General features: G+C 45.1%; 80 protein-coding genes and 1 pseudogene (1 of these 81 running past the window's edge). 50 read left to right on the top strand and 31 right to left on the bottom strand.

The genetic code is table 11. The annotated features are described in order from the left end of the window. From GWK09_RS13330 to GWK09_RS13340, 3 genes are all read left to right on the top strand, one after another. Nucleotides 1–966: thioester domain-containing protein (locus tag GWK09_RS13330; RefSeq protein WP_163693963.1), on the top strand; the 966-nt coding region annotated here is incomplete at its 5' end. Nucleotides 967–1,403: 437 nt separating this feature from the next. After that, nucleotides 1,404–2,555, top strand: coding sequence for a phenylacetate--CoA ligase family protein (locus GWK09_RS13335; RefSeq protein ID WP_163693964.1), 1,152 nt, complete (start codon nt 1,404–1,406; stop codon nt 2,553–2,555). A 401-nt stretch (nt 2,556–2,956) separates the two neighbouring features. Beyond that, nucleotides 2,957–4,654 carry a thioester domain-containing protein gene (locus GWK09_RS13340; protein ID WP_163693965.1) on the top strand — a complete coding sequence of 566 codons (1,698 nt, stop codon included), beginning with the start codon at nt 2,957–2,959 and terminating at the stop codon, nt 4,652–4,654. Nucleotides 4,655–4,739: 85 nt separating this feature from the next. Here GWK09_RS13340 and GWK09_RS13345 read toward each other — a convergent pair whose 3' ends face one another. After that, nucleotides 4,740–5,102, bottom strand: a complete 363-nt coding sequence (locus GWK09_RS13345; protein ID WP_163693966.1) for a DUF4870 domain-containing protein — start codon at nt 5,100–5,102, stop codon at nt 4,740–4,742. Nucleotides 5,103–5,213: 111 nt separating this feature from the next. On the opposite strand from GWK09_RS13345, the gene mnmE reads away from it, so the two are divergent. From mnmE to GWK09_RS13365, 4 genes are all read left to right on the top strand, one after another. Next, entirely contained in the window at nt 5,214–6,611 is a 1,398-nt protein-coding gene (mnmE, locus tag GWK09_RS13350; RefSeq protein WP_163693967.1) for a tRNA uridine-5-carboxymethylaminomethyl(34) synthesis GTPase MnmE, read from the top strand. A gap of 192 nt (nt 6,612–6,803) precedes the next feature. Next, on the top strand, nt 6,804–11,879 hold the full coding sequence (locus GWK09_RS13355; protein ID WP_163693968.1) for an invasin domain 3-containing protein: 5,076 nt from the start codon (nt 6,804–6,806) through the stop codon (nt 11,877–11,879). Between the two features lie 223 nt (nt 11,880–12,102). Next, entirely contained in the window at nt 12,103–14,829 is a 2,727-nt protein-coding gene (gene ppdK, locus GWK09_RS13360; protein ID WP_163693969.1) for a pyruvate, phosphate dikinase, read from the top strand. A 111-nt stretch (nt 14,830–14,940) separates the two neighbouring features. After that, on the top strand, nt 14,941–15,681 hold the full coding sequence (locus tag GWK09_RS13365; RefSeq protein ID WP_163693970.1) for a tyrosine-protein phosphatase: 741 nt from the start codon (nt 14,941–14,943) through the stop codon (nt 15,679–15,681). Nucleotides 15,682–15,691: 10 nt separating this feature from the next. Here GWK09_RS13365 and GWK09_RS13370 read toward each other — a convergent pair whose 3' ends face one another. The 4 genes from GWK09_RS13370 to GWK09_RS13385 are packed head-to-tail and all read right to left on the bottom strand — an operon-like array spanning nt 15,692 to nt 21,994. Continuing rightward, nucleotides 15,692–18,094: a GumC family protein gene (locus GWK09_RS13370; protein ID WP_163693971.1), complete on the bottom strand. Its 2,403-nt coding sequence runs from the start codon at nt 18,092–18,094 to the stop codon at nt 15,692–15,694. A gap of 20 nt (nt 18,095–18,114) precedes the next feature. Further along, the gene (locus tag GWK09_RS13375) at nt 18,115–18,882 is read right to left on the bottom strand and encodes a polysaccharide biosynthesis/export family protein (RefSeq protein ID WP_163693972.1); all 768 of its coding nucleotides are present in this window, start codon (nt 18,880–18,882) and stop codon (nt 18,115–18,117) included. A gap of 41 nt (nt 18,883–18,923) precedes the next feature. Beyond that, nucleotides 18,924–20,864, bottom strand: coding sequence for a polysaccharide biosynthesis protein (locus GWK09_RS13380; RefSeq protein WP_163693973.1), 1,941 nt, complete (start codon nt 20,862–20,864; stop codon nt 18,924–18,926). Then, entirely contained in the window at nt 20,861–21,994 is a 1,134-nt protein-coding gene (locus tag GWK09_RS13385; RefSeq protein ID WP_394367584.1) for a DegT/DnrJ/EryC1/StrS family aminotransferase, read from the bottom strand. The genes GWK09_RS13380 and GWK09_RS13385 overlap by 4 nt, the downstream gene beginning before the upstream one ends. 323 nt (nt 21,995–22,317) lie before the next feature. Between GWK09_RS13385 and GWK09_RS13390 the strand changes: the two genes are divergently transcribed. The 6 genes from GWK09_RS13390 (at nt 22,318) to GWK09_RS13415 (ending at nt 31,821) form a co-directional block, all read left to right on the top strand. Continuing rightward, a complete protein-coding gene (locus GWK09_RS13390; RefSeq protein ID WP_163693974.1) occupies nt 22,318–23,343 on the top strand; it encodes an NAD-dependent epimerase in 1,026 nt (341 codons plus the stop codon). Nucleotides 23,344–23,694: 351 nt separating this feature from the next. Beyond that, complete coding sequence (locus GWK09_RS13395; RefSeq protein ID WP_163693975.1) at nt 23,695–25,023, top strand: UDP-glucose dehydrogenase family protein; 1,329 nt, start codon at nt 23,695–23,697, stop codon at nt 25,021–25,023. Nucleotides 25,024–25,052: 29 nt separating this feature from the next. After that, complete coding sequence (locus GWK09_RS13400; protein ID WP_163693976.1) at nt 25,053–26,333, top strand: nucleotide sugar dehydrogenase; 1,281 nt, start codon at nt 25,053–25,055, stop codon at nt 26,331–26,333. A gap of 355 nt (nt 26,334–26,688) precedes the next feature. Beyond that, nucleotides 26,689–28,791 (top strand): hypothetical protein, encoded by a 2,103-nt coding sequence (locus GWK09_RS13405; RefSeq protein WP_163693977.1) that lies wholly within the window; start codon nt 26,689–26,691, stop codon nt 28,789–28,791. Nucleotides 28,792–28,931: 140 nt separating this feature from the next. Beyond that, nucleotides 28,932–29,720 (top strand): sulfotransferase domain-containing protein, encoded by a 789-nt coding sequence (locus GWK09_RS13410; RefSeq protein WP_163693978.1) that lies wholly within the window; start codon nt 28,932–28,934, stop codon nt 29,718–29,720. Between the two features lie 694 nt (nt 29,721–30,414). Next, nucleotides 30,415–31,821, top strand: a complete 1,407-nt coding sequence (locus GWK09_RS13415; RefSeq protein ID WP_163693979.1) for a lipopolysaccharide biosynthesis protein — start codon at nt 30,415–30,417, stop codon at nt 31,819–31,821. A gap of 5 nt (nt 31,822–31,826) precedes the next feature. Here the strand turns inward: GWK09_RS13415 and GWK09_RS13420 are convergent, their stop codons facing one another. Continuing rightward, nucleotides 31,827–32,750 (bottom strand): O-fucosyltransferase family protein, encoded by a 924-nt coding sequence (locus tag GWK09_RS13420; RefSeq protein WP_163693980.1) that lies wholly within the window; start codon nt 32,748–32,750, stop codon nt 31,827–31,829. Nucleotides 32,751–32,838: 88 nt separating this feature from the next. Between GWK09_RS13420 and GWK09_RS15105 the strand changes: the two genes are divergently transcribed. From GWK09_RS15105 to GWK09_RS13495, 15 genes and pseudogenes are all read left to right on the top strand, one after another. Continuing rightward, a complete protein-coding gene (locus tag GWK09_RS15105; protein WP_163693981.1) occupies nt 32,839–34,026 on the top strand; it encodes an O-antigen ligase family protein in 1,188 nt (395 codons plus the stop codon). A gap of 139 nt (nt 34,027–34,165) precedes the next feature. Then, complete coding sequence (gene gmd, locus GWK09_RS13430) at nt 34,166–35,281, top strand: GDP-mannose 4,6-dehydratase (RefSeq protein WP_163693982.1); 1,116 nt, start codon at nt 34,166–34,168, stop codon at nt 35,279–35,281. A gap of 7 nt (nt 35,282–35,288) precedes the next feature. Beyond that, nucleotides 35,289–36,332, top strand: a complete 1,044-nt coding sequence (locus GWK09_RS13435) for a GDP-L-fucose synthase family protein (RefSeq protein ID WP_163693983.1) — start codon at nt 35,289–35,291, stop codon at nt 36,330–36,332. Between the two features lie 153 nt (nt 36,333–36,485). After that, nucleotides 36,486–38,330 (top strand): asparagine synthase (glutamine-hydrolyzing), encoded by a 1,845-nt coding sequence (asnB, locus tag GWK09_RS13440; RefSeq protein ID WP_163693984.1) that lies wholly within the window; start codon nt 36,486–36,488, stop codon nt 38,328–38,330. A gap of 535 nt (nt 38,331–38,865) precedes the next feature. Next, nucleotides 38,866–39,069, top strand: a pseudogene (locus GWK09_RS15140) (DapH/DapD/GlmU-related protein); the annotation flags it as partial. Between the two features lie 73 nt (nt 39,070–39,142). Continuing rightward, on the top strand, nt 39,143–40,309 hold the full coding sequence (locus GWK09_RS13450) for a glycosyltransferase family 2 protein (RefSeq protein ID WP_163693986.1): 1,167 nt from the start codon (nt 39,143–39,145) through the stop codon (nt 40,307–40,309). 334 nt (nt 40,310–40,643) lie between these two features. Further along, nucleotides 40,644–41,525 carry a glycosyltransferase family 2 protein gene (locus tag GWK09_RS13455; RefSeq protein ID WP_163693987.1) on the top strand — a complete coding sequence of 294 codons (882 nt, stop codon included), beginning with the start codon at nt 40,644–40,646 and terminating at the stop codon, nt 41,523–41,525. Nucleotides 41,526–41,592: 67 nt separating this feature from the next. Continuing rightward, nucleotides 41,593–42,660 (top strand): glycosyltransferase family protein, encoded by a 1,068-nt coding sequence (locus GWK09_RS13460; RefSeq protein ID WP_163693988.1) that lies wholly within the window; start codon nt 41,593–41,595, stop codon nt 42,658–42,660. Nucleotides 42,661–42,729: 69 nt separating this feature from the next. After that, a complete protein-coding gene (gene wecB, locus GWK09_RS13465) occupies nt 42,730–43,854 on the top strand; it encodes a non-hydrolyzing UDP-N-acetylglucosamine 2-epimerase (protein WP_163693989.1) in 1,125 nt (374 codons plus the stop codon). Between the two features lie 24 nt (nt 43,855–43,878). Then, a complete protein-coding gene (locus tag GWK09_RS13470) occupies nt 43,879–44,892 on the top strand; it encodes a polysaccharide biosynthesis protein (protein WP_163693990.1) in 1,014 nt (337 codons plus the stop codon). Then, nucleotides 44,885–45,313 (top strand): cupin domain-containing protein, encoded by a 429-nt coding sequence (locus GWK09_RS13475; RefSeq protein ID WP_163693991.1) that lies wholly within the window; start codon nt 44,885–44,887, stop codon nt 45,311–45,313. The genes GWK09_RS13470 and GWK09_RS13475 overlap by 8 nt, the downstream gene beginning before the upstream one ends. A 34-nt stretch (nt 45,314–45,347) precedes the next feature. Further along, nucleotides 45,348–46,481 carry a polysaccharide biosynthesis C-terminal domain-containing protein gene (locus GWK09_RS13480; protein ID WP_163694079.1) on the top strand — a complete coding sequence of 378 codons (1,134 nt, stop codon included), beginning with the start codon at nt 45,348–45,350 and terminating at the stop codon, nt 46,479–46,481. A 24-nt stretch (nt 46,482–46,505) separates the two neighbouring features. Beyond that, entirely contained in the window at nt 46,506–47,639 is a 1,134-nt protein-coding gene (wecB, locus tag GWK09_RS13485) for a non-hydrolyzing UDP-N-acetylglucosamine 2-epimerase (protein ID WP_163693992.1), read from the top strand. An 8-nt stretch (nt 47,640–47,647) separates the two neighbouring features. Continuing rightward, nucleotides 47,648–48,844, top strand: a complete 1,197-nt coding sequence (locus GWK09_RS13490) for a glycosyltransferase family 4 protein (RefSeq protein ID WP_163693993.1) — start codon at nt 47,648–47,650, stop codon at nt 48,842–48,844. A 118-nt stretch (nt 48,845–48,962) separates the two neighbouring features. Further along, nucleotides 48,963–49,592, top strand: a complete 630-nt coding sequence (locus GWK09_RS13495) for a sugar transferase (protein ID WP_163693994.1) — start codon at nt 48,963–48,965, stop codon at nt 49,590–49,592. 7 nt (nt 49,593–49,599) lie between these two features. Here GWK09_RS13495 and GWK09_RS13500 read toward each other — a convergent pair whose 3' ends face one another. From GWK09_RS13500 to GWK09_RS13515, 4 genes are all read right to left on the bottom strand, one after another. Then, on the bottom strand, nt 49,600–50,841 hold the full coding sequence (locus GWK09_RS13500) for a phenylacetate--CoA ligase family protein (RefSeq protein WP_204260471.1): 1,242 nt from the start codon (nt 50,839–50,841) through the stop codon (nt 49,600–49,602). Nucleotides 50,842–51,078: 237 nt separating this feature from the next. After that, nucleotides 51,079–51,432 (bottom strand): hypothetical protein, encoded by a 354-nt coding sequence (locus GWK09_RS13505; RefSeq protein ID WP_163693996.1) that lies wholly within the window; start codon nt 51,430–51,432, stop codon nt 51,079–51,081. Between the two features lies 1 nt (nt 51,433). Continuing rightward, nucleotides 51,434–52,843 (bottom strand): tyrosinase family protein, encoded by a 1,410-nt coding sequence (locus tag GWK09_RS13510; RefSeq protein ID WP_163693997.1) that lies wholly within the window; start codon nt 52,841–52,843, stop codon nt 51,434–51,436. 14 nt (nt 52,844–52,857) lie between these two features. After that, nucleotides 52,858–54,417: a fibronectin type III domain-containing protein gene (locus GWK09_RS13515; RefSeq protein WP_163693998.1), complete on the bottom strand. Its 1,560-nt coding sequence runs from the start codon at nt 54,415–54,417 to the stop codon at nt 52,858–52,860. Between the two features lie 705 nt (nt 54,418–55,122). Here GWK09_RS13515 and GWK09_RS13520 point away from each other — a divergent pair. The 3 genes from GWK09_RS13520 (at nt 55,123) to GWK09_RS13530 (ending at nt 58,642) form a co-directional block, all read left to right on the top strand. Continuing rightward, complete coding sequence (locus GWK09_RS13520) at nt 55,123–56,421, top strand: phenylacetate--CoA ligase family protein (RefSeq protein WP_163693999.1); 1,299 nt, start codon at nt 55,123–55,125, stop codon at nt 56,419–56,421. A gap of 12 nt (nt 56,422–56,433) precedes the next feature. Further along, a complete protein-coding gene (locus GWK09_RS13525) occupies nt 56,434–57,450 on the top strand; it encodes an ATP-grasp domain-containing protein (protein ID WP_163694000.1) in 1,017 nt (338 codons plus the stop codon). A gap of 202 nt (nt 57,451–57,652) precedes the next feature. Next, complete coding sequence (locus tag GWK09_RS13530; RefSeq protein ID WP_163694001.1) at nt 57,653–58,642, top strand: GNAT family N-acetyltransferase; 990 nt, start codon at nt 57,653–57,655, stop codon at nt 58,640–58,642. Between the two features lie 246 nt (nt 58,643–58,888). Here the strand turns inward: GWK09_RS13530 and GWK09_RS13535 are convergent, their stop codons facing one another. From GWK09_RS13535 to GWK09_RS13545, 3 genes are all read right to left on the bottom strand, one after another. Next, nucleotides 58,889–59,740, bottom strand: coding sequence for a hypothetical protein (locus GWK09_RS13535; RefSeq protein ID WP_204260472.1), 852 nt, complete (start codon nt 59,738–59,740; stop codon nt 58,889–58,891). Between the two features lie 113 nt (nt 59,741–59,853). Next, nucleotides 59,854–61,305 carry an MBOAT family O-acyltransferase gene (locus tag GWK09_RS13540; protein WP_163694003.1) on the bottom strand — a complete coding sequence of 484 codons (1,452 nt, stop codon included), beginning with the start codon at nt 61,303–61,305 and terminating at the stop codon, nt 59,854–59,856. Between the two features lie 4 nt (nt 61,306–61,309). Continuing rightward, nucleotides 61,310–63,001: a carbamoyltransferase family protein gene (locus tag GWK09_RS13545; RefSeq protein ID WP_163694004.1), complete on the bottom strand. Its 1,692-nt coding sequence runs from the start codon at nt 62,999–63,001 to the stop codon at nt 61,310–61,312. Between the two features lie 229 nt (nt 63,002–63,230). Here GWK09_RS13545 and cysQ point away from each other — a divergent pair, with 229 nt between their 5' ends. Genes cysQ through GWK09_RS13570 form a run of 5 tightly spaced genes read left to right on the top strand, consistent with a single transcriptional unit; the run spans nt 63,231 to nt 67,221 of the window. Further along, complete coding sequence (gene cysQ, locus GWK09_RS13550; protein ID WP_163694005.1) at nt 63,231–64,037, top strand: 3'(2'),5'-bisphosphate nucleotidase CysQ; 807 nt, start codon at nt 63,231–63,233, stop codon at nt 64,035–64,037. Next, a complete protein-coding gene (locus tag GWK09_RS13555; RefSeq protein ID WP_163694006.1) occupies nt 64,037–64,465 on the top strand; it encodes a DUF2061 domain-containing protein in 429 nt (142 codons plus the stop codon). Before cysQ ends, GWK09_RS13555 begins: the two co-directional genes overlap by 1 nt. Continuing rightward, nucleotides 64,450–65,040 carry an adenylyl-sulfate kinase gene (gene cysC, locus GWK09_RS13560; protein WP_163694007.1) on the top strand — a complete coding sequence of 197 codons (591 nt, stop codon included), beginning with the start codon at nt 64,450–64,452 and terminating at the stop codon, nt 65,038–65,040. Before GWK09_RS13555 ends, cysC begins: the two co-directional genes overlap by 16 nt. Before the next feature lie 4 nt (nt 65,041–65,044). Continuing rightward, entirely contained in the window at nt 65,045–65,950 is a 906-nt protein-coding gene (gene cysD, locus GWK09_RS13565) for a sulfate adenylyltransferase subunit CysD (protein WP_163694008.1), read from the top strand. Nucleotides 65,951–65,964: 14 nt separating this feature from the next. Then, nucleotides 65,965–67,221, top strand: coding sequence for a sulfate adenylyltransferase subunit 1 (locus tag GWK09_RS13570; protein ID WP_163694009.1), 1,257 nt, complete (start codon nt 65,965–65,967; stop codon nt 67,219–67,221). Between the two features lie 30 nt (nt 67,222–67,251). Here GWK09_RS13570 and GWK09_RS13575 read toward each other — a convergent pair whose 3' ends face one another. The 8 genes from GWK09_RS13575 to GWK09_RS13610 all read right to left on the bottom strand — a co-directional run bounded on the left by GWK09_RS13575 (nt 67,252) and on the right by GWK09_RS13610 (nt 77,778). Continuing rightward, nucleotides 67,252–68,436, bottom strand: a complete 1,185-nt coding sequence (locus GWK09_RS13575; protein WP_163694010.1) for an OmpA family protein — start codon at nt 68,434–68,436, stop codon at nt 67,252–67,254. Between the two features lie 221 nt (nt 68,437–68,657). Further along, nucleotides 68,658–69,806 carry an N-acetyl-alpha-D-glucosaminyl L-malate synthase BshA gene (gene bshA, locus GWK09_RS13580; protein ID WP_163694011.1) on the bottom strand — a complete coding sequence of 383 codons (1,149 nt, stop codon included), beginning with the start codon at nt 69,804–69,806 and terminating at the stop codon, nt 68,658–68,660. A 28-nt stretch (nt 69,807–69,834) separates the two neighbouring features. Next, nucleotides 69,835–72,750, bottom strand: a complete 2,916-nt coding sequence (locus GWK09_RS13585; RefSeq protein ID WP_163694012.1) for a glycoside hydrolase family 3 N-terminal domain-containing protein — start codon at nt 72,748–72,750, stop codon at nt 69,835–69,837. Nucleotides 72,751–72,837: 87 nt separating this feature from the next. Beyond that, nucleotides 72,838–73,320, bottom strand: a complete 483-nt coding sequence (locus GWK09_RS13590; protein WP_163694013.1) for an ABC transporter ATPase — start codon at nt 73,318–73,320, stop codon at nt 72,838–72,840. A 54-nt stretch (nt 73,321–73,374) separates the two neighbouring features. Beyond that, complete coding sequence (locus GWK09_RS13595; protein WP_163694014.1) at nt 73,375–74,154, bottom strand: (Fe-S)-binding protein; 780 nt, start codon at nt 74,152–74,154, stop codon at nt 73,375–73,377. A gap of 18 nt (nt 74,155–74,172) precedes the next feature. Then, complete coding sequence (locus GWK09_RS13600; protein WP_163694015.1) at nt 74,173–75,501, bottom strand: (Fe-S)-binding protein; 1,329 nt, start codon at nt 75,499–75,501, stop codon at nt 74,173–74,175. A 3-nt stretch (nt 75,502–75,504) separates the two neighbouring features. Next, a complete protein-coding gene (locus GWK09_RS13605; protein ID WP_163694016.1) occupies nt 75,505–76,470 on the bottom strand; it encodes an MlaD family protein in 966 nt (321 codons plus the stop codon). Nucleotides 76,471–76,524: 54 nt separating this feature from the next. Continuing rightward, on the bottom strand, nt 76,525–77,778 hold the full coding sequence (locus GWK09_RS13610) for an N-acetylmuramoyl-L-alanine amidase family protein (protein WP_163694017.1): 1,254 nt from the start codon (nt 77,776–77,778) through the stop codon (nt 76,525–76,527). Nucleotides 77,779–77,909: 131 nt separating this feature from the next. Here GWK09_RS13610 and GWK09_RS13615 point away from each other — a divergent pair, with 131 nt between their 5' ends. Together GWK09_RS13615 and GWK09_RS13620 are read left to right on the top strand one after the other, a co-directional pair. After that, on the top strand, nt 77,910–80,618 hold the full coding sequence (locus GWK09_RS13615; RefSeq protein ID WP_163694018.1) for a putative LPS assembly protein LptD: 2,709 nt from the start codon (nt 77,910–77,912) through the stop codon (nt 80,616–80,618). 18 nt (nt 80,619–80,636) lie between these two features. Continuing rightward, nucleotides 80,637–81,023, top strand: coding sequence for a RidA family protein (locus GWK09_RS13620; RefSeq protein WP_163694019.1), 387 nt, complete (start codon nt 80,637–80,639; stop codon nt 81,021–81,023). On the opposite strand, the gene GWK09_RS13625 is transcribed toward GWK09_RS13620, so the two are convergent. From GWK09_RS13625 to GWK09_RS13640, 4 genes are all read right to left on the bottom strand, one after another. Then, a complete protein-coding gene (locus GWK09_RS13625) occupies nt 81,016–81,867 on the bottom strand; it encodes an N-acetylglucosamine kinase (RefSeq protein WP_163694020.1) in 852 nt (283 codons plus the stop codon). The two genes, GWK09_RS13620 and GWK09_RS13625, sit on opposite strands and share 8 nt — an antisense overlap. An 81-nt stretch (nt 81,868–81,948) precedes the next feature. Beyond that, a complete protein-coding gene (gap, locus tag GWK09_RS13630; protein WP_163694021.1) occupies nt 81,949–82,950 on the bottom strand; it encodes a type I glyceraldehyde-3-phosphate dehydrogenase in 1,002 nt (333 codons plus the stop codon). 12 nt (nt 82,951–82,962) lie between these two features. Then, nucleotides 82,963–83,952, bottom strand: coding sequence for a 6-phosphofructokinase (pfkA, locus tag GWK09_RS13635; protein ID WP_163694022.1), 990 nt, complete (start codon nt 83,950–83,952; stop codon nt 82,963–82,965). A gap of 148 nt (nt 83,953–84,100) precedes the next feature. Then, nucleotides 84,101–88,564 (bottom strand): translocation/assembly module TamB domain-containing protein, encoded by a 4,464-nt coding sequence (locus GWK09_RS13640; protein ID WP_239530943.1) that lies wholly within the window; start codon nt 88,562–88,564, stop codon nt 84,101–84,103. A gap of 58 nt (nt 88,565–88,622) precedes the next feature. Between GWK09_RS13640 and tsaD the strand changes: the two genes are divergently transcribed. The 6 genes from tsaD to GWK09_RS13670 all read left to right on the top strand — a co-directional run bounded on the left by tsaD (nt 88,623) and on the right by GWK09_RS13670 (nt 93,844). Beyond that, a complete protein-coding gene (tsaD, locus tag GWK09_RS13645; protein ID WP_163694023.1) occupies nt 88,623–89,648 on the top strand; it encodes a tRNA (adenosine(37)-N6)-threonylcarbamoyltransferase complex transferase subunit TsaD in 1,026 nt (341 codons plus the stop codon). Nucleotides 89,649–89,797: 149 nt separating this feature from the next. Beyond that, nucleotides 89,798–90,067: a TfoX/Sxy family protein gene (locus GWK09_RS13650; RefSeq protein WP_239530944.1), complete on the top strand. Its 270-nt coding sequence runs from the start codon at nt 89,798–89,800 to the stop codon at nt 90,065–90,067. 12 nt (nt 90,068–90,079) lie between these two features. After that, nucleotides 90,080–90,787, top strand: coding sequence for a 16S rRNA (uracil(1498)-N(3))-methyltransferase (locus GWK09_RS13655; RefSeq protein WP_163694025.1), 708 nt, complete (start codon nt 90,080–90,082; stop codon nt 90,785–90,787). A 92-nt stretch (nt 90,788–90,879) separates the two neighbouring features. Beyond that, nucleotides 90,880–91,530 (top strand): DUF4159 domain-containing protein, encoded by a 651-nt coding sequence (locus tag GWK09_RS13660; protein WP_163694026.1) that lies wholly within the window; start codon nt 90,880–90,882, stop codon nt 91,528–91,530. Between the two features lie 3 nt (nt 91,531–91,533). Continuing rightward, nucleotides 91,534–92,634 carry an AI-2E family transporter gene (locus GWK09_RS13665; RefSeq protein ID WP_163694027.1) on the top strand — a complete coding sequence of 367 codons (1,101 nt, stop codon included), beginning with the start codon at nt 91,534–91,536 and terminating at the stop codon, nt 92,632–92,634. A 73-nt stretch (nt 92,635–92,707) separates the two neighbouring features. Beyond that, nucleotides 92,708–93,844, top strand: a complete 1,137-nt coding sequence (locus tag GWK09_RS13670) for a class I SAM-dependent methyltransferase (RefSeq protein ID WP_239530945.1) — start codon at nt 92,708–92,710, stop codon at nt 93,842–93,844. Here the strand turns inward: GWK09_RS13670 and GWK09_RS13675 are convergent. Continuing rightward, the gene (locus GWK09_RS13675; RefSeq protein ID WP_163694029.1) at nt 93,813–94,538 is read right to left on the bottom strand and encodes a M15 family metallopeptidase; all 726 of its coding nucleotides are present in this window, start codon (nt 94,536–94,538) and stop codon (nt 93,813–93,815) included. The two genes, GWK09_RS13670 and GWK09_RS13675, sit on opposite strands and share 32 nt — an antisense overlap. Nucleotides 94,539–94,600: 62 nt before the next feature. Here GWK09_RS13675 and GWK09_RS13680 point away from each other — a divergent pair, with 62 nt between their 5' ends. Further along, nucleotides 94,601–95,716: a glycoside hydrolase family 130 protein gene (locus GWK09_RS13680; RefSeq protein ID WP_239530946.1), complete on the top strand. Its 1,116-nt coding sequence runs from the start codon at nt 94,601–94,603 to the stop codon at nt 95,714–95,716. 17 nt (nt 95,717–95,733) lie between these two features. Here GWK09_RS13680 and GWK09_RS13685 read toward each other — a convergent pair whose 3' ends face one another. Genes GWK09_RS13685 through GWK09_RS13695 form a run of 3 tightly spaced genes read right to left on the bottom strand, consistent with a single transcriptional unit; the run spans nt 95,734 to nt 99,048 of the window. Then, entirely contained in the window at nt 95,734–96,570 is an 837-nt protein-coding gene (locus tag GWK09_RS13685) for a sugar phosphate isomerase/epimerase family protein (protein ID WP_163694031.1), read from the bottom strand. A 42-nt stretch (nt 96,571–96,612) separates the two neighbouring features. Then, nucleotides 96,613–97,326, bottom strand: coding sequence for a gluconate 2-dehydrogenase subunit 3 family protein (locus GWK09_RS13690; RefSeq protein ID WP_163694032.1), 714 nt, complete (start codon nt 97,324–97,326; stop codon nt 96,613–96,615). Between the two features lie 3 nt (nt 97,327–97,329). After that, entirely contained in the window at nt 97,330–99,048 is a 1,719-nt protein-coding gene (locus GWK09_RS13695; protein ID WP_163694033.1) for a GMC oxidoreductase, read from the bottom strand. Between the two features lie 315 nt (nt 99,049–99,363). On the opposite strand from GWK09_RS13695, the gene GWK09_RS13700 reads away from it, so the two are divergent. From GWK09_RS13700 to GWK09_RS13710, 3 genes are all read left to right on the top strand, one after another. Then, nucleotides 99,364–102,534 carry a SusC/RagA family TonB-linked outer membrane protein gene (locus GWK09_RS13700; protein WP_239530947.1) on the top strand — a complete coding sequence of 1,057 codons (3,171 nt, stop codon included), beginning with the start codon at nt 99,364–99,366 and terminating at the stop codon, nt 102,532–102,534. A 5-nt stretch (nt 102,535–102,539) separates the two neighbouring features. Beyond that, complete coding sequence (locus GWK09_RS13705; protein ID WP_163694034.1) at nt 102,540–104,225, top strand: RagB/SusD family nutrient uptake outer membrane protein; 1,686 nt, start codon at nt 102,540–102,542, stop codon at nt 104,223–104,225. Between the two features lie 105 nt (nt 104,226–104,330). After that, complete coding sequence (locus GWK09_RS13710) at nt 104,331–107,657, top strand: FG-GAP-like repeat-containing protein (RefSeq protein WP_163694035.1); 3,327 nt, start codon at nt 104,331–104,333, stop codon at nt 107,655–107,657. Here the strand turns inward: GWK09_RS13710 and GWK09_RS13715 are convergent. After that, a complete protein-coding gene (locus tag GWK09_RS13715) occupies nt 107,614–109,731 on the bottom strand; it encodes a thioredoxin domain-containing protein (protein WP_163694036.1) in 2,118 nt (705 codons plus the stop codon). The genes GWK09_RS13710 and GWK09_RS13715 overlap by 44 nt on opposite strands. A 47-nt stretch (nt 109,732–109,778) precedes the next feature. Further along, the gene (locus tag GWK09_RS13720) at nt 109,779–110,450 is read right to left on the bottom strand and encodes a carboxylesterase family protein (protein ID WP_239530948.1); all 672 of its coding nucleotides are present in this window, start codon (nt 110,448–110,450) and stop codon (nt 109,779–109,781) included. A gap of 221 nt (nt 110,451–110,671) precedes the next feature. On the opposite strand from GWK09_RS13720, the gene GWK09_RS13725 reads away from it, so the two are divergent. Together GWK09_RS13725 and GWK09_RS13730 are read left to right on the top strand one after the other, a co-directional pair. Next, entirely contained in the window at nt 110,672–113,959 is a 3,288-nt protein-coding gene (locus GWK09_RS13725; RefSeq protein WP_163694038.1) for a hypothetical protein, read from the top strand. A gap of 76 nt (nt 113,960–114,035) precedes the next feature. Then, nucleotides 114,036–115,343: the 5' portion of a transglutaminase domain-containing protein gene (locus GWK09_RS13730; RefSeq protein ID WP_239530949.1), read on the top strand. The gene runs 540 nt beyond the window's last position; only the first 1,308 of its 1,848 coding nucleotides appear in the window; it begins with the start codon at nt 114,036–114,038; its stop codon lies beyond the right edge, outside the window.

Below are 115,343 nucleotides of genomic sequence, written 5' to 3' on the forward strand. Positions count from 1 at the left end.
ACGGGAACTACAACTGAATGTTACCCAGACATCGATGGCTTGGTATCAGGTTTGCCTACTTCAGTAGAGGTTACCACAACGGCTAAGCCCGGGATGGATTCTTATTTTACCATCAACATTAATGACTCCGATTTGGCTGGTGAGAATATACCTGCCTGGTGTATTGATGTAGACAGGTCATTAGGTGTTGATCATACATTCGTTGCAGATGTGTACTCCAGCACTGAATCCTTACCCGATCTTTTCGAAAATCCTGAAAATTTTGATCTGATCAATTGGATTATCAATCAGCAGTATATTGGAAAACCAAGTCCTTCTGGAGGCAATTATACCTTCGGTGATGTCCAATGGGCCATTTGGGAATTGATCGATGATGTCAATTGTGTGGCCTGTGCGTTTTTGGGTGATGGATGGAGTGTGACTAAGGGACAAGAAATTGTTGATGCTGCTTTAGCTAGTCCAGAAGCCGAAGGCTTTGTTCCAGATTGTGGACAATTAATAGCGATTGTGCTGATCCCACAAGACAACAGTCAGCCGATTTTTATCACCCTGGAAGTTCCATGTGATTGCAGAGAACTTGAATGCGAGACTGCATTTGCACGAGGGGAAAACGGAGCGACATGTTTTATAGATACTCCTCAGGAATTCGACCGTTGGGGATGGACTATTGGTCCAATAACAGAAGGAGATTATACATATGATGTTTATGCGGGTGCCGGACAATGCGATATCAGTAAAGGCGTACTCGTTGGAACAGTTGATGTGAGTTATTCTGATGGTAATGTAGAATTTGAATATAATATTGATGAAGGATATACTGTTCAGGAAACTCATTCTTACGCCGGTAAGGCTATGTTCCCGACAGATAAGAAAGGCAGGCCAACTGTTGCTCCAGGTCAATATTCAATCGCAAAAGGCTTAAACGGTGAAATCTATATAATTGCTCATGCGGTGGTTTGTAAATAAAATCAGTGATTGATTTTAATAAAAGGGCAATCAGAATAGATTGTCCTTTTTTATTTTCTCCTTTTTAATATGACCTTGTTTATTGAGAAGTTGCATAATCTGATTTTTTGTGATTTAAATCGTTAATAAAATTTTACGTTTTAAGCCATAAAAGATATTTGTTTTAGATAGACATATGTGATGAAATAATCAACTATTCTTAGGTCCACAATATTTCCTTATCCTTTTGAAGGCTACAATTCAAATTCCAATTAATTTTGAAATGAAAATCATACGCTAGCTTATTCATGTACATGCAAAATTTTTTAAGGAGATCTGGATTCTGGATATGGGACTTCTTAAACGGAAGTCATGTAAGAAACCACTTGGAGGATATTTCTAATAACCTGCACGCTCTTAGCCATTCTTATTTAATTGACCAATCCAATAAGCATCTCTTGGATTTACTGATCCATGCTAAGAAAACGGTTCCCTATTACTTTCCGGCAAGAAAAAAAACGTTTGATGAGTTTCCTGTGATTAGTAAAACAGAAATTCGGAATAATTTTGATGCTTTTAAATCCACCGAATACCTTGGGAAGAAGTTATTCAAGGTTACTACAAGCGGATCTACGGGAATACCTTTTTCCATTCTGCAGGACAAGAATAAAGTAAAAAGAAACAAAGCAGACGCTCTCTTTTTTCTATTAAAAACTGGATATCGTTTGGGTGATCGGTTATATTATTTTCGATTGTGGAAAGGAGAAGAGAAAAGCAGGCACATGGCCTTTTTTCAAAATATTGTAAAAATCGATATTTCTACCCTTCCTGATAAGGTTTTGGAAAGTATTATTCAAAAAATTACAGAAGATAAATCGAAAAAAATCTTGTTTGGACTTGCCTCTTCCTTCGAATCCTTAAATCATTATTTGGAAAAAAGGCAAATTGCCCAATTGGATCTGAACCTGATTTCTATTCTGTCAACCTCCGAATCCATGTCCCCTGAAAGTAAACGAAATCTGGAATCAGTTCTGGGTGTTCCAGTATTTGCGAGATATTCAAATGAGGAACAAGGTATTATTGCCCAACAGGTGAAGGCAAAAGACGACTTCTATGAAGTTAATTGGGCCAGTTATTATGTAGAGATTTTTGAAATTGAGGAAGATCGAAAAGCCCCTCACGGTAAATTAGGTAGAATTGTAGTTACTGATTTGTTTAACTACAGCATGCCACTTATTAGATATGATACAGGTGATCTTGGGATTATGGAATCCGTGAATGACAAATTAGTATTGTCCAGGATCGAAGGAAGAAAAATGGATGCTATTTATAATACTAGCGGGGATCATATTTCCTCTTACTCGATTTATCCTATAATGTCCAGGTACTATGATAAAATCGATCAATATCAGTTTATTCAACGAGGCAAAAAGGAATATTTAATAAAATTGAATTTGATCAACTCTTTTCCACAGACCTCATCGTTGATCCATGATTTTAAAAACCTACTGGGAAATGACGCAGAAATACAGGTGGAATTTGTTAAAGAAATTCCTGTGCTATCTTCGGGTAAGAGAAAAAAGGTAGCCAACATTTACATAAAAAAATAAAAAAGGACCGATATTTTTTTTTGAGATAAATAAATAGAATAGTCTTATCTTCCTTCTGTTTAAGAACCACGCCAATAACGTCAGTAGTAAATTTTATCCTAAACGTTAAAAGAACTTCAGGAAGCCCAAAATCCTTGATTTAATGCGATCCTAAATTCTTTTCGGATCACTTTAAATTATAAGTAGGGATACCAATAAGTTAGGACAAACGGATAGGAAGTTTCGAAACCACGCATTTTGACCGGAAAATTATCTTTTAAACGAAAACAGGTATTACCCAAAATATTTACAGGGAATAAAGGGTAAATTTATAAGAAGACCGTCTTGATTTATAGGATATTAGGTATTATTTCTATACTGTATCGGTTTCGCCTAAAAGTTAATTCTAACACTTAATTATTATGAAAAAATTACTAGCTTCTTTAACGGTAGTCCTGCTTGTTGTTGCAGGATGCTCCGACGTTGATTTATTACAGGACGAGAATCTCCTGAAAAGTGTCAATTTCACGGGAACTACAACTGAATGTTACCCAGACATCGATGGCTTGGTATCAGGTTTGCCTACTTCAGTAGAGGTTACCACAACGGCTAAGCCCGGGATGGATTCTTATTTTACCATCAACATTAATGACTCCGATTTGGCTGGTGAGAATATACCTGCCTGGTGTATTGATGTAGACAGGTCATTAGGTGTTGATCATACATTCGTTGCAGATGTGTACTCCAGCACTGAATCCTTACCCGATCTTTTCGAAAATCCTGAAAATTTTGATCTGATCAATTGGATTATCAATCAGCAGTATATTGGAAAACCAAGTCCTTCTGGAGGCAATTATACCTTCGGTGATGTCCAATGGGCCATTTGGGAATTGATCGATGATGTCAATTGTGTGGCCTGTGCGTTTTTGGGTGATGGATGGAGTGTGACTAAGGGACAAGAAATTGTTGATGCTGCTTTAGCTAGTCCAGAAGCCGAAGGCTTTGTTCCAGATTGTGGACAATTAATAGCGATTGTGCTGATCCCACAAGACAACAGTCAGCCGATTTTTATCACCCTGGAAGTTCCCTGTGATTGCAAGGAAACCGAATGTAATGAATGCGACGGTAAAGTTACCCGACTAGACCTGCAATACAATGGAGAAAATCCTGCTGATATTGTTGTCATGGACAAAAAGGGTGATAACGAGCTGCCAATTGGCATTATTAATCCTGGAGAAACTTTTACCGTTGATGGTTCAACCGGAATTTTCGATGACAAGAAAAATACATTAGGTACCGAAATTGTAATATTCGTGGACGGTGTTGAAAACACCAAGATCCACACCAGTTGTTCGCAACCGATTGGTCCTGGTCTCACATTTGGTGATTTCACCGTGGTCGGTGGTGCCAGTCGAAACGGTGGAGAATTATGCCCATTGGATCCGCCTCCCGGTAATGGTGACGATTGCGGGGAATGCGATGGCAAAGTCACCAGACTGGATCTGGTCAATGACGGACCCGCTACGCAAATCGTGGTAACTGACAAGAAAGGGGAAAACGAGATCTTCAATGAATTTGTTGAAGCCGGAGCTACCTTTACCCTAAGCGGCTTTGATAAAAATGGGACTTTAGGGACAGAGATCGTTATTAAGGCAAATGGGTCCGAAACTAAGATACATACCAGCTGTTCACAACCTATCGGCCCAGGCCTTTCATTCGGCGACTTCACGGTTGTAGGCGGAGCCAGCCGAAACGGAGGAGAATTGTGTCCTCTGGATCCTCCTCCTGGAAATGGGGGTGATGATGACTGTGAATGTGATGGCAAGGTGGATTATTTGAAATTAAGTTATTCAGGAGACCTGGATGATGATATCAGGGTAGAGACTAAAAAAGAAGGCGATGTTTTCAATGGGAAAGTATCAGCAGACGGAACCTTCGAATTTTATGGCAATGACAAGAAAGGTACCTTGGGTACTGAGATCACAATCTATGTGAACGGAGAAGAAGCGGTAAAAATTCATACCAGTTGCTCTCAACCTATTGGTCCCGGCTTGGTTGCTGGAGATTTCGAAGTGATCGAAGGTACTAGCCGTAATGGCGGAGATCTTTGCCCACTATAACCTAACGGCATAACAAATTGCTTTTAAAGACAAAAGCATCCTCAAAATTGAGGATGCTTTTTTGATTCGTGGATGTACTGATATACTAGTTTATAAATCTAATGGTCATGAAATAACTCGGGCTTTCCCCGTTATTCGCACGGACCGCGTTGACAATAGGCATTACAAATCCGAGGATGACCACTCCGATGATCCCCAGGATACCCAGGCCCAGAAGCAGGATGGCAGGAATGCTCAGGATGAAATACAGGATCAGGCTTAGTTGAAAGTTCACGATGGCCTTCCCGTGTTCGTCCATGCCTTCTACCCTGTCCCTGGAGGTAAGCCAGATGATCAGGGGCGTGATGAGTCCGCCAAACCCTATGACATAGGATATCAATTGCGTGAGATGGGTGACGACCAGCAACTGCCGGTCTTCCCTTAATGTGGTGGTGTTGATGACTTCCATGATTGATGAATTATGGTTTCTTACCTATGGGTCGTGAGTCGGGCCATTTTGTTACAAAGCGACCCTCCCTGTTTCAAACTTCCTTTTCCCTATTTTTGCAAAAAGGAATTGATGATCTCACAGGATACCATTGTTGCTCTTGCCACGGCTCCGGGAACCGGCGCCATCGCGGTGATACGGGTATCCGGTCCGGATGCCATCTCCACAACCTCCCAAGTATTTGAACCCGTAAGAGGTGGATCCCTGACAAAGGCTTCCAGCCACACCGTACATCTTGGGTATCTGAAGGAAGATGGAAGGACCTTAGACCAGGTGCTGGTTACTGTCTTCAAAGGCCCGAACTCCTACACTGGTGAGCACGTGACCGAGATCTCCTGCCATGGCTCCCCCTATATCCAGCAGGAGATCATACAACTCTTCCTCAGGAAAGGCTGCAGGATGGCGGAGGCCGGGGAATTCACGCTCCGGGCTTTCCTGAATGGCAAACTCGATCTGAGTCAGGCTGAAGCTGTGGCCGACCTTATCGCTTCGGAAAATGCCGCTTCCCACCAACTGGCCCTGCAACAAATGAGGGGTGGCTTCAGTAACGAGATCAAAAACCTCCGGCAGGAACTCCTCAATTTTGCCTCCCTGATTGAACTGGAACTCGACTTTGCCGAAGAGGATGTCGAATTCGCTGACAAAAAACAATTCTCCGAGTTGCTCACTCGCATACAGCAGGTCTTCAGGAATCTCATCGATTCCTTCGCCCTGGGCAACGTGATCAAGACCGGTATCCCCATCGCCATCGTGGGCGAGCCCAACGTGGGGAAATCCACCCTCCTCAACGCCCTGCTGAACGAAGAGCGGGCCATTGTAAGTCCCATTCCGGGAACCACACGGGATACCGTGGAGGACGAACTCGTGATAGGCGGTATCGGATTCCGTTTTATCGACACCGCTGGGATACGGGAAACCGTCGATGTGGTGGAATCCATCGGCATCAGAAAGACACATGAAAAGATCGAAAACGCACGGCTTGTGATCTACCTGGTAGATGCGAAGGAAGTGAACCTCACTCAGGAAAAAAGAAAGGAGGTTCAGGGTCGACTCGCATTACTCAAAGACCAGTATCCCGGTAAAGAAATGTTGCTCGTGGTCAACAAAGTAGATGCCCTGGAGGATGGGGTCCTCTCAAGATTAACGGAAGAGATTCCAAACGCCTTATTCATATCAGCGAAGGAAAACAAAGGACTGGATACGCTTAAAGACCAGTTCTTAAACCTGGTCAATACCGGTGCCCTGACCTCTGGTGACACCATCATTTCCAATACCCGCCACTACAACGCCCTGATCAGGGCTACCGAAGAGATCAGAAAGGTTCAGGAGGGTCTGGAATCCGGCCTTTCGGGTGACCTCCTGGCGGTAGATATTCGCCAGGCACTCTATCACCTCGGGGAGATCACCGGGGAGATCACCACGGACGACCTTCTGGGAAACATATTTGCCAACTTCTGCATCGGTAAGTAAAGCCCCCATTTGAAGTAATAAATTCAGCTCTTCTTCGTTCTATCCAAGTATTTTGACGTGTATTTCATACACTTTATCGATGTATATTCTTACGACAAAGTATTATAAGAAGAAATTCAACAAGAAGAAAATAGAATCCTTAAACCAACCAGCCTGCCTAAACCAACAGGCTTTTAACCCTTGTGATGAACCATGCTTATCAGACTATCCCACATCTGTCTTTTTTTGTTCATTCTATCCTCCCTAAACAGCCTGGCGCAAGTTCAGGTGCAGGCCACAGCAGGCACTGCCACAGGAAATTATCCAAATCTCAAAGCGACCTTCGATCAGATCAACAACGGGAATCACCGAGGTGATATCACGATCGAGATCACCGCAGACCTCATAGAAACCAGTACGGCTACTCTGGACCACAGTGGTTCAGGCCCCAGTAACTATACAAGCATACGCATCACTCCCTCTGGAGGGGTTCAAAGGACCATTTCGGGGAATTTAGGGTCTAGCGGACTCATCCATTTTAACGGGGCAGACCAGGTGACTATTGATGGTCTGAACGAATCGGGTAATGCCCTGACCTTGCGAAACGATCATACAGGGGCACCTACCCTGCGATTCTCCAGTACCAAAAGTGCCACAGAAGGAAACACTATAGAAAATTGCACTATTTTGGGATCTAATTCATCGGCCAGCTCAGGAGTTATTCAACTGCAATGGGCAAACAACAATCAGTTCCTCAACAATGCCATAGGGCCATCGGGTACAAACTATCCGTCGAACCTCATCTATGCCGGGTACTACTATTACGGCAACAGCGACAACAATACCATCTCGGGAAATCAACTATTCGACTACGGGAATCCCAATTCTACACAGGCGGCCGCTGTCTATGCCCAATATGCCACCCATTGGTCCATAACGGACAACCGGATCTACCAATCGACCCCAAAATCTTTTAGTAACACCAATTTCAGAGTTTATTACGGGATCTACCTCAGGGACGGGGCCGGTCACCTGGTAAACAACAACATCATCGGGCACGCTTCATCCGGAGCTACGGGCACCACAAATATTGATGTAAACGGAGCTAATTCCTCTGTGGATCTCTATCCCATCTTCATGACTTCTGATGGTACAGATCTATCAACTATTGAAGGGAATACCATTTCTGGTTTTTCGGTCAACGGGGGGTCGGAACATATCAATATCTATCCCATCTTCTTCGAAGGAACCTACGGATCGTCCGCTACCATCCTGAGAACGGCTTCGATCGCTAACAATACCATTGGATCTGCGACTGATCCAAATTCGATAAGTCTCAGCACCACAGGGCATATGAGGATCCGGGCGATCATGCTGGGCAACCCCGGCAGTTCCCTGAATTACCTCTATAATGTCGATATCACTGACAACGCCATCGGCGGTATCCGCATCCCAACGACCGCGAGTCCGCTGGGATATTTCAATGGGATCAGCACCAAAGGATACCAGGGGTCTGCGGTGACCGTCAGTGGAAATACCATCGGCTTTCCGGGGGCCCCTGTCGAAATCGGCGATTCTCCAACAGCCAGCCAATTCAGCTATTCCGGCATCTATGTGGCCTATATGGGATACGAACACGCGACCATCGATGAGAACCTAATCCAGGATTTAAGGTCGTATTCAACCACCTATCCTTCCAATGGGATTGAACTATTCAAATACAATCCCTCTAATGCCTACACCATAACCAACAACACGATCCGGGGCCTACAAAGCGAGGGAGACGTCTCTGGGATCAGGTCGCAATACAACCCCTCAGGAAGCATGTACTCCGGCAACACGATCTATGATCTTTTGTCTGCCAAAAACGCCTATGGCTTATATCTGGGTGAAAAAAATTCTGAGGTCGAGGGTAACCTGGTCCACAGCCTGGTTTCCACAAGTGGAACGGGAACCGTGGCCGGTATCTATATGAGATCCTTTCAATCGCCCCTAAACACCATTAAGAACAACATCGTCAGCCTCGGCCGGGATGTGAATGGCACATCGCTTGGAAATATTAATATCTACGGGATCTTCGACGACACAAACGGGGCCAGTAGCAATTACTTTTTCAACACCGTGTCCATCCATGGATCAGGGAGCAGCGGGAACCTGAATTCCTATGCCTTCTACCGCCTTTACGGTAATTATAACTCCGTGATCAAGAACAACCTCTTTACCAATTACAGGTTGAATAGTGGGGGAAGCGGGAAGCACTACGCCATCCGTCTGAGGAATAACAGTTCTCTTACCATCGACCATAACCGATATTTTACCGCAGGTCCGGATGGGATCCTGGGTGATTTCAACGGAGCAGACCGCACCACCCTGGCCGACTGGCAGAGTTCTACCGGGCAGGATTCGAACAGTACGGAAGGAGATCCCCAGTTTATCGACGAGACGAGCGTAATTCCTTTTGATTATTTCCCGGGAATCGCTCAGGTAGGTGAGACTATTTCGGGAATATCAACCGACTTTAAAGGAGCTCTGAGAAGTGATCCTCCTTCGGTAGGAGCCATAGAAGGACTGTATACGATCAATTCGACCATTACCGTAACCCCGGATACACTGCCTGCCGATGGAATCAGCACAGCTGCTGTACTCATTCAACTCATAGGTGAAAGCAATGCCCCGCTCACGGTAGGTGGTGAACTCATTGAGATCACCTCATCCCTTGGGACCCTCTCGGCAGTAACAGACCAGGGTGATGGCACATATTCCGCGGTACTTACCAGTCCAACCTCGGTAGGGACGGCCATTCTAACCTTCAAGGTAAACGGATTTAGCGCCCAGGGTTCAGCTACAGCAACCTTTGTTGCAGGGGCTCCTGATATCGCCACATCCATTATTTCGGCTAATCCGACGAGCATCGTGGCCAACGGCAGCACTATCTCTAACCTCCTGATCCTGCTTTTTGACAGCAATAACAACCCTATTACCTCGGGAGGGGAAACTATAGCGGTCACCACTACCCTGGGGACCGTAAGCGCGGTGACCGACCTGGGTGATGGAACCTATTCTGCTGTGCTCACCAGCGGAACAGCTACTGGGAATGCAGAGGTTTCTTTCACTATCAATGCAGCCCCGGCTACAGCTACCGCTTCAGTTGAATTCATTGCGGGTACCCCGGATCCGGCTACAGTCACCATTACCGCAAGTCCTACCAGCATCATAGCAGACGGTGCAAGTACTTCAAATATCCTGATCCAACTCTTTGACAGTAACAACAACCCCATCACTACGGGAGGGGAAACTATAGAGGTTTCCTCTACCCTGGGTACCGTAAGCCTAGTGACCGACCTTGGTAATGGGACCTATTCCGCTGTGCTGACCAGCGGAACGGTTTCAGGGAATGCAGAGGTTTCCTTTACCATCAACGGGCAGCAGGCTCTGGCCACAGCAACCATAGAATTTACAGCAGGGACTCCCGATCCTGATTCCGCTATCATTTCAGCAAGTCCAACCAGCATCATAGCAGACGGTGTGAGCACATCAAACATCCTCATCCAACTCTTTGACAGTAACAACAACCCCATCACCACCGGAGGGGAAACCCTGGAGGTCTCCTCCACCCTGGGTACCGTAAGCCTAGTGACCGACCTGGGTAATGGGACCTATTCCGCTGTGCTGACCAGCGGAACGGCTGCAGGGAATGCAGAGGTTTCTTTCACTATCAATGCAGCCCCGGCTACAGCTACCGCTTCAGTTGAATTCATTGCGGGTACCCCGGATCCGGCTACAGTCACCATTACCGCAAGTCCTACCAGCATCATAGCAGACGGTGCAAGTACTTCAAATATCCTGATCCAACTCTTTGACAGTAACAACAACCCCATCACTACGGGAGGGGAAACTATAGAGGTTTCCTCTACCCTGGGTACCGTAAGCCTAGTGACCGACCTTGGTAATGGGACCTATTCCGCTGTGCTGACCAGCGGAACGGTTTCAGGGAATGCAGAGGTTTCCTTTACCATCAACGGGCAGCAGGCTCTGGCCACAGCAACCATAGAATTTACAGCAGGGACTCCCGATCCTGATTCCGCTATCATTTCAGCAAGTCCAACCAGCATCATGGCAGACGGTGTGAGCACATCAAACATCCTCATCCAACTCTTTGACAGTAACAACAACCCCATCACCACCGGAGGGGAAACCCTGGAGGTCTCCCCCACCCTGGGTACCGTAAGCCTAGTGACCGACCTTGGTAATGGGACCTATTCCGCTCTGCTAACCAGCGGGACCACAGCTGGTGATGCCATCATTTCTTTAGCAATCAATGGAACGAACTCCTCTTCTACGATTACAGTTACTTTCATCCCTTACGATAGTGACGGGGATGGGATACCGGATAGCGAAGATAATTGCCCAAATAATTACAACCCTCAACAGGAAGATCTCGATGGAGATGGCATTGGTGACGATTGCGATCCGGATGGAGATGGAGACGGGGTGCCCAATACAACAGACCAGTGTTTGGATTCCGCACCCGGAGCAATCGTAGATAATACCGGATGCGAGCTCTTTTCCCTGCCGGTTTCCAACTTCCAGGTGGAGGTAGCCAGCCCTGCCTGTACGCTTGAAGGTGACGGGGCCGTTGAGATCCGGGTTCTGGATACACAATACATCTATAGGGTCACCATTACAGGGAGAGCTCCTTTAGAGTTTGATGCCCGCCTTTCGCCTGTTTTGATGATCGGCGGACTGTCTGGGGGTACGTATCAGATCTGTTTCAGCGTGGTAGGGGTACCTGATTTCGAGGAATGCTTTGAGGCAACCATTTCCGAGCGGCCCCCTCTGGATGTATCCCACACTATTGACAAGGATAGTCGGGAGCTCACGCTCGACCTCAGCGGTTCAGATTCCTACAGGGTGCTGATCAACGGCGTGGAAGAGATCGCTACTTCGAACCAATTCCGCCGAGTGCTGTCCAGCGGGTTACACAGGGTGGAGGTATTCACGGATTGGGACTGCCAGGGCAGGTTTGAGACCGAGATCTTTGTACCTCTGAGGGTCACCGCCCATCCAAACCCCACCTCGGGCGCTACCCAGGTCTACATACCCGGGTCGGACGCCTCAGTGAGCATCTATGTTTATAATCCGGACGGTGTGATGGTTACAGGCAGGTCTTACCAGATCTCCTCCTCGAGATATGTGGAGTTGGATCTGGGCGGACTGGCTTCTGGTATTTATGTGATCCACGTCAGAGGTGCATCACTCGAACAGAACTTCAAGATCATAAAACAATAGGAACCGAAAAACCATCTGGTTTTTTATTCGAAAGATAACAGCAGGCCACCCCACCGTGCCTGCTACCACCCCGGAAGTATGTTCCGGGGTTTTCTTTTTCCCTGTATACTCTAACCCTGATCACATAAGGGATGAACATGATAATTATCATATAAATCCATGGGGTATACCTGTAATTTCACACTCAAAATCAGCATGGTGTCATGCAAAGCATCATAAAATAATGGAAACAGCAACAACAGTGAAAACAAGGGTATACCGCTTCGGCGACAAGAAGGCCGATGGGAACAGTACAATGAAGAACCTCCTCGGAGGAAAAGGCGCCAACCTGGCGGAAATGAGCAGAATCGGGATCCCCGTGCCTCCCGGATTCACGATCACGACCGAAGTGTGTACCGAATACAACCAACTGGGAAAGAATAAAGTAATACCCCTCATCAAACTGGAAGTGGAAGAGGCTATACGGGAGATCGAAAAGACCATGAAAACCAAATTTGGGGATGATGAAAATCCGCTCCTGCTATCTGTGCGTTCCGGGGCCAGGGTCTCTATGCCCGGGATGATGGATACCGTGCTCAATCTCGGCCTCAACGACAAGGCCATTGAGGGAGTTATCCGCAAAACGAAGAACGAACGCTTTGCGTGGGACTCTTACAGGAGATTTATACAGATGTACGGGGGTGTGGTCATGGGTATGAAACCCGAGAACAAGGAAGATGAGGACCCCTTTGAAGAGATCATCGACCACCTGAAAGAGAAGAGGAATATAAAACTCGATACCGAATTTACCGTCCAGGACCTGCAGGACCTCGTTTATGATTTTAAGGATGCCGTAAAGAAGAAAACTGGGAAGAACTTCCCGACCGACCCCTGGGATCAGCTGTGGGGTGCTGTAATGGCAGTTTTTGACAGCTGGAACGGGAACCGCGCCATGTACTATCGCAAGATCCACGGATATCCCGCAGATTGGGGAACCGCCGTGAACGTGCAGGCCATGGTTTTTGGGAACATGGGTACCGATTCAGGAACCGGTGTCTGCTTTACGCGAGATGCGGGTACGGGAGAAAACGTTTTTAATGGGGAATACCTCATCAATGCACAGGGAGAAGATGTGGTCGCCGGGGTGCGCACCCCACAACAGATCACCCGACTGGGCTCTGAAAGATGGGCACAATTGGCCCAGATCTCGGAGAAAGAAAGGGTCGCCTCCTACCCTTCTCTGGAGGAGCTCATGCCTGAGATCTTTACCGAGCTCGACGGCTACCAAAAAACCCTCGAAAACCATTACCGGGATATGCAGGATATGGAATTTACCATACAACAGGGGAAACTCTGGATCCTCCAGACACGCAACGGGAAACGCACCGGAGCCGCCATGGTCAAGATCGCCATGGACCTCCTAGAGGAAGGCGTCCTGGATGAGAAGGAGGCTTTGATGCGTATAGATCCCAACAAACTGGATGAACTCCTGCACCCCATCTTCGATCCTGCGGCCTTGAAGGATGCCGAGATCATTGCACAGGGCCTGCCAGCCTCCCCTGGAGCAGCTACGGGACAGATCGTCTTTTTTGCCGAAGAAGCGAGTAAGTACAAATACACCATTTTAGTTAGGACCGAAACCTCACCTGAGGACCTTGAGGGCATGCACCTGGCCAGGGGCATCCTGACCGCCAGAGGCGGGATGACCTCCCACGCCGCCGTAGTGGCAAGGGGGATGGGCAAATGCTGTATCTCCGGTGCCGGTGCCCTGAAGATCAATTACAAGACCCGAACGATGACCGTAGATGGAAAGGTTTTCCACGACGGGGACTGGATCTCACTCAACGGCTCAACCGGGAATATCATCGAAGGCAAAGTGGCCACCCGTGAGCCCGAACTGAGCGGAGAATTTGGGGAGCTGATGGTCCTGGCAGACCAATACGCCACCATGAAGGTGAGAACCAATGCAGACACCCCTAAAGATGCTGCTGTAGCCAGAAGTTTCGGCGCACAAGGGATCGGACTTACCCGAACCGAACATATGTTCTTTGAAGTAGACCGGATCAAGGCCATGCGGGAAATGATCCTGGCAAGCACAGTCAAAGGACGCAAACACGCGCTAAAAGATCTGCTGCCAATGCAGAGAAGCGACTTCGAGGGCATCTTTGAGGCCATGCAGGGACTTCCCGTGACCATTAGATTGCTGGATCCCCCTCTGCACGAATTCGTACCCCACCAACTGGCTACCCAGAAAGAACTGGCAGACGAATTGCATATCTCCCTGGACGCCGTAAAAAGCAAGGTGGCAGAACTAGAGGAATTTAACCCCATGCTTGGTCACAGGGGATGCCGACTGGGGAATACCTATCCGGAGATCACAGAGATGCAGGCCAGGGCGATCATAGAGGCGGCCCTGAACCTGAAGGAAAGGGGCATAGAGACCCATCCTGAGATCATGATCCCCCTCGTGGGCACCGTCAATGAATTCCTGGAACAGGAAAAAGTGATACGGGAGACCGCTGAATCCATCTTTGCCAAACGCAAGACCAAGATCAATTATTCCATAGGAACGATGATCGAGATCCCAAGGGCTGCCCTCCTGGCAGACAAGATCGCAGAGCATGCAGACTTCTTCTCCTTTGGCACCAATGACCTCACCCAGATGACCTTCGGGTATTCCAGGGACGACGCCGGCAAATTCCTGCCCATCTACCTGGAAAAAGGCATCCTCAAGGAAGATCCGTTCGAAGTACTGGATCAGGAAGGTGTGGGCCAACTGGTACTCATGGGCACAGAACGCGGCCGCAAGACCAATCCACATCTCAAGGTGGGCATCTGCGGGGAACACGGGGGAGAACCCAGTTCCGTGGAATTCTGCTACCGGGCAGGGATGAATTACGTGAGTTGCTCGCCCTTTAGGGTACCCATAGCGAGAGTGGCTGCCGCCCAGGCTGCGATAAAGGAAAAATAGGGGGAACAAACACCCATAAGTCCTGTCATTGTATATGAATTAAATTCGTTACAATGGCAGGATCTTTGTTAGTTATAGAAAGCGTAATTTTGCGTCGATATTTCTGACAACATGTTCCACATTTTTTCCAGGAAGCGATTTTTAGTAGATGCCCTAGAGGGATTTGTGGATATCCACAATCACATTTTACCAGGTATCGATGATGGAGCAAAGACCGTGGAGGACTCTATAGCCATGATCCGGGAATTTGAATCGTTCGGGGTGACCCATTTTATTGCAACGCCCCATATAATGAATGACTACTACCCGAATACTCCGGAAACCATAAGGTCTTCCTATTCGAAATTAAGAGATGAACTCATTGCAAAAAAACTGGATCACATAACCATAGGGACAGCCGCTGAACACATGATAGACGGGCATTTCGAGGCTATTTTGAAAAAAAATGAAGTTATGCCTCTATCCGAAGACTATTTGCTGATTGAAATGTCATACCTCCAGGCTTCCATGAACCTGGAGGAGTCAATCGGACATATCGCATCATATGGCTTTTTTCCTGTACTGGCTCATCCTGAACGCTATGTCTATTGGCATGGCAGAAAAAGTACATATCATAAATACAGGAAGGACAATGTTCGATTTCAAATGAATTTGCTATCCCTTAGCGATTATTACGGAATGGATATAAAACGGGAGGCTCACAGACTACTAAGTGCGGGTATATACGATTTTGTGGGATCCGATGTTCACAATCTAAGACATCTCGAGGCCCTAAAGAATGTTCAAATTGTTCCTAGAATTCTTGACAAGGTAAATCCCCTCATCCAAAATACGATTAGGGAGTTTTATTAAGGTGAAGGTTTCAGGTGAATTGCCACCATTTTTTTCGTTTCTCCGCATAGCCATATCCGTACTTCCCTCCATAACCGAGATTAGATTCCTTTACCCCATTGACCACAAATGAAAGACCTTTGAGTTTCCCTTCTGCATGAAGTTTCAATGGGAAATCCAGAACCTTAAGCTCTGTTTTGTCAGCACGAACAACATAAAGGATCTGGTCTGCATACTCACTGATCAATAGTGTATCTGAAACCACCATCAAGGGGGCCGTATCTACGATCACGTAGTCATATTCCGATGGGACCTCAATCAATAACTCCTTCATTCTTTCACTCATAAGTAATTCTGCCGGGTTGGGAGGGATTTTTCCGGAATAGATCACATCGACCGTTTGATCATGGACCAGCATAGGAGAAATGATTTCTCCGATCCCTATGGTCTTATCAACTAAATAGTCTGTAAGACCTACGATAGACTTATCTCTTGTGGGTTTACCCAAACGATCTACATTTTTACCTGAATAAAATTGATAAATACGTGGATTGCGAATATCGGCCCCTATTAAGAGAACCTTTTTATTTGCTTTGGCGAAGATCATCGCCAGGTTAGATGAAACTAATGTCTTTCCTTCACCGGGTATGGTCGAAGTTACAAAGATCACATTCCCCCTTTTTGCATTTCCGGATTTGGAATTTATAATGAAATCGAGGTTGGTTCGAAGAATTCGGAGAGACTCGCCCATCACACTGCGCTCACTTGTTTTAACAAGCAGGTTCTCTTTTGATGACAGTTTAGGCAATTCTGCTAAAACCGGTATACTTCCAATATATGTTTCAAGGCTCAGTTTATTGTGAACTTTATTATCCAGTAATTCCTTCACATAGATAATTGTAAAAGGGATGAGCAATCCCAGGATCGCAAATGCCAGAAGAACCTTAATTTTTTGAGGAGACACAGGAAATGGGCTTGCTCCGTAGGCTCTGTCAATCACTTTAGATTTTGGAGCGGCAGAGGCAAAGGTTATTTCGGACTCCACCTGCTTTTGCAATAAATAAAGATATAAACTTTCAGTAGTTTGCTGCTGACGGGTAATATCCCTCAGCGCCCTTTCATTACCTGGTGTGGCGTATATACGAGCATTAACTTGGGACAGTCGGTTGCTCAGGTTAGTCACCTGCATGTTAAGGTTATTCGTCATACTGCCTAGGCTCGATTGAAGACTTCTCCTTAAACCACTCAGCTGTTCGTCCAGGCTTACAATGACAGGATTTTTTTCATTGGAACTCCTCAATAAGCGTTTACGCTCATTCACGAGCTGGTTATATGTTGCCGTAGTACTGGTAATCGAAGGGTCCGATAACCCAATGTTTGAAGGCAGAGGTTCAAAACCTTGTTGGCTATCTACAATGTCCTTCATGGATGCAGCCTGATTCAATTGAAATTGCGCTTCTTGGAGCTCCTGTTGACTTTGGGCACTTATACTGATATTTGAACTGGTCTGTGACGCCACATCAGCTATACCCCTTCCGGATTTGAAATCCTGAGCGGTTTGGTCAACAGTTGAGAGATCTCCATAAATCTCCTGAATTCTGTCATTAATGAAGCTGGAGGTTTTATCCGCGATTTGTTTTTTATCTTCTATCGCATTTTCGTTATAGGTATCTATGAGGGTATTTATAATGTCTATTCCTTTTTGCTCAACCGGATCTTCTATGTAAAGTGAAAGAATATCAGACTTTTCATCTGAAACAGTAATTGTTAAATTTGACTTGTACGCCTGAGCGATTCTGTCGATTGGAAAAAGGTTCACTTGAAATTCTCTTCCGACCTGCCCTCTCATATCCGGTTCCGGAAGATTAGGCAATAAAACAAAGTCGCCTATTTCAGTATTGACATTAGTACCAAAAGAGAAATTCTTTAAAGGAGAATCTTCTTTTTCTCTGAATTCAAAGCTGGACTCAGAAGAGATTCTGATAAAATAAGACGCTCGCGATCTGAGGATCAACGAATCAGGAACCAGAAAATTCAACTTAAATGGAACGTTTCGCTTGTAAAGCTCTGCATCATGAATATTTCCTTTGGCGATGATACTCATATTGAGTCCTAGTTTTTTTACCACCTCAATCATATTAGAGCGAGAACTGAGTATTTCTATCTCATCTTCAACGAAAGCATTGCCTCCTGTAAAGACATTTAAGTCTTTTAGGGCACTTAGTTCAGAAGCGGAATTTTGGTCCTCTATGATCTGTATCTTGCCCCGGACAGCGTACATAGGTGTCGCATAACGGATATAGAGAAAGGCCGCTATGATAGCTATAAAAAATGCAATTACAAACCAAATCCAATGCTTCGTGTAGGGCCTTATTACTTCTTTATAATCCAATTGATTTTTCTGGACTCCTAAAGAGTTTGATTCCGTTTTCAATGTATTCTTTTCTTAAGGTTTTATGATCTAGTTATTAAAATAACGGCAGAAGTGATCAATGTGGATAAAATGGCAATGGTAATTGAAGTTGATTGGCCTACAGATGTTTCTCGGATCCCTGTGGAGTTAGGCTCTACGTACACCACGTCATTCTGGGTCAAATAATAAACGGGAGACTTCGTCATGTTTTTTGAGGTAAGATCTATTCGATTATAGACTTTAGTACCATTAAAGTCACGTATTACAAGAATATTATTCCGTACCCCTCGTAAGGTTATATCACCAGCTAGCCCCAAAGCTTCCAAAATCGTTATCTGCTCCCCATTCACAGGATACGTGCCAGGCCTGGTTACCTGCCCCAGTACGGTAACCGTAAAATTCCTTAGCCGGATATTAATGATCGGATCCTTTAAATACTCGGAAAGTCTGGTTCTAAGTAAATTTCTGAGTTCATCAGGGGAAAGACCTTCTATTTTGAGTTTTCCTATGACCGGAAAATCAATCATCCCATCCTGATCCACTAAATAATCTACTTGTTCCGCACGAAAACCTCCTTCAGAATTCCCTCTGAAAAGATTGAATGGGGCACTGGCTTCTGGGTTAAGTGAGGAAACGTAAATTGAAACCAGATCATCAATTTTGAATTTCGTTATTGATTTGTTCTCATCAATAAGGGTCTCGTAATTACCTGTATCCTGAAAGTAGACTATTTCTTTCCTTGAGGCACAAGAAAAAACGGTTAGTGCAACTATAAAAACAATTACAAAGTTGGAAAGTCTCCTTTTCATCAGAAGTAAATTTATGGATGTATAAAAATAAGCATGAAAAATCAATACACCTTATGAATGTCCTTTTTTTGGGCAAATTCCTCTGTAACACTATCCTGCTTGTCAAATTCGCACAGGGAAGAATTCTGTGATACATACTCAGGAACTATTTCCTTCATTAATTTCACTGGATTCGACTTAAAGAACATATTCGTAACACAGAGCTCATCAATTTTTGTCCTTGTATCTGCATAGTCCAGATCACGGACCTTGCTGATCATGATCTTCTTGTGATATGTGGGCAATGTATTTTCTCCATTTGCTAACAATTCTTCATACAGTTTTTCTCCAGGCCGTAATCCCGTAATCTTAATATCAATGTCTTCAGGATAGCTGAAACCGGAGAGTTTTATCATATTCTTGGCTAAGTCGAAGATCTTTACAGATTCACCCATATCGAAAATGAAGATCTCACCTCCTTTTCCCATGGCACAGGCCTCCAGCACCAATTGGGAGGCCTCCGGTATGGTCATAAAATATCGTGTAACTTCCTTGTGAGTTACCGTTAAAGGACCTCCTTTTTCAATTTGCTTTTTAAACAACGGTATCACTGAACCATTGGAACCCAGCACATTACCAAAGCGGGTTGTTATGAACTTGGTAACTCCTTCCTGCTGTTTACAACTGATATACATTTCCGCGACGCGCTTTGTTGCACCCATGACATTTGTCGGATTCACAGCTTTATCAGTAGAAATAAAGACGAACTTTTCAACCTTATACTGAACAGACAGGTCTGCAATGACCTTGGTCCCGGAAATGTTGATCTTTATTGCTTCATAAGCATTATATTCCATCAATGGAACATGCTTATATGCGGCCGCATGGAAAATGATCTCCGGCTGGTATTCCTGAAAAAGGATGTTCATGCGGTTCTTATCCCTGATATCGCCTACCACCGGGATAAAATTGTGTTTACCACTCTGTATTAGTTCCTGTTGGAGATCATATAGGGATGACTCGGCCTGATCTACGATGATCAGAGAATTATAATTATAGTTGACAATTTGCCTGACCAATTCGCTTCCGATGGACCCAGCTCCACCAGTTACCAGAATTACCTTGTCCCTTAATTCATCCTTAATTCGTTCGTTATGAATGTGTATCGGAGATCGGTCCAGGAGATCTTCAATCTGAACTTTTTTGATCTGTGATGCCTTGAGTTCACCATTTATCCAATCTTCAACAGGAGGAACGATCTTAACAGAAACAGGGAAATCAACCATGCTTTGTACTAAATCACTTAGTCTTCTTGGAGAAATATTGTGAATAGAAAAGATGATTTCAGATATGCTTTTTTTATGAATAAATTCATGGCAAAGTGCTTCTTTACCATAAACCTGAATACCATTTATTTGTTTTCCTATTTTTTGCTTATCATCATCGATATAACCAATTACATTTACCTGTTTCTTGGAATTATTTGTTAGTGCGTGATGTGTTAGAATCCCAGATTCCCCAGCTCCATAAATAACTACATTTTTCCTGTTCGCTTCTAAATTATGTACTACGTTGTGGTAGAGACTTTTAAAAATAAATCGGGAAGCGGTAAGTCCTACAAAACTTATAAAACTGTTGATAACTATAATGGATAAAGGAATAGTAAACTCATCATAGATATTATAGAATCTATTAAACAATACCACAAAAATGGCCATAATGCTAAGAAGGCAAACCCCATTAAAAATATTGTAAACGTCTCGTACTCCGGTATGCCGAATAACTCCCTTATAAGACCCGGTGATTAGAAATGCGAGCGCAGCAATTAAAAACACCAATGGAATTTGTAGGACCAGCTTTTCTACATCGAAATCAAAGGTGAAATTAAAACGAATGAAATATGATAATATAAATGCCGAGGAGACGGTAAAAAGATCAATAACAAGAACAACCCATTTAGATGCAAAACGGTAGACGGAGCTGGTCAAATACTGTTTTATCATGATAATATTTGCTTTAAAATAAAAGTAATTCGCTCCAAGTGTTCCTTTTCTAGATTAGAACCACTTGGAAGACAAAGGCCACGTTGAAATAGATCAAGACTTACTCCATTAACATATGCCAGATTCTCCTTAAATACAGGCTGCTCATGCATTGGTTTCCATAAAGGTCTGGATTCAATATTTTGATCTAATAAAGCCATCCTGATCCTTTCTCTTACCTCAAAAGATGGCGTAAGAATGCAGCTTAACCAGCGATTACTATAGTTGCCTGGTATTTCATTTAAAAATATAATGTCCGGATGAGAACTTAACTCATCCTTATAAAATTGAAAATTCCTCCTCCTAGCATGTACCCTATCTTCAAGGACACGCATTTGACCCCTCCCAATACCGGCAACTACATTGCTCATTCGATAATTAAAGCCTATTTCTTCATGCTCATAATGGACTTCATTTTCCCTTGATTGAGTAGCAAGGAAAAGAGCTTTTTCAGTATAGTCTTTATTTTTGGAAATCAATGCCCCCCCACCAGAAGTAGTAATTATTTTGTTTCCGTTGAATGATAGAACAGCGATGTCCCCGAACGTACCGCATTTTCTTTCATAATAAGAACTTCCAAGGGCCTCAGCACTATCTTCTAACACGGGGATTTCATATTTCAAGGCTATCTCATGAATTTCGTCCACTTTATAGGGCATGCCATACAAATGCACAGCAACAATAGCCTTGGGTTTCTTTCCTTTCTGAATTCTTTCCGTGATTGCCGTTTCCAGTAACTCCGGAGAAAGGTTCCATGTATCTCGTTCACTATCAATAAATATAGGACGAGCCCCAAGATAGGTAATCGGATTGGCAGAAGCAGAGAAAGTAAAACTTTGACACATAACCTCATCTCCATGACTTACTCCAAGCATGAGGAGACCAAGATGAATGGCAGCTGTTCCCGAACTCAAGGCAGTAGCTAAAACCTGATCTCCAAGATAATTAGCTATATCAGATTCGAATCCTGTTACATTAGGGCCCAAAGGTGCTATCCAATTGGTATCAAAAGCCTCTTTCACATAATGTTGCTCAAGGTTGCCCATATGTGGTGAAGAAAGCCAGATTTTTTGCTGTAAGGTTGTACTCAATAAAATCAGATTTTAAAAGTTACCGGAATGTAAAATTATCCCTTAAATTGCATCGGTTATAGAACTTTAGTCACGTTTTATGCACGAGGTTGTCCACAATTATGAGATATTTATATGATTCCTTATATAAAGGTAAACTTAATTCTCAGCATTGGGACATATGTCAATATTAATTCGCCGAAGGCTTTAAAATAATCGGTGGCGGGTATGATAGTTTTTTTCAACTTTTACCTTAATTCAATTCGATTGATTAAGAATTTACAAACAAAGATCGACATCCTTGGAGCCAGGATCATCCGAGGAAAGATGCATAGAGCCATTAAATGAAAATTTTAGTTACAGGGGCGGCAGGTTTTATAGGTTTTCACGTCGCCAAAATATTGTCTGAAGAGGGCCATCGTGTTATAGGGTTGGATAACGTGAACGATTACTACGATGTAAATCTAAAATACGGTCGATTGGAAAAGTTGGGGGTAAGCCGTACAAATGCCGAACAATACGGTCTGACAACTACTAGTTCCCTTTTTCCGGATCTCTCTTTTATTAGGATTTCCCTTGAAGACAGAGTACAGTTGGAGTGCATCTTCGAGAAGGAAAAATTTGATGTGGTCTGTCACCTGGCGGCTCAGGCTGGGGTGCGCTATAGCCTTGAGAACCCCCATGCTTACATACAAAGCAATATTGAAGGATTTATGAATATCCTGGAATGCTGCAGGTACCACCAAATCAGCCATCTCGTTTACGCTAGCAGTTCCAGTGTTTATGGTTTGAACAAAAAAATCCCTTTTGAATCCTCGGACCGTACGGACCGACCGGCCAGTCTGTATGCAGCTACAAAAAAATCGAACGAACTCATGGCCCATACCTACAGTCATCTCTTTGGTCTGCCTAGTACAGGGTTGCGTTTTTTTACAGTGTACGGTCCATGGGGTCGGCCCGATATGGCGCTCTTTATCTTTACAAAGGCCATACTGTCAGGAAAGCCCATTGAAGTTTTCAATCTGGGAGAAATGGCCCGTGACTTTACTTATATCGATGATATTTGTGAAGGGGTTATAAAGATTCTCAAAGACCCTTTACAGAAAAGAAAAGAGAATGGAGAGCTGTATAAGATCTATAATATTGGAAATTCAAGACCAGTGAAACTCATGGATTTCATACAGGCCATTGAACGGGCACTCGAAATGGAGGCCAGCAAAGAGTTGATGCCAATGCAGCCTGGAGACGTGCAAGCGACCTGGGCTAATGTTGACCACCTGATCAGGGATTATGGTTACCAACCTCATACTCCTATTCAAGTGGGAGTACAGCGGTTCATCGAATGGTACAAATCGTATTACAGGATATAGACCATGCTGCCATTCGGCCAAACCTAAAATATTGGAAATGACAGAAAACTGTGCCATTATAACAGGATGACCCTTATCACAGTAGGAATGGCTTCAATTGCTTCATTGCATCCCATTTATTCAGATGTACATTATTCCCATTCCTTGATAAGACCAAAGTTCCGGAGTATAAGATCTAACTGCTCCAGGTGATTTACTGATATCCCACGGACGCATATCCAAACGCCAGTCCTGATGAAATTAACACTATCATGGATATCTGAACAATTCATCATCCATATCCTTCTATATGATTAAGTTTTCGCATTTTTGCAGTCTATGAAGTAATAATGCTATAAGGTATAAATCACAATGAGATTAACAGTTATCGGAACGGGCTATGTGGGTTTGGTAAGTGGTACCTGTTTTGCAGAAATGGGCAATACGGTTACCTGTGTCGATGTCGATAAAGACAAGATAGAAAAACTGAAAAAGGGGGTTATTCCCATCTATGAACCCGGCCTTGAACCCATGGTCCAACGCAATATAGAAAACAAGACCCTGAGCTTCACCACGGATCTCAGTGAGGCCTTACATAAAGCGAATATCGCTTTTATAGCTGTTGGCACGCCCATGGGTCAAGACGGATCTGCTGATCTGAAGTACGTATTGGGAGTCGCCAGGGAAATAGGGCAACATATGCAGCGACCCCTTATCGTCGTGGACAAATCCACGGTCCCGGTGGGTACAGCGGACAAAGTGCGGGTCGAGATCGAAAAAGTCTTGAAGGAAAGAGCGGTTTCACTAGAATTTCATGTGGTATCCAACCCGGAATTCCTCAAAGAAGGGGATGCTATCAATGATTTTATGAAACCAGACCGCGTAGTCGTCGGCTCAGATGATGAACAGACCACGGCAACGATGAGGTCACTTTACGCCCCCTTTTTCAGAAGCAGTATGGACCGGTTGATCACCATGGACGTACGTTCTGCTGAGATGACCAAATACGTGGCCAATGCAATGCTGGCTACCAAGATCTCCTTTATGAATGAGGTAGCCAATATCTGCGAGCTGGTAGGGGCCGATGTCAATAAAGTAAGGATTGGCATAGGTTCGGATAGCCGAATCGGATATAGTTTTATCTACCCGGGAAGTGGTTATGGGGGCTCATGTTTTCCAAAAGATGTAAAGGCCCTGCACCGAACAGCTGCGGAGCACGGTTACCAGGCCGATCTCATTGGGGCCGTAGAGGCCGTGAACGATCGTCAGAAACTGGTGGTAGCAAAAAAGGTGGTCAGACGTTTTGGTGAAGACCTCAGTGGCAGAACTTTTGCAGTCTGGGGCCTGGCCTTCAAGCCACAGACGGATGATATGCGGGAGGCACCGGCGATCTACATCATCAGGGAACTCGTGCAACGCGGTGCTAAAATCCAGGCCTATGACCCTAAAGCCATGGATGAAGCACGTCACTATTATCTGAAGGACCTTATCGGGGTCACTTACTGCAATTCAAAATATGAAGCACTGATGAATGCAGATGCTATGATCTTGCTGACCGAATGGAAGGAATTCAGGTCGCCGGACTTTGAAGAATTAAGAGCACAACTGAAACAGCCCGTGATCTTTGACGGCAGAAACCAATACAATGATCAGGTATTGAAAAAAATGGGCTTCGAATACTTCCAAATAGGCAAAAATTAAAAAAACAAGGCTCTATAGATGCTAAAAGAATGGATCCAGTAAAAATTGCCGTAATAGGGCTGGGTTATGTAGGGCTGCCTTTGGCACAAATCCTCGCCACCCGGTATCCTGTGATCGGTTTTGATTCTGACCCCGGGCGGATAGCGGAGCTTGAAAAGGGTATGGACCGCACAAGGTCACTTACCCGGGAAGAAATTCTCAGGGTATTGGTTGCGGAACCCCCTGCAACTGCGGGCTTGTATTGCACCACCGAAGAGGCCGTATTGAGGAAATGTGACTATCTGATCATCGCAGTACCCACCCCGGTGGATGACTCAAACAACCCGGATCTGACCTGCCTTTTTGAGGCCAGTGCCTTAGCGGGCCGGAACATTAAGGAGGGAAGTACAGTAATTTATGAATCTACTGTATATCCCGGAGCCACGGAAGAGGAGTGCGTTCCCATCTTAGAAGAGTACAGTGGCCTGCGATTCAACAAAGAGTTTTATGTTGGCTATTCCCCGGAACGGGTCAATCCCGGTGACCGGGAACATACCATAGAGAAGATCGTTAAGGTAACCTCCGGATCTACCCTGGAGGTAGGCAAAAAGGTTGACGCCATCTATGCATCGGTGATTGCCGCAGGAACGTACCTGGCCCCGTCAATTAAGGTGGCTGAGGCCGCCAAAGTGATAGAAAATACACAGCGAGACATCAACATTGCCTGTGTCAATGAACTAGCCAAGATCTTCAACGCCATGGGATTAGACACGCATGAGATCCTGAAGGCTGCTGGCACCAAATGGAATTTTTTACCCTTTACCCCCGGTTTGGTAGGAGGGCATTGCATAGGGGTAGACCCTTACTACCTCGCAAAGAAAGCCCAGGAATTCGGTTACCATCCTGAAATAATCCTGGCGGGTAGGCGCCTGAATGATAGCATGGGGCATTACGTGGCTTCGGAGGTCGTCAAACTCATGGTGAAAAATGAATTGCCCGTCAATAACTCAAGGATATTAGTACTGGGTATAACCTTCAAAGAGAATTGCCCGGATGTGCGGAATACCCGGGTGGTTGATCTCATCTATGCCTTACAAAGCTACGGTGCGGAGGTAACCATTTACGATCCCCGGGCATCCCGAAGAGAAATAGAAGAAGGGTACAAGTTGACCTCTTCAGAGGAGATCCCCGAAGGACCCTATGACGCGATTATCCTCGCTGTTGCCCATGATGAATTCCTGGCGTTCGATTGGCGGTCCTTGTTAAGCGAGAAGGGCATCCTTTATGACGTAAAAGGATTCCTGCCAGGGGTGGTAGACGGCCGGCTTTAACTTACCTATCAGCCTACTTGTTGACTCAGTTTGAGATCAAAGGAATTATCTAATCCCCGTTGAAAAACTGCTGGAAAACTTCATGGATGTGAGGTCGATTTCCAAGATCGAGTTTCATAATATTCACAAGTACAACTGCTCTGCCTCAATCTTTAATGAAGTGTTAAAAGATCATGCAGTTCATCGAAAAAACCATCCGATAAAAATCTGACCCGGTACTTTCGTGCGTATAAAAGAGGACCTTTGATGGTATTTCATCGAAAAAATATACGTTTTGACTGGAAGATTGGGTTATTCTCTTTAGATTTAGAATACCAAATCCAATGTCAGTTTTGAACTTAACCTAAATGTACGCATGAAAAAATTACACTTCCCCACCCTGACCATGCTCCTTGTTGTAATGGCTTTTTTCCAGTTTTCCTGTTCTAAGGATTCTGATCTCCTTCTTGAATATGTCTCCCAGGAGAATGAGATACCGGATGCACAGACGACCCCTGATGTACCTCAAAACCCCTCAAATAACAACGACAATAACGCTCCTAATGTCAATGATGCTAACAGACCAAACGATGTGGCAAATTGGTTTCCAAATGAGCCGAGTGTTTCGAAACCAGTTGAAACCGAAACTTACACTCCATCTTCGTCGTCAGATATTACTAATGTTCAAAATGCAGGTAAAACTGCAATAATCTCCAATTCTTTCGATTGTTCTGGTTGCACTTTCGCTGCAAATCAGATAATTCGACCAGCAGGTGGCACAATCAGCGGTGAGAATATTAACCTGAATGGTTCCTACATAGATAATATTGCAGATAGGGCATTTTCTTCTTCCGTTACTTTCAATTCTATATATGAAGATTCTTGGGTTTTTCCAGAAGTATTTGGAGCTATTGCCAATGACAATTCTGATGATTCAGATGCTATTACTGCACTAATGAAAAATGTAAAGTTTGCAAAGGCTGTTTCTTCTGCAACTTATATAAAGAACACCCCAAAATTTGTACATAGAAAAGGGGAATTCATCTTCGATTTGAGCAATGGCAAAATAGAAATAACGTCAGACGCAAACTATAATGAGACATCAGACCAACAAGCTATGTTTTGGTTCTTTGAGCTCAATGTCAAATTTATAAATGGGGAGATTGATGGAAATGATTTGTATCCCGCAGCATTTAGATGGGCCTTCCCAGAGGCTTACCATTTTGAAAATTTGCACGTTCACCATTTTAAGAATGACGGGGTTTCGCATAGGTCAATAGCTTTCAATGTAAAGATAGCATCGGCCGGGACTAACTCATGGAATGGCGGAAGTCCTTTTGGCACAAAATCTTCATCGCAACAATTTCAGAATGGATATGTTGGCAATTGCGTAATTGAAGATATTAGGGCCGTTGGGGTTGGTGTGCCAAATGGCGTAGCGCAAGCGTGGTGGATTCAATATGATAATATGGATACTTCTTTGGCCACCATTTACCATACGGGTAACCTCATACAAAGAGTTTTAGGTGATGAAGGTGAGGGTATTTATCTTAATGATGAAACTTTTAGCGGTGGCAATAAGGACATCATACACGGTACAACCTTTGTAATGGACAATTGCGAGATAAGGGATTGCACAGATAGGGCTATGAAGATAACCACGAGTAACGTAACCCTTAAAAATTCGACTTTCAGACCAATAAGCGCAGTATATGGAAAACCTTCTGGAGGTGCCACAGTCGATTTTTTTACTCTCCTAGGGTCAAATTATCCCACACATTATACAAATAATGTGACCGTACAGAATTGTTCTTTCATTGAAAGTGAAAGTCCAAGAGCAATGATGTTGAGGATAGGCAATTGTAAAAATATATCAGTTACCGAGAATACTTTTTCTTACCCTGACCTTGGTAATTATCAGGGCATCGTACTTGGAGCCAGCGGAACAAGCGGCACAAACGGATGGGTAACCGATGCTAATTTTTCAGCCAACACTTTTTTCAATTGTGGTTATGAAATATCAAATACTATTACTACAGATGGGACTTTGAATATCCATGATGAAACATTTTCTTATGATATGACGGGTACAGGTGGTTCTTCACAGGCTGTCTTTAGAACCCCTGCAGCAAGCGGAACACATGCTGATATTAATATTTATAATTTGGCCATTGATGTTGATATGAATGGTGAAAATATCCCAGGATTTAAAGGATTAATATTTAGTAATGGTGCAAATTTCGTGGGAACAACATGGTCAAACATAAATCTTAATTATAAGAATGAGTTTACTAACAATTCAACTAATGGTAGCGAATTTGGTTTTCTTAAAGGTAATTTCGACAATACTAACAGCCTAAACGATATAATCATGACTAATGCTCTTGGTACAGGATCAATAATAATATTGGGGAGCAGTAAGGGGTTTTTATCATCTAATGCGAGGGATGATAAAGGAAATAAAATTACCTTAAATTAATTAGTGGGTAAAAATTACTTCGCCAAAAGTTTAATTGTAAACAATAATCCAACATCTTAACTTTTTCACTTAAGCTCTTATTTAATTAGATATCTTTAAAAATATTTTTATCTATTAATTAAGTTAACAATCAAATAGAAGTGAAAAAAATTATCATTGCCGGCTATCCTAAAAGTGGAAATACATGGCTTACGAGATTAACGGCTACTTTGGCAGATTGTCCAGTTAAAGGGTTTCTATATTCTGATCATCAAGAAATAGCTGTTGAAGGAACAGATAGAATAAGTAAATATGGAGTTTTTAAAAGCCATCACCAGTATCAAGAACTGAGAAATGAAGATGTTAGTACGGCAAAAATAATATATGTGATTAGAGACCCTAGGGACATTGCAATAAGTGGCAGAAATTTCTTTTCTGTACAACCATATACATTTAAGAATATTGAATGGCCCACTAAGAATCTGTTTCTCAAAATTATTAATCCCTTTAAAATAGTCTCAAATAAAATTATAAATAAGCTGCTCTTAAAAAAAGAAATGAATAAAGCAGTTTTATTTGGAAATAAAAAAATACATTATTGGTGCAGAATATCATGGAAAAGCCACATTACCCCTTATTTAGAAAACCCGGATATTCTAATAGTCAAATATGAGTCCCTATTGACAAATCCCTTTCATGAAGCCAAGAGAATTATTGATTATATTGGTATAAATAAGACGGATAAAGAAATCATTGATGATGTTCAAAGTCAATCATTTAAAAAGAAAAAGACGCAATTTATCAATCAAGAGCAAATAGGAAAAGCCTCTTTTCTAAGAAGCGGAAAAAAAGAACAATGGAAATCAGTTCTTTCTAAAAAAGAGAACCTAAAATTTGTAGATATATTAAAAAATGAATTAATTGAACTAGGGTACGAATTAGAGAATTAAGTTAGGACTAATTTACACGTGAATTTTACCTTAGTACGATGTGGAATCTCCGTCTATAGTTGGAGAATAAATACGCAATTCTCCTTTTCATATCTTCTCAATGCCGAAAATGAGTTCATTCGTATCTGAAACTTGTCTTTCGAGTCACCGAAATAGATAAAGCCGATGACGATCTATTAAATTAGATGAAATATAGGTTAGGTAAATACCCTATACCCATTAAAGTTGCTATCGTAAATAACGGTAGTTATTACTATACTTCCAGTAGACCGTACCCAATAGATAGATCGTTAATACTCATTACGCCTACTTCAACCGACATGCGCACAGAGTCATGAAGATCAAGGGCTCTACACCAATGATTCGCCTTTCGGAAACTGGTGTAACAGACCATAAGAAACATAGAATAGAATTGGACCGATGGGTTGCACAATTGGGACCTTATCGTTCGCTAACTTTATTTAAATTTGGGGGCGATGTTCATGATATTTAATACCAATTCCTCTACGATTGCGCCTAGAGGAATTGAAAAACACGAAAGAGTTTAATTTATACTCTACTAATTAAGTATCTAAATATCTAGTATTAATTAAAAATTAACCATTTTATCAATATTTATTATTCAAGATTGATACCATCCATGTTTTTAACATTAAAGAATTAAATGCATTCTGGAAATAAAATGTTTCAGGCCATGGCCTGGAGTGCAGGGCAAAAAATAATACTTCAAGCTGTTCAATTTATTGTTGGGATTATATTGGCCAGAATCTTAAGTCCAAAGGAATATGGCATTATGTCCATTCTTATGGTTTTTATAGTTATTTCCAATGTATTTATAGATAGTGGTTTTTCCAAAGCTCTTATCCAAAAACTGGATAGGTCAGAAAATGATAAATCAACTGTTTTTCTTTTTAATCTAGCGATTTCGGTTTTTTTTTACTTTTTGCTCTATTTCCTTTCCCCCCAGATAGCAAGATTTTATGAAATTGGAGAGTTGTCATTATTGTTAAAAACAATAGGAATATCTATAGTTATCAATGCCCTATATACTGTGCCTTTTACTTTATTTTCAATTGAAATGGACTTTAAATCCATTTCGAAAATCAATATCATTGCTTCATTCTGCTCGAGTTTTATTGCAATTTATTTGGCGTTTGATGGATTTGGGGTCTGGGCCCTGGTTTATCAAATATTATCTAGGTCTTTAATCACACTTTTACTTACATGGTATTTTATGAAATGGCTTCCAAATATGGTTTTTTCAAATCAATCATTTAAAGCAATGTTCTCCTTTGGCTTTAAGTTGTTGATTTCGAATTTGCTAGCCATTTCTTTTGGCAATATCAATTCTTTATTGATAGGAAAGTACCTGAGTGCAAGAGAGCTTGGTTTTTTCAGTCGAGGAAAGCAATTTTCAGATATCTTATATAATCTATTCAGCACATCAATAGATAGTGTTCTACTTCCTGGATTATCACCTTTACAAAATCAAAAGGAAAAAATGGTGAACCATTCAAAAACTATTATTAAAAGTACCTCCCTGGTTGCTTTACCAATATTTTTGATTTTGGCTATTTTGGCAAAACCTATCATTTTATATTTATTAACTGATAAATGGGCTTTTGCAATACCTATTATGCAGATTTTTTGCATTGCACGGTTGGCAACAACAATAGGAGGAATTAATTTGAATCTCTTATACGTAATAGGAAGAACAGATTTAGTACTAAAGCAGCAATATATTTGCATTGCAATACGTGTGATTTTGGTTTTGTCGGCTCTGCCATTTGGCATAATTTACATTGCTATGGCGGAACTGATTACTTCTTTAATTCACTATTATATTAATGCATATTATCCTGGTAAATTATTAGGGTATGGCGGCTTTTCACAATTAAAAGACATTTTATATATTTTGTTTGCTGGCGTCCTAATGAGTATCCCTCTGTTTATCTCTTTACACCTTTTTGAGAGTCATCTTATGCAAATAATGATTGGTTCAGTTATTTCCCTCGCTCTATATATACTTTTTATAAAATGGTTTAAAGTAAAAGAATTAGATTTTATTTTAAATAAGGCTAAATCATTTAGAGGCAATTAGAAAATTTATTTTACGGTTATTTCGGGAATGTTACCAATTTGGGCTGCTACCTGACTAAACGAACTATGGTGTGAACCAAAAACCTTTTTGGTTTTTGACAGACAGAATAAGTCCAGTACAGCTTCCTTTGCTGCCTCTGATTTATTACGATCAAAACTTTGAATATCGTTATAGATAATCCTATCACCATATTTTTTAATCAACTCACTTTTTGTCCTTGGGTCATCCGTTGACAGGAAGAATGTGGCATCATTTTCATTCTGTAAAATATCCTCAATTAAAGAAATAAATTTCTCAGTGCTGCTATGTACCTTGGCAGATGTGTGGTCTGTTCGTCTAATGTGTAATCCATATGTATTTTTAAACCTATCAGTTGTTCCAATGATCTTTTCAATTATTTCTCCTTGGGGTAAAAACTTCCCATAATTATCTTCTAACTCCTCTAGCCTGTAGCATGAATTTATATAAACAGGTTTATCACTTTGCATTAAGTTATCTACTTGATTTTTAATGCCCTTTATAAAAAAGTTATCCATCAAGGTAACCGTTGATGAGGAATGTGCAATGATATCATTATAAAGTTTATCTAAATACGACTCGCTCAATACACTGCCTTTGGGCAATTTCTCCAGTCGCTTAACAATGGACCGAAGCCTTTGATCTAAAATCCTTCCTTTAACTAAATTCTTGATCATATTACAAATACCTGAATAATACTTTTCAGGATAGCCAGGTGGGCAATCTATAATCTCCAATTTAACCCTAGAATTTTCTACAGGTTGAAACAATTCATGGTAGCTGACGTTAAGCGCACTATCTAAGGGCCATAATACCGTAAGATCCTTATTGTATCTGGCACTCAATATTAACAATGAGTCTAAAGTCCTTATTCTATTGCACAATCCTCCCCGCACTTTTAGGTAAATCATAGTTCTGTACTTTCTGTTCCGATAAGTGAAATTCTTTTACTGTATTTTTACAAACGTAGTAGTTCTTAAAATATTCAAAACATATTAAGTGAGAGATTTTTATTTATTCGTGAAAAATTTTGGGTTTGTAAACTTTCTTTTTGTTGCATTAACGTTTACAAACTTTCTCGGATATGGGTATTTATATGGTTACCTGGCTGTAGCTTTAATTCTCTTTAAAAAAAATGCTCTTCAAAGAGATTTGGATGTACTGTTTTTGGTATTGTTCATTTTTTCTATAGTTTATTCGCTTTTCTATTTTATGGACCCTTGGAAAGGCTTGCAATTTTTTTTAATCTACATGTTAAGTCCGGCAGCATTCTATTTATGGGGTAAACAAGTGCCTATAGCTTTAAATAGGAATGAGAAAATTTTACCGGTATTAATGCTACTTGGAGTAATATACTCTTTACCTGCCATGATTTCTGTACTCCAAAACATTGCAGTAGGAGGCTTTGCGCAGCACGAACGCAGTATTGCCATGTTTTGGGGTGGACAAAAAATCGGTGCTACAGGAATGGCTCAGTTTTTTATGTTTAATATGTGTATACCAGCTATCTTTTTATCTCTGAGAAAGAAATTCAATTTACTGTTGACTATACTCTTTTTAGTGTCTTTTGTTTTAAGTTTAGCTTGTGTGCTCAGATTGGGCAGTAGAACGCTACTTGGTATTATGCTAATGTCTGTAGTTTTTGCTTTATTGCTTCTAATTCCAAAACTGACTTTCAAACAGACACTTGTTCGATTTGGAATTCTAGCTGTGTTTATTATTGCAATTATTCAAAACGTTTCTTTTGATTTTGATTCGGAAATATTTACCACTTTTGCCAGCAGAATGGAAGATGGAGGAGTCGAGGATTTAGCCAGTGGTGGAGGGCGGGTGGATCTTTGGGATAAATCCATTACCTACATGAAATCTCATCCATTTGGATGGCCTTTAGATAGATTTGGCTATTCTCATAATCTTTGGCTGGATACCTTTAGAGTGGGAGGATTTATATCTTTTTTCATTCTGCTAATTTTCACTTTTCAAATACTTTACTTGCTCAGAAAGATGTATTTACTTAAGAAAGTGTCCCTGAGTTTGCGTTTACTATTTGCACTATATAGTTTGTCTTTCCTATCTATATTTATGGTTGAACCCGGAATTGATGGGAATTTTTCCTTGTTTATCTTTTTTTGTCTTTTTTGTGGTACTATGCAGAGTATTTACATGTCTGATTTTTCTAATCCATAGTTTATAAAAACATAACTTGCCTATTAACTATTTAAGAATCTTAAGTTCTAAGGCAATAGAACAGAAAAAAAACACTTTTCACATAATAAGCAATATATAAAGTTTGCTATTTATGCATATTTGCAAAAAGTAATAGAAAATGACTAAAACAGCATTAATTACCGGAGTGACCGGGCAAGATGGAGCCTATTTGAGTGAATTCCTTTTAAAAAAAGGATACGAGGTCCATGGCCTGAAACGCAGGTCCTCCCTTTTTAATACAGATCGCATAGACCACCTGTACCAGGACCCCCATGTGGAACACCGCAATTTTTACCTGCATTACGGGGACATGACGGACAGCACCAACCTAATCCGCCTCATCCAAGAGATACAGCCCGATGAGATCTACAACCTGGCGGCAATGAGCCATGTGGCCGTCTCCTTCGAAGTGCCGGAATACACCGGGAATGCAGACGGTTTGGGAACCTTGCGTATCCTGGATGCGGTGCGCCTGTTGGGCCTGGAACAAAAAACGAGGATCTACCAGGCCTCTACCTCAGAACTATATGGAAAGGTTCAGGAGGTACCCCAGACAGAAACGACTCCATTTTATCCCAGGAGTCCTTATGCCGTGGCCAAAATGTATGCCTATTGGATCACCGTGAATTATAGGGAAGCCTACAAGTTGTTCGCCTGTAACGGAATTCTGTTTAACCATGAATCACCAATTCGAGGAGAAACCTTTGTTACCCGAAAAATAACCCGAGCGACAGCGCGGATCGCTTTAGGGCTACAGGACAAGTTTTATCTAGGGAACCTTGATGCACAGCGCGACTGGGGACATGCCAAAGATTATGTGCGTATGATGTGGATGATCCTGCAGGCAGATGAACCTGAAGACTGGGTGATCGCTACCGGCAAAACGACCCCGGTACGGGATTTTGTAAAAATGAGCTTTGGGGAAGTGGGCATAGAACTGGAATTCCGTGGCCAGGGTGTGGATGAGAAGGCATTCGTCAAGGCCTGTCAGCATCCTGATTACCAGCTGGAGATCGGGAAAGAAGTGCTCGCGGTAGACCCCAAATATTTCAGGCCTACAGAGGTAGACCTGCTGATCGGGGACGCCACCAAGGCCAGGGAAAAATTGGGTTGGGTCCCGGAATACGATCTTAGCGCCCTGGTAAGGGATATGATGCAGAGCGATATCAAATTGATGAAGAAAGAGAGTTATTTGAAAGAAGGCGGATATACTATCCTGAATTATTTTGAATAAGCACACCATGGAAAAAAGTTCGAAGATCTATGTAGCCGGGCACAGGGGCCTGGTAGGAAGTGCGATCCTTAAGAGCCTCAAAGAAAAGGGATATGCCAATATTGTAAGCAGGACTCACGAAGAATTGGATCTGACCGACCCAATGGCTGTAGCTTTGTTCTTTCAAGAGGAAAATCCGGAATATGTCATCCTGGCTGCGGCTAAGGTCGGGGGTATCGTGGCCAATAATACCTACAGGGCCGATTTTATCTATGAGAACCTGATGATACAGAACAACGTGATCCATCAGGCCTATCTCAATCAGGTAAAAAAACTACTTTTTCTCGGCAGTACCTGTATCTATCCCAGGGAATGTCCCCAACCTATGAAAGAGGAATATTTACTCACCGGGCCGCTGGAATACACCAATGAACCCTATGCCATCGCCAAGATCGCGGGGATCAAGATGTGCGAAAGCTACAACCTCCAGTACGGGACGAACTTCATCTCGGTCATGCCCACCAATCTCTATGGCCCCAATGATAATTTTGATCTGGAGAAATCGCATGTCCTGCCTGCCCTGATCAGAAAGATGCATTTGGGGAAATTGTGGATGTCCGGTTCCATAGAAGAACTTCTGAATGATCTGGGATCGGGAACGATAGAAGAAGCCAGGGATTTTTTAGGCCGTTTTGGGATCACTGAAACATCAGTAGAGATCTGGGGAACCGGTAACGCCATGAGGGAATTTTTATGGAGTGAAGATATGGCCGATGCCTGTGTCTTTTTAATGGAAAGGCGTAATTTTATAGATACCTACCCCAAGGGGCAGAAGGAGATAAGAAATACCCATTTGAATATTGGTACTGGGGAAGATATCTCCATCAAGGACCTCGCCTGCCTAATAAAGGAAATCGTTGGGTACGAAGGAACCCTGAAATTCAACCCTGATAAACCGGATGGGACCTATAAAAAACTGACCGATGTCAGTAAACTGAATTCACTGGGCTGGAAATACAGCATGGATTTGGCTTCCGGGATTGAAAGACTGTACGCGTGGTATTTGAACTAAATAAGTTCTTTATTCATATAGGCCATGTATTAAAAAGCTATTCGTTCACGGAATCCTCAATACGGAAGTGACCTTAAAAGATGTTATGTGTAAAAGGATCATTTTTAATCAGTGATTTTCGACTTTACCCTATAAAATAAATTTTTTTTACCTATGTGCGGAATACTGGGTACTATCCCCTGCAGTCCAAATGAAATTTTCAAACCGGCCTTAGATACCCTAACGCATCGCGGTCCGGACAGCTATGGTATTGAGCATATTGGCCAAGATATCAGTCTGGGACACAGGCGCCTTTCCATTCTTGATCTTTCCCCAAAAGGACATCAGCCTATGCTGGATGACAGTGGGCGTTATGCGGTCATTTTTAATGGGGAGATCTATAATTTCCTGGAAATAAAAAAAGAACTGGAGGGATTGGGCCACAAATTCAGGTCCACCTCAGACACAGAGGTGCTTCTAAAGGCTTATATAGAATGGGGAGAGGAAAGTGTTTCCCGTTTCAACGGCATGTGGGCATTCGGGATCTGGGACAGGGATACGAAACAACTTTTCCTGTCCCGCGACCGTTTCGGAAAAAAACCCTTATTCTATAGCCAAATAGGCGATACATTCGTTTTTGCCTCCGAAATGAAGGCAATCTTTCCCTATATGGAAACACTGGAGGTCTCCGAGGACTTCCATTGGATGAAAAGGAACATATTCTTCTATGAGGCTACCGAAAAATGCCTTATCAAGGGAATTAAGCGGTTTCCGGCAGGTCATAATGGCGTATTCAAAGGTGGAAGATTAACCATCTATCGTTATTGGAACACCCTGGACCATCTTGTGGGTGTCCCAGACACCTATCAGGGCCAGGTAGAACACTTCAGGGAGCTGTTCATGGACGCATGCAAGCTCAGGATGCGCTCCGATGTCACTATTGGTACGGCCCTCAGCGGAGGTTTAGACAGCAGTGCCACTATTGCGGCCATGGCTCATTTGTCCAAAAACAACAGGAGTTATTCCGACGACTGGCAGCATGCTTTTGTGGCCTCTTTTCCCGGCACCCCCCTGGATGAGTCGCATTACGCCAAAATGGTAACCGATCACTTAGGGATTGGCGCTACTTTTGTGGATATAGAGCCCCTCAGGCATTGGGGGAAATTGGAGGAATATTTCTACCTCTTCGAAGACCTGTACATCACCTCCCCTTTGCCCATGATCATGCTGTACGAAACGGTAAAAGCGAATGGGGTGACGGTAACCCTTGACGGGCATGGAGCCGATGAATTGCTCAGCGGTTATCAGCAGGGCAATCTGGAGAGTCTGTGGGATGCACGATGGAGCCCTACCAGAACCAAAGACATTTTAAATATCTATCAGGATTCTATCAATGAGGACAAAGTTCAATATGAACGAATGAATAGTTCAAAAGTCTACACGACCTTTATGGTCAGGAAATTAGCCAAAAAGGCTTTACGAAAGAAGATGCCCTCAACAGACAATAATCATCCGAATTTCAGGAAATTAGACAATCATGCCCAATACCTCTACGCCATGTTCCACGAGAACATCCTCCCCACCCTGCTGCGGAACTATGACCGTTATGCCATGATCAACGGGGTGGAGATCCGCATGCCCTTTATGGACCACCGGATCGTGAGTTTTGTGAATTCCCTCCCTTATTCCAGCAAGATCGGGAACGGGTATACCAAGAGGATCGTTCGGGATGCCCTGGACCCGTATTTACCTAAAGAAGTGACCTGGAGAAAGACCAAGGTGGGCTTTAGCTCTCCCATTGTAGACTGGATGCAGAACGACCTGAAGGAGTGGTTTTTAGACATCACCCATTCTGGCGCCTTTCTGCGGTCCGACCTGGTTAGCGACCCCAAAACACTCCAGAAAGAAATCGGCAATATCGTAAATAGAGAATCCCACAGCTTTGCAGATGCCCAGAAATGCTGGACAGATCTTTCTCCCTATATTTGGGGTGAAGCTGTCTTGAAAAGAAGGAATTAACGATAGTATATTCGATTCTTTAGTTTCATTGATCACTATACCCGGAAACTGCTCCCCCCAAGCAAAGGAAATGAACGGTAGGTGAGGTAATTGTATATAAATGACTATGAACCCCGCGATTAAAAAGGTAGTACTTAAAAACAGGGCCCTAACCGGAATTGCAATATACCTGCGTAAGCTCTATCTAAAAAAAAAACATGGAGTGCGATTTGGCAGAAACGTTTTCATCGGATATTCCACATATTTTGAAGGATATAATAGTATTGGGAATAAGAGTTCTGTGGTATCCTCCCGGATAGGTTATGGTTCTTATATAGCCGAAGGCAGTACCATCTCCAAAACAGAGATTGGTAGGTTTTCGTCGATCGGTCCCAATGTAAACTGCATCTTCGGAAAACACCCAGCTGAAACTTTCGTTTCCACCCACCCTGCGTTTTTCTCCACGAGAAAGGAGATTGCCCTTTCCCTTGTGGTTGAACAGCGTTTTAAAGAATTTGCCGACCCAAGGGATAAAGAAGGGAAATACTCCATCATTATTGGTAATGATGTCTGGATAGGTGCTAATGTCTCCCTTATGGAAGGGATTGTGATTGGCGATGGTTCTATCATCGCGGCAAACGCGATTGTTACTAAGGATGTAGCACCGTATTCCATCATGGGCGGAGTACCTGCTAAACTCATTAAGAAACGTTTCAAAGAGGAAGAGGAGGCCTTCCTTCTGCAATTGCAATGGTGGGACAAGCCTTTGTCATGGATAAGCGAACACGCGATCTTCTTTGATGATGTCAGGAAACTGCAAAAGAATTTAGGCTATGTCTGAAGCACTTCCTCCTATAGTTGTAGTGGCCTATAACCGTCCCCGTTCCCTTGATCGCCTTTTGCGTTCCCTGGGGGCTGCCAGCTATCCTGATCATCCGATTACCCTGATCATCAGCATTGACAAGGGTCCGGACAACCAAAAAGTAGTCGATATAGCTCATGATTACGACTGGCAGTATGGAGAGAAGGAGGTGCTCCACCAGGAAAAAAATCTGGGCCTTAAGACCCATATCCTGCAATGCGGGGACCTGAGCCTCAAGTACGGCAATGTCGTTATCCTGGAAGACGACCTCTTTGTTTCACAGAGCTTCTATTTCTACTCCCTTGAGGCCCTGACATTCACAAAAAATAAGGAATATGTGGGAGGCATCTCGTTATATAACCATCAATTCAATGTGCATACAGGTGAGTCTTTTAATGCAATAGAAGATGGGTATGACAACTGGTATTTTCAGTTTGCTTCCTCCTGGGGCCAGGCCTGGAGTAAGGCTCAGTGGGAGGGGTTCAAGAATTGGTATGTCAAACAAATCAGTATCCATGACAACGAGAACATTCCCCAGTACGTCAGAAGCTGGTCAGACAAATCCTGGCTAAAACTTTACATAGCCTATCTCATTGATAAAGAGCGTTATTTCCTTTATCCTATGATTTCGTATACAACTAATTTCAGTGATGCCGGCACACATGTTTCGGAAGACAGTACACTATTTCAAGTGCCCCTCGTATATGGGGCCAAGACGAAATTCTCTTTTAGTGAACTAAAGGATTCCATCTCGGTTTATGATGCTTTCTTTGAAAACACCAAGGTTTCGGAAATAATGGGATATTCGCGGGATACTATGTGTCTTGATCTCTATGGATACAAACCTAATTTTGGTCAGCGTTTCTGGTTAAGCAGTAAAGTATTGGATTACCAAATATTGCGCACATTTGGGAGGTCTTTAAAACCATTGGAGGCCAACATTCTGTGTGGCATAGATGGAACCGACTTCTTTCTATATGACACTTCCATAAAATCCCGGAACAACCATCGTCATCCTTTTGAAAGGAGGCTTCTTTACAGTATAAAACAAATTGCTTATCGGGACGCCTTAAAGTTGATTCTCAAAATGACACTAGCCAAACGCCATGGCATTATCCGAAGGTTGAAAAACTTATGACAACGGCCTTAATTCCAATCACAGAATTCTGGCGAGTATCCAGTCAATGTTTTGAGCCAATTTATTTAAATTAAAAAAACACATTCCTTTTCAATTATTTTCATTTTATAGGTTCTTAAGCCATAGATTATCATTATGTCAAGGAATACAATCCAAAGACATTTCGTTTGCATTTGAAGGAATCGTAGACATCGTTTTTCATATTATCAATAAAAGGGTAATCCTTAACGGAAATATTATCTGTTCCGCATCTTAAGGATTATTTTTACAATCTCAATAGAGGATCAACTAATTAACGTAACATCTAACTTTTCTAAGATCTAAAGATTAATTCATGCGAGTTGCTGCCCTCTATACTTGCTTTAACAGAAGAGAAAAGACCATTCGTTCTCTTACTCGCTTATACGCAGCGCTTGATAAAACGAAGGAAGATATCAAGCTTTCAGTATTTCTTACAGATGACGATTCTTCAGATGGCACATCCAGAGCGGTTTCGGAGAAATTTCCGATGGTCCATCTTTTGAAAGGGAATGGCTCCTTGTACTGGGCTGGTGGAATGCGAAATTCATGGAATGAAGCCCGAAAGGGGGATTTTGACGCTTATTTATTACTCAATGACGATACCGATGTATACGAACACCTCTTTGATTCAATAGCCGAAACAAATACGTTCTGCATAGCAAATTATGGCACGAATGGTATTTATGTTGGGACTACCCTTGATACAGCCTCTAATGAAATATCCTATGGAGGATCCGTTTTTGTCAATAGGTTTCTGGCAACAATGAAAAGAGTGCCGTTTGATGTAAAGACTCCACAAAAATGCGAGCTGGGAAATGCTAACATTATGTGGGTTCCCAAAGAGGTGGTTGCGAAAATTGGCATACTCTCCGAAGGATATATTCATGGAATGGCAGACTATGATTATACCCTAAAAGCATTAAACAATAATATACCCATATTGGTCATTCCGGGTATTCAGGGTGAGTGCGTGAATGATCACAGTAATCCTTATGCTAGTTTTATTCATTTAAATTTCAGAGAACGAGTAAGAATGCTTTATAATCCCGTGGGATTGGACTTCAGATCCCAGGTTCACCATATGAAAAAACATTTTCCCATTAGGTTGCCCATTTTTTATCTCATGGGTTGGTTTAAAGTATTCTTTCCTAGATACTATTACAGAAAGTTTCAAAAATTACGTGAAAGAAATTAAAAATTAAGGAATACATATCTTACTCCCCAAGTTGTAAATTTGAAACTTCTTACATCAATAGACGCTAATGACCAATAAAAAAGAACATTTGATTTTTTTAGTACAATCCTTCGAACAACCAAGGATCATTAAAAAAATTATTGAAGCGAGTTCGGAATATTCCCGGGTTTCTGCGTACGGCTACATGAGAAAAATCCATGCAGTTAACAATTATTCAGTACTTGATAACTACGAAAATATAGATTATAGAATAGTTGATACGCTTTCAGATGGACAATATTTCAAAAGGATTTTCTCGTACCTAAAGTTATTGTTATTGCTCTACAGAAACTACGGATTTAGCAGAAAAAATCTTTATGTAGTAGGTATCGATCTGAGGTTTCTCAGCATGTTGGTCTTCAATGCAAAAATCGACTATGTGATAAGTGATATCGTCTGGCTGTATTACTCCAATCCACAGAAGTGGTTTTTTAAACATTTGGATTTATATATGGCCAAAAGATCGCGAAAAGTATATTTTACTTCCAGGGGATTTTATGACTCATATTATAAAGATCACGTTTCAAAGAGACAGCTGGTAATCACTGAAAATAAACTTGCTACATACGGTAAAGTTTCTTCTTTGGGAGAAATAAAGACAGATTCTATTAGAATTGCTTATATCGGGGCATTCAGATATGAGAATATAATTAATAATTTATTAGAATCAGTTCGAAAAAATCCAAATATTAAGTTGAATTTTTATGGTGATGGGGGTTCTTCCATAGTAGATACTATGAAGCGGCATGCCAAGGAATACAGCAATATATCATTTAATGGAGCATTTAAAAATCCGGATGATCTTGAGCGAATCTATTCAGAAAACAATGTCAATTTTGTTGTGTACGACAACACTAAAGAGAATGAAAGAGTTGCTATGCCCAATAAGTTTTATGAATCTGGATTTTTTAATGTGCCTATTGTTTGTGCAACTAATACTTATGTCGGTAAACGTGCTTTGGAGGTTGGTATGGGATGGATTTGTGATATTGACCAGGAATCAATTAATTCATTTTTGAACACTTTGAAAATGAAAGATATATTAGACTGTCATGAAAGAATTAAACGACTAGATAAAAACCAATTTATCTGTTGAACTTATTGTAGGTCTGTTTTGTACTACTATTGGATTTAACACAAAAAAATAATTGATAATATAAAGGAATTGAAAAAAAGAAATCTCATCATTTTTGGAACTAGGCCAGAGGCAATTAAAATGGCTCCACTGGTTAAGGAATTCAAGAAGTCTGATATGTTTGAGACCAAAGTATGCGTTACAGCCCAGCACCGGGAAATGTTGGATCAGGTACTCGAATTCTTCCAGATAGAACCGGATTTTGATCTGAATTTGATGAAACCTGGTCAGAATCTCTACGGTCTGACAGCGGACATTATAACCGGTCTTCAAAAAGTACTCGAAACGTATAAGCCAGACTATGTATACGTCCACGGAGATACCACTACTACGATGGGTGCCAGCATTGCCGCTTTTTATTCGGGAGCGAAGGTGTGTCATGTTGAAGCAGGTCTAAGAACCTTTAACAAATACGCCCCCTTCCCCGAGGAGATCAACAGAACGGTAACCGGTCATATCGCAGACTATCATTTTGCACCCACGCAAACCTCATATGAGAACCTATTGCGAGAAGGTATCCGTAAAAGTTCTATTACGGTTACTGGTAATACAGTGATTGATGCTCTCTTGGAGAGCGTTGCCAAGGTAGAAAAAATGAATAATAGGGCATTGGATCAATTGAAAGATAAGATTGATCCTAATAAAAAGATCATTTTGGTCACGGGACATAGGAGGGAAAATCACGGACAGGGCTTTATCAATATTTGTCAAGCGCTTAAACAAATTGCTGAGACTTTCGATTCCGTTGAAATAATCTATCCAGTCCATTTAAACCCCAAGGTCCAAAAACCGGTCTACGAATTACTCGGAAATGTTCCCAATATCAAACTAATTGAACCCCTGGCTTACCCGGAATTTGTATGGTTGATGAATCGGAGTCATCTGGTGATTACGGATAGCGGTGGCGTACAAGAAGAAGCACCCAGTTTGGGGAAACCCGTTCTGGTGATGCGGGAGACCACGGAACGCCCTGAGGCAGTAGAGGCGGGAACCGTAATTTTGGTAGGGACTGATGTGGAAAAGATCTTTAACGAAACCTCTTCACTGTTAACGGATGATAACAAATATAACAGCATGAGCAGGCTACACAATCCCTACGGAGATGGAAAGGCTTGTCATCGTATTGTTAAGTATATTGAAAATCTCCAGGACTAATCTGATTATTTAAAACATATAAAAATGTTCAAGAATAAAAAGCTACTTATCACGGGTGGAACAGGCTCCTTTGGAAATGCTGTTTTGAATCGCTTCCTCGAAACGGATATCGGAGAAATTCGCATTTTCAGTAGGGATGAGAAAAAACAGGACGATATGCGGAATAGCCTGAAAAATAATAAGGTGAAGTTCTACATTGGAGACGTGAGGGATTATAACAGTATTGAGAAGGCCATGAGGGGTGTAGATTATGTCTTCCATGCTGCTGCCCTGAAACAAGTACCTTCGTGTGAATTTTTCCCTCTCGAAGCAGCCAAAACCAACGTCTTTGGCACACAAAACACCATAGATGCTGCGGTCGCCAATAGGGTAAAGCGCATTATCTGTCTGAGTACGGACAAGGCCGCTTACCCGATCAATGCCATGGGGATCAGCAAGGCACTGATGGAAAAGGTTGCTGTGGCTGCTTCCAGAAACATTGAAGACGATGCCACTACGGTATGCCTGACGCGATATGGCAATGTGATGGCGTCACGGGGATCAGTTATACCCCTTTTTGTGGACCAGATCAAAAACGGCCTTCCCCTGACAGTCACGGATCCGAATATGACCCGCTTCCTGATGTCCCTGGAAGATGCTGTAGACCTGGTCCTTTTCGCCTTTGAACACGGGCAGCAGGGCGATCTGTTTGTCAACAAGGCGCCCGCCAGTACCATAGGTGACTTGGCTGAGGCCGTTCGAAATATCTTTAAAGCGGAAAATGAGATCAAGGTCATAGGCACACGTCATGGGGAAAAACTCTATGAAACCCTGTGCACTCGGGAAGAGATGCTGAAAGCCATCGATATGGGCGATTTTTATCGCATCCCGGCAGACAACAGAGACCTGAACTATAGTCGGTATTTTTCAGAAGGGACTCCTGATATCAGTCAGATCGAGGACTACCACTCCCACAATACACAGCAACTCAGCGCAGATGCATTACGACAAACCCTCTTGAATCTGGAGTACATAAAAGACGAATTGCAACATGCCTGAAGCCAGGTTATACACCGGGGAAGATTTCGGGGATGACAGGGGTATCCTGCGATTTTTCAATACCTTTGATCTGTCCTCGATAAGACGGATGTATGAAATACGCCCATCGAATACTTCTTATTTCAGGGGGTGGCAGGGGCATAAAATAGAAAGTAAATGGTTCTACTGCCTCAGCGGCTCACTTAATATTTGGCTGGTGAAAGTGGATAACTTTGAATCCCCTTCTCCTGAACTTAATCCCAAGGCGTTTGAGCTAAAGGTAGAGGAACCCTCGATACTAGAAGTCCCTGGTGGATATGCCACCGGTATTCAGGCTTTAAGAGCAAATAGCGGTCTTATGGTATTCTCTGATTACTCCCTTAGAGAATCGAAGGCAGATGACTACCGGTATCCTAAGGATCTGTGGGTAATAAATGGTTAAACCATGGGAATGTCACAATAGAAGCAATATAGAAATTATGAGAATAGGAATAACAGGGCAAGATGGATTTGTAGGGTACCATTTGTACCACACCCTCTTCCTGGATGAATCAGTAACACTAATTCCTTTCGAACGATCTTTTTTTGAGGACATGCCGAGGTTGGAATCCTTTGTGTCACAGTGTGACACCATAGTGCACCTGGCAGCCATGAACCGGCATGAGAACCCTGAGGTCATTTACGAAACCAATGTGAACCTGGTAGATTCGTTGATCGCCGCCTGCGAAGCTCAGGATGCCAAGCCCCATATCCTCTTCTCCTCCTCGTCTCAGGAGGAAAAGGAAAATCATTATGGCAAGTCTAAACTGGAGGGTAAGAAACGATTTATGGAGTGGGCCGAGCACTCAGGTGGCAGGTTCACTTCCCTGACCATACCTAACGTATTCGGGCCTTTTGGCAAACCGGATTACAATTCGTTTGTAGCAACTTTTTGTCACAAAGTAGCCAATGGTGAAGTACCAAACATTATCAACGATAATGAAGTAGGTCTCATTTATGTGAATGAATTGGTACAGGTAATCATTAATACTATAAAGGGAACCGATGGCGGAAGGAAAATAGGCGATAACAGTTTTGAAAGAAAGATAGCCCCGACGTATTATAAAAAGGTGTCTGAGATCTTGGACCTTCTAAACCGCTACCGCGAGGACTATATGGGACGGGGTATTTTTCCTGGATTAGAGGATCCCTTTGAAAAGGCTCTGTTCAATACCTTTCGTTGTTACGTGCCTGAAGACTACTACCCGGTGAAATATACAAAACATACTGACCCTAGGGGTAGTTTTGTGGAGATCGCACGTACGCAGACTTCTGGACAATTCTCATTTTCCGCCACAGTACCTGGAATCACCCGGGGTAATCATTTCCATACGCGGAAGGCTGAGCGCTTTGCCGTGATTCAGGGAAAAGCTTTGATTCAATTGAGAAAAATTGGGACAGACCAGGTTATCAACTACGAATTGGACGGGGAAAATCCGGCCTATGTGGATATGCCAATCTGGTATACCCATAACATCAAAAATACTGGCCAGGATACCTTGATCACCTTGTTTTGGATCAATGAACCATTTGACCAACAGGATCCTGACACATATTTTGAAGAGGTATAATATCACAAATAAAATTCATCAGATTTGAAAAAATTAAAGGTAGTCACGGTAGTAGGAACAAGACCTGAGATCATTAGGCTTTCCTGTGTTCTCCAGGCTTTGGATGCTCATGAGGCAATAGACCATACTTTGGTACATACAGGCCAGAACTACGATTACGAACTCAATGAGATCTTTTTTGAGGACCTTGGTATCAATAAACCGGATCACTTTCTGAATGCAGCTGGTAAAAATGCCGCGGAAACAGTAGGGCGTATTCTGATCGCTATTGACCCCATTCTGGAGCAACTCAACCCTGATGCCTTTTTGGTACTTGGAGACACTAATAGTTGTCTCTGTGCGATACCGGCTAAGAAAAGGAAGATCCCTATCTTCCACATGGAGGCCGGAAACCGTTGTTTTGACCAACGGGTTCCTGAGGAGACGAACCGCAAGATCGTTGACCATATAGCGGATATAAACCTGACTTACAGTGATATCGCTCGGGAATATCTATTAAGGGAAGGGTTACCCGCAGACAGGGTGATCAAAACGGGGAGTCCGATGTATGAGGTACTGAATAAATTTCGGCCCAAGATCGAAACCTCTGCTATTCTTAAGGATCTGAATCTCCAAAAGCATGCCTATTTTGTGGTATCGGCACATAGAGAAGAGAATATAAATAACCCAAAAAATTTCGATGGTCTTATCGAGACCTTAAATGTTCTCGCAGATCACTACAAGTATCCGATCATTGTGTCTACGCATCCCAGGACAAGAAATATGCTCGAGGAAAAAAAGGTAAAGACCCATTCCCTTGTCCGATTTTTAAAACCTTTGGGGTTCTCGGACTACAATGCACTTCAATACCATGCATTCGGGGTCTTGTCAGACAGTGGAACCATTTCAGAAGAGTCCTCTATTCTCAATTTCAGAGCGTTGAATATTCGGGAAGCCCACGAACGACCTGAAGCCATGGAAGAAGCTTCAGTTATGCTGACCGGGCTACGACCCGATCGTATATTGCAGGCATTATCCATACTGGAGGCCCAAAAAAGAAATCCCGAAAGGAATTTCAGGGAAGTATCGGACTATACAATGCCCAATGTGAGTGAAAAAGTAGTACGGATAATCTTGTCTTACACAGATTACATTAACAGAGTAGTCTGGTCCAAATAAAAAAAGTAATGAGAATACTTTATTTGGCCTTGGGATTTCCGGATATGGATACCTCCCAAAATATGTTTACAGAGCTGGTTCTGGAGTTTCATAAGAACGGCCATAACATAGACGTTGTCGCACCTGTTCGCAATCAGAGCCGTACTGGTTTACAACTCGAAGCAGGTATTCGTGTCATAAGAGTACCCACATTGAAATTATTTAATGTTGGCCTAATACAAAAAGGACTCGCCAATTTACTTTTGCCCTTTCAATACAAAAAAGCCCTTAAAAAAAGCGGGTTTGATCTATCGTATGACCTGATCATCATGTCTACCCCACCAATTACGCTCGACTTTCTGGCGAAATGGTTCAAGTTTCACTTCGGTTCAAAAATTTATTTGATCCTAAGGGACATCTTCCCTCAAAACGCGGTCGATCTCAAAATGATGTCATACAAAAGCCCTTTTTATAAGTACTTCAGGAAAAAGGAGAAGGCGTTGTATAAACTGGCAGATTTTATAGGATGTATGTCGCAGGGAAATATTGACTATGTCCTCAGACACAATCCGGAAGTTCAAAATTCCAAATTACATTTGCTCCCCAATTGGAGGACTCCTATCCCCAATCTTGAGGATAAAGAAATTAATGAGATTAAGGCAAAGTTTAATCTGACAGGGAAATTTGTCGTTTTTTTCGGTGGAAACATGGGGAAACCTCAGAAATTAGAAAATATTGTTTACCTCGCCGAAGCTTGCAGGGACATCGAAGATGTAATCTTTTTTCTTGTCGGTGACGGCAATGAACGTGTATACCTGGAGCAATTGGTTAAGGATGCGGAATTGCAAAATATCATACTCCAGGGTCAAGTATCCCCAAAGGACTACCACAGATTACTCCAATCCGCCGATATTGGCATAATTTCATTGAGCCAAGATTTCACGATCCCCAACATCCCTTCCAAGACGATTTCCTATTTTAATGCCAAGAAACCTGTGTTGGCTTCAATAGACAAAAATACAGATTTCGGGAAGCTCCTAGAGGAAAGCGGTGCAGGGCTGTGGTGCGAGGCAGGAAACACACCTGAAATGAAGAAAGCGCTTCAATATCTTATGGAACATAAGGCCGAAAGAATAGAAATGGGGCTCAAGGGCTACAAATACTTACAAGAAAATCTGTTGACCTCCATGGCCTACGAACGGATAATGGCACAGGTTTCCCATTAGTGGTTTAGAATGACTTGATTCGGAAAAATGGTAACTTGTCATGCTAATTGAAGGTCCAACTTCAAGCAATTTGAGGGATAAACGTTTATCCAATTATTTTAGATTAAAAAATACCGTCATGTACGAAGCAATATTCAAGAGACTTGGAGATATCTTTTTTTCCCTTCTTTTATTGGTGCTATTATCGCCGATCATAGTTATTTTCATTTTGATACTCCTGTTTGTCAACAAGGGCAAACCCTTCTTTTTTCAACGGAGGCCCGGGAAAGATGAAAAAGTCTTTACCATCATTAAATTTAAGACCATGACGGATGAAAAAGATGCCGATGGCATTCTATTGCCTAACGCGCTTCGAGTTACGCCCATTGGTAACTTTATCAGGAAAACGTCTATTGATGAACTTTTACAACTGGTCAATGTACTAAAGGGAGATATGAGCCTTATCGGGCCACGACCTTTGCTAATAAAATATCTGCCCTACTATACGCAAGAGGAAAAGTTAAGGCACAGTGTACGCCCTGGTATCACGGGTTTGGCACAGGTCTCTGGACGGAATCTTTTAGAATGGGACAGCCGACTAGCTCTGGATGTAAAATATGTAAAGGAACTCTCGTTTTATAATGACATTATGATCTTAATAAGGACGGTATTAAAGGTCTTTGACAGCAAAGATGTCGTTTTGGATCAAAGTGAAACCATGCCAGATCTTGATGTGTTTCGAAAAAATAAGTACGATTTTAATTATTAACTAGAACTTATAATTCCAGCCCTATATTCATGTTTTCTTTGTTTGATTTTATAATCTTTCTTTGGGCGTTGATGGCTTTATTGATAACCAATTTGCGTTTTCCAGATTTCAACAGGGGTATTTCCTGCACATATTCTATCTCCACAATTGAATCTTCTCCAAAATATTGTTTATACCTGTTGATTATGCTTTTTCCAGTTTGATAGTCAAACTCCTCGGTTACCTTTAGTTTGATGATATAGGTATTGTTCTCCTCTTCCACAAACTGAAACTGTTCGATATTTTTAAATTGTAAGATGTGGTGAATGATATGAGACGAAATATATTCACCTTTAGTATTGGTAAATAAATCCATTTTCCTCCCTTCGATCCTCATAAAAACAGGAGCCTGATTACGATTCTCGCTTTCTTTTATGATCCCGACGTCACCCGTGTCATAACGGATCAAAGGCATACAATAATTAAACAAATCGGTTACAACTATCCTTCCCAACTCCCCCGGGTTAGCGGGAATATCCTTTTCCATATCCAGTATTTCAAAGTGATAGCTAGCCCAGTTGATATCGAATTCACGGTCTTCAACCGTTGTATTTTGCTGCGCAAATATACCATTTTCACTATTCGAGTACCGGGAAATTACCTTTGTGCCGAAATATCTTTGTGCTGATTCTACGATATAATCATTCAAACTTTCAGCGACCGCAATGACTGATTTGAATCTTATCAATGGAGGGGAAGATATTTTCGCATCCAAATACTTGAAGATAGACTGCAAAGCCGATGAATAGGCAAGCAAACTTTTGGTAGATCGATCCCTCTCCATCGTTTTTAGCAAACTCCTGATATCATCATCCTTTAATTGGTCCACTGAGTGCATGTACATATTCTGGATCCAGGCGAGAAGACGATTTTTTTTGTATTGTTTGTCCCATAACCTCAAATAATACAGCTTTGTACCCAATTCGAAACCAGCTTTTTCGCCAAAGTATATGGTGTCCGCGGTATTTCTATACCTCTTTTCTGAATTGTGGTATACCTCGAATGGATTGCCAGTAGACCCACTGGTATACACGAGATAGTTTTTTTTATTTAAATATGCCGTGCTTTTGAGCTCATCAAAATGTTGCTTGAAAATGGTTTTATTCACCACAGGAAAATCCTCGAGAGCATTTAGCCCCTGAAACGCCTGATAATATGGAACCGTTTCGATGGTATGAAGTAGTAATTCGTTAATTGATCTATCCCTCATAATCCGGGCCTTAGGATCATTATACTGCTCGTTAATAAACTTAATATTCTTATAGTGTGATCTTATTTTACTTCCCTGAAGCAGATCGAGAAACCAAAAAATCACTTTACGTATATACTCCATTATTTTCATAACGATGATTATAATTTCATATTCAATAAACTGGAACTTGAGTAAAAACTTCCAATTATTCGATAGAATTGAATTGAAAGATTACCTGTTCTTATTACAAATGACCTATTGGCTTAATCTGACATAGAGCCTTTTGTTTTCCATATTTACACTATCCACAATGAATGTATTTTTTTTATTCTCTTTAGGGATTTCAACGTATAGTCCTAGAATTATATGATTTATTGTTGTATAAATCAAAGGATCATCCTTTAGATAGTCATAATTGATTTCCTTATAGCCAGAGGTATCTCCGGGATTCAGATTTTCAAATTTTATTGAAAAGAGTGAAATGTTCGACAATTCAAATCCAGTAGAATTCGCAAGCCTGATTTTTGTCTTTAAATCCTGATTTTCAATAATGTTAACTACAATCAATATAAAAAGCACCCCAATCATTAAATACCTTACAATAAACACGTTACTCCTTGATTATTTTTTTTCTAAGCACTACTTCTCCATTTACCATAACCTCCAAAACATAAATGCCCTTGGCTAAAGTCTGCAAACCAGTTAAATCTATGGTCTTTTGGCGTTCAAAGGATTTCAGCAGTAAACGTCTTCCGGACATATCAAAAAGTGAAATCTTAAATTCAGAATAGACTTTATCCATATCTACCACTATACTTTCAAGAAAAGGATTTGGATAAAGATTTATATCAATATTTCCTGAGACGAACTCCCTTGGATCATATGCATCTTTGTATAATATGGCCTCGTCATACTCAAATGGTCTTTCAACGCGTACAAGAGGAGAGGTATTAGGACCTGGCTTGCCTGCGGTATTCACGTTATTGTCCGCATCTATTTTTGCGATAAATGAAGCTCCAGATTCAGCGATAAATCCCGGAATAAGTCTGATCTCATTTACGGATTCCAGTTTGCAATTGGTCCCGCTTGGAACTATAAAATCATTACCCGCTTCAATAAGGAATTGATAATAAAAATTTTCCAGGGGTTTATGCGTATTGCTAACGGTATAATCGGAGAGCTGGGCCAGTTGATTATTCGCATAAAATACACCCAGGGCCCTTGTATTAACAATGTCATCAGGATCAACAAGCGGGAGTGTAACCCCGTCAAAAACGTAGGTTCCATCATATCTGATCATTGAGGTGATGATATGTGAAGAACCGCCAGGATTTGCATCTTCCCATACAGCCCATAACCTGTCAATATTGGTGTGGTGCAGATAAAATATTGGGTCTCTGGGGGACAAAGTGGTGGGCATGGCTCCTCCTACCCAAACATGCGCTCCCCTATGAACCGGACCACGCTCCATCTGATTTGAGTAAACCAAAAAGTCGGAAATAGCCTGCAAATTAATTACATCCGTAGGTGTTGGTAAAGGTCCACTCCCTCCCAGATTCCTGTTCAGCTGCCAGGCCTGATCAAATTGACCCATGAACGATGCACTCCACAAAAGGGAATTGGGGTCAGTAGACTGGTCTACCGACGAATCCCACCAAGGCATACTTATATTTGGATTAATCACTTGCATGGCCTGCTCCATTTCGAAAATTTGCATTCTATGCCAGGGAAAAAATATCTGACGTTGAGGTTCATCAGGTAAATTGAAATGTATATCCAACTGAGTACCATCGCCAACACCATCCAGATTAAAAAAATCACTATGGAATTGGGCGAGATCATTGATCAGGTCACCGCCAAGCCGCATTTGGTGAAAAGCTCCAACCAGAGCATCCCGTTCGGATGCACTCATTTCATGATAACTCTTGCGGATACTCTGTGCCTCTGATTGATTCAGCACCATTAACAAAACTAGAATGGTTAATAGACTTCTTAACATAAATATTTTGAGAATTGTCATTTATCAAAGAGTCTCTACTTGTTTTTAAGTAATTGTTTTTCCAGCGAATCTAACCTGTTGCGAATAGCCTCCAAATCTATATTTCTTTTCTCCAGATACTGTATCTTCCGATCCTGCTCCAATATATAGAGTGTAAGCTCTTCTATCTTCTGAAGCAATCTGGCATTCATTTCGCCGAGATTGATACCATTTTGTTCAACTTCTTGTGCGCTGGGCATATTGGGCAAGTATCCCTTTTTATCTATATGAGCCCTTACTTGATCTAAAGTAGGAAGTTCATATTCCTTGTCGAACACAAAATCGGGCCAATTGGATTGTAACTGAACTTGAATCTCTTCAGCAATAATCCCACCTGCAACCGCGAGCCTGTACGCTGATGGGATCGTTGAGGTCCCTATGCCGACATTGCCATTACTATAAAAAGTATCTGATCCTTGCAAACTCCATACCGAAGAACTTTGAATTGGAGTACCATTGATCAATATTTCTGTGCCATTGAATGTCAGGCTATTGTTTCCTTCGATAGTTCCATCTCCGGTCCATACACCAATCTGGTTATCCGCAGGTGTTCCTACCTTACTAACATCTCCAAGATTTAAACTTAACTCTTCGATTTTATCAAATACTGCATTCTTGGTAGGCACCGATAACGTTCCATTCCAGGTAGGAGAATAAACCTCATCACTCACAAGAATATCCGTAGATATGATATTCCCAACGACCTCCAAAGCCGATCCAGGAGTAGCCGTACCTATTCCAACGCTTCCACTTATCAGGAGATCCTGTGCTACAGACATGTTTTGAGCCTGCCAGTCTACAGTGGGTAAATTGGAGTTTAAGGAAGTAAAATCAATGAACCCACTAACCTGTGTCACAACTGTTGCCGTGTTGCTCACCCCGGAGGTATTATTCGCAGCATCCCGAGCAAAAACCGTAAAATCATAGGAGGTGCTCGCTGTCAGCCCCGTCACATTAAGGGTCGTGGCACCACCTGTGGTCCCAATACTTACCCCGTCCTGGAAAACCTCATAATCCACTACCCCCACATTGTCTCCCGGATCGGTCCAACTCAGGTCTGTGGCCGTATCCGTCGTGTTGGAAGAGGCCAGATCGGTCACCGCATTGGGCGCCTGGGCGTCTGCCGCTGCCTGTGTCACAACTGTTGCCGTGTTGCTCACCCCGGAGGTATTATTCGCAGCATCCCGAGCAAAAACCGTAAAATCATAGGAGGTGCTCGCTGTCAGCCCCGTCACATTAAGGGTCGTGGCACCACCTGTGGTCCCAATACTTACCCCGTCCTGGAAAACCTCATAATCCACTACCCCCACATTGTCTCCCGGATCGGTCCAACTCAGGTCTGTGGCCGTATCCGTCGTGTTGGAAGAGGCCAGATCGGTCACCGCATTGGGCGCCTGGGCGTCTCCGCCTTGCTGAATTATCGATACATTATCGATTAGAACTTCATCCCCTATTTGTGCCCCGGCCCATGCAGCTGCGTAAACTCTAATTCTTGGATTTGTGGAAGTAGCAGTTAAACTCCAAGTGTATTGAGTCCAGTTGCTATTTGTGATCAAAGTAGTCGTGAAATTTGAAAAACCTATCCAGTTCGCGAAGGCCGGAGCAGAGCTTTGAGCACCGCGTCTAGCCCAAATACTGATATCATATACCTGGCCAACAACAGCCGGAAAGGTGTAATTTATTTCCTTACCTGGACCGATAGTAGAAGTTGAACGAGCGCTTATTGCAAAGGCCCCCTGGAATGGGTTGACATTGGTGGAAGAGAAATTGGCGTTTCCACCCCACCCATTTGTGCCATTTATTTCATTGGAAATTGAGGCTGCATTGGCATGGGTGTGCAGGTTTTGAGCAAGTAGTGTATTGTGCGAGACAACCAATACTGTAAACAGGATTAGAAATAGGGAGTTTGAATTCATAATTAGCAGGTAGGGAGTTAATTATCATTCCTTTATCAAATCTACATAATAAAAAAATCACTCGAATTAAACGCTGATAAATTCTATGAAATACCAATTTATCCTTTGAAATACACTGTGTTTTGGAGTACTGTTTTTTCAGTGAAGAATCCGACCTCCCAACTTATCTATCCTATTAATTTTTTTTATTTGGATTGTATCAAATAGTGAGCTAATTAAAAGTATATTATTGTGTAATTTGACCAAGAAAAAAACATTTTAGCTTCAATTGATGTTGCAATACAGTAATATCCTTTATATTCGCCATACCCCTATTCGGAATTGTGAACTTAAACATTCTTATGTATGCCACATCTATCAGGCTTTAGGCATAGGTTTTTTTGGATGCTTGATTATTTCAAAGGACATCGAATAAAAAAGGACCTTATTGAAATACGAGAAACCTTAAGTTGTAGTTCTTTTGAAGCACTTAAAGCCAATAATAAAGAAAACCTCCGGAAATTCCTTGAATATTGCACGGAGCATTCAGAATATTACAGCAGATACAAAGGATTTAATAGCTTGGAAGACTTTCCGGTGGTGAATAAAAATGTGATAAAGGAACATTTAGATTTGATCACTATCTCATCCAAACAATATAGAAAAGTCAGCACTAGCGGTAGTACCGGAATCCCTTTTTCCATTTACCAGTCCAAAAGGAAAAAATACCGCAATACTGCAGACACTATTTATTTTGCTGGTCTTTCCGGTTATACATTAGGAGAAAGGTTATTATATCTTAGGAGCTGGTCCAAACACCTTAAAAAATCAAGATTTTTATATAAAATTCAGAATATAACTCCCGTTGATGTTAATGACCTTAGTGACCACTCTCTTGGGAAGTTTATTTCCGACATTTCCAGGGACCGCTCCCCAAAAGCATGGTTAGGTTATCCTTCAGGATTCAAGAGGATTTGCGATTACCTTGAGAAGATAGAATCCAAGCCTTTGGACTGCAATATTACCTCCGTAATAGGCATGTCAGAGGGATTTGGAGATTCAGTAAAGTTACAAATGGAATATTTTTTTAAAAAGACTCCTGTGTCAAGGTATTCCAACATGGAAAATGGGATCATTGCCCAGCAAATGGCCGGGAATAAATTCTTTACGATCAATTGGGCCAGTTACTACATAGAAATTTTAGATTTACATGAGGATATTCCTGTACCTTATGGTGAAATTGGAAGAATAGTAATCACTGATCTTTATAACACTGCTACTCCTATGATTAGATATGACACAGGAGACATCGGAGTCATGTGTCTTTCAAATGACCCTGAAAATCAACTTCCTATGCTTCAGAGCGTCCACGGAAGAATGTCAGATGTACTTTATAATACCAAGGGTGAAATGATCAACCCTTTTAAATTTCATGGGCTTATCTGCCAGTATCCTGAAGTTGGCCAGATCCAATTTATACAAAAAGGGAAAAGGAGATATCTAATCAAACTGAACAATAAGAATAATTTCGTACGAGAGCAAGAGTTTATCAATAGTGTATATAATTGCGTTGGAAAGGATGCGATCGTACAAATACAATACGTTAATGAAATACCTCTATTGAAATCAGGAAAACGAAAGGTTACAATTAATTTGGTTGCATAGTATTTGATTTCTATGAATTTGCTCTTTACATGTGCCGGAAGGCGCAATTATCTCATTCAATATTTCAAGGAAGCACTAAAAGGATCCGGATTGATTGTCGCTACCGATAATCAAAGTTCTGCACCAGCTTTAGTGGAGTCGGATATTGCCATCACAGTCTCAGATATTTATTCTGACAACTATTTGGAAGAACTTAAAATAATTTGCCGAGATCACAAGATTAGCGCCATTATCTCCTTAAATGACCTCGAACTTCCTATTTTGTCAGAATGTAAAGAAGACTTTGAAGCCATTGGTACTAAGGTCATTATTTCGGATAAGCACATAATCGAAATAGCTTTTGACAAATGGTTAACGTATGAATTTTTAAAGTCAAATGGATTTCTAACTCCACGGACATTCATTAGTGTTGAAGAAGCTAAATTAGCTATGCTAGAAACAGATCTTGTTTTTCCTTTAGTCTTGAAACCGAGATGGGGTAGTGCTTCAATTGGTATTGAAATTGTTGAAAATGTTAAGGAATTAACATATGCTTACGAATTGTTAAGAAGTAAGTTGTCCAGATCTATTTTAGGGACTGTCAGTTCCAAAGATCTGGATCATTCCATTATCCTTCAGGAAAAAATCGAAGCCGACGAATATGGGTTGGATGTACTCAATGATTTTCAAGGCAACTACTCAGGTACTTATGCCAGGAAAAAGATCTCTATGCGAGCCGGAGAAACCGATAAGGCTCTTTCAGTAAAAGATGTGAAAATAGAGAGATTAGGAAAGCAGTTATCTAAAGCCTTAAAACATGTTGGAAACCTTGATTGCGATATCTTTATTAAGGGAGAAAAAATTTATGTTTTAGAGTTTAATCCACGTTTTGGAGGAGGCTATCCCTTTTCCCACGAGGCTGGAGTTAATTCTGCGGCGATTTACCTGGCATGGTTAAGAGGTGAGAAAAACGTGGAGCGCTTCATTAATTACAAACCGGGCTTAGCGTTTGCAAAATGTGAAAGACTTATAAGTATCCCCTGGAAATAAATTCTTCCATAGAAGACAACTAAAATTGGGTTATAAAGAATCAAACCAACTACGACTTCTTAATCTTTCTATCACTTGAGAAAGACCGCTATTGATAATTTTGACTTGTTCCCCGATGTCAATTAATGATCTTATTACTTTCTTTAATTATCCTCTCGATTCAGACCTCGATTTTAATTTGTACACTCGAAATCTGGCTTACTTGCCAGACAACCCTCTTTATAGAAAAGAGTTTCTCATTGCTTACAACAAAGATGAAGATGTAAAACTTTCTTATTTTTTTCTCTCCTGTAACAGTGAGCCTTGCATTCTAATGCCCATTGTTTTTCGAAGATTCAATTGGAGCAATAATAAAGAATATTGGCATGCATTCTCGCCCTATGGTTATAATGGTCCTTTATACAATCAAGGTATTGATGCTAAACTTTTAACCCGTTTTTGGATCGAAGTCGATTCATGGTATCAAAAAAATAATGTCATAACTGAATTTATTCGCTTTGGGCTTAATAAAAATTGGGAAGAATATTCTGGCATAGTCTTTCCTACGTTAGTCAATATCTGTGGAAGAATTCTTGAAAAAAAAGAACAATGGTTGAATTTTAAACCAAAGGTCAGAAACAATTACCGTAAAGCATTAAGAGAAAACCTGGAGTGTAAGATATACCATAAAAAAGTTCCCAAGAATAAGATATCTGAATTTTATAGTGTTTACATAGATACTATGAAAAGAGTAGACGCAGAAAATTCGTTTTTATATTCGTTGGAATTTTTTGAGAAATTAATTTTAAATAATTTAAATAGAACGGCCATAGCAATTCTCTATAAAAATAAAATTCCTATTTCTGTAGAGTTGTTATTACTTTCGTCTTCAGAAATTTTATCCTTTCTTGGTGGCACATTAGCCGAATACTTTTATACAAGACCTAATGACTTTCTTAAAATAGAAGTAATTAATTGGGCAAGATTAAACGGATTTTCTTTTTATATCCTCGGAGGAGGAAGAAAAAATAATGATAATTTATTCCAGTATAAGAAAAGTTTCTTCTACCATGACCCGGAGAGGATATTCCACACAGGAAGGAAAATAATTAAAGAAGATATTTATAAGCAAATCTGTAATAGCTTTGGATACGAACCGGATTCATTTAAAGAACCTAATTTATCTTTCCCAATTTATCTAAAGAAATTGTAACCTGAATTATTATGTGATTTTTTTCACTCATACTGCATAGACATAAAATATATGTTATAGAAATAGGAAATAAATATCAAGAGTTGGATATGGGAGGTTACTACAGTTTTGAATCACAACCTCTTTGAATCGCTCGCAGATTGCATTCGAAAAATCGCTAATCTAGATTTATTCCTACTGTCTATTGACCAATTACAATAAATGGAGATAAAAATAATTTCGCGAGATACCCACTTATAACCCTGATTACCTCAGATTTACCTGGTCAGCGATGGCTTGAGAAACTAGTTCTCTGCCGTATGAATTCCAATGTTGATCATATATCAAGGTAACAGGTTTTTCCGCATACTCGAAAGGAATGCCGTAATCAATCACCTGGATTTTTTGAGTTTGGAAATATAACTGCAAGCTTTTAGGAAATGAAGCACGATCTATCAGGAACATGATCTTTTCCTTTGAATTGGCTTGTGTTTCCCATAACATTTTGAAATTTCTGAAGTGGATATCTTCATTACTTCTTACCGAAATCATCTCAGAAGGAATTGTATGCTTATCGGGCATTAGGATTTTCGAAATCATTGTCTTTAGATAGGATAATGAGTTAATTGGTACCCCTAACAGCCCAATATTCTGGGTGTATACCAAGAGCTTGCTCTGTTTCATCATCCTAAACACCCCACTCTCCAATCTCAGACGTTCCCGAGAAACACTATAGTTATCCCGCTTAAGATCGTCTGGATAGTCCAAATAGATCACAATTTTATCAATTTTATTAAAAATAGAATCATAGGTATTCAGTAAGTGAAACTCTGAGGCCAAGTCATAACCGGCGTACCCAAATTCATATACAATAACTCCCGGGAGTTTGCTTTCCAGGATCTTTCCGATCGATTTATCATAATCCTGATGAAACCCCTCAATAAAAGAATCTCCTATCAGGGCCAGTTCAAAATTGTATTCCGTGGGCTCGAACTCCCTGTATGAATTGAAGCCACTGCTGTTGATTCTGTATTTGCCCACGTTTTGCCTGCGATTTCCCGTCACGCAATAACCGGTTTGATTAGGTACCCACTTCTCCACTCCATAGTCATCTATCATCCGGGAAGGAGTATCCTTGTACAAATGAAAAACCCTGACCAGTATCTCAAGGAGACAAAGAATCACTAGTCCATAAAAACTAATTTTCAATAAGAATTTACGAATCTCCATGGCTAAAATTGAAAATAGATGAATGAGCGGTCAGATCCACTATCATAAAATAATAGTAACCCCAGCACTAACAAAGTATATATCCATAAACGCAAAACCTTATTCCGGAAAGGAACGGGTTTTCGCTCGTTATGTCGGATCAGATATTCATAGAGAACAAAGATTCCAAGCAAGATAAAATAATCGATCATACGGTATCCCCGGGGATGGTGGTACTCCTCAATACCCAAGTTGCCAAAAAGACGTCCGAGATAACCGTTGGCCGAAGCAAGGTTTTCAGCCCGGAAATACGTCCATGACAGGGTGACCAGAATAAACGTTTGCAGTAGCTTTAAAAAATCAAGGAAATTAGTTATTAATGACCCATGGCCCAGATGTTCACCCACATAACTTCGGTTTTTACCCATCAGGAAAACCGGCAAGTATAAGCTGGCATGTATCCCACCCCAGATAAGGAAGGTCCAGTTCGCCCCATGCCAGAACCCGCTGACCAGGAAGATGATAAATATATTCCGCACAGCCTTTACTCTGCCTTCCCGGGAACCTCCCAGCGGGATGTAAAGGTAGTCCCTGAACCAGGTGGAGAGGGAAACGTGCCACCGGTGCCAGAACTCCGATATATTCCGGGAAAAATACGGGAACCTGAAATTGGACATCAGCTCAATCCCGAAAAGCTTGGCTGTGCCTATGGAGATATCCGAATAGCCACTGAAATCCCCATAGATCTGGAAGGAAAAAAAGATCAGTCCCAGGGCCAGGGTACTCCCAGAATAATCCGCATAGTTTAAAAAAACATCATCCACAATAACTGCCAGCGAATCCGCTATGGCCACTTTTTTAAATAACCCCCAGAGGATCAGCTTCAACCCGTCTGCGGCCTGAGCATAACTGAATGTCCGTTTTGTGTTGATTTGGGGCAGGAGATTACTGGCCCGTTCTATAGGCCCGGCCACCAGCTGTGGAAAGAAACTGACAAAGGTGGCAAAGGCAATAAAATCCCGTGTCGGTTTTAATTTTCCCTTATAAATGTCCAGGGAATAGGAAAGGGTCTGAAAGGTATAAAAGGAGATCCCTACGGGCAGTAAAATGTTGAGGGTCCACAAGGAACTTTCCTGGAAACCCAGTAATTGCAGGGATACTGAAAGGGACTCGACGAAGAAGTTGTAGTATTTGAAAAAACCCAGCATTCCCAGGTTAAAGAGAATGCTGATCCATAAATAGGCCTTTCTGCGAAATTTACGGGTCGCACTTTCCATTCCCTGCCCTATCAGGTAATCCACAAGTGTTGACAGCATGATAAGAGAAAGGAATCGATAGTCCCACCAGCCATAGAACACATAACTGGCTACCAGGAGAAAAAGGTTCTGGATCTTCAGTTTCCACCGGCCAAACCCCCAGTAGATAGTAAAAACTATCGGTAGGAAGATAAAAAAGACCAGGGAATTAAATAGCATCTCCCTACTTTTTTGTCAGGTGGAAATTTCCTATGATCAGGTCATCCAGTCCATTGGAGAAAAAGCAGCGTACCGCATCTACGGGTGATTCCACCACGGGTTCCCCCTGAATATTAAAACTAGTATTAAGAACAACAGGTACCCCTGTTTTCTTGCCTAATTTCTCGATGACCTCATAATACCGGGGATGCAGTTCCTTTCTTACGGTCTGCAAGCGGGCACTGCCATCCACGTGGGTTACGGCAGGGATCACTTTAATTTTGTCCGGCAGGACATTGCATACTTTCAGCATGAATGGCGCTTCCACCTCAAGATCAAAAAAATCACCCTTGGCCTCAACAATAGCCGATGGGGCAAAAGGACGGTACGCTTCCCTGAACTTAACCTCAGTATTAATTTTATCCTTCATGTCAGGAAATGCCGGGTTGGCCAGTATACTGCGGCTTCCGAGGGCCCTGGGGCCTATTTCCATAGGGCCCTGGAACCATCCAATGATCTTCCCTTCATATAGTAGGTTTGCCGCTTTTTCAGCAATATCTTCGTAATGCGAGTATTTCAATTTAGCCCCTTTTAGCACCTTTTCTATCTCCTGATTGGAATATTGTGTTCCCACATAAGGATCAAGGTGAATAAAGTTCCTTGGGTTTTTGAGAATTCCGTTGTACAGATAATAGGCTGCACCGATAGCAGTCCCATTGTCACCGGCAGCAGGCATTACATATAAGTCCTTGAATTTGCTTTCCCGTACGATCCTGCCGTTCATGACGCTATTCAGGGATACTCCCCCTGAAATTACCAGATATTCTGCTTTGGTTTTTTGATATAAGATATCGCAGATCTCTAATACCCTGTCTTCCAATACGCGCTGGAAGGCTGCGGCCATATCTTTGTGGCGGGCCTCAAACTCCCCATTTGGTTTTCTGGCCTCACCGAAACGCTTATAGAATTTGCGGGATAACCTCTGCCAGTGCATATTTTGGAAGTTGAACCAGCTCAGGTCGAGGGTTAGTTTTCCGTTTTTGTCCACCTCCACCATGCTGGCCACCTCCTCGTAATAGGTATCGGGATTGCCCATGGGGGCTAACCCCATGGTTTTGCCTTCATCATATGAGGTTTTAAAACCACAGAACTGGGTGACCGCTTCATAAAATGAACCTAAAGAATGAGGAAAAAAGCTCTCCCCCAGACATTGTATCTTATTGCCCTTTCCCTTGCCCAGCCAGGTAGTGGCCCATTCCCCGGATCCGTCTATCCCCAGCAGGGCCGCTTCCTCATAGGGGGAAACAAAGAACGATCCGGGCGCGTGGCTGTAGTGGTGAGGTATAAAATGTACCTCAGGACCCTTTTTCTGGTCACCAAATTGATATTTATACCACCCCCAAAAACCCTTCTGCTTGTTATATGCATGAACAAACTCGTGATTGATAAATGTTTTCAAGGTACCCGGCCGGTTGATACCATACCAGAGTTTCTTGCCCAGGTTATGGGTGGGCTTAATGGATACCGCGATATGATCGATGTCCTTATATCCAATATTTGCCATTTTTAAACAGCGGTCTATAGCCTTGTGCGGAAATACACGAGTGTGTTTGTCCCTGTTTAGTCTTTCTTCTTCGATGGCCGCCACTAACCGCCCATCTACCAGGATGCAGGCCGTGGAATCGTGAAAGTAATAGTTGAGTCCTAAGATCACCATATGCTTACCAAAATGAAAAAAAGTAAGATGCCCCCAGGCTTTACTTTTTTTGAACAAATTGCTAAATGTACTCTTTTATCCCATTTGAGGGAACTAATTGCCTTGAATTGCTCAATAAGTCGACAGAGAACGAGTACATGGGAATTACTAAAGGGAAGCCCGGGTTTGTATTTCAAAAAATCTAACCATCTTTGTATCTATCTGAAATTGCCAACTAAACCATCCAACCATGAAAATACCAATAGAACTAACCGTTTCGATACTCGATTGCGCGCTTCAGGCCGGGGAGGAGATCCTCAAGGTCTATGATCTGCCGGATTTCCAGACGGCCTTTAAGAATGATCGATCCCCTTTAACCCTAGCCGATCTCGCCTCTAACAAGGTAATCAACGAATTCCTAAGAAAAACCCCTTACCCCATCATCAGTGAGGAAAACAAACAGATCGATTATGCTACTCGCAAAACCTGGGAGACCTGCTGGTTGGTCGACCCTTTGGACGGAACAAAAGAATTCATCAAAAAAAATGGTGAGTTTACCGTAAATATTGCGCTATGCAAGAAAGGGAAACCTATTTTAGGCGTTATTTATGTCCCAGCAGTAAAAGAGCTCTATTTTGGAAATGTAACCAATCAAAAAGCTTACAAAATCAAAATAAAGGATAATCACATAACCACAGCAGATTTGTTTTCCGAGCGTAATCGTATCTATCCGAAAATTAGTATAAGTCCAAGAATAAGAGTAGTAGGAAGTAGATCTCACATGACTCAAGAGACTATTACTTATGTAGAGTCCCTTAAAAAGAATGGGGAAGATATTGAAGTTGTATCTAAAGGAAGTTCCCTGAAATTCTGTCTTGTGGCGGAAGGCAAGGCGGATGTATATCCCAGGTTTGCCCCTACCATGGAATGGGATACGGCTGCAGGGCATGCCATTTGTAAGGCAGTCGGATTGAAGGTCACCGATCAGGAAACCGGACAGGAACTTAGGTACAATAAAGAGAACCTTCTGAATCCTCACTTTCTGGTTACCATATAATGGTCACTTCCCACTATAAAAGGCACCTGGCCAAAACCGTAACCTGGCGTATCGTGGGTACCCTGGATACCATCCTCCTGTCATGGATCATCACGGGAAACCCCGTGACCGGACTGAAGATCGGGGGAGCAGAAATAATAACCAAAATGGTGCTCTACTACCTGCATGAGCGCATCTGGTTCAACAGAGGGATCAGGGATAGCAGGAAAAGGCATCTTTTCAAGACCTTAACCTGGAGGGCCGTCGGGACCCTGGATACTGTTTTGTTGTCCTGGTTCATTTCAGGAAATCCGCTGACAGGACTCAAGATCGGATTCGCCGAAGTAGTCACTAAGATGATTTTGTATTACCTTCACGAAAGGGTTTGGTACCGTATCAACTTCGGACTCGAACAGCACAGAGAAAGCAGATCATGGCGAAAAACATAGTTAAGCACGAATATAAGATATCCCCGGAGGACCGCCGCTTGAAAAACGGCCATAATTCATTTATGGTATTCTTTACAGGCCTGTCGGGCTCCGGTAAATCGACTCTGGCCAATGCACTGGAATTAAAACTGCAATCTCAGAATATACAGACCTTTGTAATAGACGGAGACAATCTGCGGACCGGTATTAATAAAGACCTGAGTTTCAGTCCGGAAGACCGCTCTGAGAACATTCGAAGGATTGGGGAAATAGGGAAGCTGTTCATCGATGCGGGTATCGTCATTCTCGCCGCCTTCGTAGCTCCCTATGAAAGAGACCGTAATCATATTCGTAGCACTATCGGGGCGGAGCGCTTTGTGGAGGTCTTTGTCAATACCTCCTTGAAAGTATGTGAGGAAAGGGATGTAAAAGGCCTGTACAAGTTGGCCAGAACCGGAAAGATCAAGAATATGACCGGGATTTCAGCACCGTATGAGATCCCTTCCTCCCCGGCTGTGAAAGTATCCGATAAAAACAGCGTGGATGAGGCCATTGAACTGATTTACAAAACGATCCGACCAAAATTAAAGTTGTGAACCCATGAGCAAGTACTACCTGAGTTACCTTGAAGAGCTGGAATCTGAAGCCATTTTTGTCCTCAGAGAGGTTTGGGCACAGTTCCAGAACCCGGTTATCCTGTTTTCCGGGGGCAAGGATTCCATAGTAGTGACCCACCTGGCCAAAAAGGCCTTTTACCCAAGCAAGATCCCCTTTGCCCTCATGCACGTGGATACCGGTCATAACTTTCCCGAGACCATCGCTTTCCGGGATAAACTCATAAATGAGCTGGGGGTTCAGCTTATCGTGGGTTCCGTTCAGGATTCCATAGATCAGGGAAGGGTGGCAGAGGAAAAAGGTAAAAGTGCCACCCGCAACGCACTACAGATCACTACCCTGCTGGACGCCATTGAAGAACACAAGATCGATTGCGCCATCGGAGGTGGCAGGAGGGACGAAGAAAAGGCCCGGGCCAAGGAACGTTTCTTTTCTCACAGGGACGACTTCGGGCAGTGGGACCCCAAAAACCAGAGGCCTGAATTGTGGAATCTCTTTAATGGAAAATACTTCGAAGGAGAGCACTTCCGGGTCTTTCCGATCAGCAACTGGACCGAAATGGACGTGTGGAACTACATACTCCAGGAGCAGATCGAGATCCCTTCCCTCTACCTCGCCCATGAAAGGGAGGTGGTCTGGCGCAACCATTCCTGGATCCCCAATTCCGAATTCCTGACCCTTGACCCCAGGGAAAAGATCGTAACCAAAAAGATCCGGTTCCGTACCCTGGGAGATATCACCATCACCGGGGGAATAGAATCCGAGGCAGATACCCTGGAAAAGATCGTACAGGAGGTTTCGGCCATGCGGCAGACAGAAAGGGGCAATCGCTCAGACGACAAGCGTTCGGAAAATGCCATGGAGGACCGCAAGAAAATGGGATATTTTTAAAAGAAACAGATCGTATGGAAATAGAACGGAACGAATTACTTAGGTTTTCAACTGCCGGAAGCGTAGATGACGGAAAAAGCACATTGATAGGAAGGCTTTTGTACGATTCCAAATCCATCTTTGAAGACCAACTGGAGGCCATCGAAAATACCAGCAGAAAAAGGGGGCATGAGGGAGTTGACCTGGCCCTGTTCACGGATGGCCTGAGGGATGAGCGCGAACAGGGGATCACCATCGATGTGGCTTACCGATACTTCACAACCCCAAAACGGAAATTCATTATCGCCGATACCCCCGGGCACGTGCAGTATACGCGGAACATGGTTACGGGCGCCTCAACGGCGAATGCCGCCATTATTTTAATAGATGCAAGGCACGGAGTTATTGAACAGACCAAAAGACACGCCTTTATAGCCTCCTTATTACATATTCCCCATGTGATCGTCTGTGTGAATAAGATGGATCTGGTCGATTTTTCAGAGTCAATATTTAATAAGATAGTGGATGAATTTCAAGAATTTGTTGCAAAATTGCTTATTCAGGATTTTCGTTTTATCCCAATTAGTGCTCTTCTGGGAGACAATGTGGTGAATAGATCTGAAAACATGCCCTGGTATCAGGACGCTCCTTTGCTACACACTTTAGAGACCATGCATATAAGCAGTGATTATAATAAGGTTGACGCCCGTTTTCCCGTCCAAACCGTATTACGACCCCAACGTGAGGGGTTTATTGATTTCCGAGGGTACGCGGGAAGGATAGCCAGTGGTTTTTACAGGGTCGGGGACAAGGTATCAGTTTTACCTTCCGGCTTTTCCTCGAAGATCAAATCGATCACAGGGCCGAACGGAAAACTGGAAGAGGCCTTTGCACCCATGTCAGTGGCCATTGAACTTGAGGACGACATTGACGTGAGCAGGGGTGATATGATCGTGCGGTCTAATAATGTTCCGGAATCTTCCCAGGATGTGGAGGTTATGCTCTGCTGGCTGAACAACCGGCCGGCCCAGCCGAGGGCCAAATACACCCTGATGCACACTTCTAATGAGCAAAAGGCCATGATCAAGGAGGTGATGTACAAATACGACATCAATACCATGGAAAGGATCACGGACGATGTGCAATTAAAGATGAACGACATCAGCAAGGTAAAAATAAGGACCACCAAACCTCTGCTCATCGATGCCTATAAGGACAATCGTTTTACCGGTAGCCTTATCCTGATCGATGACCAGACCAATGAAACGGTAGCCGCGGGGATGGTTATCTAAATAAGCTTCCCAGCCTGATTACTGTTTTTTTTATTTGGCCAATACCTCGGCGATGCGAATCACTGTGACTTCGGAACGCCTGTTCTGTTGATGCTCTTCCCTGGTGCATCTCACCCCATCTGAACAGCCATTACTCAACAGGGATTCCCCATGGCCTATACCCTTCATCCTGTGCTCTCCTATCCCTTTAGATATGAGATATTCCAAGGTTCGCCCTGCCCTTCGCTCAGAGAGCCACTGGTTATAATCTGCTGGACCCCTTGAATCGGTGTAGGCGTGGATCTCAAAACTGATTTCCGGATAGGCATTCATCAACTCAGAAACCGCATCCAGGGTCTCTTTTGAAGATTCATTTAAGTAAGAGGAGTCAAAGGCAAAATACACGGCTCCCAGGCTGTCCAGGGCCTGACGCAGGTTATTTATACGATCATTCTTGGCCTTTTCCAAAGCTGCCAGTCGGGCTGCCTCCCGCTCTTCCTCCAATCGTTCGGCCAATAGGCGGGCTTCTTCTTTCGCCAGACGGGCTGCTAGCAAGGAATCCTGAATCCTTTGCTGCTCTTTTTCCATTTCCTCCAGCATGGCCAGTTTCTCCTCACCTTTTTTGGAGAGTTCTTTCTTAATATTGAATTGGTAAATTACTGCAACCGCGTGCTGTATGTGGTTGGAAGCTTCATTCCCAAAGGACCATTTCCCGCTGGAACTGAAATCGAGTCCCCATCGTTCTGAGAACCAGGTCCTGAACCCGATAATGGCATTGTACGTGCCCCGGCCCAGGTTGTTCGCATCGGAATAGCCGAGACCCACTCCGACATAAGGATCAAAGAATCCGGTCTCCCCTACCAGCTTATTGAGGTCATAGCTGAGACGGGTATCGATCCCCCAGTATGGGATATCTTCAGGAATGGTGATCCCGTCAATGGTATTGCCCGCTTTGTAATTGTTGTAAGTACCTATCAATTCCAGGCCCAGGCCACTTTTCCAATAGCGGCCCACATTGATCCGGGAGGGGAAGGCCACCCCGTTCCACTGGTCTCTGATGGTCGTAAAATCGTTAAAGGCATCCCCGGAATCATCTATGAAATTCCATCCGACGCCCACCATCCAGGAGCTTTGGATAATACTATCCTTTGAAGTTAGGGCTGGTATTTCCTGGGCATACAGGCTAAAACTGCCAACCAATAAAATAAACGTGGGAAACGCAAAGTATTTTTTCATTACAGTAAGATTTTGGGATCTCGTACTGCAAAATTACATCAGGCTGTTACCGAAAGCCAAAAAGGACTACGATCTGCCTATAACATCGGTGAAGAGAAAGACAAAAAAGAACCTATAGAAGAGTGGGATTTTAAACGCTGAAAAAAATCGGCAACCTGTAAAATTTCAGGATTATCCGCAATCTCTATATAACTTGGATTCAATCCTTAACAGGCCTGTTTTCAATTTATTGAGATACTTCGGTAATGCTCCTGATATGCCTTTTTATACAGGTTCTCATACAGCGGCAGGATATGGTGTATATCAAATTTCAGGGCCGCTTTGTAGGCATTTAACTTGAAAGTCTCGAGGATTTTCGAGTCCTTGAGGATGTACAGGGCATTTTTAACCATGTCGTCCACGTCCCCTACATCGCTCAGGAATCCGGTTACACCGTGTATATTGACCTCGGGGATACCCCCCGTATTGCTCGAGATTACAGGCACCTTGTTGATCATGGCCTCCAACGCGGCCAATCCGAAACTCTCCGACTTGGAGGGCAGCAAAAACAGATCTGAAAAGCACAAAATACGGTCTATCTCTGAGCTCTGACCCAGGAAGACCACCTTTTGGGTGATCCCCAGTTCATCACAGAGCATCTCTGCCTTTTCCTTTTCAGGGCCCTCCCCTACCATGATCAGCTTTGCAGGGATCTCCTTCTGAATCCCATAGAAAACCTTAATGACGTCCGGGATGTGTTTGACCTTCCTGAAATTACTGATGTGCGTAATGATCTTTTCGTCCTCCCCGGCCATGAGAGATCGCTGGCAATCTGTAAATTCTGCGCTGTACTTCCGCTTGTCTATGAAGTTCGGTATGACCTCGATCTCTTTTTCGATCTCAAAGAAATCCAGGGTCTTCTGTTTCAGGTCTTCGGATACACTGGTCACCACCTCTGACTTGTTGATGCTAAAGGTCACCGCGGGCTTGTAAAAGGGGTGATTGCCCACCAGGGTAATGTCCGTTCCGTGAAGGGTGGTGATCATCGGGATGTAAATCCCTTCCTCTTCCAGTATCTTTTTTGCCATATATCCCGCATAGGCATGGGGAATGGCGTAGTGCACATGGAGGAGCTCAATTCCGTGGAGTTTGATGGTATCCACCAACTTGCTGGACAAGGCCAGTTCATAGGGCTGGTAGTGAAACAGAGGATATTCCGGTACGTGTACTTCGTGGAAGTGGATATTGTTACCCAGCAATTCGAGTCGGACCGGCTGCCTGTAGGTGACGAAATGGATCTCGTGCCCCCTGCCGGCCAGGGCGATGCCGAGTTCTGTGGCGACCACGCCACTCCCGCCGAAGGTGGGATAACAAACAATGGCGATCTTCATGATGTAAAATTACGCTTAATTTCCTTTTTTACTTGATAATGGAGTCATAAATCGCCTGCTGTATACGCGTGCGCAATTCCGATTTGATAAGGAGGTTGTTGGTGGATGAGGGGTAGGTCCTATTCGACAAAAAGACATAGACGATCTCCTCCTCGGGATCAGCCCAGGTATACGTACCCGTGAACCCGCTGTGCCCGAAGCTCTTGCGGGAGACACAGCCACAGGTTGGACCATGGGGCTCCAGTTGGGGCTTATCAAAACCCACCCCACGCCTTACATCCTCATTACAGAAATAGCACTTGTTGAATTTTTCTATGGTCCTCGACTGAAGCAGGCGGTCACCCCCGTAATAGCCTCCCTGCAGGTACATCTGCATGATCTTGGCCACATCATTCGCATTGCTGAAAAGGCCGGCATGGCCTCCCACCCCACCCTGCATGGCCGCGCCCATGTCGTGCACGTAGCCCTGTACGGTCTGATACCTGTAATAATTGTCGATCTCTGAGGGTACGATGCGCTCCCTTTCGAAATAGTCCAGGGGCCTGAATCGGGTGTGATCGGCCCCCAGGGGCTTGTAAAACTTCTCTGTGACCAGATTATCAAGGGGTTCTCCCAGTTTTTCTTCTATGTACTTCTTGATCACGTAGTAGGGCACATCGCTGTACCTGTACCGATTCGATTTCAGGGACTGTCTCCCAATGCGGTTGTAGATGGAATCCCGGTAAGCATCGCTGAGATAAAGGTTATCGGTTACCTCTATGGAATACCCTGGCCCTGGACGGGACCGGTAGAACTCAGGGGATGGCTTTCTATTCTTGTCGAGGGTTGCCAGATAAAATGCGATCCACGAAGGGAGGCGCCCATAGTGACTCAAAGCCTTAAGTACTGTGACATCTTTGAGATTGGTAGTATCATAGGCGGGGATCAATTCCCCAAAAGTATCATTCAGGGAGATCTTCCCTTCCTCCTCCATAGACATAACAATGGGCAAGGTCGCCAGGATCTTTGTAAGGGAAGCCAGGTCATAGAGGTGTTCCGAATTGATGGAATCCTTCCCATCATAGGTGGGTTTCCCGAAATTCCGATCGTAAATAACCTTCCCCTTCCTCGCCACGAGCACCTGAGCTCCGGGGAACATCATGGAGTCAATCCCGTTCTGGACCAGCGTATCTACCCTTTTGAGTAGCTTTCGATCCATTCCTACCCGTTCCGGGATACTGTAGCCTAGCCGACCCAGTGACTTCCCTAGGATCCCGCTTCCTGCCTTGATACCTGATCCAAGGGAAACCGGAAGCTTTCCCCTGGCCGGAATGGCCCCGAAAATGATCTCTGCGGTCTTTTCCTGGGCTATTTCACTGTTCTGATAGCTGAGGACCAGGCCATCCAGATCGTCGTAATTTACCAGATCGAGCAGCGCATAGGGTTTAGCGAACACGGATAGGACGAGATTGAAACTCCGCTGCCTGCCCAGTTCCGCCAGCCAGAACAATTCCTTTTCCGAAAACTTATAAGGCTTCCAGGGACTCTCATTGCTTCTGTGGAAACCGACGATCACCAAATTGTAAGGCTCCAGGTTCTTCTTCAGCGCACCTATGTCCTTTCCTGTTATCTGAGTCACCTTTGTATATTTCTGAAGGGCCTTTAAAAAAGCGTCTCCGGAGTCGTCTCCCATTGAAACATAGGCGATCTTCTTGTTTTCGAGATTCTTGATTGGCAACAGGTCCACTTCGTTCTTCACGAGCGTGATCGCCTCTTCAAATGCCCGCTCATAGAGAAGGGAGTCTTCTATCGTATTGAGATCTTCGTAAAGGTTATCCAGGGGGATGGGCCTGTAGGCCTGTAATCCCGCCTTGTATTTGGCCATCAGGATCTTTTTTACAGACGTTTCCAGGCGGGATTCTGAAATCGCGCCTTCACTAAAGGCTTTTTCTATGGCCGCCCTTGCGCCTTGCAAATTCCTGGGCATAAGAAGGATGTCATTCCCGGCTAGAAATGCCTCCAAAGCGGCCTGGTCCTCTCCGGCAAAGCTGGTCACTCCATTCATATTCAAAGCGTCTGTGAGTATCAGCCCCCTGAAACCCAGGTCCTCTTTCAACGTCTTGGAAATGATGTTCTTCGAAAGGGAAGAGGGGCGTTTCTCATCCGGTTCCAGAGCTGGTACATTGAGGTGGGCCACCATGACCCCTGTCACGCCTTCCCTGATCAAATTCTTATAAGGATAGATCTCTATACTGTCTAGCCGCTCTTTCTCAAAAGGGATTACCGGAAGGTCCTTGTGTGAATCCACCTCCGTATCGCCGTGGCCGGGGAAATGCTTGGCACTGGTGAGAACCCCTGCCCTGCTCATACCACGTACAAAGGCAGCACCCTTCCGGGCGACGTTCTCCCGTTCTTCCCCGAAAGACCTGTTGCCTATGATGGGGTTCCGCGGGTTGATATTGATATCGACGTCAGGAGCGAAGTTGATATGGACCCCCAGGCGCTTTGCATGCGTCCCTATGCGGTATCCTATACTTTCGACCAGACTGGAATCGCGGATGGCCCCGAGGGTCATGTTCCAGGGATACGCAAAGGTGGAATCGAGCCGCATGGCCAGGCCCCATTCCGCGTCCATCCCAATCAAAAGTGGAATTTTGGAAACAGACTGGTATTCATTCGTAAGTCTTGCCTGGCGAACCGGGCCTCCTGTGGAAAAGATGATCCCGCCCAGATGCTCTTGCCGTATAAGGTCCCTGATCCTGTCTGTAGATTCCTTGCTCTGATCCGAGGCTACCAGGACCATGAACAACTGCCCAATCTTTTCCTGCAGGCTCATCTCCTTGTAGGTGTCTTCCACCCATACCCTCTGCTCCAGACTGTCAACCGTTTGTAAAGGGTCGCGCTGTGCCTGGGTCAACAGGGTAAAGGTCAGGATGAATACAAAGGAGCTATATATTTTCCGCATAGGCCTGTCTGGACATTGAATCTAACTAAGATGCATGAGAAATATTGCGTTTTTACAGGATAACACCCTGAAATGGCGGTAAATGGGCTAAATAAAACGGCCGTGCCAACTTTCAGAGGCAGGGACCTCCCAGTGTTCGAGGTATTCCTGCTTATTGGCCACCAGATTGTTGAAGACGATGGTGTTTTTCGAGATAGACTTTGCCTTTGCCATCTTCTTGAAATCCGACATGGATTTATAGGTAATGTAGTCGCCCTGCTTAAAGGAGACATTCATCCTGTCGAGAAGTTGTACACCAAAGCGTTTCTCCAGTCCCTGGATGAAATGGACCGAAGCGTCAATACTACATCCTGAGGCAGAGGCCAGAGACTGATCCAGCCCGATAATGATGAACCGGTTGTATTTGATCTCGTACCCCGCGTGCAGGGACGCCCCGTGTGCCGTCCATTGGGTCAGGAATTGGGGGATGAGTTCATCGAGTTCCTTCAACTCTTCTTCGGAAAAATTCCTGTCGGCCTGATAGACCCAGATCCGCGAAGTGTCGGGTAATTCTTCAAATGCCACTAACATAGTCTTGCTTTATTCATTTTCAATAGGCTCCAAAATCGTACCAAAATCACTCCATCAGAGATCTTCTGCTTTCGCCAACAATTCGGCTATATCCAACACCGCTATGGTGCCTTCCTTTTCCTTATTCTTTACCCCGTCTGTCATCATGGTATTGCAGAAAGGACAGGCCGCAGCGATGATTTCAGGTTGTGTTTCAAGGGCCTGTTCGGTGCGTTCGATATTCACCTCCTTATCGCCCTTTTCCGCTTCTTTGAACATCTGTGCTCCTCCGGCGCCACAGCACAAACCCCTTTGCTTGCAATTCTTCATCTCCACCAGCTCTGCATCGAGTTTGCGGATCAATTCTCTGGGGGCTTCATAGACGTTATTGGCCCTTCCCAGGTAACAGGGATCGTGAAAGGTGATCCTCTTTCCCCTGAAAGCGCCTCCCTGAAGGGTGAGTCGGCCTTCCTCCAGCAATTGTTTTAAAAATTGGGTATGGTGCACCACTTCGTAATCTCCCCCCAAGCCGGGATATTCGTTCTTCAGGGTATTGAAGCAATGCGGACAGGCTGTGACCACCTTCTTTACCCCATATCCGTTCATCACCTCTATATTCGTAACCGCCTGCATCTGGAAAAGGAATTCATTTCCGGCCCTTTTGGCTGGATCTCCGGAACAACTCTCTTCGGTTCCAAGGACCGCAAAGGAGACCCCGGCTTTATCCAGGAGCTTTACAAAGGCCTTGGTGATCTTTTTAGCCCGGTCGTCAAAACTTCCTGCACATCCGACCCAAAATAAAACTTCTGGTTCTTTGCCCTGGGCGAAGAGGGATGCCATAGTGGGTACATTCATTTTCTGCGTATTCTTTCGTTAAGCTGTTTCGTTAGCCCAGTTGAGCCGGTCCATCTGGTTGAACGGCCATGGAGCTCCGTTGTTTTCGATATTTCCCATCATGACATTCAGTTCGGCTGGAGCGGCCGATTGTTCCATGACCAGGTACTGCCTCATGTTCATAATGATGGACAGGGGGTCTATGCTCACCGGGCAGGCTTCCACACAAGCGTTGCAGGAGGTACAGGCCCACAGTTCCTCCCGGGTTATGTAGTCATCCAGCAACTGCTTCCCATCGTCCACAAAAGTACCTCCATTCTTGTCCAAGTTCCTTCCCACTTCTTCCAGGCGGTCACGTGTATCCATCATGATCTTCCTGGGGGAGAGTTTCTTACCCGTCTGGTTGGCCGGGCACTCACTGGTGCACCTGCCACATTCCGTGCAGGTGTAGGCACTGAGCAACTGTACCCAATTCAGATCCTTTACATCCGAAGCCCCGAATTTTTCCGGTGGCGGGGCATCTTCCGCCGGAGCGGCGAAGGGATCGGCATTTGGATCCATCATCAGGCGTACCTCCTTAGTTACTGCCTCGTTATTACTGAACTGCCCTTTGGGCTTGAGGTTCCCGTAGAATGTGTTGGGAAATGCCAATAAGATATGGAGGTGCTTGGAATAATACAGGTAATTCAAAAAGAACAAAATACCTGCTATGTGCAGCCACCAGGCTGTCCTTTCGATCAGGACCACAGTAGAGGCCGACATTCCCTCAAAGAGCGGTGTGATCCACTGGCTAACAGGGAAGGAACCCGCCTCTGTATAATGGGCCACTTCCATCCGTTGCAAGTGCAGGTCTGAAGCATTCATGGTCAGGAAAAGAGTCATGAGGATAAGCTCGATATAGAGGATCCAGTTGGCATCATTCTTAGGCCAGCCCTTCATTTCCGGTTTCACAAACCTGGCCAGGCGGAGCGCATTCCTCCTGAGCCAGAAAACCACCACCGCGACGATCACCAGCAGGGCCAGGATCTCAAAGGAGGCGATCAGGAAATCATAGAACCCACCCATGAAGGCGAATACCCTGTGGGTGCCGAGAAGACCATCGATCACGATCTCAAGCACCTCTAAGTTGATGATGATGAATCCCAGGTAGACTATAATGTGCATCAGCCCGGCGACAGGCCTAACGACCATCTTACTCTGTCCCAGGGCGATCCTCGCCATGTTCTTCCAGCGCTGCGGCCGGTTGTCGGAGAGGTCTGCCTTCCTGCCCAGCAGGATATTCCGCCTGAGTTTCTTTACATTTTTTGTAAAATAGCCAATACCAGCGATCAAAAGGGCGGCAAAGAGGATATTGGGAAGGTAGTCCATCAATTATTGCTTGTTGATTAAGGCAGGGTCGTTCTCAGGAAGGGAGTAATCGATCTGCTTTTTCCCGAAGACCGATACATTGACATAGCGTTTTGGATTGAGGCGGAAGTCCTGCAGGAGAAGGTCGAGTTCCCTGGAAGCCTCCGTTAGATTGTTGTAAAGTGCCTCGTCCTGCATCAGCTTGCCCATGGTACCTTCCCCCTTTTCGATCTTGGAGAGTATCCCATTGAGGTTCTTCATGGTAGCCTCCAGGTTGCGAACTGTCTCGCCGAGGTTGGCCGCTACCAGGGAATCGGATACCTTGGCAAAATTGGAGGTGAGTCGGTCTATATTGCCCATAGAGCTGTCTATGTGCATTTTGTTCTTGTTCAACATTTCATTCAGCGTGCCGGCGCTTTGCTGGAAGCTTTCCAACACGGCGGTCAGACCCCGAATACTTTCCCGAAGGTTCTTTTTGGTCTGGTCATCCAGAACGTCGTTGAAATTCATCAAAAGCGTATCTGCATTAGACACAGCCCCTTCCACCTTTAACTGGAGGGGGGTGAGTTTCTGCTGTACCAGTTCGGTAAGGCCGGGACGGGTGCTGGTCACCAGCGTATCCCCTGACCGGGCTAAAGGAGCATCGTCGAACACAGGGATGATCTGAATCCCCTTACCTCCAATGATTCCCGTATCGTAGAGTTCGGCCTTGCTGTTCTTTGAAAATTCAAAACTGCTGGCAACCGAAAAAGTCACGACCAGTTTCCCACTGTTGTCTTTGAACTGGATGTCGTTCACCTTGCCCACACTAAACCCGTTGATAGACACCTGGGTCCCCGTCTGGAGTCCGCCTACATTATCATAAACCGCGTAGAAGATCTTGCTGTCATCGAAGAGGGGGGACGATTTGAGATAGCTGAAACCGAGGATAAAGAGCAGAATGCCTCCAATAACGATGATGCCTGTCTTGATTTCCCTGGATAGTTTCAACTGAGCGATTTTAGGTTCCAAACAAAATTAGAAATAAATTCGGAAGGCAGGCCATTATTCATCTTCGTATTTCAGGGCGTCGTCCAGAGGTATGCGTTTCCCGTCCTTGTAAGCCACTATATAAGAGGTCGTAAAGCCTTTCATGTCGGCATTGTTCTTCAATAATTTGGCCCCCATATAAGTATCCGTTTCTCCGTACAGGTAGCGAAAGAGGTTGTTCACCGGTTCTTTGGAGATCTTGTTCAATCCTTTGAATTCGGGAGAACCCGGAGGTAGATTCTTGGAACTGGCCATGAGTTGTACCTTGAAGGTCACGCCTTCACGAGCAACCTGCATCCTGACTGAAGATGCTTCTTTCTCCCCTTCCTTCTTTGAACTCCCATCGACCTGAGGATCAACAGGTGTGGAAACTTCTTTGGAGGCTTGCAAGGTCTGCTCCGACTTGAGATCAGGGTCGACCTTTTTCGGGACCTCCTTTACTTCGGCCGGGGTTTGCCTGGGAGCGCCGTTTGAGATCACGGTCTGTTCATCCGGAATACTACCGCGGTATTTTACAATAGCTTCCGCAATGGCCTTGCCCATTTCGGCCTGTCCTTTGGCCGAATTGAGGTACTTCCCCTCTTCCTTATTAGTCAAAAAGCCCGTCTCTATGAGGACACTTGGCATAAATGTTTGGTGGAGGACGATAAAACCCGCCTGCTTCACTTTACGATCGTTTCGCTTCAGTTTGCCCGTAAAGTTGTCCTGTATGAGCTTTGCCAGGAGGATGCTCTGATCCAGGAATTCCTCCTGCATGATGGTAAGGCCTATGACGGATTCAGGGGAGTTAATATCGTAAGCGGCATACTTGGCTTCGTAATTGTCCTCCAGGTAGATAACCGAGTTTTCCTTTTTCGCGATCTCAAAATTCTGTTTATTGGCGTGCAGTCCCAGTACAAAAGTACCGGCCCCATGGGCATTGGAGGTGTGAGAATCGCAATGTACGGAAACAAACAGGTCGGCATCGGCCTTGTTGGCGATCTCCCCCCTGACGAAGAGGTCCACAAAGGAGTCGTCATCCCGGGTATAGATCACCTTGATCCCCGGTATTTTCTTGAGTTCCTCCCCTACTTTCAGGACGATATTCAGAGCAATGTTCTTCTCCATATAGCCATTGCCGAGGTTCCCGGGGTCGTGCCCTCCGTGGCCCGCATCGAGTACCACGACAAATCCCTCATCCCCTCTGTTCGCCGGAACCGGGTCTGCTGCCATGGCGTAAAAACATAAAATGAGGTAAAAACAGGCGAAAAAATGCAATTTTTTATTCATGGTAGTTCGCGAAATTACGCTACTAATCTTAGGTTAAAAATATCGTTCTCCGCCACGGGCAGAAGAAAAATATATGTAAGTTTGGCTTACAAAAATCAAGCCACATCACTACAAAAATAGGATATATAGCTTTGCAATCAAATAAACGGCTTTTTCTTTTCGCGGGTTTGTTTTTCTCGGTTGTGGCCCTGGTTTTTGCACAGGAGGACAAGATCAGGCCTCTGCCGATCAAGGCTGTGGAAGACAGCATACAGGCCCCTGCCCTGCCCCCTTCCCTCTCACAGGATACCGTCCGTACCGATTCCATCAGGGCAGATTCCGTCCCTAAAAAGCCTGCCCTCCTCCTAGACAAGATCAAGTACAAGGCCAAGGATTACGTGAAGCTCAGCCAAAAAGATCAGAAGGTCTACCTCTACAACGAGGCGGAGATCTACTACCAGGATACCGAGCTCAAGGCCGGGATCATCATCCTGGATTACATCAAAAACGAGGTGTATGCAGGGCGTTTAAAGGATACCCTGGGTAATTATTCCCAACTCCCCTATTTTAAACAGGGGGAGAATGTGGTCATCCCGGATTCCATCCGCTTTAACTTCGATACCCAAAAGGCAGTGATCTGGAATTCCAGGACCGAGCAACAGGCCGGTCTGGGTCAGCTGGGGAGCGATGCCATGAAGGTCTATGCGGAACGCACCAAGAAGGAGAATGATTCGGTGTACTTCCTGAGCGAGGGGAAACTCACCACTTCCAAAGATACCATAGATCCTGACTATTACATACGGGTGCGCAAGGCCAAGTTCGTCCCCAAAAAAAAGGTAATCGCAGGGTTCAGCAACCTCTATATCGTGGATGTCCCTACTCCCATTGCCCTGCCTTTTGCCTATTTCCCACTGACCGTAGGGCGGACTGCAGGGATCATGATGCCGACCTTTGGAAATGATCCGGACCGGGGCTACTTCCTGCAGAACGCGGGATACTACCTCCCTATCAATGACTATGTGGACCTGACCCTTACGGGCGACCTCTATACGAACGGGAGTTACGGGATCAGGGCGCAATCCGTCTATGCCAAACGATACCGGTACAGGGGGAATTTCAACTTCCGGTACGAAAACCAGATCGTAAGCCAGAAGGGGTTTGATGATTACAGCCGGGGGACGATCTACAACATACAGATCTCCCACTCGCAGGATCAGAAGGCCAATCCCAACAGTCGGCTTTCAGCCTCCGTAAACCTGGGAAGCAGCCAGTATTACAGGAATTCCCTCCTGCAGCAGAACCTGGCCCTCACACAGACCAACAACCTGTCATCCTCCATCTCCTATTCCAAGACCTTTCCGGCCTACCCTTCCGTGAATATGAGCCTGACAGCCACCCACAACCAGAACACCAATACCAACGTGGTGGATGTGACCCTCCCAACCCTTCAGGCAGCCATGGAGCGTGTTTTCCCGTTTGCCAAGAGGGATGGGATCAAGAAAGGGGCGATACAGAATATCAACTTTCAGTACGACCTCAATGCCAGAAACAGCATACGCACCAATGACGAAGATTTCCTGACGGCAAAAATGTTCGACGATGCCAAGGTAGGGGCTCGACACCGGATCCCGATCAGTACGAACTTCAAAGTGGCCAAATATTTTAGCGTCACCATGGGTGGAAACTACGAGGACATTTGGACCCTCCAAACCTTCAACCAGAGGTTCGATCCGGATACGCAAACCGTGGTGACCGATACGATCAGCGGCTTTGACCGCTACAACACCTATAATTTCAGCGCCAGTGTGGGAACTACCCTCTATGGTACGTTCACCTTCGGGGAGGATAAGAAATTCCAGGCCATACGACATGTGATGAGGCCCACGGTAAGTTATGGATACGCCCCCTCATTTGAACAGTACTACGACGAATACCTGAACGAGGTATCCGGGAACATCGTACAGTACTCCCGCTTTCAGAATACGATCTACGGGGCACCCAGCCTGGGGAAGTCGAATGCACTCACCTTTTCCCTCCAAAACACCCTGGAAGCCAAGGTAAAGGATAAGGACAGTACGGCCACTGAACCCAAAAAGATCCAACTGCTAAACAGCCTGAACTTTTCCACGGGCTACAACTTTGAGGCCGACTCCCTCAAGATCAGCCCGGTAAGTATGAGCGGGGGTACCAACCTCTTTAAGAACAAGATGTCCGTGAACTTCGGAGCCAGTCTGGACCCCTACGCCATAGACAACAACGGCCGGCGGATCAACACCTTTAACATCGATAACGGCGGAAGCCTGTTCAGGCTAACAACGGCCAGGGCCAATATCAGCTATAATTTGAGCAGTAAGGATTTTGGGAAGGACAGGGACAAAGAGGAGGAAGAGCAAGACCCTTACAATGGACAGAACTATGTGGCTGCCAGCGGTGGGCGGACGGACGACCTCTTTGGAACAGCCGACAATTTCAATGACAGCAGTTTTAAGAACCGGGATCCCGACGACATCGAGAATCCCAGGTATGGGGCCAAGATCCCATGGGACCTGCGTTTGCAATATGCGGCTACCTACAGCAACAGCAACCGGCAGAATGAGTTTTCCAATCACTCCCTGATGTTCTCCGGGAACATCGAACTCTCCCCTCGCTGGAGGGTGGGGGCATCCTCTGGCTACGACATCAGGAGGAAAGGATTTACGGTCACACAGTTGAGGTTTGAGCGCGACCTCAAAAGCTTTGTCATGCGCTTCAACTGGACGCCTTTCGGGGATTTCAAGAGATGGTATTTCTTTATCGGGATCAAGAGTTCCATCCTACAGGACCTGAAATGGGAAAACCGAAGTCAACCTGTAAGAAGATAATCACTAACAACCAAATACATGAGTAGCAGAAAGATCATCCACACCTCAAAAGCCCCTTCGCCCATCGGGCCTTACAGTCAGGCCGTGTTGGCCGGTAACACCTTATTCATCTCGGGTCAGATTGCCATGGATCCCAACAGCGGGGAGCTGATCTCGGGGGATATCAAGGCTGAGACCCGGCAGTGTATGGAAAACCTCAAGGCCATTCTCACCAAGGCGAGTATGGGGTTTGAACAGGTGGCCAAAGCCTCCATCTTTGTAAAGGACATGAAGCAATTTGCGGAGATCAACGAGGTATACGGGTCTTACTTTGACCCTGCTACTGCACCTGCCAGAGAAACGGTAGAGGTGTCTAATCTCCCCAAATTCGTGAATGTGGAGATCTCCATGATCGCCATCAGATAGTCTGTTTGTGGAATTCCACTAGTCCGTCTATAGGCCGTTGCCGGATCACCCCGGTGATAAGATCGTTCCTCTCCAGGACCATCTTTAATTCCTCTCTCAGGAACCAGGCGATACTTCCCACGAAGTGCACAGGTACCTTGGTGGCCAGTTCGAACTGCATGATGTAGTTGTTCACGAATTGCTGTAACCCCTTATCTATGACTCCTTTACAATAAGGGTGGTCCTTATTTTCGATGAGGAAGCGGGCAAAGGTAGCCAGGTAAGTATTGGGGTTGGGTTGTTTGTACAGATTCTCCTTGATCACATCGGGGTCCAGGTTGTATTCACTGGCGAATTTCAACCCAAGAGCCTGGGGCATCTTGTGGAAATAGTAATCCCGGATCAGTTTACGGCCAAAGAAGTTCCCGCTGCCGTCATCCATGGGAATATATCCCAGGGAGATCACTTTTTGGAACAACTGGTGCCCGTCGTAATAACTGCAATTGGATCCGGTCCCCAGAATACAGACGATTCCCTGATGACCTATTTTGGTGGTTGAATAGATGGCGGCATAGGTATCTTCCTTTACCTCTATCTTGGCCTTGTTAAAAAAAGCCTTGAAGATGTTCCTGAGGAATTTCTTCATCCGTTCCGTGCCACAACCGGCCCCATAGAAATACAATCGGCTTACCTTGTTTCTGTTCTTGGAGAGCTCAAAATTGTTTGCGAGCCTGTCCTCGATGACCTCGCGAGTAAGCACTTCCGGGCTCAGGCCGAGGGTCTGGGTCATAAAGACCTCATTCCCTTTCTCGTCAAGGGCGATCCAGTCTGCCTTGGTCGCTCCACTGTCTACAATTAGTATCATAGGTTATGGTGTAAAAAAGGAATCCTTAAAATAAGCAATATTTACCTATTCTAAGGATTCCTCAACTTCTGTTTTATAATCTTAGAGGGTATGGATATATTGAGCCAGGTCTACCAGTTTGTTGGAATAACCCGCTTCGTTGTCATACCAGGACACCACTTTAAAGAATCTCGGGTTGAGCTCAATACCGGCACCGGCATCAAAGATGCTGGTCCTGGCATCGCCGATAAAATCCTGGGACACCACTTGTTCTTCGGTATACCCCAGAATGCCCTTAAGCTCGCCTTCAGAGGCTTTTTTAAACGCTTTCTTGATTTCCTCATAAGAAGTTTCCTTTTTCAACCTTACGGTAAGATCCACAACGGATACATCCGCGGTCGGCACACGGAAAGCCATCCCTGTAAGTTTCCCCTCCAGGGCCGGGATCACCTTGGTAACTGCTTTTGCCGCTCCCGTAGATGCCGGGATGATGTTGAGCATAGCGCTCCTTCCTCCCCTCCAATCCTTTCTGGAAGGTCCGTCTACGGTAAGCTGTGTGGCCGTGGTGGCGTGTACAGTGGTCATAAGTGCTTCTTCAATGCCAAATGAATCGTTGAGCACCTTGGCCAGAGGGGCCAGGCAGTTGGTTGTACAGGAAGCGTTGGAAACGATCTTGTCTGAAGCCTTCACATCTTTGTGGTTGACCCCCATCACGAACATAGGCGCATCCTTGGAAGGGGCTGAAATGACCACTTTTTTGGCACCCCCGTCAATATGGTACTGGGCCGTTTCCATAGTAGTGAAGATCCCCGTGCATTCCGCTACGATATCTACCCCTACGGCATCCCATTTGATGTTTTTCGGATCCCTTTCGGCTGTGATCCGGATTGTCTTTCCGTTGACTACCAGGTTACCGTCCTTCACAGACACCGTTCCGTCGAACCTGCCGTGGACGGAATCGTATTCCAGCAGGTAGGCCAGGTGTTCTACATCAAGCAGGTCGTTGATCGCTACTACCTCTACACCGTCTCGTTTTGCGATCGACCTGAAGACCAATCTACCAATTCTACCAAATCCGTTAATTCCTATTTTCAATGTTGCCATGTTTGTTTTTATTTAAGTGGACATTATATCGGATACTCTGATGAGCTCCTTATCTATTTTTGTTTTTCCTTTGATCGCCTCGCTTAGGGGGGTAAATGCGATATCATCGTCGAGTATACCTACCATAAGGTTGGATTTCCCTTCAAGCAGGGCTTCCACGGCTTTCACACCCATTCTGCTGGCCAGGACCCTGTCAAAGCAGGTAGGCGCTCCTCCCCTCTGCATATGGCCCAGAACACATACCCTCACATCGTAGATCGGGAGGTGCTCCTCCACGTATTCCTTGAGCTGGAAGACGTTCTTACCAGTGGTCTTATCCCCTTCTGCGACCACTACGATACTCGATGATTTTCCGGTAAGCTTACTTCGCTTCAGGGATTCCAGCAGCCTCTCGAGGCCGAGGTTCTCCTCGGGGATCAGGATCTCTTCCGCTCCTGCACCTACGCCGGCATTCAGGGCGATATGGCCCACGTCCCTTCCCATGACCTCCACGAAGAAGAGTCGGTGGTGTGAACTGGCCGTGTCCCGTATCTTGTCAATGACCTCCATGGCCGTATTGATGGCCGTATCGAAGCCCAGGGTATACCGGGTGCCAAAGATATCGTTGTCGATCGTTCCGGGGATGCCGATGACCGGCATGCCGAATTCCTCGTTAAAGAGGAGGGCCCCGGTAAAGCTTCCGTCGCCCCCGATGACCACCATGGCATCCACGCCTTCGGACTTCAGCTGGTCATAGGCCTTTTGCCTTCCTTCCCTGGTTTTGAATTCTTCACACCGGGCCGATTTAAGGATGGTTCCGCCCTTGTTGATAATATTATTCACACTTCGGGCATTCATCGGGAGAAAATCGCCTTCTATCATCCCTTCATACCCCCTGTAGATACCTACGCACTCTATCTTCATGAATGCGCAGGTCCTCACAACAGAACGTATGGCGGCGTTCATTCCCGGAGAGTCGCCCCCGGAGGTAAAGACCGCTATCTTCTTAATTTTTGTATCCATAAAAATTATCGAATCCCAAAAATAACAAACAAATATCAAATCAGCACCTTAGCTCGGGCTTAATTGCCTGTTTATGCCTAATCAAACGATGTAGTTTAAAAAAAAATCAGGAATCCCTGTATGGTTTTGCGAAGTGACTAAACTGCTCTCAATCCTTGATGGGGTTGGTATTGGTTTTCTGATAGAACCTGACCACGCTGTCCCTCCCCATGGTCCCCTGTTCTTTTTTGAGCCTTGAATTTGATTTTCCGGCTTCTTCCTTGGGCTGAAACACCTTCCTGAGCAATTCGTTAAAAGTGCTGAAATCGACCTCATAGGACAGACCGATCCCCTGGGTATACCCGGTCTGGTTGGCCAGGAATTGCTGGATCTCATTCTCCCGGTTAAAGATCTTTGCCCTTAAGGTACCTTCCTCATTCAAAAGCACCTGCACCTCTACATCCCCAGCGACAACGGTCTCACTAACCCCACCAACAGGTACTCCAAACCGGCCATTAAGCAGCACCCGGTCGCTGAGACGGGTGGATACGGTCACCCCAAGCCTATTTTCAGTTTGTACCTGACTGGGATCCAGGGTTCCCTGTTCCAGGGAAAAACCGAAGTCGAATTTATCGTTACCACCTCCCAGCAAAGAGTTGACGAGTCCGGAGGCCGTCTGTATCAGGTTCCCCGTCACCGCCTGTTGGTTGAGTCCGCTGCCCTCATCCACAAAGGTACCCTGGGCGAGCAGGAAAAAGGCATTGCGCTCTTCTACGGTAGGATCCTGAAGTTTGTATTCCAGTTCGGACTGGACGATGGAACTCGTGCCTGGAAATTCAATATTAAAGTCGATCGTCGGCCGCTCCAGTTCCCCTGTTAGTAGTACCACCACGTTGGTGGGGATACGCCGGGTGACCCCTGAATTGTCGAGCAAGGGCGCAGGGTTGGCATTGAGGGAATACACCGCTTCCATGTTAAGCTGGGCTGCCAGAGGGGTTCCATCCCAAACGATACTACCTCCGGGCTTCACAGTAAAGGATTTGTCGATCACCCCGCCAAATCTGTAGTTATAGGTTCCGGTCACCACCACAAAATCCCCGAACATATTGAATTTGCCGTTGGTATTGATCTCGATAAGGAGGATACCTTCCCCGGTTCCTCTCAGGGAAGAGCCCGTTTTCTGGTCTACCACGATCTCTACTTCCGCTTCGGGTGTAACGTCCAGGTCAAAATTCAGTTCCAGACCTTCGTATTCCTTAAGAGTTCTTTCGAGCTCAAAGGTCCGTTCGTCCTTTTTCTCAATAAAATTGATAAAGGAATAATCGCCCACGGAGGCCACATCGCTCAGCGGGATTTTCAGGGAAGTGCCCGCGGCCGTTTCCCCCTCAACCTTGATGGTCAGCGCCCTGGTAGGACCGAAGATCCTCCCGGTACCCCGGAGGAAGCCCGTACCGTAGTAAAGGACCTCTTCTTCATAGGGAGTGTTCAGGATCAATAATCGATCTCCCCTTGTGTCGACAGCGAGATCGAGACTCCAATCGTCCCAGTACTGATGTCTGATGGTCCCGTCCAGGGTGGCAGTAGTATTCATGGCCACATCCGTGAGCTGGATGTTCTCGAAATCAAAGGTCTGGTTATAAAGCCTGACGGATGAATTCGGGCCAAAACCGTAATCGACATTGAGGTAGGGAATGGCGATCCCCGCCCGATCCAGCGTGAGCTGCCCACTGATGTTCGGGTTCCGTATGTCTCCTCTGATCTGGGCAGACCCGTTGACGAGTCCGCGTATGTTCGTGATGACCCCTTCGCCAAGCGGACTGAAAGGTTCCAGGGTAAAATTCGTAAAATTTGCCATCAGGTCGGCATCAGGCACTTCATCCTTATTGGTGAAATTCCCCAGCAGGCTGAACTTTTCCCTTCCATTGTCCGTGATCTGGGTATTGACGACGTATTCCGTAAGGTCGCGGTTCCCCACGATCCCAATGCTGAGCTCGCCCAGGAGTATATCATTAATCCCAAAATCCGTGATCTGCAAGTTACAGGACGGAAGATAGATGTCGTCCTTCTGGAGGATGTTCAGGGTTCCGTCTATCTCACCCTGCAGGCGGAGACTGTCAATTGCCGGGGCGATCTTGTTGAGGGAAACCAGCCTGAAATCGAGTTGCAGGTCCTTGTAGGTCGAGTCTGCGAGTTCGCCCCTGAGCCGGATCTGTTCCCGGTTGTTGTTATTCATCACGATCTCTTCGATCTGAATACTGTCGAGAGACCGGTTGATGATCACCTTGTTCTTCTGGTCTCCATCCTTGTTCAGGACCCAGGTGTTGCCCTTAAAATTGACATCCGACCTCTTGAGGCCGATCACCGAACGGTTCTGAGCGTTGAAGGTGTGATAGAAGTTCAGATTATAACTGTCATTGTATTCGCTCCCCCCTTTGAACTCCGTCCTGAAGAACAGAGTATCCGCCAGGGTCGTATTGATGAGGTTGAAGTCCTTGAGATCATAGTAGACCGACTTCACCTCTGAGACGGAGATGTAGGTATTGAATAGAGGATTTTTATTATCGATCTTGACGTCTATGCTGTCAAAAACGTTGTCGAAGGCAGAGATCCGTGGGGATTTGAAATTGAGTTTGAAATCCCCTTCATCAGCGACAATATTCCCCCGTATAAAAGTATTGGGATCAAAGGCCACCTGGGGGAAGAAAACATCCACGATCTTGTTGTAGATCTTGAAATTGAAATCCAGGACCTGCCCTTGAGAGATCTCAAAGGGCTTGTAATTTGTGTAAATACTTCCGATGGAGTTCCTCAGGAGTTTATCGAGTTCGTTCACCCTGAACTTCCCCCTCATAAATCCCGTGATGATATCCGGGGAATTGATCTCAATGGTCCGTACGCTGTCTGTGTCAAAGGAGGAAACGACATTGAAATCCTCGAAATAATAGGTGTTGTTGACGTTCTTGTAATTCGTGTTGGAAAAAGAAATATTACCCACCACGTCGTCCAGGCTACTCCCTGAGATATCCATGTTCACATTGCCCTTGAAGATGGAAATACTGTCTTTGATAAAATTCAGGAGCTTCAGGTCTGCATAGGCGACCGAAGCGTCGAAGTTGAAGTTGTTGACCGTTCCCCCAAAATCTGCCAGCCCTTTGAACGTAAAGTCAAAATTGGGGTCCTTGGATACCAGGGAACCGTCAAAGAGCTGGTCCTTGAGGATACCCGACACCGAAATATCCCGGTAGTCGTAATTGTTGAATCCCAGGTTGTACACCTGCCCGATGATCTCTGTATTCAATTTTTCCTGAACAAAACCCTGGCCTTCGACGTTCACGTCCATGGATGCCCGACCGAGATTGTCATCCCCTGCAAATTTGCCCAGATCAAAATCGATCAGGGAAACAAAACCCTTGTATTTGGCATCGTTAATATTATCCACGTCCGTCAGGGACAAGTCCACATAACTGTTCCCGAGATAGCTGTTGATATTGACTCTGGCCTCGACAGAGGAAAGGGTGATAGTGGCATCGCCTCGCACGGTAAATTGCCCGAACCTGGAGAATGCCGGTGGAATGGAGGTCCCCAATACATCAGGCATGAGCGAACGCATTTCATAATAGCTGGTGGTGATATTCTTTATCCCGGCCTTGAGCACAAAGGGCTTTTCGCTCTCAAACAAGTGCTTAAAGTTGAAATCGCCCCGGATCCCGGTATTCTCGGTGGTGAGCAATAGATCATTGACATTGAGGTCGTTCAGCACACCGTTCAGGGAGGCGGAAAAGAGCACTTCCTTTCCGGTACCGAACTGGTTGCTCAGGGCGTTTACCTCATCCAGGGAAATCTGAGAATCCACAAAGTTGGCCGTCAGGTTCACTTTGTTGAGGAAATCTGCAAAGTCCTCCCGGTTGTAGTCGAATACCAGGTTTCCGGCAAGGAGGGATTTAGGAGTTTGGAGCTGAAGGGAATCGAACCTCATCTGCTGCTTAGTGTATTTAAAAGAGGTGTCGAGCTTGTTGAGTTCAATACCGGTCCTGCTGACGAATTTGAGGTTCCTGATCTCGGAAGTCACTTCCGGGCCGAGGATCTGAAATGTCTCCGCATCCAGATTAAGGTCCCTGAAATTCAGAATTTCCTCACTCTCCAGGTTTTCATCGATCAGCCGGAACCTGCTATTGATGATATGGATGTCCGATGAGGAGAGGAAGAAGGGAGGGCTTCCGGGGTCCCTGGGTTTGTTGTCGTCCAGCTTGGCGACAAAGACGTCGAGGTTGGTGTTGGTCTCCCCTTTGTAGGTTCGCAGTTTGAAGTTTAGCCCCTCAAGATCGATCTCACCAAACTCTAGACGCCCGCTGATCAGGTTCCTGATGCTGAGGATAGAGGTATTGAGCTCCTGGATATAGATCAGGGTGTCCTGACGGTAATCCTGGATAAAGATCCCTTTGAGGGCCGTGTCCCAGGAGATCAGGGAGACCCGTAAGCGGTCTATGTTGATATTGGTCCCGAATTCGTCGTTTATGGATTTGGTGGCGTATTTAGCAAGGCGGGTCTGAACCGCAGGTAAGGAGAGAATGATGGAACTAAGGACCAAGACCAGCAATACTGCCAGCAGTACTCTAATCCCTATTTTTCTCAATTTTTTGATAGGACGATATGATTTACCTTTGTGCGACCAATAATTATTCCAAAGCTAGGTGAAAAATCAAAATATATACATACTGGCTATCGAATCTTCTTGTGACGACACCTCGGCGGCTGTGATGCAAAACGACACCACCCTGAGTAATGTTGTAGCTACACAAAAGATACACGAGGAATACGGGGGTGTGGTCCCGGAGCTCGCTTCGAGGGCGCACCAGCAACATATAGTCCCTGTGATACACCAGGCCCTGGCAAAAGCAAAGATCGACAAAAATCAGCTCTCAGCCATAGCTTTTACCCGGGGTCCCGGACTTCTGGGCTCCCTCCTGGTGGGCACCTCCTTTGCAAAATCCCTTTCCCTGGGTCTGGGAATCCCCCTCATTGAGGTGAACCATATGCAAGCCCATATCCTCGCTCATTTTATAAAGGAAGAAGGAAGCAGGAACCCTGTATTTCCCTTTCTCGCGATGACGATCAGCGGGGGACACACCCAGATCGTGCTGGTAAGGGATTACTTCGAGATGGAGATCCTGGGAGAGACCCTGGATGATGCGGTGGGTGAAGCTTTTGACAAAACCGCCAAGATCATTGGCCTGCCTTATCCGGGTGGCCCCCTTGTAGACGAACTGGCGCAAAAGGGAAACCCCAGGGCGTTTCCCTTCCCCAAACCCAAGGTTAAAGGACTGGATTTCAGTTTCAGCGGTCTCAAGACCAGCATCCTGTACTTTATCCAGAGGGAAACCGCCCAGAACCCCGACTTTATCGAACAGAACAAGGAGGATATCTGTGCCTCCATACAGTATACCATCGTCTCCATCCTCATGGACAAACTCAAAAAGGCGGTCAAACAGACCGGCATAAAGAGGGTCGCCATAGGAGGGGGCGTATCCGCAAATTCAGGGATAAGGGCGGCCCTGAAAAAGGCCGAAAAAGATTCGGGCTGGCAAACCTATATCCCCAAATTTGAATACTGCACAGACAATGCCGCCATGATCGGGATCGTGGGGTACCTGAAATACAGGGAGGCTACTTTTGCGGATCAGGGCATATCAGCCAAAGCGAGGTATGACATCCCGTAACATTGAAAATACCCGGGAACCCCATTTGGGAAAAAGAGCTATATTTATTTTTCTTTGATCACAAGTTTTTGTCTATGCCGTTTGACACTGTCCTCGCAGAAAGGATTCGAAACAGTTTACAGGCCTTTCCGGGCCCCATCCGAAATGACATGAGCGAGAAAAGAATGTTTGGCGGCCTTGCCTTTCTCCTCCGCGGGAAGATGACCGTGGGAGTTATCGGGAAGGAAATGGTGGTCAGGATCGTCGGGGAAAAAATGGAGGGTATCCTTGGGATGGAAGGCGTCAGACCCATGGATTTCAACAAAAAACCCATGAAGGAATTCGTCTTTGTTTCTTCGGAAGCGATGGAGCATGAGGAAGAACTCTCAGGGTGGATTTCCCTGGGTATCGAACACGCCCGTCGTACATTAAACCTTTGAATACCACATAGCATGCAACTATTTTACAATCCGGAGATCTCCGAGGAGACCAAAGAGTTCGATCTCGGCCCAGAGGAAAGCAAACACCTTCAGAAAGTCTTGAGAAAAAAAGAAGGGGATACTTTCCATATCACCAATGGTAAAGGCTGGCTGTTCGAGGCCAGGCTGGAAAAGATAAGCCCGAAAAGCATTCGGGCCATGGTCCTCTCTTCCGAAAAAAGGCACCGCAAGATGCATTCCCTCCATATGGCCGTTGCACCTACAAAAAGCAATGATCGTTTTGAATGGTTCCTCGAGAAGGCTACGGAAATCGGGATTGACGAGATTACGCCTATCATTTGCAAGCGTTCAGAACGCAAGACCTTGAAAATAGAGAGGCTTCAGAAGGTGATTCAGGAGGCCATGAAGCAATCGCTCAGGACCTATCTCCCCGTGCTGCACCCTCCCGTTTCCCTGGAGGAGTTCCTGCAGACCCCACACCCCAGTCTGCGCTTTATCGCCCATTGCCATGAAGAGGAAAAAATGGAACTCAAACGACGTATTGCGCCGGATAAACGGATCACGGTCCTGGTAGGTCCCGAAGGGGATTTTACGGAAGAGGAGGTAGACATGGCCTATGATAAAGGATTCCTGCCGGTATCCCTGGGCGAAAGCAGGCTGCGGACGGAGACCGCTGCTATTTACGCCTGTACCGCTGTTGCCGTTTTTAATAGCAGATAGAGAACCCGGGCTTTAAAGATATGAGGATACGTGCGGCCTGTCCGCGTTGAAACACATATTGATTACCTTTGAGACTTAGATACATACGTCCTATGCGCACCTTTTACATACTTGTCCTGCTCCTGTTTTCACTGGTTCCAGTTTCGGGGACATCACAGGAAATTGCGGTATTGAAGTATAATGGAGGGGGCGACTGGTATGCCAATCCCACCGCCCTGCCTAACCTGATCCGTTTTTGTAACCAGGCCATCAAGACCAGGATCAACCCCAAGCCTCAGACCGTAGAGCCGGGCAGCCCTTTGCTATACCAGTATCCCTTTGTCCATATGACCGGGCACGGAAATGTCTATTTCAGCGATGAGGAAGCAAGGAACCTCAGGACCTACCTGCTGGCAGGGGGATTCCTGCACATAGACGACAACTACGGGATGGAGCCCTACCTGAGGAAGGAACTAAAAAAGGTATTCCCGGACAAGGAACTTGAGGAACTCAGCCCGGAACATCCCATTTTCAGCCAGGAATTTCTATTTCCTGAAGGGTTGCCCAAGATCCATGAGCACGACGGGAAAAGGCCCCAGGCACTCGGCATCTTTGACGAAAACCGGCTCGTCCTGCTTTTTACCTTTGAGAGCGACCTGGGGGATGGATGGGAAGACCCTCAGGTCCACAACGACCCTGAAGAGGTTAGGTTAAAGGCACTCAGGATGGGCGCGAACATTATCCAATACGCATTTAAGAACTGATCTATGAATTCCAGAACTATCTCAAATGGTATTTTACAGGCCACGGGTATCCTCCTGGGCCTGGGAGTCTTATTGTATTTCCTGTATCAGATCCGGTCTGTTCTGGCCTACCTCGCCATGGCAGCCGTGGTGGCCCTGATAGGCAGGCCGGTGGTGCTTTTCCTCCGTAGAAAACTGAAATTTCCCAATACCCTGGCCGTGATCTTTACCATGGTCCTGATGATCGGTGTGCTGGCAGGGATCATCGCCCTCTTTTTTCCCTTAGTGGCAGAACAGGCTGCAAATCTCTCCCTGCTCAACATCGAGGAACTAAAGAGCAACCTGGCGACCCTCTACCAGGAGGTCATCCTTTATTTCGGTGCCTCTCCGGACCAGGTCAATGACCTCATCAAGGGCACTGACCTTGAAAAAAGTATTTTCAGCGGACTCGACATAGGCTTTATCCCCAACTTCCTTAATTCCTTTCTTAACACCCTGAGCGCAGCCAGCATTGGTCTGTTCTCCGTTCTTTTCATTTCCTTTTTCTTCCTTAAGGACAGTTCCCTCTTTCAAAGGGGATTGCTCACCTTTGTACCGGACAACAAGGAATCCGGTATGTCTAATTCCATCCAGAAGATCAACGGGCTCTTATCCCGCTATTTCGTAGGCCTTCTCTTTCAGATCCTGATCCTCTTTGTCATCTATACCGTTACCCTATTGTGGGTGGGCATACCCAATGCCATCGTCATCGCATTTTTATGCGCCCTCTTCAATATCATTCCTTACGTTGGACCCATCATAGGAGCTGTGCTGATGGTCACCCTTACCATGACCTCCAACCTGGGTGCCGATTTTACCGAATTCATATTGCCGAATACAGGGAAGGTTATGATCGGATTTGTCATAGGCCAGCTGGTCGACAACTTCTTTTCTCAGCCCTTCATTTTTTCTAACAGCGTCCGATCTCATCCCCTGGAGATCTTCCTGGTCATCATCATCGCCGGACTGCTTTTCGGGGTCGTGGGTATGATCATAGCAGTGCCGGGATACACCGCCATCAAGGTGGTTTTAAAGGAGTTTCTCTCTGATAACAAGATTGTGAAGAGGCTTACCCAAAACTTATAGTTTCAGTTTGAATAAAAACATTTTAAAAACTGGTGTACAGGAGTTTATAGAAAATAATTACGGTACTGACATCATGTCAGTTCTCCTTTCTAAGCCCGTTTTTCCGGATATCTCACCCCAGGAACTCGCCCAGCAACTCTCGGGAAAGAACAAGGCAAAAAATAAGCTGCCTACCTGGTTCCAAAAACCGGGAATCTACTACCCTCCCAATGTAAACCTGGAACAGACCTCTTCGGAAATCACAGGACGCTATAAGGCCGAGCTGGTTAGAGGGGAAACCATGGCCGACCTTACCGGTGGGTTCGGGGTGGACACCTATTTTTTCAGCAAGGCCGTACCCCTACTGATCCATTGTGAATTGGACGAGGAATTGCATGAGATCGCCCAACACAACGCCAAGGTATTGGGTGTCTCGCAAGTGCAATTCCACCATGGAGACGGTATTGCGTTTCTAAAGCAAACCGATAAGACCTTTGACTGGATCTTTCTCGATCCCGGCCGGAGGACTTCTTCCAACAAAAAGGTCTTCCTGTTGTCGGACTGCGAACCGGACGTTATCCTGCATCGGGACCTGCTGCTGCACAAGGGAGCACAAGTAATGGTCAAGACCTCCCCTATGCTCGACCTGAAGGCCGGTATCGAGCAGTTCGGGTCCGTTGCGGAAATTCATGTGGTGGCGGTGGAGAATGAGGTAAAAGAACTCCTGTGGATCCTCCAAAAGGACGCGACACAGGAAAAAATCGAGATCACGGCAGTGAACCTCACAAAAGGAAGAAAAGAAAGCCTGGAGTTTCGTTGGATAGACGAAAGGTCCGCAGCCTGTTCCTTTGGCCCACCCCTGGATTACCTGTATGAACCTCATAGCGCCCTCCTTAAAGCAGGGGCGTTTAAAACCGTGTGTAAAACCTATGCCGTTGACAAGCTCCACGAGCACAGCCACCTGTACACTTCACGCGAACACCTGTCTTTCCCGGGTCGCAGCTTCAGAATTGACCAGGTGATCCCCTTCAATAAAAAGAATCTGCGTCGGCTCAAAGGGGAAAAAGCGAATGTAAGTGCCCGCAATTTTCCCTTAAGTGTGGCCGGGATCAGGAAGAAATTCGGGATAAAGGACGGAGGAGAGGTCTATTTATTTTTTACTACAAATAATATAGGCGAAAATATTGTCATTCAATCTTCTAAGATTTCATCCCCGGACATTCCCACTTAAAATTCGCCACCTGATCCCTGGAAGCCGCACCCAGGTTGTAATGCCACCATTCCGTGCGGACCGACCAGAATCCGTGCTTTTCCATAACACCCTTTAACAGTGTTCTGTTTTCGATTATCTCTTTGGGTAGTTGAAGGTAATCATGGTGAGCCTCCCTCCCGAAAAAATCGAACTCGGTTCCCATGTCCAGCACCTTCCCGTCGAGCGTTTCCAATGTGATGTCGACCGCGCCTCCCCTGTTGTGAATCGAACCCTTCACCGGGTTCGCCACATACTGAGGGTTGGGAAAGATCTCCCACATTTTAAACTGTACCGAATTGGGCCGGTAACAGTCGAAGAATCGAATGCGATACCCTTTTTGCATCAACTCTTTGTTTGCCTCTATCAATGCTTCAGCCGTCTTTTTGCGCGTATAGCATTCCGCACAATCATACACCTGGGTCTTGAGGAAATTGTTATCTGTGGCATACCTCAGGTCATATGAAAATTCAGAGGAATAGTCGGCCAGGCGCACAAAGGTGGTATCTGTCAGAGACTCCAGAGGAGGCGGAGGTTCTTTGGTATCCGGCACCGGTATGGTATCCGAAGAGATCATCGGGGAGATCTCTGAAGACTTATCTGTGATCTTAGGTGCTTTCTCTATGCAACCCAAAAACAGTAGGAGCAAGATCAATCGGAAGATAACGGATTTCATGGTTTTTCTATGATCGCAAGGTACTCGGTCACAAAGATACGACCGAAAACCGTATCTTTCCTATGATGAAAAAATGGCCCATGACCAAGACCTGGATTATCGTTCCCTCATTGACGTTCTTCCTTTTACAGATGGCTATGGGGCAGGACCCCTGGCTCCTGGGCTTTGAAAAACCTCCCTTCAACCCCATTCTGGCGGCAGACAGTACTGCGCAATTCACAGATCCGTTGAGCGGTGCTACCGTACACTGGCAGAAGGCGGATGTTTTCAACCCCGGGGCCATCGTCAGGAACGATACCGTTTTTCTTCTCTTCAGGGCCGAGGACGATCCGGATGCAATCCTGGGAGGGCGGACCTCCAGGATAGGCCTTGCCTACAGTACTGACGGCCTGCAATTCGAGAAATATGCCCATCCTGTGCTTTTCCCGAGCAAAGATGGCTTTGGGATCTGGGACCAGCCGGGAGGGGTTGAGGATCCCAGGGTCGTAGAACTGCCCGATGGCACCTATCTCATGCTCTACACCAGCTGGAACAGGAAGGTAGCCAGGCTCTCGGCAGCTATCTCCAACGATCTCAGGGAGTGGGAAAAGAAAGGTCCTGTATTTAATGCGGCCTACGGCGGCAGATTCATGAATGCCTGGAGCAAGTCGGGTTCCGTGGTCACAGAACTGGTTGATGGCCGGTTGGTCGCAAAAAAGATCCTGGACAGGTACTGGATGTACTGGGGGGAGCTCTTTATGAATCTGGCAAGTTCCGAAGACGGCATACACTGGGAGCCTCTGCTCGATGAACATGGAGACTTGCTCCGCGTATTCGAACCCACGCTCAATGATTTTGACAGTCACCTGGTAGAACCCGGACCACCTGCCCTGTATACAGAAAATGGTATACTGGTGCTTTACAACGGCAAAAACCTCAGCGGGGAGGGAGCCGGAAGCACCGTCCCTGAGAATACGTACTGCGGCGGGCAGGTGCTTTTCGGAAAGGAAAATCCGGCACGCTTCTTAAGACGGCTGGAAGAACCTTTTATCTGCCCCAGCCTGCCCCATGAGGTGAGTGGGCAGTACGAGGCCGGCACGACCTTTATAGAAGGGCTGGTGTACTTCAGGGACCAATGGTTCCTCTATTACGGCACGGCTGATTCCATGGTAGGCGTGGCCGTAGCCCGGGATGATTAATGCCTTGTGCGTTACTCTTACTCTGTCTTGAAGGATCTGAGAAACGCGAGGCTTTGGGGGACCTGCTGGAGCACCCGGGATGATTCGTCCTCGATGAACATATATTCTATCCCCACCTCTTTTGCCTTCACCACGATGTCATAGATCGGTATCTGCCCCTTTCCCAGTACCACATTGGTCTCCACGTCTTCATGCCCTGTATCGTTCCCTTTCAGACCTATTTCCATATCCTTCAGGTGAAGCAATACGAACTGGTCTGTGTACTTGTCCAGAAGCGCCAGCGGATCTGCACCCCCGTGCTGAGCCCAGTACACATCCAATTCAAAGTAGAATTCCTCGGCATTCTCTGCCATATAATCAAACAGGGTACCGCCTTCATAAGGCCTGAACTCATATCCGTGAGGGTGATAGGCCAGCGTGAGGTTTTGTTTGTATAGAACTTCCCCTGCCCTGTTGAAGACTTCCACAGCCTTTTTGGTATCCTCGATCGTGAAATCGTCTCCATCGTGGGGTATCCATGCGCACATGACGTATTTTGCCCCAAAGGCTTTGGCCTTTTCTGACACACCTTCCGGGTCGTTGGCCAGCTCTTCAAAGGAGGCTCCCACACTAACCACTTCCAGGTCGTATTTCTCGAGTAATTTTTTAAAATCTTCGAGGGGCAATCCATAGGTATCCCCACCTTCCACCTTGCTGATCCCCCAATCGTGAATGGTCTTTAGTGTCCCTTCCACATCGGTCTTGAACTGGTTCCTGAGGCTGTAGAATTGCAGTCCGACCTCCTGTGCCTGTATATTCTGAAGGCAGAGGCCCGCCATAAGGGATAGAGTGATTATTTTCTTGATTCGCTTCATGTTCTTTAGTTTTTTCACGGTTTTACGTATTCACGATAGTACTCAGGTGAGGAGGTTGCCGTTTTCATCCCATTCCGCGATGACACCCCTTTTGCTCTGATCCACGCATTTTGCAAGCCATTCCTCATCATAGGCCACCCCGTGCTGCTCCAGCACATCCTCAGGCACCCCGTCCCAGATGTTAGGCATATTGCCTTTGTACCCGAGGTCCTGAATCCCGACTTTTGAGGTGTAATATCCCGTGAGGGTGAGGTTCCGCATCAGGTTGAAGAACTGTATCTCCAGAGGGTGCTCATCCATGGGGATTTTCGGGTCGTAAAATGCGATCGCATCAAGGATCTTCTTTTGGGACTCTTCAACGGTCGACTTGAATTCTGTGCCGTAATCCGTGTTGCTTTTGTGGTCTAACCACATGAGTCCGCCCCTCAACGTGGTCTGTAGGTCCGGAATATCCTTAGCCATGAATTCTATGAATTCAGGTACGCCTGCATCTGTAGGACCCCCATTCTCATTGGGGGGCAGGATCAGGTTGCTCAAAACCTCTATGGTCTGCAATTCGTGCTCGTTGAAGAACTGCTCCGCATTGAGTTTGGCAATTTCCTCCAGCTCTTCCGGGGTTCTTCCAAAGTACTTGTCGTCCTTGGCCAGTTCCCGGGCCAGGGCCTCCTGCTCTTCTCCCGGTTTGCAGCCGTGTATGGCGAGTCCCCCCGCTACGGTCCCCAGCAGGATGGATTTTATACTTTTTCTTCTGTCCATGGCTTAAATATTTTGTTTCTTCAGTTGATCCACTATATAATCGGACGCTCTCCAGGAGAGGGCGAGGATGGTCCAGGTACAGTTTTTGTCGGCCTGGGAGACAAAGGGTCCGGCGTCCGTGATGAACACATTGTCTGCATCGTGCAATTGCTGGAACTTGTTGACGACCGATCGCTTTGGATCGTCTCCCATGCGGGTAGTTCCTACCTCGTGGATGATCATTCCGGGAGCCAAAAGACCGTAGTCCTGCTCCTTGGTAGGAGTATCCCCAAGCGGTTCCCCTCCCATGGCATGAATGAGTTCTTCAAAGGTCTGCTGCATGTGCTTTGCCTGTTTTTTCTCAAAATCGGACCATTTGTACTTGAAGCGAAGCACCGGAATACCGAATTCATCCACCGTGGTCGGATCGATCTCACAGTAGTTGTCTTCCCTCGCAATGGCCTCACCCCTGCCTCCAAACCCGATCACGGACCCGTAATACTTTTTGACGTCCTTTCTGAGGGAGGGACCGTACCCGCCCGTTGGCAGGCCGAAAAATTTGTTGAAGTCGTTCGGATTAAAGCCGAAACCGTAGTTGGGCATTCCGATACCTCCCCAAACCTCGATGTGGTAGCCTCGGGGAAAATCCAGATTCTTGTTGTCTAACCACCAGGGGGTATACACGTGCATGCCTCCCACTCCGTCTTCATTGTACATCTTTCGGTTCATAAGGCCCGGAATAAAACCGGCCCTGCTGCTCCCCGTAGAATCATGGAGGTACTTGCCCACCAGGTTGCTGCTGTTACCCAGGCCGTTGGGATGCTGGGCGCTTTTGGAATTCAGCAGGATACGCGCCGAACTACAGGCAGATGCGGCCAGCACGACCACCTTACCCCTCAGTTTGTATTCCTTCCGGTCTTCCTTATTGATATAGGATACCCCTGTGGCCTTACCTTCCTCGTTGGTGGTCACTTCCCGTACCACCGAATTCACGTACAGGTCTACCTGGCCCCCGCTTTTCTGAGCCGGAAAGATCAGGCAGGAACCCGAGGAGAAATCTGCATAGACCTGGCAGGCTCTGGAACACTGTCCGCAGTAGAAACAAACACCCCTTTCCTCGTTGATCTTCTTCGTGAGCATGGACATGCGGGAGGGGATGACGGGAATGTTCATTTTCCTGGCCCCCTTGATATAAAAGAGCTCGTGCAGCCTGGGTTTGGGCGGTGGAAGGAAAAAGCCGTCCGGGTCGTTGGGCAGGCCCTCATTGGTGCCAAACACCCCGATCAGTTTATCGACCTTGTCGTAATAGGGTTTCACATCCTCGTACCCTATTGGCCAGTTCTCTCCGAGACCGTCTACATCCTTGTGTTTAAAGTCCTTGGGGCCAAAACGCAGGGAGATACGACCCCAGTGATTGGTCCGGCCTCCCAGCATATGGGAGCGGAACCACCAGAAATTCGTATCGTCCTTTTGGGTATAGGGTTCGCCCTCAATCTCCCAGCCTCCATAGGCCATATCGAATTCCCCGAAGACCCTGGAAGTGCCTGCCCCCCTGCGGGGTGATTCATAGGGCCATTTCAGCTGGGTCATTTGCTTGGGGTCTTTCGGGTCGAAATAAGGGCCGGCCTCAACGACCGCGATCTTGAGTCCCGCATCCGCCAGGACCTTGGCAGACATACCGCCTCCCGCTCCAGATCCGACAATGATGGCATCGTACTGAACAGCGGTCTCTTTGATTTGCATAGGGAATGAATTAAGGAACTGAAGCCAAGTTAAAAAAATTAATAAGACAAAAATGGAATTCTGATTTTCGGACCTGAACCAACTCATCCTATTAAGCATCAACCAGGCCTCCAATATTTTAAATCAGGGTGAATGAAAAGGCCCGTCATTTCTTGTGAAGCCAAAAATTTTTTAAACATACTGTAGAGGCTTTCACATAATTTTATTAATATTATACTTAATTTATAATTTCTTTAACATTCCTGCGAAATCGATATAGCAGGTTCAGAGACTGAATTAACACGAAATCATTAACTAACTAAACGAGACACGATTATGATTCGAAGACTTAACCAACACGGGGTGAAGCCCGGTATGTGGAGGTCTGTATGCAACTCCACCGCAGCAGGGGTATTTTCTCTGCTTTTATTTTTTTCGGTATCTGCGGCCGTTGCCAACCCGGCCTATCCCACAGATGACAAAGCAGAGAGTGTACAGCAAACCATCACAGGTACGGTTACAGACGACCTGGGGGCACCCCTGCCCGGAGCCAATGTGCTGGTAAAGGGCACGACCAACGGAACACAAACCGATTTTGATGGAAACTATACCATCACGGCCAATGCAAACGATGTGCTAGTTTTTAGTTATATCGGATTTGCACGTCAGGAAGTTCCTATCAATGGCAGGAGCAGGATCGACGTACAAATGGCGGAAGATGCGAGTCAGCTTTCCGAAGTGGTCGTTACCGGATATGCCACCCAGACCCGGGGAGATATTACAGGGTCCGTTGCCTCCGTCGATATTTCGGAAGCTACCAAGGTTCCATTGGTGAATGCCGCCGAAGCCCTTGAAGGTAGGGTGACAGGGGTTACGGTTACCAATGCAGGTACACCAGGAGCCTCTCCCAAGATTGTGATTCGTGGTTTTGGTACAAGCAACAATACCAACCCCCTCTATATTATTGACGGGGTCCAAACGGATAACCCATCTATCCTAAACAGTATCAATCCCGGGGACATCGAACAGATGAACGTCCTCAAGGATGGTGCTGCAGCGATCTACGGTGCCAGGGCATCCAACGGGGTTGTGATCATTACGACGAAAAGCGGGAAATACAATCAGGCAGAACCTACCGTAACCTTCAATGCCTATACCGGTGTTTCGAGGGCTACCAATCTGCCAGACCTGCTCAATGTACAGCAACACGGGGAGATGATCTTCCAGAGTCTCTCCAATGACGGAGCCCCGGTTTCTCACCCACAATACGGCAGTGGAGCATCTCCTGTGGTTCCGAGCACTGTTCAGGGATATACCCGAGTGGTCTCTTACGACCCTATTACCCGGGCACCCAGGACCGCATCGGTAAATCAGCCCAATGGTACAAACTGGTTTGATGAAATCACCCAGAATGCACCCACACAGAATTTTGACCTGTCCATTTCAAATGGTAACGAAACAGGCAGGTATTTCCTCTCTGCCAATTACCTGAATCGGGAAGGTATCCTGAATGATACAGGATTCAAGCAGGGGATCACCAGGCTGAATTCAGAATTCAAAATAGGAGAAAGAATCACCATAGGAGAACACCTCAATGCCTCCTTCTCCCGCCAGCAGGAAGGAACTCTGGAAGCCATCAACATGGCATACCGCTTTACTCCTCTGGTTCCTGTCTTCGATGACGAAGGGGATTTTGCAGGATCCGGCGGACCCGGGTTGAGCAATACCCGTAACCCTGTGGCCCTGCTGTCACGAGGATCGGACAATTACAACAAGATCTTTAGGGTCTTCGGAGATGTATATCTGCAGGCTGAACTTTACGAAGGGCTGAGTTTTAAAACTACCTTGAGTGGAAACATCGAGAATTTCGCTCAGAGAAGGTTCCAGGCCCTGGATCCTGAATTCATTGAGCCATTGTCTACCAACACCCTTTTCGAACAGGATATCAATAATTATTCCTGGACATGGAACAACATCCTTTCTTATAACACCGTGATCGGAGACCACAACATCAACGCCCTCGCCGGTGTGGAGGCCGTGGAAGAAAGCAGCAAGGGGAAAGGACTCAGCAGGAATGGTTACCTGTTTGAAACCCCTGATTTCTATTTGCTGAGCAATGGTAGCGGCACTCCTAATGTGGATTTTGCTTATGATGGAGGAAACACCTTGTTCTCCATCTTCGGAACCGCGAATTATTCCTATAAAGGAAAGTACTTTGCTACTGTGACACTGAGGAACGATAAGTCCTCCCGATTCCTGGGAGATAACCAGAGCCAGACCTTCCCTTCATTCAGTGCCGGATGGCTGGTCAGTGATGAGGACTTTTTCCCTCAGGACGGGTTTGTCAACAGGTTAAGGGTTAAAGCCTCCTACGGACAACTGGGGAACCAAACCTTGCCGGTGAGTAACCCCACGATCAATATCTCCAACCTGAACGAGTCCCTGGCCAACTACAGTTTAAACGGGAGCAGCATTGCTACCGGGGCAATCCTGAGCCAGGTAGGTAACCCCAACCTGAAATGGGAGACCAGTGTGACTACCAACTTCGGTGTGGAAATGGTAATGTGGGACAATGCCCTCACCTTCTCCCTGGAAGTATTCGATATCGATACACAGGATCTCATTACCAGGGATTTCAGCCTGATCAGTACCACAGCCATTGACGCTACGGCTCCTCTGGTAAACCTGGGAGATATTCAGAACACAGGTTTTGATCTCTCTATCGGATATAACCATGAAACTGATTATGGACTCAATTACGCGATCAATGCCAATATCTCACATTATAAAAACGAGGTGAAGGACCTGATCAGCGACTTCCAGGTAGGACGTACTGACCTTCGAGGCGGGGCTGTGACTCGTACAGAAGTAGGCCGGGCCATCTCCGAGTACTACGGAAGGAAGGTAACAGGCTTTGACAGCAACGGGCGCTTTACCTATGAGGATGTGAACGGGGACGGCACTATCAATGATGAGGACAGGACCTATATAGGTTCTCCTCACCCTGATTTCACCTATGGTGTGAACCTGAGCGCAGGCTATAAAGGGTTTGATGTATCTGCCTTCTTCTCCGGTTCCAAGGGGAACGATGCCTATAACTATCAGAAGATCTTTACCGACTTCCCTACTTTCTTTGACGGGAACAGGAGCACCAGGGTACTGGATTCATGGACACCGTCCAATACCAATGCATCCCTTCCGGCTCTGAGTCAGACCATTCAGAACGCCGAGACCCAGCCAAACTCCTATTTTGTGGAGGATGCCTCCTTCCTGAGGATGAAAAACCTTCAGGTCGGTTATACCTTCGACCAGAATATTACGGAGAGCCTGCGCCTGGATATGCTGAGACTGTACGTGCAGGGTACCAACCTGTTCACCATTACGGATTACGAAGGACTCAACCCTGAAGTTATTTCAACAGATAACTTATCTTTGGGTGTCGATGGACCTAACCCTGTCTTCCCATTGGCCCAGATACTCACTATAGGTATTAACGTAAAATTCTAAAAAAAATGAAAAAGAGATTCTTTGTTTATTTCACCCTATTCGCTGTAATATTTGCTTGTAGCGATGACTTTACCGATGTCCCGGCTATTGGGGCACTCAGTGACCAGACCCTTCAGAATGAACAGGGGGTAAATCTCCTGTTGGTGGGCGCCTATTCTGCCCTTGACGGGATTCGGAACAACCAGCCCGGTGCAGACTGGGCCGTGAGTGGTGACAACTGGTGGTTTGACGTCCTTGCGGATGATGCCCATAAGGGTAGTACGGATGGGGACCAGGCCGACCTCTATTTATTAGAGATCTATGACTGGACCTCAGGTAACCCATACCTCACCGTTTGGGACGGGCGTTTTGCCGGTGTAAACCGAGCCAATGCAGTGATAAGCCTGATCAATAAGATCCCAGAAGGCGATTTTACCGCTCAACTGGCTGAGGCCAGATTCCTGAGAGGACACTTCAATTTCGAACTCCAAAAGATGTTTGGGAACATACCCTTTATCTCCGTGGAGAATTATGACGCGACCGAGTTCAACCAACCGAACTCCGGGCCAATTTGGGATCAGATTGAGGCCGACTTCCAGTTTGCGGTAGACAACCTGCCAGCATCCCAGTCTGACGTGGGAAGACCTTCTTCCTGGGCCGCCAAGGCATACCTCGGGAAGGTTCATATGTTCCAGTCCGAGTACGCGGCAGCTGCCACCTTGTTCACAGATGTGATCAACAATGGACCCTATTCCCTCCTGCCTGAGTTCGTGGATAACTTCCGACTGGCCGGGGACAACAGTGTGGAAGCTATCTTCTCCATACAGTTTACCACGGATGGTGGACAATCCCTGAACGGCAACAGAGGTGGTACGCTCAACTTCCCCAACCCTGGACCTTTCGGTTCATGTTGCGGGTTCTACCAGCCTACCATCGACCTGTCTAACGCCTATAAGACAGATGGAACAGGTCTTCCTTTGTTAGATACCTTTAACGACAGTGATATCGCCAACGATTATGGTGTGGAGAGTGCAGATCCTTTTGTTCCTGAAGCAGGACCCCTGGATCCCAGACTCGATTATACCGTGGGTAGGAGAGGAATCGACTACAACGGTTACGGTACACATATCGGTAAGGATTGGATCCGCGCCAGCTTTGCGGATATCTCCGGACCCTACCTTCCCAAGAAGAACGTGTACTATGCCGGAGAGGATGGCAACGCTGGTACAGGTGCCTGGGGGCAACAGCACTCGGGGATCAACTACCACATCATCCGCTATGCCGATGTACTGCTGATGGCTGCCGAAGCCGCTGTGGAGGCCAACGACCTGGCCACAGCCCTGGATTATGTGAACCAGGTGCGCAACAGGGCCAAGAACAGCTCTTACGTACAGAACGATACCGGTACAGGGCCAGCAGCCAATTACCAGATCGAGCCCTACGCGAGCTTTCCTTCCCAGGACGTTGCCCGTCAGGCCGTGAGGTTTGAGCGCCGTCTGGAATTGGCCATGGAAGGGCATCGTTACTTCGACCTGACCCGCTGGGGCGTAGCTGAAAGTGTGATCAACGAATACACTCAGAACGAAGCCAGGGCAATCCCTAATTTTGGTACCAAAGTGGGCACGTTCATGTCTAATATGAATATCCTTCCTATCCCGATCAACGCGATCGACCTTAGTGGAGGAGCACTGTCACAGAATCCGGGATACTAACAACAAACCGACCGGTGTTAAAAGCAGGGCATGTTAAATGCCCTGCTTTTTGTTTTATGTACCCCCTGCTTTCTATATATTTATGGGATGAGAATATGTGACCCTATGCGCTGCTTTACCTTGACTCTTTCTGCCCTAATCTTGTTGCAGGGCTGTACCGAATCCCCGGAAAAAAAGAACACAGTTTTCAGGCCTCTCGATGCCAAGAACACCGGAATCGCCTTTGAGAACCGACTTACCGAAAGCGATACCCTGAACTATTTTACCTACGCCTATATCTACATGGGAGGCGGGGTCTCGGCCGGAGACATCAATAATGACGGGCTGGTCGACCTGTTCTTTACCGGCAATATGGTACCCAACAAACTCTATCTCAACAAAGGAAATATGCAGTTCGAGGACATATCCGAGGCTGCTGGGATTTCCGGGGATCAGCGCTGGTACACCGGGACTACCATGACCGATGTGAACCACGACGGACTCCTCGACATCTACTGTTCCGTGGGCGGGCAAAGCGGGAACAGAAGGAATCAGCTCTTTATCAACAACGGGGACCTGACCTTCACGGAAAGAGCCGCCGAATACGGTCTGGCAGACGCCGGTAACAGCGTTCAGGCCACATTTTTTGATTATGACAGGGACGGCGACCTGGATATGTATCTGGCCAACTATCCCCCTACCCGATTCGATGCCCCCAATAGCTTTTACCTCTTCAAACAACAGTACCCCAAGCCCATCGAAACCGATAAACTCTATCGCAATGATGGGGATACCTTTACCGACGTCACCCGGGAGGCAGGGCTTTCAACCTTTGGGCTTTCCCTGAGCGCCACCATAGGCGACCTCAACCAGGACGGCTGGCCAGACATCTATGTTTCAGACGATTTCTCCACTCCCGATTACCTCTTTATAAACAACCAGGACGGAACGTTTTCCGAAGTAGTGAAACAAGTCACCAAGAACACCGCCTTTTATGGCATGGGTGTGGATATTGCCGATTTTAACAATGACGCCCTTCTGGACATCCTGCAGGTAGACATGACCGCCAATGTAAACAGGCGGTCCAAAGCCAATATGGCCAGCATGAATCCGGATCTGTTCTGGAGCACGGTGAATTCCGGCTTTCACTACCAGTACATGCAGAATGCCCTCCAGCTCAATAATGGCCTGCTTCACGATACCCTGCCTGATTTCAGCAATATTTCGAGGCTGGCCGGGGTAAGCTCAACCGACTGGAGCTGGGGTCCTCTCTTCGCAGATCTCGACAATGACGGGTGGAAGGATATCTTTATTTCCAACGGAACCCGCAGAGAGATCAACAACCGGGACTTTTTCCTTAACTGGGAAAAGGAAGGGCGACCTATGGACAACCTCCTGGCACGTTCCCAGACCATCCCTTCAGAGCCTATAGACAATTTCGTGTTCAGGAACAACAAGGACCTCACCTTCTCACAGGTCAACAAGGACTGGGGCATTTCTTTCGAAGGGTTTTCAAACGGTTCGGTCTATGCCGACCTCGACAATGACGGAGACCTGGAGATCATTACCAATAACATCGATGACAAGGCCTCGGTCTTCGAGAACCTGGGTACGCCCGGTAATAAAACACTTACCCTGAGATTTAAGGGCCCCGAATTGAATCCTTTTGGCCTAGGCGTGCAGGTAAGGACTATGAACCAGGGGGAACAGCAGTTCCAGGAAATGACCCTCAGCAGGGGTTTTCAATCCTCTGTAGCCCCTGAACTCCACTTTGGCCTGGGGCCTGTAGAAAAATTGGAAAGCCTACAGGTGCGCTGGCCGGACGGAAAAGAACAGGTACTTACGGAGGTCTCCCTGAATACGATCCTGAATATTTCCTACGCAGATGCAAAACCTGCCGAAGTGAATGAAGTAAGGGAGAAAGCCACACTTTTCTCCATGGAAGATCCCTCCGAAATGGGGATCGACCTCAGGCATGAAGAGAATTATTACAACGACTTCCTCAAAGAGATCCTCCTCCCCCACCAGACCTCTATGTTCGGACCTGGGATTGCCGTTGGAGACCTCAACGGGGACGGACAGGACGATTTTGTGGTGGGCGGAGCGTCCAACCAACCTACAGGGATATACTTTAAAACACCACAGGGATTTATCAGACAGCCCTTCCCCTCAGTGGCTCGCGACAGTGTGTACGAAGATCTTGGAGCACTCATCTTCGACGCCGATGGGGACGGAGACAACGACCTCTATATGGTGAGCGGGGGAAATGAATTTCCCGCCGGATCAGAATTGTTACAAGACCGGCTATACGTAAACAATGGCTCAGGCTATCTGGAGAGGGCACCAAAATCCCTGCCCGGGATGTTCAGCAGCGGTTCCAGGGTAAAAGCCGCAGATTTCGACGGGGATGGGGACCTGGACCTTTTCGTGGGTGGCAGGCTGGTGCCGGGCCAGTACCCATTACCGGCCAGGAGCTACATCATGGAGAACGTGAGCACACCCCAGGGAGGAGCACTGTTTCAGGACATCACTAATTCCGTAGCCCCTATGCTCGGGGATCTGGGTATGGTCACGGATGCCATCTGGACGGATTACGACCGGGACGGCTTGTTGGACCTGCTCGTCACCGGGGAATGGATGCCCCTGACGGTGTTAAAGAACGAAGGTGGGAGTTTTAAAAATGTAACTGTGGAGACCGGACTGGAAGACAGTACAGGATGGTGGTTCAGTATTCAGGAAGGGGATTTTGACGGGGATGGCGACCCGGATTATATTGCGGGCAACCTCGGCCTTAATTACAAGTACAAGGCCAGTGAACAGGAGACCTTTGATATTTACTATCACGATTTTGACAAAAGTGGTACCTCAGACATCGTCCTGAGCTATTTCAACGGAGGGAAAAAATACCCCCTGAGGGGAAGAGAATGTTCTTCTCAGCAAATGCCAGGCATTAAAAAGAAATTTGAGGATTACGCCTCCTTTTCAACGGCTACCCTTGAAGACGTCTATACAGAGGAATACCTGGAAGATGCCCTCCATTACCAGGTCACCTCCTTCGCCAGTGTATACCTTGAAAATACGGGGAAAGGCTTTGTAACTCACAAATTACCTAACCTGGCCCAGGTCTCCAGTATCAACCAGATCCTAGTAGATGACTTCGACGAAGACTCACATCTTGACGTGGTCATCGCCGGCAATCTGTACAGTTCGGAAGTAGAAACCCCACGCAACGATGCCAGCAACGGATTATTCCTCAAAGGAAATGGAAAGGGTGTATTTAAAGCCGTAGCGAACCGGGAAAGTGGCTGGTTTACGCCAGGCGATGTCAAGGATATGGTAGAGATCACCATTGAAGGGAACCGGTACGTGCTCGTGGCGAGGAACAGTGACACCCTCCGGCTGGTAAAGGTCAATAAGCCCGGAAGTCCCGCAATTGCTGCAAGGCTTCCGTAACCGTCTTCACTGGCAGTTTACAGGTGTTGTTGCTGCAGACATAGATAAAGGTTTCCCCTTCAAAATACCGGTCGTCAAAAAGGGCGATCTCACTGGGTGTAAAGCTGCCCGCCACAAGGGCATTCGGAAGGAATAGTTTCTGGAATTCCAGAGAAAGGAGGGCTGCCTCCGGACCTACCGTCACGATCTCATAATAGGGATAGACCCTGCTTAACATCAACCGGGCCCAATAGGAGTAATTAGGGATGGCCTCCCCTACTCTGGGTTCCATCGTCTTCAGGAGTCGCCCTGCCTTTCCCATAGCCTCCTTGTCGTATTGGAGGTGCCCCAGAAGAATGAGGTTTTCGCAGACCATAGCATTGGGAGAGGGTATCACCCCGTCGTCTACCTTCAGGATGTCCGAGATGAGATCCGTATCCTGGTTATAGCGGTATAGACCTGAATTTGCTTCGTAAAAACGTTTTTCGACCTCCTTCATAAGGCGATTGGCCATCTCTAGGTATGCGGTATCCAGCGTGGCCTGGTAAAGGGAAAAAGCCGCCCTGGCCATGAAGGCATAGTCTTCCAGGAAACCCTCCTCCCGGGTACTACCCGGCTTGTAGGAATGGATCAACCTCCCTTTTTCGAATGCCGTATCCATCACGGCCTCGTACACCCGACGGGCCCTGTCGAGGAATTCCTGCTCCCCCGTTGCAGCATAGGCATCTACGAAGCCCGTGATCAGCAAGGCATTCCAGGAGGTAATGATCTTATCGTCCTTCCTGGGAGCCACGCGTGACTTCCTGGCAGACAAGAGTTTATGGTGCCAGGATTCCAGACGGTTCCTAAAATCTGTCATTGACATTCCATGCGACTGAGCAAATTCGCCTTCTTCCCCTGACCTGTACAGGACAAACCGGCCCCCTTCCCAGGCAGACGAAGGGCGAATGGAATAAAACTCGGCAAAGAGTTCAAATTCACCTCCCAGCACCTCCTTTAATTCCTTCTCTGTCCATGTGTAATAAGCCCCTTCAATACCTTCACTGTCTGCATCCATGGCGGCGAAATAACTCCCATCCGGTCCTTTCATTTCCCGATCTAGGTAGGCCGCGGTTTCAGTGATCACCCTCCTGTATGAGGGGTCTTTGTAAATGGCATAGGCCTTGGAAAAGAGGCTGAGGAGTTGTGCATTGTCATAAAGCATCTTCTCGAAGTGGGGCACTTTCCACTGAGGATCCGTGCTGTATCTGAAAAAGCCTCCTCCTACGTGATCGTAAATCCCCCCCTGAAGGATTTTGTCCAGGGTGTTTTTCGCAAATACATCTGCTTCCAGGTCCCCGGTTAGCCGGGCATAGTCCAGCAGGAAGCTGAGGTTTGCCGGCATGATGAACTTCTCCCTGCCAAGGTTGCCGCCCATTTCCATGTCCCACTGCGGTTTCCATCGGGCTACGGCCTCTAGGAGGTGCTCTGAGGAAAGGGGTGCTTCTGATTCGGCCCTGGGAATAAAATTGACCTCCGCCACCCCTTTGGCCACGCGGTCTGCGTAGTCTTCTGCCGCCTTTCGGTCTGCCCTGAATTTGGTGTTGACATTAGACAGAACATCCATCCATTGCCGTTTGGTGTGATAAGTACCGCCGTAAAGCGGTTTCCCGTTGGGTAGCAGGATCACGTTCAGGGGCCAGCCTCCGCTGCCTGTCATAAGCTGTACGGCAGTCATGTAGACTTCATCCACATCGGGGCGTTCCTCCCGGTCTACCTTAATGCTGACAAAGTGCTCGTTCATGAGTTCGGCCACTTCCACGTCCTCAAAGGTCTCTTCTTCCATCACGTGGCACCAGTGGCAGGAAGAATATCCGATGCTGACAATGATCAGTTTCTCCTCCTCACGGGCTTTCTCCAGTGCTTTTTCCCCCCAGGGCAACCAATTCACAGGATTGTGGGCGTGTTGCAGCAAATAGGGGCTGGTTTCGTGGACCAGGTCGTTGGTAAAGGGATGTTCTTCCCCCTTTGCCTCCCTGTTCTTACAGCCCAGGACGAGGCTAACAGAAATCAGAGCAGTCAGGGCATAGAAAAGTCGGTATAAGGGGACGTTCACGTTTACATGCGGTTAGAAAGTCGAAAATACAATAATTCCGGCTATGCTCATTTTCTCTTCTGTTTGACCATCCATTCGTAAAGGGCTTCAGTGGCATAGGCCTGTTCCCAAGAATTGTGACCTACCCCCTCGTAGACCGTAAAGGCGACATCGTATCCCATTTCTTTGAGGGCGGCGACCATGTCTTCTGATTCTGAAAATGGGATGGACTGGTCCTCCGTCCCGTGGAAGACCCATATGGGCAGCTCCCTGTCTATCCAGGAAGCATAGGGCACCGGAGCCATCCCGCAAACCACGGCCAGGGCAGCAAAGCGATCGGGGTACTGCACCGCCAGGTCCCAGGCGGCACTTCCTCCCCGGCTAAGGCCCGAGAGATAGATGCGTTTGGGATCCACCCTATGGTGGGCGATCACGGTATCTAGGAGTTGCATAACCGAGTGGACATTCCACCACTTTTTTTTGTGGGGGTTTTGGGGGGCCAGCACCATAAAGGGAAAGGGGTAGCCTTCGGCCAGCATTTTTGGGGGGCCGTTCTTCTTGAGTTCCCCCAGGGTTTCCCCGGATTCCCCTCCCCCGTGGAGGAAGAGCAGCAGGGGAAACAACTTCGAATCCTCCTTCTCATACTCCTTTGGGAAATACAGGTAGTATTGCAGGTTTTCCTTCAAGACGGTCTCCTCTTCCCCTTCGATAAGCTGTTTTTGGGCGGAGCAGGAATACAAAAAAAACAAGGTCCAAAATAACAACAATATTTTCTTACTCGTTATTGACAACACATCTATCATTATTCAATCTTATCAAACAGTGTGAGTACCTTATCCTTAAAATGTAATGGCGTCACAAGAATATGAACTATTACGGAAGTTTATCGAGACTTCTGTTGAAATTACCTAAAAATGATTAATCTGCTAAAATCTTTTATGCGCTTTTCTATATTTGCTTAATGACCAAAAAAGTACTTTTTTTCGCCCTCTTCTCCTCACTTATATGTTTTTCTCAGGAAAAAATTCCTTTCGTTGATCTGGATGTGATCTCAAGTCTGGCAACTGAAAGCTCCAGCCAAGGAGATTATGAGAAAACACTGGAAATTCTGAACAGAATACATAAAAATGACTCGGCCTATTGTTCCGTCTTAATTTCCAAGACTTATTATCTCATGACTTTGAAAAGATATGAGGAAGCTATTGAAGTGGCTGACCTAGGATTGAAGGATTCTTGTGGGGACAATGACCGGTCTTTTTTCGTAAATAAAGGAGTGGCGTTATTGAATCAAAACAATACCTCTGCTGCTTTGGAAGTTTTCAACGAAGGTATTATTAGATTTCCTAAAAACAAGCTCCTTTGGTATAACAAGGGTGTGTGTCTTGAGAAATTAGACCTGATTAACGAAGCAGTAGAAGCCTATGAGATGGCTATGACTTTGGATCCTTTCTATAAAAATACATACCTCCAGCTCGGGAATTTATGTTATAAACAAGAGTTAATTAGTCAGGCAATGATGGCGTATAATCTTTATGTGCTTTTAGAACCTGACGCGGAAAATGGATTAAGTGTCTTACAATCATTAGACAATCTGGTTAAATCGAAGAATTCCAATCAGAAAGATCCGAAAATTGAGATTTCACCTGATGATGAAATATTTGAAGAATCGGATTTAATTATCAATAATAGAATTGCTCTGAATGAAAAATATCAAACGGGAAATGAAATAACCATTGCGCTTGTCAAGCAGAATCATGTTCTTCTTCAAACGTTAAAAGACCTTAAGGGTGAAGGAGGTATTTGGATTTCAAAATTCGTTCCTTTCTACAATTGGATTACCGAAAGTGAAAAATTCGATCCATTCATTTACACATTGTGCAACGCAATTGAGAATGAAAATTTTAAAAAGGTCGTAGAAAAAAATGAAAAGGAGATTAAGAGTTTTATTGATTCATTTAGGGCTAAATGGCTTTCTATTGCACAAAGAGAAAAGATCGCTCGCAATGGTAAGGACTTGGTGGTTACCAATTATTATTCAGATGGATATGTAAGTGGGATTGGCCAAATGTCAGGTGAGGTACCTATAGGAAATTGGGAATTCTATAATTCAGACGGCAGACAAACGGCATATGGAAAATTCGATGAATCAGGAAATCGCGAAGGGCAATGGGTTTGGTTCAATCAAAAGTCGGACACTAGCGAGGTCGCATTTTATTCTTCTGGTAAGTTAAATGGTCCTAACAGACAATTCTATGAAAATGGACGTATAAAAATTTCAACTTCCTACAAAAATGATGAATTAGAAGGTGAATATCTCTATTACAACGAACTCGGTGCTCTGCTGCAGGAAAAGTCATATAAAGAGGGGAAATTGGAGGGAAATTTTGTGGCCTATTTCAATGTGGGGAAAATTATACCTGAATTCAAGAGGACGTATAAAGCGGGAAACATAGATGGAATAGCCTATGAGTATTTTGCTGACGGGAACGTTTATTCAGAGATATATTTTGACAATGGCCAGAGAAATGGACCAGAAAAGACCTATTATATAAATGGAAATTTATCCATGGAATTTATGAATGTCAATGGAGTATCGAATGGTCCGTATAAAACTTATTACTTCAGCGGCACGATCAAAGAAGAAGGCAATTTAGTAGAGGGCAACTACCACGGTAATTGGCGAACCTATTATCAAGATGGCACCGTGCAGAGTATTTATAAATATGATAATGGATTAATCGATGGGCTTTATCAATACTTCGATGCGGATGGTAAACCCTACTATGAATATGAGTATAGGAAAGGAGAAGTAATCGCTTACAGATATTTTGATAAAAAAGCCCGTATCCTTACTGAAAATCGCAAAAAAGGAGGGGAGTTTTACTATAAAGGGTACTCACCCCAGGGCGTTCTGACGTCTGAAGGTCTTTATGACATAAAAGGCGGTAAAACAGGTGAGTGGAAGTACTACTCAAATAATGGTACAATTTCCGCCCTAGGTATTTACCAAGAAAACAAGTTGGAAGGAAATTACACGAGCTACTATAAAAACGGGACAGTCGAATCTATCACTCCTTATAAGAATGATTCTCTAGCCGGCTATTACTCAGATTCTCATATTGATGGAAAACTAAAAACTCAAGGCTGGTATAAAGATAATGTTCAATCTGGCGAATGGAGGACCTACTTCGGAGACGGGACCTTAGAAAAAATAAATTTCTATCATAACGGACTTCTTCATGGGGAGCAAATTTTCTTTGCAGGTAACGGAAAGAAAATTAATCAAACCTATTATCGATTTGGAAATCTATTGAAAGAAATTTTCCTTGATGCCAATGGGAAAATTTATGAAACCTTGAATTACGAGGATAAGTCCGGGAAATTTGATATGCGAAGCAAGCATATCAATGGGGCTACCAATAAAATTATTTCCTATTTGAATGGAGTACCACATGGGCCGTACCAAAAATTTGATGCCTACGGAGTCTCAAGAATAAACGGTAATTTTCTGAATGGTTCGGAAAATGGGGAATGGAAATGGTATCATGCTAGCGGATCTATCGAACGCGAAGCTCCCCTGGTACTGGGTACCCTGAATGGTGAAGTAAAAAATTATTACGAGAACGGGGGCATCGAGAGCACTTATTATTACGAATATGGTTCCTCTGAAAAAACATGGACCACTTACTACGATAATGGTAACAAAAACACTTCTACTGAATATAAAAACGACCTACTCCACGGAAAGAAAGTGTTTTACAGTAGCGATGGACATACTCAACTCATCAGGTTTTATGAGCGTGGAAGGTTAATTGGTTACAGCTATCTGGATCAGAATTCAGAAGAATTACCTATGATTCCACTCGAGAATGAAACCGGTATTATTAGAGCCTTTTACAGCAATGGCAATCCTTCGAGAGAAATGGAATACGCAAATGGCGATATCGTCAATATCTACAGAGAATTCTATTACTCAGGCGGGCTAGCAGAGGAGATTCCGTTTCTATTGGGGGAATATCAGGGAACTAGAAAAGAGTTCTATGCTAATGGAACTCTTAAGAAAACAGAGGAATACAACTTGGGTGATTTACATGGTGTCACAGAAGAATATTTTGAAAATGGCAGTCTGAAGAGGGTACAAAATTTTAGGAATGGAGAAAAAAATGGACCTACTATCCTCTACAACAAGGAAGGAAAAATAGAGTCGCAAGAGGAGTATTTTAACGGAGAAGTCATCTCTACCATATGAGAAAGGAATGATTCGATTGTTTTTATGCCTGATTCTGCTGGGTCCGTCTCTCAATGGCCAGATTTCTTCCGAATCATTGAAGTATAGTTCTGAATATCCAAATGCCCATTCGGTCAGGCTCATTCAGGATATACAACTTACCATCAAAGTGGTCAAAGGTGAACTGGATATAACCCAGGAAATACTGGAAGAAGACCTATTCCTGGATGAAAGTGCGACTCTTAAATCAAAAAGATCCTTAAGTTTTTCATCATTCTTTGATATTGATGAAATTGAAGCATCGTCATTTATTTCCCGGAATGGTAAAATAGAGGAGCTCAAGGTAGAAGAGTTTAAAGAAAAGGATGAACTGGACGATTCCTTTTACGATGATTCCAGGTCCATTAATTTTGTATTTCCCGCCCTGGAAAAAGGTACCAAAACCCGTTTAAAATATATCAGAAAGATAAATAATCCCAGATTCCTTACGCCCTTCTATTTTGGAAATATCTTCCCTACTATAACAAGCAGGTTTACGGTGATCGCTGATAACGAAGTAGATTTGGTTTTCAATGACTTCAACACGGAAAATACAGCGATTGATTTCCATAAAAAAGAAGGCAGGAAGACAACTACTTACATCTGGGAAGTGCGGAATCTGGATGAGTTCGAATTTGAAGATAATGCTCCCAATTATAGAACTGTGGTACCCCACATTCTACCCGTAATTAAGTCTTATAAATCAGGTGGTGAGATCCGGCCTTTGCTCGGGCAAGTTCAAGATCTTTATAACTGGTACTATTCTCTTATTGAAAACATAAATAATGATCCACCTGAGGAAGAACTTCAATTGTTGGTGGATAGCATTACCAACGCTCAATCAACGGAATTTGAAAAAGTAAAAGCGCTCTACTATTGGACGCAGGAAAATATAAAATACGTGGCTTTCGAATATGCGCTTGGGGGATTTATCCCAAGGGATGCAAATGAGGTTTTTGTGAAGAAGTATGGAGATTGTAAGGATAATTCCAGTATTCTGAATAAAATGCTTCAATTGGCGGGTATCGAAAGTTACCTTACCTGGATAGGCACCAGGGAAATTCCTTATTCATATTCGGAAATGCCCACGCCGTTAGTAGACAACCATATGATCCTATCGTATATAATAAATGATTCGACCTATTTCCTAGACGCTACAGGCAGGTATAATCCTATTGAGTTCCCCAGTTCGTTCATACAGGGAAAAGAGGCTCTAATTGGTTTAAGCAAGGATAGATACAAGATCGCAACCGTCCCCGTGGTTGACGCTGAAAAAAACAGTTTCCAAGACCAAACCGTTCTGCATATTAATGATGGAACCATCATTGGGAATACTCAAGTAAAGATGGCTGGTTATGTAAAGATG

The sequence above is a fragment of the Muriicola jejuensis genome, assembly GCF_010671595.1.
Classification (GTDB): Bacteria; Bacteroidota; Bacteroidia; order Flavobacteriales; family Flavobacteriaceae; genus Muriicola; species Muriicola jejuensis.

What these genes read in the sequence shown, in the direction of transcription:
- GWK09_RS13420 (WP_163693980.1), bottom strand. Translation starts at nt 32,750, where the DNA reads ATGATTTACCTAAAAGTGCGGGGAGGATTGTGCAATAGAATAAGGACT.
- ppdK (WP_163693969.1), top strand. Translation starts at nt 12,103, where the DNA reads ATGGAAACAGCAACAACAGTGAAAACAAGGGTATACCGCTTCGGCGAC.
- GWK09_RS13435 (WP_163693983.1), top strand. Translation starts at nt 35,289, where the DNA reads ATGGAAAAAAGTTCGAAGATCTATGTAGCCGGGCACAGGGGCCTGGTA.
- GWK09_RS13495 (WP_163693994.1), top strand. Translation starts at nt 48,963, where the DNA reads ATGTACGAAGCAATATTCAAGAGACTTGGAGATATCTTTTTTTCCCTT.
- GWK09_RS13585 (WP_163694012.1), bottom strand. Translation starts at nt 72,750, where the DNA reads ATGCGGAAAATATATAGCTCCTTTGTATTCATCCTGACCTTTACCCTG.
- GWK09_RS13545 (WP_163694004.1), bottom strand. Translation starts at nt 63,001, where the DNA reads ATGGTGATCTTAGGACTCAACTATTACTTTCACGATTCCACGGCCTGC.
- GWK09_RS13510 (WP_163693997.1), bottom strand. Translation starts at nt 52,843, where the DNA reads ATGACAATTCTCAAAATATTTATGTTAAGAAGTCTATTAACCATTCTA.
- GWK09_RS13535 (WP_204260472.1), bottom strand. Translation starts at nt 59,740, where the DNA reads ATGATAGATGACTATGGAGTGGAGAAGTGGGTACCTAATCAAACCGGT.
- GWK09_RS13525 (WP_163694000.1), top strand. Translation starts at nt 56,434, where the DNA reads ATGAATTTGCTCTTTACATGTGCCGGAAGGCGCAATTATCTCATTCAA.
- GWK09_RS13390 (WP_163693974.1), top strand. Translation starts at nt 22,318, where the DNA reads ATGAAAATTTTAGTTACAGGGGCGGCAGGTTTTATAGGTTTTCACGTC.
- GWK09_RS13570 (WP_163694009.1), top strand. Translation starts at nt 65,965, where the DNA reads ATGGAAATAGAACGGAACGAATTACTTAGGTTTTCAACTGCCGGAAGC.
- GWK09_RS13660 (WP_163694026.1), top strand. Translation starts at nt 90,880, where the DNA reads ATGCGCACCTTTTACATACTTGTCCTGCTCCTGTTTTCACTGGTTCCA.
- GWK09_RS13590 (WP_163694013.1), bottom strand. Translation starts at nt 73,320, where the DNA reads ATGTTAGTGGCATTTGAAGAATTACCCGACACTTCGCGGATCTGGGTC.
- GWK09_RS13415 (WP_163693979.1), top strand. Translation starts at nt 30,415, where the DNA reads ATGGCCTGGAGTGCAGGGCAAAAAATAATACTTCAAGCTGTTCAATTT.
- cysC (WP_163694007.1), top strand. Translation starts at nt 64,450, where the DNA reads ATGGCGAAAAACATAGTTAAGCACGAATATAAGATATCCCCGGAGGAC.
- GWK09_RS13655 (WP_163694025.1), top strand. Translation starts at nt 90,080, where the DNA reads ATGCAACTATTTTACAATCCGGAGATCTCCGAGGAGACCAAAGAGTTC.
- GWK09_RS13355 (WP_163693968.1), top strand. Translation starts at nt 6,804, where the DNA reads ATGCTTATCAGACTATCCCACATCTGTCTTTTTTTGTTCATTCTATCC.
- GWK09_RS13460 (WP_163693988.1), top strand. Translation starts at nt 41,593, where the DNA reads ATGACCAATAAAAAAGAACATTTGATTTTTTTAGTACAATCCTTCGAA.
- GWK09_RS13340 (WP_163693965.1), top strand. Translation starts at nt 2,957, where the DNA reads ATGAAAAAATTACTAGCTTCTTTAACGGTAGTCCTGCTTGTTGTTGCA.
- GWK09_RS13670 (WP_239530945.1), top strand. Translation starts at nt 92,708, where the DNA reads ATGTCAGTTCTCCTTTCTAAGCCCGTTTTTCCGGATATCTCACCCCAG.
- GWK09_RS13610 (WP_163694017.1), bottom strand. Translation starts at nt 77,778, where the DNA reads ATGAATAAAAAATTGCATTTTTTCGCCTGTTTTTACCTCATTTTATGT.
- GWK09_RS13450 (WP_163693986.1), top strand. Translation starts at nt 39,143, where the DNA reads ATGTCTGAAGCACTTCCTCCTATAGTTGTAGTGGCCTATAACCGTCCC.
- GWK09_RS13400 (WP_163693976.1), top strand. Translation starts at nt 25,053, where the DNA reads ATGGATCCAGTAAAAATTGCCGTAATAGGGCTGGGTTATGTAGGGCTG.
- pfkA (WP_163694022.1), bottom strand. Translation starts at nt 83,952, where the DNA reads ATGGATACAAAAATTAAGAAGATAGCGGTCTTTACCTCCGGGGGCGAC.
- GWK09_RS13405 (WP_163693977.1), top strand. Translation starts at nt 26,689, where the DNA reads ATGAAAAAATTACACTTCCCCACCCTGACCATGCTCCTTGTTGTAATG.
- gmd (WP_163693982.1), top strand. Translation starts at nt 34,166, where the DNA reads ATGACTAAAACAGCATTAATTACCGGAGTGACCGGGCAAGATGGAGCC.
- GWK09_RS13345 (WP_163693966.1), bottom strand. Translation starts at nt 5,102, where the DNA reads ATGGAAGTCATCAACACCACCACATTAAGGGAAGACCGGCAGTTGCTG.
- GWK09_RS13665 (WP_163694027.1), top strand. Translation starts at nt 91,534, where the DNA reads ATGAATTCCAGAACTATCTCAAATGGTATTTTACAGGCCACGGGTATC.
- GWK09_RS13470 (WP_163693990.1), top strand. Translation starts at nt 43,879, where the DNA reads ATGTTCAAGAATAAAAAGCTACTTATCACGGGTGGAACAGGCTCCTTT.
- GWK09_RS13620 (WP_163694019.1), top strand. Translation starts at nt 80,637, where the DNA reads ATGAGTAGCAGAAAGATCATCCACACCTCAAAAGCCCCTTCGCCCATC.
- GWK09_RS13600 (WP_163694015.1), bottom strand. Translation starts at nt 75,501, where the DNA reads ATGGACTACCTTCCCAATATCCTCTTTGCCGCCCTTTTGATCGCTGGT.
- GWK09_RS13705 (WP_163694034.1), top strand. Translation starts at nt 102,540, where the DNA reads ATGAAAAAGAGATTCTTTGTTTATTTCACCCTATTCGCTGTAATATTT.
- GWK09_RS13725 (WP_163694038.1), top strand. Translation starts at nt 110,672, where the DNA reads ATGACCAAAAAAGTACTTTTTTTCGCCCTCTTCTCCTCACTTATATGT.
- GWK09_RS13675 (WP_163694029.1), bottom strand. Translation starts at nt 94,538, where the DNA reads ATGAAATCCGTTATCTTCCGATTGATCTTGCTCCTACTGTTTTTGGGT.
- GWK09_RS13685 (WP_163694031.1), bottom strand. Translation starts at nt 96,570, where the DNA reads ATGAAGCGAATCAAGAAAATAATCACTCTATCCCTTATGGCGGGCCTC.
- GWK09_RS13380 (WP_163693973.1), bottom strand. Translation starts at nt 20,864, where the DNA reads ATGATAAAACAGTATTTGACCAGCTCCGTCTACCGTTTTGCATCTAAA.
- GWK09_RS13375 (WP_163693972.1), bottom strand. Translation starts at nt 18,882, where the DNA reads ATGAAAAGGAGACTTTCCAACTTTGTAATTGTTTTTATAGTTGCACTA.
- GWK09_RS13625 (WP_163694020.1), bottom strand. Translation starts at nt 81,867, where the DNA reads ATGATACTAATTGTAGACAGTGGAGCGACCAAGGCAGACTGGATCGCC.
- GWK09_RS13700 (WP_239530947.1), top strand. Translation starts at nt 99,364, where the DNA reads ATGATTCGAAGACTTAACCAACACGGGGTGAAGCCCGGTATGTGGAGG.
- cysD (WP_163694008.1), top strand. Translation starts at nt 65,045, where the DNA reads ATGAGCAAGTACTACCTGAGTTACCTTGAAGAGCTGGAATCTGAAGCC.
- GWK09_RS13540 (WP_163694003.1), bottom strand. Translation starts at nt 61,305, where the DNA reads ATGCTATTTAATTCCCTGGTCTTTTTTATCTTCCTACCGATAGTTTTT.
- GWK09_RS13500 (WP_204260471.1), bottom strand. Translation starts at nt 50,841, where the DNA reads ATGAGGGATAGATCAATTAACGAATTACTACTTCATACCATCGAAACG.
- GWK09_RS13575 (WP_163694010.1), bottom strand. Translation starts at nt 68,436, where the DNA reads ATGAAAAAATACTTTGCGTTTCCCACGTTTATTTTATTGGTTGGCAGT.
- GWK09_RS13710 (WP_163694035.1), top strand. Translation starts at nt 104,331, where the DNA reads ATGCGCTGCTTTACCTTGACTCTTTCTGCCCTAATCTTGTTGCAGGGC.
- GWK09_RS13520 (WP_163693999.1), top strand. Translation starts at nt 55,123, where the DNA reads ATGCCACATCTATCAGGCTTTAGGCATAGGTTTTTTTGGATGCTTGAT.
- GWK09_RS13475 (WP_163693991.1), top strand. Translation starts at nt 44,885, where the DNA reads ATGCCTGAAGCCAGGTTATACACCGGGGAAGATTTCGGGGATGACAGG.
- bshA (WP_163694011.1), bottom strand. Translation starts at nt 69,806, where the DNA reads ATGAAGATCGCCATTGTTTGTTATCCCACCTTCGGCGGGAGTGGCGTG.
- GWK09_RS13490 (WP_163693993.1), top strand. Translation starts at nt 47,648, where the DNA reads ATGAGAATACTTTATTTGGCCTTGGGATTTCCGGATATGGATACCTCC.
- gap (WP_163694021.1), bottom strand. Translation starts at nt 82,950, where the DNA reads ATGGCAACATTGAAAATAGGAATTAACGGATTTGGTAGAATTGGTAGA.
- GWK09_RS13595 (WP_163694014.1), bottom strand. Translation starts at nt 74,154, where the DNA reads ATGAATGTACCCACTATGGCATCCCTCTTCGCCCAGGGCAAAGAACCA.
- GWK09_RS13455 (WP_163693987.1), top strand. Translation starts at nt 40,644, where the DNA reads ATGCGAGTTGCTGCCCTCTATACTTGCTTTAACAGAAGAGAAAAGACC.
- cysQ (WP_163694005.1), top strand. Translation starts at nt 63,231, where the DNA reads ATGAAAATACCAATAGAACTAACCGTTTCGATACTCGATTGCGCGCTT.
- GWK09_RS13680 (WP_239530946.1), top strand. Translation starts at nt 94,601, where the DNA reads ATGATGAAAAAATGGCCCATGACCAAGACCTGGATTATCGTTCCCTCA.
- GWK09_RS13650 (WP_239530944.1), top strand. Translation starts at nt 89,798, where the DNA reads ATGAGCGAGAAAAGAATGTTTGGCGGCCTTGCCTTTCTCCTCCGCGGG.
- GWK09_RS13395 (WP_163693975.1), top strand. Translation starts at nt 23,695, where the DNA reads ATGAGATTAACAGTTATCGGAACGGGCTATGTGGGTTTGGTAAGTGGT.
- GWK09_RS13695 (WP_163694033.1), bottom strand. Translation starts at nt 99,048, where the DNA reads ATGCAAATCAAAGAGACCGCTGTTCAGTACGATGCCATCATTGTCGGA.
- GWK09_RS13365 (WP_163693970.1), top strand. Translation starts at nt 14,941, where the DNA reads ATGTTCCACATTTTTTCCAGGAAGCGATTTTTAGTAGATGCCCTAGAG.
- GWK09_RS13555 (WP_163694006.1), top strand. Translation starts at nt 64,037, where the DNA reads ATGGTCACTTCCCACTATAAAAGGCACCTGGCCAAAACCGTAACCTGG.
- GWK09_RS13690 (WP_163694032.1), bottom strand. Translation starts at nt 97,326, where the DNA reads ATGGACAGAAGAAAAAGTATAAAATCCATCCTGCTGGGGACCGTAGCG.
- asnB (WP_163693984.1), top strand. Translation starts at nt 36,486, where the DNA reads ATGTGCGGAATACTGGGTACTATCCCCTGCAGTCCAAATGAAATTTTC.
- mnmE (WP_163693967.1), top strand. Translation starts at nt 5,214, where the DNA reads ATGATCTCACAGGATACCATTGTTGCTCTTGCCACGGCTCCGGGAACC.